The 115,343-nt window shown below is 35.1% G+C and carries 105 protein-coding genes and 1 riboswitch (1 of these 106 running past the window's edge); of the genes, 41 read left to right on the top strand and 64 right to left on the bottom strand.

Annotation, left to right across the window (positions count from 1 at the left end):
* The 4 genes in view from A9G41_RS10775 to A9G41_RS10760 are tightly spaced (at most 7 nt apart) and all read right to left on the bottom strand, a layout consistent with a single transcriptional unit that may run on beyond the window.
* Nucleotides 1–489: the beginning of a sigma 54-interacting transcriptional regulator gene (locus A9G41_RS10775; RefSeq protein ID WP_065581378.1), read on the bottom strand. The gene continues 750 nt to the left of window position 1, outside the view; the window shows 489 of its 1,239 coding nt (coding positions 1–489); it begins with the start codon at nucleotides 487–489; its stop codon lies beyond the left edge, outside the window.
* Nucleotides 470–1,513 carry a beta-N-acetylhexosaminidase gene (gene nagZ / locus A9G41_RS10770; protein ID WP_065581379.1) on the bottom strand — a complete coding sequence of 348 codons (1,044 nt, stop codon included), beginning with the start codon at nucleotides 1,511–1,513 and terminating at the stop codon, nucleotides 470–472. The genes A9G41_RS10775 and nagZ overlap by 20 nt, the downstream gene beginning before the upstream one ends.
* The gene (locus A9G41_RS10765; RefSeq protein ID WP_065581380.1) at nucleotides 1,513–2,148 is read right to left on the bottom strand and encodes a hypothetical protein; all 636 of its coding nucleotides are present in this window, start codon (nucleotides 2,146–2,148) and stop codon (nucleotides 1,513–1,515) included. The genes nagZ and A9G41_RS10765 overlap by 1 nt, the downstream gene beginning before the upstream one ends.
* A gap of 7 nt (nucleotides 2,149–2,155) precedes the next feature.
* The gene (locus tag A9G41_RS10760; RefSeq protein WP_065566941.1) at nucleotides 2,156–2,503 is read right to left on the bottom strand and encodes an HIT domain-containing protein; all 348 of its coding nucleotides are present in this window, start codon (nucleotides 2,501–2,503) and stop codon (nucleotides 2,156–2,158) included.
* A gap of 403 nt (nucleotides 2,504–2,906) precedes the next feature.
* Here A9G41_RS10760 and rpsF point away from each other — a divergent pair, with 403 nt between their 5' ends.
* Genes rpsF through rplI form a run of 4 tightly spaced genes read left to right on the top strand, consistent with a single transcriptional unit; the run spans nucleotide 2,907 to nucleotide 4,289 of the window.
* Nucleotides 2,907–3,290, top strand: a complete 384-nt coding sequence (gene rpsF / locus A9G41_RS10755; protein WP_065566923.1) for a 30S ribosomal protein S6 — start codon at nucleotides 2,907–2,909, stop codon at nucleotides 3,288–3,290.
* A complete protein-coding gene (gene priB, locus A9G41_RS10750) occupies nucleotides 3,274–3,582 on the top strand; it encodes a primosomal replication protein N (protein ID WP_065566922.1) in 309 nt (102 codons plus the stop codon). The genes rpsF and priB overlap by 17 nt, the downstream gene beginning before the upstream one ends.
* 4 nt (nucleotides 3,583–3,586) lie before the next feature.
* Entirely contained in the window at nucleotides 3,587–3,814 is a 228-nt protein-coding gene (rpsR, locus tag A9G41_RS10745; RefSeq protein ID WP_025314965.1) for a 30S ribosomal protein S18, read from the top strand.
* A 22-nt stretch (nucleotides 3,815–3,836) separates the two neighbouring features.
* Nucleotides 3,837–4,289 carry a 50S ribosomal protein L9 gene (gene rplI, locus A9G41_RS10740; RefSeq protein ID WP_065581381.1) on the top strand — a complete coding sequence of 151 codons (453 nt, stop codon included), beginning with the start codon at nucleotides 3,837–3,839 and terminating at the stop codon, nucleotides 4,287–4,289.
* A 120-nt stretch (nucleotides 4,290–4,409) separates the two neighbouring features.
* Here the strand turns inward: rplI and ggt are convergent, their stop codons facing one another.
* The 8 genes from ggt to A9G41_RS10700 form a co-directional block, all read right to left on the bottom strand.
* The gene (ggt, locus tag A9G41_RS10735) at nucleotides 4,410–6,110 is read right to left on the bottom strand and encodes a gamma-glutamyltransferase (RefSeq protein ID WP_075539661.1); all 1,701 of its coding nucleotides are present in this window, start codon (nucleotides 6,108–6,110) and stop codon (nucleotides 4,410–4,412) included.
* 413 nt (nucleotides 6,111–6,523) lie between these two features.
* Nucleotides 6,524–7,876: a PTS cellobiose transporter subunit IIC gene (gene celB / locus A9G41_RS10730; RefSeq protein WP_065566917.1), complete on the bottom strand. Its 1,353-nt coding sequence runs from the start codon at nucleotides 7,874–7,876 to the stop codon at nucleotides 6,524–6,526.
* A 14-nt stretch (nucleotides 7,877–7,890) separates the two neighbouring features.
* Nucleotides 7,891–8,379 carry a hypothetical protein gene (locus A9G41_RS10725; RefSeq protein ID WP_075539660.1) on the bottom strand — a complete coding sequence of 163 codons (489 nt, stop codon included), beginning with the start codon at nucleotides 8,377–8,379 and terminating at the stop codon, nucleotides 7,891–7,893.
* A gap of 8 nt (nucleotides 8,380–8,387) precedes the next feature.
* Nucleotides 8,388–8,726: a PTS cellobiose transporter subunit IIA gene (locus A9G41_RS10720; protein ID WP_065581456.1), complete on the bottom strand. Its 339-nt coding sequence runs from the start codon at nucleotides 8,724–8,726 to the stop codon at nucleotides 8,388–8,390.
* Between the two features lie 23 nt (nucleotides 8,727–8,749).
* A complete protein-coding gene (locus A9G41_RS10715; protein WP_075539666.1) occupies nucleotides 8,750–10,759 on the bottom strand; it encodes a PRD domain-containing protein in 2,010 nt (669 codons plus the stop codon).
* Between the two features lie 163 nt (nucleotides 10,760–10,922).
* Nucleotides 10,923–11,240, bottom strand: coding sequence for a PTS cellobiose transporter subunit IIB (locus A9G41_RS10710; protein ID WP_065566914.1), 318 nt, complete (start codon nucleotides 11,238–11,240; stop codon nucleotides 10,923–10,925).
* 83 nt (nucleotides 11,241–11,323) lie between these two features.
* Nucleotides 11,324–12,760, bottom strand: a complete 1,437-nt coding sequence (locus A9G41_RS10705) for a 6-phospho-beta-glucosidase (protein ID WP_075539659.1) — start codon at nucleotides 12,758–12,760, stop codon at nucleotides 11,324–11,326.
* A 688-nt stretch (nucleotides 12,761–13,448) separates the two neighbouring features.
* On the bottom strand, nucleotides 13,449–13,676 hold the full coding sequence (locus tag A9G41_RS10700) for a ChaB family protein (RefSeq protein WP_075539658.1): 228 nt from the start codon (nucleotides 13,674–13,676) through the stop codon (nucleotides 13,449–13,451).
* Nucleotides 13,677–14,271: 595 nt separating this feature from the next.
* Between A9G41_RS10700 and A9G41_RS10695 the strand changes: the two genes are divergently transcribed.
* A complete protein-coding gene (locus A9G41_RS10695) occupies nucleotides 14,272–15,342 on the top strand; it encodes a DUF3829 domain-containing protein (protein ID WP_065581386.1) in 1,071 nt (356 codons plus the stop codon).
* Between the two features lie 180 nt (nucleotides 15,343–15,522).
* On the opposite strand, the gene sstT is transcribed toward A9G41_RS10695, so the two are convergent.
* From sstT to A9G41_RS10660, 7 genes are all read right to left on the bottom strand, one after another.
* On the bottom strand, nucleotides 15,523–16,767 hold the full coding sequence (sstT, locus tag A9G41_RS10690; RefSeq protein ID WP_075539657.1) for a serine/threonine transporter SstT: 1,245 nt from the start codon (nucleotides 16,765–16,767) through the stop codon (nucleotides 15,523–15,525).
* 178 nt (nucleotides 16,768–16,945) lie between these two features.
* Nucleotides 16,946–20,185: a hypothetical protein gene (locus tag A9G41_RS10685; protein ID WP_075539656.1), complete on the bottom strand. Its 3,240-nt coding sequence runs from the start codon at nucleotides 20,183–20,185 to the stop codon at nucleotides 16,946–16,948.
* Complete coding sequence (locus A9G41_RS10680; RefSeq protein ID WP_218837700.1) at nucleotides 20,175–21,500, bottom strand: SWIM zinc finger family protein; 1,326 nt, start codon at nucleotides 21,498–21,500, stop codon at nucleotides 20,175–20,177. The genes A9G41_RS10685 and A9G41_RS10680 overlap by 11 nt, the downstream gene beginning before the upstream one ends.
* 155 nt (nucleotides 21,501–21,655) lie before the next feature.
* The gene (locus A9G41_RS10675) at nucleotides 21,656–23,413 is read right to left on the bottom strand and encodes an acetyl/propionyl/methylcrotonyl-CoA carboxylase subunit alpha (protein WP_065581390.1); all 1,758 of its coding nucleotides are present in this window, start codon (nucleotides 23,411–23,413) and stop codon (nucleotides 21,656–21,658) included.
* Complete coding sequence (locus A9G41_RS10670; RefSeq protein ID WP_075539654.1) at nucleotides 23,397–24,995, bottom strand: urea amidolyase family protein; 1,599 nt, start codon at nucleotides 24,993–24,995, stop codon at nucleotides 23,397–23,399. Before A9G41_RS10670 ends, A9G41_RS10675 begins: the two co-directional genes overlap by 17 nt.
* A gap of 91 nt (nucleotides 24,996–25,086) precedes the next feature.
* The gene (locus A9G41_RS10665) at nucleotides 25,087–25,863 is read right to left on the bottom strand and encodes a LamB/YcsF family protein (protein ID WP_075539665.1); all 777 of its coding nucleotides are present in this window, start codon (nucleotides 25,861–25,863) and stop codon (nucleotides 25,087–25,089) included.
* A 15-nt stretch (nucleotides 25,864–25,878) separates the two neighbouring features.
* Nucleotides 25,879–27,114 (bottom strand): NRAMP family divalent metal transporter, encoded by a 1,236-nt coding sequence (locus A9G41_RS10660; RefSeq protein WP_141675143.1) that lies wholly within the window; start codon nucleotides 27,112–27,114, stop codon nucleotides 25,879–25,881.
* A 476-nt stretch (nucleotides 27,115–27,590) separates the two neighbouring features.
* On the opposite strand from A9G41_RS10660, the gene A9G41_RS10655 reads away from it, so the two are divergent.
* The 5 genes from A9G41_RS10655 (at nucleotide 27,591) to A9G41_RS10635 (ending at nucleotide 30,830) form a co-directional block, all read left to right on the top strand.
* Nucleotides 27,591–28,424: an ABC transporter substrate-binding protein gene (locus tag A9G41_RS10655; protein WP_442902693.1), complete on the top strand. Its 834-nt coding sequence runs from the start codon at nucleotides 27,591–27,593 to the stop codon at nucleotides 28,422–28,424.
* Between the two features lie 2 nt (nucleotides 28,425–28,426).
* Complete coding sequence (locus tag A9G41_RS10650) at nucleotides 28,427–29,152, top strand: amino acid ABC transporter permease (RefSeq protein WP_065581394.1); 726 nt, start codon at nucleotides 28,427–28,429, stop codon at nucleotides 29,150–29,152.
* Nucleotides 29,153–29,158: 6 nt separating this feature from the next.
* Nucleotides 29,159–29,842, top strand: a complete 684-nt coding sequence (locus A9G41_RS10645) for an amino acid ABC transporter permease (RefSeq protein WP_075539653.1) — start codon at nucleotides 29,159–29,161, stop codon at nucleotides 29,840–29,842.
* Between the two features lie 407 nt (nucleotides 29,843–30,249).
* On the top strand, nucleotides 30,250–30,438 hold the full coding sequence (locus A9G41_RS10640) for a response regulator (protein ID WP_065581396.1): 189 nt from the start codon (nucleotides 30,250–30,252) through the stop codon (nucleotides 30,436–30,438).
* Entirely contained in the window at nucleotides 30,432–30,830 is a 399-nt protein-coding gene (locus tag A9G41_RS10635) for an ATP-binding protein (RefSeq protein WP_075539652.1), read from the top strand. Before A9G41_RS10640 ends, A9G41_RS10635 begins: the two co-directional genes overlap by 7 nt.
* On the opposite strand, the gene A9G41_RS10630 is transcribed toward A9G41_RS10635, so the two are convergent.
* Complete coding sequence (locus A9G41_RS10630; RefSeq protein ID WP_075539651.1) at nucleotides 30,793–31,419, bottom strand: YrbL family protein; 627 nt, start codon at nucleotides 31,417–31,419, stop codon at nucleotides 30,793–30,795. The genes A9G41_RS10635 and A9G41_RS10630 overlap by 38 nt on opposite strands.
* Before the next feature lie 275 nt (nucleotides 31,420–31,694).
* Here A9G41_RS10630 and rplM point away from each other — a divergent pair, with 275 nt between their 5' ends.
* From rplM to A9G41_RS10605, 5 genes are all read left to right on the top strand, one after another.
* Entirely contained in the window at nucleotides 31,695–32,123 is a 429-nt protein-coding gene (rplM, locus tag A9G41_RS10625; protein ID WP_065566227.1) for a 50S ribosomal protein L13, read from the top strand.
* Between the two features lie 11 nt (nucleotides 32,124–32,134).
* On the top strand, nucleotides 32,135–32,527 hold the full coding sequence (rpsI, locus tag A9G41_RS10620) for a 30S ribosomal protein S9 (protein WP_034915459.1): 393 nt from the start codon (nucleotides 32,135–32,137) through the stop codon (nucleotides 32,525–32,527).
* A gap of 1,583 nt (nucleotides 32,528–34,110) precedes the next feature.
* The gene (gene ltrA / locus A9G41_RS10615; RefSeq protein WP_075539650.1) at nucleotides 34,111–35,841 is read left to right on the top strand and encodes a group II intron reverse transcriptase/maturase; all 1,731 of its coding nucleotides are present in this window, start codon (nucleotides 34,111–34,113) and stop codon (nucleotides 35,839–35,841) included.
* A 366-nt stretch (nucleotides 35,842–36,207) separates the two neighbouring features.
* Nucleotides 36,208–36,840, top strand: a complete 633-nt coding sequence (gene sspA / locus A9G41_RS10610; RefSeq protein WP_065581399.1) for a stringent starvation protein SspA — start codon at nucleotides 36,208–36,210, stop codon at nucleotides 36,838–36,840.
* A gap of 47 nt (nucleotides 36,841–36,887) precedes the next feature.
* Nucleotides 36,888–37,289 (top strand): ClpXP protease specificity-enhancing factor, encoded by a 402-nt coding sequence (locus A9G41_RS10605; RefSeq protein ID WP_075539649.1) that lies wholly within the window; start codon nucleotides 36,888–36,890, stop codon nucleotides 37,287–37,289.
* A 552-nt stretch (nucleotides 37,290–37,841) separates the two neighbouring features.
* Here A9G41_RS10605 and A9G41_RS10600 read toward each other — a convergent pair.
* The 12 genes from A9G41_RS10600 to A9G41_RS10545 all read right to left on the bottom strand — a co-directional run bounded on the left by A9G41_RS10600 (nucleotide 37,842) and on the right by A9G41_RS10545 (nucleotide 50,452).
* Nucleotides 37,842–38,297 carry an A24 family peptidase gene (locus tag A9G41_RS10600; protein WP_075539648.1) on the bottom strand — a complete coding sequence of 152 codons (456 nt, stop codon included), beginning with the start codon at nucleotides 38,295–38,297 and terminating at the stop codon, nucleotides 37,842–37,844.
* Between the two features lie 515 nt (nucleotides 38,298–38,812).
* A complete protein-coding gene (locus A9G41_RS10595; protein ID WP_075539647.1) occupies nucleotides 38,813–40,708 on the bottom strand; it encodes a hypothetical protein in 1,896 nt (631 codons plus the stop codon).
* Between the two features lie 8 nt (nucleotides 40,709–40,716).
* The gene (gene tadF / locus A9G41_RS10590) at nucleotides 40,717–41,454 is read right to left on the bottom strand and encodes a tight adherence pilus pseudopilin TadF (RefSeq protein WP_075539646.1); all 738 of its coding nucleotides are present in this window, start codon (nucleotides 41,452–41,454) and stop codon (nucleotides 40,717–40,719) included.
* Between the two features lie 15 nt (nucleotides 41,455–41,469).
* Nucleotides 41,470–41,940 (bottom strand): TadE/TadG family type IV pilus assembly protein, encoded by a 471-nt coding sequence (locus tag A9G41_RS10585; RefSeq protein ID WP_065581403.1) that lies wholly within the window; start codon nucleotides 41,938–41,940, stop codon nucleotides 41,470–41,472.
* 30 nt (nucleotides 41,941–41,970) lie between these two features.
* Complete coding sequence (locus tag A9G41_RS10580; RefSeq protein ID WP_065581404.1) at nucleotides 41,971–43,131, bottom strand: hypothetical protein; 1,161 nt, start codon at nucleotides 43,129–43,131, stop codon at nucleotides 41,971–41,973.
* An 18-nt stretch (nucleotides 43,132–43,149) separates the two neighbouring features.
* Nucleotides 43,150–44,583, bottom strand: coding sequence for a type II and III secretion system protein family protein (locus A9G41_RS10575; protein WP_081302091.1), 1,434 nt, complete (start codon nucleotides 44,581–44,583; stop codon nucleotides 43,150–43,152).
* A 2-nt stretch (nucleotides 44,584–44,585) separates the two neighbouring features.
* Nucleotides 44,586–45,467: a hypothetical protein gene (locus tag A9G41_RS10570; RefSeq protein WP_141675144.1), complete on the bottom strand. Its 882-nt coding sequence runs from the start codon at nucleotides 45,465–45,467 to the stop codon at nucleotides 44,586–44,588.
* A 42-nt stretch (nucleotides 45,468–45,509) separates the two neighbouring features.
* A complete protein-coding gene (locus tag A9G41_RS10565) occupies nucleotides 45,510–46,928 on the bottom strand; it encodes a tetratricopeptide repeat protein (RefSeq protein ID WP_065581406.1) in 1,419 nt (472 codons plus the stop codon).
* Between the two features lie 13 nt (nucleotides 46,929–46,941).
* Nucleotides 46,942–47,820 carry a type II secretion system F family protein gene (locus tag A9G41_RS10560; protein WP_065581407.1) on the bottom strand — a complete coding sequence of 293 codons (879 nt, stop codon included), beginning with the start codon at nucleotides 47,818–47,820 and terminating at the stop codon, nucleotides 46,942–46,944.
* 3 nt (nucleotides 47,821–47,823) lie between these two features.
* Nucleotides 47,824–48,750 carry a type II secretion system F family protein gene (locus tag A9G41_RS10555; protein WP_065581408.1) on the bottom strand — a complete coding sequence of 309 codons (927 nt, stop codon included), beginning with the start codon at nucleotides 48,748–48,750 and terminating at the stop codon, nucleotides 47,824–47,826.
* Nucleotides 48,747–50,054, bottom strand: coding sequence for a CpaF family protein (locus tag A9G41_RS10550; RefSeq protein WP_081302092.1), 1,308 nt, complete (start codon nucleotides 50,052–50,054; stop codon nucleotides 48,747–48,749). The genes A9G41_RS10555 and A9G41_RS10550 overlap by 4 nt, the downstream gene beginning before the upstream one ends.
* Before the next feature lie 140 nt (nucleotides 50,055–50,194).
* Nucleotides 50,195–50,452 (bottom strand): Flp family type IVb pilin, encoded by a 258-nt coding sequence (locus tag A9G41_RS10545; RefSeq protein ID WP_075539644.1) that lies wholly within the window; start codon nucleotides 50,450–50,452, stop codon nucleotides 50,195–50,197.
* 229 nt (nucleotides 50,453–50,681) lie between these two features.
* Between A9G41_RS10545 and A9G41_RS10540 the strand changes: the two genes are divergently transcribed.
* Entirely contained in the window at nucleotides 50,682–51,527 is an 846-nt protein-coding gene (locus A9G41_RS10540) for a sulfatase-like hydrolase/transferase (protein ID WP_081302093.1), read from the top strand.
* Nucleotides 51,528–51,757: 230 nt separating this feature from the next.
* On the opposite strand, the gene pbpC is transcribed toward A9G41_RS10540, so the two are convergent.
* The 7 genes from pbpC to coaA form a co-directional block, all read right to left on the bottom strand.
* Nucleotides 51,758–54,055 carry a penicillin-binding protein 1C gene (gene pbpC / locus A9G41_RS10535; RefSeq protein WP_075539643.1) on the bottom strand — a complete coding sequence of 766 codons (2,298 nt, stop codon included), beginning with the start codon at nucleotides 54,053–54,055 and terminating at the stop codon, nucleotides 51,758–51,760.
* 115 nt (nucleotides 54,056–54,170) lie between these two features.
* Nucleotides 54,171–59,324 carry an alpha-2-macroglobulin family protein gene (locus A9G41_RS10530; RefSeq protein ID WP_075539642.1) on the bottom strand — a complete coding sequence of 1,718 codons (5,154 nt, stop codon included), beginning with the start codon at nucleotides 59,322–59,324 and terminating at the stop codon, nucleotides 54,171–54,173.
* Between the two features lie 282 nt (nucleotides 59,325–59,606).
* Nucleotides 59,607–60,257, bottom strand: a complete 651-nt coding sequence (locus A9G41_RS10525) for a 7-cyano-7-deazaguanine/7-aminomethyl-7-deazaguanine transporter (protein ID WP_141673684.1) — start codon at nucleotides 60,255–60,257, stop codon at nucleotides 59,607–59,609.
* Nucleotides 60,258–60,327: 70 nt separating this feature from the next.
* Nucleotides 60,328–60,984: a 7-cyano-7-deazaguanine synthase QueC gene (gene queC / locus A9G41_RS10520; RefSeq protein ID WP_075539641.1), complete on the bottom strand. Its 657-nt coding sequence runs from the start codon at nucleotides 60,982–60,984 to the stop codon at nucleotides 60,328–60,330.
* A gap of 28 nt (nucleotides 60,985–61,012) precedes the next feature.
* The gene (gene queF, locus A9G41_RS10515; RefSeq protein ID WP_065567963.1) at nucleotides 61,013–61,486 is read right to left on the bottom strand and encodes a preQ(1) synthase; all 474 of its coding nucleotides are present in this window, start codon (nucleotides 61,484–61,486) and stop codon (nucleotides 61,013–61,015) included.
* Between the two features lie 2 nt (nucleotides 61,487–61,488).
* A riboswitch (PreQ1 riboswitch) is annotated at nucleotides 61,489–61,533 on the bottom strand.
* 545 nt (nucleotides 61,534–62,078) lie between these two features.
* Entirely contained in the window at nucleotides 62,079–62,516 is a 438-nt protein-coding gene (locus tag A9G41_RS10505) for a DUF1090 domain-containing protein (protein WP_065653286.1), read from the bottom strand.
* A gap of 24 nt (nucleotides 62,517–62,540) precedes the next feature.
* Entirely contained in the window at nucleotides 62,541–63,476 is a 936-nt protein-coding gene (coaA, locus tag A9G41_RS10500) for a type I pantothenate kinase (RefSeq protein WP_065653287.1), read from the bottom strand.
* 169 nt (nucleotides 63,477–63,645) lie between these two features.
* Between coaA and yihI the strand changes: the two genes are divergently transcribed.
* The 3 genes from yihI to A9G41_RS10485 all read left to right on the top strand — a co-directional run bounded on the left by yihI (nucleotide 63,646) and on the right by A9G41_RS10485 (nucleotide 66,862).
* Nucleotides 63,646–64,158, top strand: coding sequence for a Der GTPase-activating protein YihI (yihI, locus tag A9G41_RS10495; RefSeq protein WP_065567957.1), 513 nt, complete (start codon nucleotides 63,646–63,648; stop codon nucleotides 64,156–64,158).
* Nucleotides 64,159–64,485: 327 nt separating this feature from the next.
* A complete protein-coding gene (gene hemN / locus A9G41_RS10490; protein ID WP_075539640.1) occupies nucleotides 64,486–65,856 on the top strand; it encodes an oxygen-independent coproporphyrinogen III oxidase in 1,371 nt (456 codons plus the stop codon).
* A 196-nt stretch (nucleotides 65,857–66,052) separates the two neighbouring features.
* Complete coding sequence (locus A9G41_RS10485) at nucleotides 66,053–66,862, top strand: hypothetical protein (protein ID WP_065588459.1); 810 nt, start codon at nucleotides 66,053–66,055, stop codon at nucleotides 66,860–66,862.
* A gap of 156 nt (nucleotides 66,863–67,018) precedes the next feature.
* Here the strand turns inward: A9G41_RS10485 and rsmC are convergent, their stop codons facing one another.
* Entirely contained in the window at nucleotides 67,019–68,053 is a 1,035-nt protein-coding gene (rsmC, locus tag A9G41_RS10480) for a 16S rRNA (guanine(1207)-N(2))-methyltransferase RsmC (RefSeq protein ID WP_075539663.1), read from the bottom strand.
* A 93-nt stretch (nucleotides 68,054–68,146) separates the two neighbouring features.
* Here rsmC and A9G41_RS10475 point away from each other — a divergent pair, with 93 nt between their 5' ends.
* From A9G41_RS10475 to cyaY, 6 genes are all read left to right on the top strand, one after another.
* Nucleotides 68,147–68,554 (top strand): DNA polymerase III subunit psi, encoded by a 408-nt coding sequence (locus A9G41_RS10475; RefSeq protein ID WP_065581421.1) that lies wholly within the window; start codon nucleotides 68,147–68,149, stop codon nucleotides 68,552–68,554.
* Nucleotides 68,523–68,984 (top strand): ribosomal protein S18-alanine N-acetyltransferase, encoded by a 462-nt coding sequence (gene rimI, locus A9G41_RS10470; RefSeq protein ID WP_065653289.1) that lies wholly within the window; start codon nucleotides 68,523–68,525, stop codon nucleotides 68,982–68,984. Before A9G41_RS10475 ends, rimI begins: the two co-directional genes overlap by 32 nt.
* A gap of 120 nt (nucleotides 68,985–69,104) precedes the next feature.
* The gene (locus A9G41_RS10465) at nucleotides 69,105–69,740 is read left to right on the top strand and encodes a thiamine diphosphokinase (RefSeq protein WP_065588457.1); all 636 of its coding nucleotides are present in this window, start codon (nucleotides 69,105–69,107) and stop codon (nucleotides 69,738–69,740) included.
* 74 nt (nucleotides 69,741–69,814) lie between these two features.
* A complete protein-coding gene (locus A9G41_RS10460) occupies nucleotides 69,815–70,618 on the top strand; it encodes a hypothetical protein (protein WP_075539639.1) in 804 nt (267 codons plus the stop codon).
* On the top strand, nucleotides 70,619–71,131 hold the full coding sequence (locus A9G41_RS10455) for a surface-adhesin E family protein (RefSeq protein WP_065581425.1): 513 nt from the start codon (nucleotides 70,619–70,621) through the stop codon (nucleotides 71,129–71,131). It begins immediately after the preceding gene.
* Nucleotides 71,132–71,235: 104 nt separating this feature from the next.
* Nucleotides 71,236–71,547: an iron donor protein CyaY gene (gene cyaY, locus A9G41_RS10450; RefSeq protein ID WP_065581426.1), complete on the top strand. Its 312-nt coding sequence runs from the start codon at nucleotides 71,236–71,238 to the stop codon at nucleotides 71,545–71,547.
* Between the two features lie 81 nt (nucleotides 71,548–71,628).
* Here the strand turns inward: cyaY and uvrD are convergent, their stop codons facing one another.
* From uvrD to A9G41_RS10395, 12 genes are all read right to left on the bottom strand, one after another.
* Nucleotides 71,629–73,860 (bottom strand): DNA helicase II, encoded by a 2,232-nt coding sequence (uvrD, locus tag A9G41_RS10445; protein ID WP_065588455.1) that lies wholly within the window; start codon nucleotides 73,858–73,860, stop codon nucleotides 71,629–71,631.
* Between the two features lie 203 nt (nucleotides 73,861–74,063).
* Nucleotides 74,064–74,777, bottom strand: coding sequence for a 5-amino-6-(5-phospho-D-ribitylamino)uracil phosphatase YigB (gene yigB / locus A9G41_RS10440; protein ID WP_075539638.1), 714 nt, complete (start codon nucleotides 74,775–74,777; stop codon nucleotides 74,064–74,066).
* 2 nt (nucleotides 74,778–74,779) lie between these two features.
* On the bottom strand, nucleotides 74,780–75,700 hold the full coding sequence (gene xerC / locus A9G41_RS10435) for a tyrosine recombinase XerC (protein WP_065588453.1): 921 nt from the start codon (nucleotides 75,698–75,700) through the stop codon (nucleotides 74,780–74,782).
* Nucleotides 75,701–75,709: 9 nt separating this feature from the next.
* Nucleotides 75,710–76,444, bottom strand: a complete 735-nt coding sequence (locus tag A9G41_RS10430) for a DUF484 family protein (RefSeq protein ID WP_065588452.1) — start codon at nucleotides 76,442–76,444, stop codon at nucleotides 75,710–75,712.
* A gap of 166 nt (nucleotides 76,445–76,610) precedes the next feature.
* Nucleotides 76,611–77,435, bottom strand: a complete 825-nt coding sequence (gene dapF, locus A9G41_RS10425) for a diaminopimelate epimerase (protein WP_065581431.1) — start codon at nucleotides 77,433–77,435, stop codon at nucleotides 76,611–76,613.
* A 125-nt stretch (nucleotides 77,436–77,560) separates the two neighbouring features.
* Nucleotides 77,561–78,814, bottom strand: coding sequence for a diaminopimelate decarboxylase (gene lysA / locus A9G41_RS10420; protein ID WP_065588451.1), 1,254 nt, complete (start codon nucleotides 78,812–78,814; stop codon nucleotides 77,561–77,563).
* A 12-nt stretch (nucleotides 78,815–78,826) separates the two neighbouring features.
* Nucleotides 78,827–78,994 carry an LPS translocon maturation chaperone LptM gene (lptM, locus tag A9G41_RS14055; protein ID WP_141672029.1) on the bottom strand — a complete coding sequence of 56 codons (168 nt, stop codon included), beginning with the start codon at nucleotides 78,992–78,994 and terminating at the stop codon, nucleotides 78,827–78,829.
* 317 nt (nucleotides 78,995–79,311) lie between these two features.
* A complete protein-coding gene (locus tag A9G41_RS10415; RefSeq protein ID WP_065588450.1) occupies nucleotides 79,312–80,220 on the bottom strand; it encodes an L-ribulose-5-phosphate 3-epimerase in 909 nt (302 codons plus the stop codon).
* 65 nt (nucleotides 80,221–80,285) lie between these two features.
* Nucleotides 80,286–80,930: a 3-keto-L-gulonate-6-phosphate decarboxylase UlaD gene (locus tag A9G41_RS10410; protein ID WP_065588449.1), complete on the bottom strand. Its 645-nt coding sequence runs from the start codon at nucleotides 80,928–80,930 to the stop codon at nucleotides 80,286–80,288.
* Nucleotides 80,931–80,946: 16 nt separating this feature from the next.
* On the bottom strand, nucleotides 80,947–81,639 hold the full coding sequence (locus A9G41_RS10405) for an L-ribulose-5-phosphate 4-epimerase (RefSeq protein WP_065588448.1): 693 nt from the start codon (nucleotides 81,637–81,639) through the stop codon (nucleotides 80,947–80,949).
* Between the two features lie 3 nt (nucleotides 81,640–81,642).
* Entirely contained in the window at nucleotides 81,643–82,116 is a 474-nt protein-coding gene (locus A9G41_RS10400; protein ID WP_065588447.1) for a PTS sugar transporter subunit IIA, read from the bottom strand.
* A gap of 23 nt (nucleotides 82,117–82,139) precedes the next feature.
* Entirely contained in the window at nucleotides 82,140–83,861 is a 1,722-nt protein-coding gene (locus tag A9G41_RS10395; RefSeq protein WP_442903295.1) for a PTS ascorbate-specific subunit IIBC, read from the bottom strand.
* A 475-nt stretch (nucleotides 83,862–84,336) separates the two neighbouring features.
* On the opposite strand from A9G41_RS10395, the gene ulaR reads away from it, so the two are divergent.
* The gene (ulaR, locus tag A9G41_RS10390) at nucleotides 84,337–85,098 is read left to right on the top strand and encodes an HTH-type transcriptional regulator UlaR (protein WP_075539637.1); all 762 of its coding nucleotides are present in this window, start codon (nucleotides 84,337–84,339) and stop codon (nucleotides 85,096–85,098) included.
* 26 nt (nucleotides 85,099–85,124) lie between these two features.
* Nucleotides 85,125–86,192 (top strand): L-ascorbate 6-phosphate lactonase, encoded by a 1,068-nt coding sequence (gene ulaG / locus A9G41_RS10385; protein WP_065581437.1) that lies wholly within the window; start codon nucleotides 85,125–85,127, stop codon nucleotides 86,190–86,192.
* A 90-nt stretch (nucleotides 86,193–86,282) separates the two neighbouring features.
* Here ulaG and recG read toward each other — a convergent pair whose 3' ends face one another.
* The 5 genes from recG to pmbA all read right to left on the bottom strand — a co-directional run bounded on the left by recG (nucleotide 86,283) and on the right by pmbA (nucleotide 94,053).
* Nucleotides 86,283–88,376, bottom strand: a complete 2,094-nt coding sequence (gene recG / locus A9G41_RS10380) for an ATP-dependent DNA helicase RecG (protein WP_065581438.1) — start codon at nucleotides 88,374–88,376, stop codon at nucleotides 86,283–86,285.
* A 5-nt stretch (nucleotides 88,377–88,381) separates the two neighbouring features.
* On the bottom strand, nucleotides 88,382–90,490 hold the full coding sequence (gene spoT / locus A9G41_RS10375; protein WP_065581439.1) for a bifunctional GTP diphosphokinase/guanosine-3',5'-bis pyrophosphate 3'-pyrophosphohydrolase: 2,109 nt from the start codon (nucleotides 90,488–90,490) through the stop codon (nucleotides 88,382–88,384).
* 18 nt (nucleotides 90,491–90,508) lie between these two features.
* Nucleotides 90,509–90,799 (bottom strand): DNA-directed RNA polymerase subunit omega, encoded by a 291-nt coding sequence (rpoZ, locus tag A9G41_RS10370; RefSeq protein WP_065567934.1) that lies wholly within the window; start codon nucleotides 90,797–90,799, stop codon nucleotides 90,509–90,511.
* A 150-nt stretch (nucleotides 90,800–90,949) separates the two neighbouring features.
* Nucleotides 90,950–92,692: a SulP family inorganic anion transporter gene (locus A9G41_RS10365; RefSeq protein ID WP_141672028.1), complete on the bottom strand. Its 1,743-nt coding sequence runs from the start codon at nucleotides 92,690–92,692 to the stop codon at nucleotides 90,950–90,952.
* Between the two features lie 8 nt (nucleotides 92,693–92,700).
* Nucleotides 92,701–94,053 carry a metalloprotease PmbA gene (gene pmbA / locus A9G41_RS10360; RefSeq protein ID WP_065581440.1) on the bottom strand — a complete coding sequence of 451 codons (1,353 nt, stop codon included), beginning with the start codon at nucleotides 94,051–94,053 and terminating at the stop codon, nucleotides 92,701–92,703.
* Nucleotides 94,054–94,130: 77 nt separating this feature from the next.
* On the opposite strand from pmbA, the gene yjgA reads away from it, so the two are divergent.
* The 3 genes from yjgA to cspE all read left to right on the top strand — a co-directional run bounded on the left by yjgA (nucleotide 94,131) and on the right by cspE (nucleotide 95,862).
* Nucleotides 94,131–94,667, top strand: coding sequence for a ribosome biogenesis factor YjgA (yjgA, locus tag A9G41_RS10355; RefSeq protein WP_065581441.1), 537 nt, complete (start codon nucleotides 94,131–94,133; stop codon nucleotides 94,665–94,667).
* 64 nt (nucleotides 94,668–94,731) lie between these two features.
* Nucleotides 94,732–95,262 (top strand): inorganic diphosphatase, encoded by a 531-nt coding sequence (ppa, locus tag A9G41_RS10350; RefSeq protein ID WP_065567931.1) that lies wholly within the window; start codon nucleotides 94,732–94,734, stop codon nucleotides 95,260–95,262.
* Nucleotides 95,263–95,652: 390 nt separating this feature from the next.
* Entirely contained in the window at nucleotides 95,653–95,862 is a 210-nt protein-coding gene (gene cspE / locus A9G41_RS10345; RefSeq protein WP_025315032.1) for a transcription antiterminator/RNA stability regulator CspE, read from the top strand.
* A gap of 141 nt (nucleotides 95,863–96,003) precedes the next feature.
* Here the strand turns inward: cspE and gapA are convergent, their stop codons facing one another.
* Both gapA and A9G41_RS10335 read right to left on the bottom strand, forming a co-directional pair.
* Nucleotides 96,004–96,999 carry a glyceraldehyde-3-phosphate dehydrogenase gene (gene gapA, locus A9G41_RS10340; protein WP_065567930.1) on the bottom strand — a complete coding sequence of 332 codons (996 nt, stop codon included), beginning with the start codon at nucleotides 96,997–96,999 and terminating at the stop codon, nucleotides 96,004–96,006.
* A 900-nt stretch (nucleotides 97,000–97,899) separates the two neighbouring features.
* Nucleotides 97,900–98,268: a hypothetical protein gene (locus A9G41_RS10335; protein WP_065581442.1), complete on the bottom strand. Its 369-nt coding sequence runs from the start codon at nucleotides 98,266–98,268 to the stop codon at nucleotides 97,900–97,902.
* Nucleotides 98,269–98,423: 155 nt separating this feature from the next.
* On the opposite strand from A9G41_RS10335, the gene A9G41_RS10330 reads away from it, so the two are divergent.
* From A9G41_RS10330 to A9G41_RS10285, 10 genes are all read left to right on the top strand, one after another.
* Nucleotides 98,424–99,509, top strand: coding sequence for an ankyrin repeat domain-containing protein (locus tag A9G41_RS10330; protein ID WP_065581443.1), 1,086 nt, complete (start codon nucleotides 98,424–98,426; stop codon nucleotides 99,507–99,509).
* Nucleotides 99,510–99,877: 368 nt separating this feature from the next.
* On the top strand, nucleotides 99,878–100,225 hold the full coding sequence (gene rsfS, locus A9G41_RS10325) for a ribosome silencing factor (RefSeq protein WP_065567927.1): 348 nt from the start codon (nucleotides 99,878–99,880) through the stop codon (nucleotides 100,223–100,225).
* Between the two features lie 4 nt (nucleotides 100,226–100,229).
* Complete coding sequence (gene rlmH / locus A9G41_RS10320; protein WP_065581445.1) at nucleotides 100,230–100,700, top strand: 23S rRNA (pseudouridine(1915)-N(3))-methyltransferase RlmH; 471 nt, start codon at nucleotides 100,230–100,232, stop codon at nucleotides 100,698–100,700.
* A gap of 23 nt (nucleotides 100,701–100,723) precedes the next feature.
* Nucleotides 100,724–101,191, top strand: coding sequence for an rRNA maturation RNase YbeY (gene ybeY, locus A9G41_RS10315; protein WP_065581446.1), 468 nt, complete (start codon nucleotides 100,724–100,726; stop codon nucleotides 101,189–101,191).
* Nucleotides 101,192–101,295: 104 nt separating this feature from the next.
* Nucleotides 101,296–102,168: a CNNM family magnesium/cobalt transport protein CorC gene (gene corC / locus A9G41_RS10310; protein ID WP_065567924.1), complete on the top strand. Its 873-nt coding sequence runs from the start codon at nucleotides 101,296–101,298 to the stop codon at nucleotides 102,166–102,168.
* On the top strand, nucleotides 102,161–103,702 hold the full coding sequence (gene lnt, locus A9G41_RS10305; protein WP_065581447.1) for an apolipoprotein N-acyltransferase: 1,542 nt from the start codon (nucleotides 102,161–102,163) through the stop codon (nucleotides 103,700–103,702). Before corC ends, lnt begins: the two co-directional genes overlap by 8 nt.
* Before the next feature lie 222 nt (nucleotides 103,703–103,924).
* Nucleotides 103,925–104,833 carry a glutamate/aspartate ABC transporter substrate-binding protein gene (locus A9G41_RS10300; protein WP_065581448.1) on the top strand — a complete coding sequence of 303 codons (909 nt, stop codon included), beginning with the start codon at nucleotides 103,925–103,927 and terminating at the stop codon, nucleotides 104,831–104,833.
* Between the two features lie 90 nt (nucleotides 104,834–104,923).
* Nucleotides 104,924–105,664: an amino acid ABC transporter permease gene (locus tag A9G41_RS10295; protein ID WP_065581449.1), complete on the top strand. Its 741-nt coding sequence runs from the start codon at nucleotides 104,924–104,926 to the stop codon at nucleotides 105,662–105,664.
* Entirely contained in the window at nucleotides 105,661–106,341 is a 681-nt protein-coding gene (gene gltK / locus A9G41_RS10290; RefSeq protein WP_075539636.1) for a glutamate/aspartate ABC transporter permease GltK, read from the top strand. The genes A9G41_RS10295 and gltK overlap by 4 nt, the downstream gene beginning before the upstream one ends.
* The gene (locus tag A9G41_RS10285) at nucleotides 106,338–107,063 is read left to right on the top strand and encodes an amino acid ABC transporter ATP-binding protein (protein WP_065581451.1); all 726 of its coding nucleotides are present in this window, start codon (nucleotides 106,338–106,340) and stop codon (nucleotides 107,061–107,063) included. The genes gltK and A9G41_RS10285 overlap by 4 nt, the downstream gene beginning before the upstream one ends.
* A gap of 102 nt (nucleotides 107,064–107,165) precedes the next feature.
* Here the strand turns inward: A9G41_RS10285 and recD are convergent, their stop codons facing one another.
* On the bottom strand, nucleotides 107,166–109,016 hold the full coding sequence (gene recD / locus A9G41_RS10280) for an exodeoxyribonuclease V subunit alpha (protein ID WP_075539635.1): 1,851 nt from the start codon (nucleotides 109,014–109,016) through the stop codon (nucleotides 107,166–107,168).
* Nucleotides 109,017–109,041: 25 nt separating this feature from the next.
* Nucleotides 109,042–110,613 (bottom strand): DUF4139 domain-containing protein, encoded by a 1,572-nt coding sequence (locus tag A9G41_RS10275; RefSeq protein ID WP_065581453.1) that lies wholly within the window; start codon nucleotides 110,611–110,613, stop codon nucleotides 109,042–109,044.
* Nucleotides 110,614–110,837: 224 nt separating this feature from the next.
* Here A9G41_RS10275 and rlmKL point away from each other — a divergent pair, with 224 nt between their 5' ends.
* A complete protein-coding gene (gene rlmKL / locus A9G41_RS10270) occupies nucleotides 110,838–112,958 on the top strand; it encodes a bifunctional 23S rRNA (guanine(2069)-N(7))-methyltransferase RlmK/23S rRNA (guanine(2445)-N(2))-methyltransferase RlmL (RefSeq protein ID WP_075539634.1) in 2,121 nt (706 codons plus the stop codon).
* 694 nt (nucleotides 112,959–113,652) lie between these two features.
* On the opposite strand, the gene A9G41_RS10265 is transcribed toward rlmKL, so the two are convergent.
* The 3 genes from A9G41_RS10265 to A9G41_RS10255 form a co-directional block, all read right to left on the bottom strand.
* A complete protein-coding gene (locus tag A9G41_RS10265; protein ID WP_065582262.1) occupies nucleotides 113,653–114,114 on the bottom strand; it encodes a hypothetical protein in 462 nt (153 codons plus the stop codon).
* 75 nt (nucleotides 114,115–114,189) lie between these two features.
* A complete protein-coding gene (locus A9G41_RS10260) occupies nucleotides 114,190–114,678 on the bottom strand; it encodes a hypothetical protein (RefSeq protein ID WP_141675205.1) in 489 nt (162 codons plus the stop codon).
* 262 nt (nucleotides 114,679–114,940) lie between these two features.
* Nucleotides 114,941–115,343, bottom strand: a 403-nt coding sequence (locus A9G41_RS10255) for an integrase core domain-containing protein (protein WP_143425458.1), incomplete at its 5' end; no start/stop codon positions are given.

Genomic DNA, 115,343 nt, shown 5'->3' with positions numbered 1-115,343 from the left:
AGCTGCACAATTTAATGCTAGAAAGGTTTGATCGCCACGAGGGCTATATTGGTGACAAGCATTAGCTAGTAAGTCTTTACCAGTACCTGTTTCGCCTGATATTAATAAAGGTTCACTTTGCATAGAAAAAGCTTTAGCCTGTGCAATAAGTTTTTGCATAACTAAACTTTGAGTAGCAAAGATATCGAAAGCATGGTGCCCGACGACTTTGATTTTCGACAATCGTTTTTTTAAGTAAGCAATTGGTTGCACAACAAAGACTGTTTTAGATGGATCAACCATTTTTTGCAATAAAAAGTGCTGAGAATTTAAAACGATGATTGTATCATCTTGTTCATTTATATTTATTGTATTATCAAAATTAAATGTTTTTTGGTAATCAAAAGGTTGATTTAATACTAAAACGTTATGAGGAAATAATACTTTAGCCGTATCATTATACGCAACTAGAAGTTGGTTATTATCAATTTCAATCATTGCAGCTTGCATATTCTTCCCACTTTTCACTAAGTTTTTTTAAATTATCGCGTCGATGTTGCCACTGAGAATTATTTTTTAATTCAGCATAAGTGATTTTTGTATTAGTTAATAGATGTTTCGCTTTATCTGATATTAATGGATAAATCTTATTTAGCTCTGTTAATCTTTCTAAAATGGCAATAGTGCCTTGTCGATTATTACAAGCTAACAATAGATCACAGCCTGCCGCTAATGCTGCTTGGGCTCGCTCGGCATAGCCTCCCATTATTGCTGCACCTTCCATCGATAAATCATCGGAAAAAATCACCCCCTCAAAATGTAATTGCTCACGCAGTACTGTTTTAAGCCAATAGGGTGAACCACTAGCAGGCTGATCATTAAAAGCAGGATAGATAACATGAGCAGGCATAACGGCATCGAGTTTTTTATCAGCGATCAATTTGGCAAAAATTTGCATATCGTGTTCAATGAGTGATTTTTCACGATGATCAATAGGTGTTTCTTTATGCGAATCAGCAAGCACATGACCATGTCCAGGAAAATGTTTACCGGTTGTTTTCATTCCTGCAGCATGCATACCATCAATCATAGCAGCAGCAACTTGATAGGCGATATTGGCATCTTGATGAAATGAACGAGTGCCGATAGCAAGACAATGATGACCTAAGTCTAAAACGGGCGCATAGCTAAGATCGATATCAAAAGCAATAAGTTCCATTGCAAGTACCCACCCCGCATCAAAAGCTAACGATTTAGCTTGCTCAAGCTCATTAAGAGCCGCAAAAGATTGCGCAGGTGGAATAGCAGTAAAACCATCACGAAAACGTTGAACTCGCCCACCTTCATGATCAACCGAGATTAATAAACGCTGTGTAGAAACTGCCCGAATCTGTTTTATCAATTCTCTTAATTGAGTTTGATCCTGATAATTGCGACTAAATAAAATCACCCCACCAACCAACGGGTTTTGTAATAATGCCTTATCTTCTTCGGTTAATGATTTACCTTCAACATCAATCAGCAATGGTCCCATTATTTGTTATCCTCAATAACTTGATTTGATCCCTCGTTAATATTGAGTTGTTTAGAAAAATCTTTAGAGGTAGATCTAGCTAGAATTTCTCCACTTTGTGTTGAAATTAATTCCATTGCAAGATCTGCTCCATGGCTTTCATCAGGCACTTTATAGATAGTGGTGAAAAGAACATAGTTGGCATTTATTGACTTAGCCAACCCAATCATCTTACCGCGAGAAACTAACTTATCATCAGCTGAAATACCCAGCGTTTGTTTAGCTTGATTTATGACCTGCTTATTAACCACTGTGAACGTGTTTTGTTTATGCATTAATTGGTGTAAAGCTTCATCAATTTGATTGCTTGCAAGATAATCACCGCTACGATTTTGAATATCGCTAATTAAAATAAGCTTATTATCAGAACTTGCAAGTGATGTATTAGCCAACTTATTGATAAAAGGCGATAAGATTAAATGCCAATCCGTTTTTTTAACAATTTGAGGAGGCATTTCAATGACCGCCGTATCGCTAGACTGCGTTTCATCTACTGGCGGTTTCATTTCCACTTTTGGGGTATTGCTAATAAGATGACAGCCAGTTAACGCAAAAATTAATGCACTAGTAACAAATATACCTTTGAACTGTTTCATATAATGATTAACCTATTAATCGCCCTAAATTTTTACCGCCCAATAAATGCATATGAATATGAAAGACCTCTTGCCCTGCATCTTTGTTGCAATTCATGATTAAGCGATATCCGCTTTCATCAATACCTTCTTGCTTTGCAATTTTAGCAGCAACTGTCACCATATGCCCTAATATCACTTCATCTTGTTCAGTAACATCATTAATAGTTGGAATAAGTTTGTTGGGAATAATTAAAATATGCTTCGGTGCTTGAGGAGAAATATCACGAAATGCCGTCACTTTATCATCTTGAAAAACAATATCAGCAGGGATTTCTTTTCGAATAATTTTACTAAAAATAGTTTCCTTCAAAATAATTTCTTGAGCCATCAAATTCTCCTTACTATGCATATACCTACAATTAACATTTTACATACTCAAGCATAACATATTTTAACAATAAAAATGTATAGAAATCGTTACATTTTAAAATGCATTTTACACCCTAAAAACCGTTCAGAAAAACTATTGATTTTATTTAAGTTTTTATTGTGAGTTATATTTTAATATCTCCTATAATTTGAAATACTCAAATGCAGAAGGGCTTGCTTATAACGATCAAAATAAGTATTAAAACCACTTGGCATATTCATTTGTCAAATATAATAAGTTGATATATAATGCCACGTCGATTTCAACCGCCTATTTTCATGTTCCTTGCTTTCAATGGGTTGCGGTTGCCCCCGACAGAAAGCTGATTAATCCGTAGGGAGCGATAATGCGTCATTACGAAATAGTATTTATGGTTCACCCAGATCAGAGTGAACAAGTACCTGGTATGATTGAACGTTATACTGGTACATTAACCACTGATGGTGGTAAAATCCATCGTTTAGAAGATTGGGGTCGTCGTCAATTAGCCTATCCTATCGAAAAACTGCACAAAGCACATTATGTGTTAATGAATGTTGAAGCAACTCAAGAAGCTGTTAATGAACTTGAAGATAACTTCCGCTTCAATGATGCAGTGATTCGCAGTTTAATTATGCGCACCAAACACGCTGTAACTGAAACTTCACCTATGTTAAAAGCTAAAGAAGAACGTCGTAGTTCTGAAGAAGATTTTAACGAAGTAAACATGGACGATGATTCCGACGAATAATCGTTTAGTGTTATCGGGTATTGTAAAAAAAACACCGATAAGAAAAGTCAGTCCAAGTGGGATTTCGCACTGCCAATTTTATTTAGAACATGTTTCTAAACAAATCGAAGCAGAACTCACAAGGCAAGCATGGTGCATAATGCCCGTAATTGCTAGTGGACAACAAGAGTTAAGTTACATAAAAAAAGGCAGCAAAATTTTAGTCAGTGGATTTATAAGTACCCACACTAAACGTAACCAAACAAGCCAACTTGTATTACATGCTGACCAGATTAAACTATTAGGAGAATAGCCAAATGGCACGTTATTTCCGTCGTCGCAAATTCTGCCGTTTTACTGCAGAAGGCGTTAAAGAAATTGATTATAAAGATGTTTCTTTATTAAAAAGCTATATCACAGAAAGTGGTAAAATTGTACCAAGCCGTATCACTGGTACTAGCGCAAAATATCAACGTCAATTAGCTCGCGCAATCAAACGCGCTCGTTACTTGGCATTATTACCATATACTGACAACCATCAGTAATTAGCAACAGAGGGAACATATAATGCAAATTATTCTACTCGATAAAGTTGCTAATTTAGGCAGCTTAGGTGATCAAGTTAATGTAAAAGCGGGTTATGCTCGTAACTATTTGATTCCACAAGGTAAAGCAGTAGCAGCGACTAAAAAGAATATTGAATTCTTTGAAGCTCGTCGTGCTGAATTAGAAGCAAAACTTGCTGAAACATTAAAAGCCGCTGAAGCGCGCGTTGCTGAAATTAATGCTCTAGGTAAAGTAACTATCGCTTCTAAAGCTGGTGATGAAGGTAAACTCTTTGGTTCAATTGGTACTCGTGATATCGCTGATGCAGTTAAAGCTCGTGGTATTCAAGTATCGAAAAGCGAAGTTCGCTTACCAAATGGTGTATTACGTACAATAGGTGAATACGAAGTATTTTTCCAAGTACATAGTGAAGCTTTTGCTAAACTGACTGTTGAAGTTATTTCTGAACAATAATAACTCAACTTAAATAAAAAACCCATTTAATCTAAATGGGTTTTTTATTATCTATTTTTCAGTGGCAATGATAAAAATAAAATTAAATATTTATTATATACATCAACATGAAAAATATTTTTATCTTACAACCATTGATTTACCTCGACCACGGATATCTGATACTGCTTCAGGTTTTTTATCTGTGATTTTTATCGCCTGAATATCACCACTAAAATCTTGCTGCTCAAAATGGTAGCCCATTTGCTTGAGTTTATCTTTTAAATCCTCTGGTACTTTGTTTTGAAAGCGTTCAATAAAAATAAGATTAGTTGGTAATAATTGATGATGATAACGAGGCGCATCCATTGCTGCTTTTAATGACATATGATTATCAAAAACATTAGTTACAACTTGAAAGATGGATGTAAAAATTCTTGAACCACCTGGCGTACCAATAACCATTGCAACATCATTATTTTTAATAAAAATACTTGGTGTCATAGAAGATAAAGGACGCTTATTAGGCTCTATGGCATTAGCATCTTTGCTCACTACACCAAACTGATTAGCAACACCTGGCTTACTACTAAAATCATCCATCTCATTATTGAGTATAATACCTGTACCCTCAATCACAACCGCAGATCCAAACCAACCATTGAGAGTGTAAGTATTAGATGCTGCATTACCCCATTTATCTACAATAGAAAAATGCGTTGTCTGTAATTTTTCATGGTTGTTGTTCAAACCAGGTTTAACTTGTTCGGTAAAAGAAATCGCTTTTGGGTTAACTTGTTTTGATCTTTCTGCCAAATAATTAGCGTCAATCAGTTTAGCAACAGGGACCGAGATAAAATCAGGATCGCCCATATATTCGGCTCGATCAGCAAACACACGTTTTTCTATTTCTGCTAATAAGTGAATATATTGAGGTGAATTGACTTTAACATTCTTAAAATCATTCGCTAAATTTTGCTTCATTAATAATAGTTGAATTAAACCTACACCGCCTGAACTTGGTGGCGGTGCAGTTACAATTTGCATATCTTGCCACTTAGCAACTAACGGCTCTCGCCATTTAGCTTGGTAATTAGCTAAATCATTTTCAGTAATTAAACCCGCATTTTCTTGCATCTGTTTTGCAATTAATTTAGCCGTTTCACCTTTATAAAAACCGTCACTACCTTGATCGGCAATACGCATTAATACCTTGCCAAGCTCGGGCTGCTTAAATAGTTTTCCTTCTTGCATAGAACCAAAGTATTGCTTAAAGTGGCCATTAGCCGGCGCTAGTGATTCTACTTCATGATACCGTTTAACTAGTAGTTTATCTACGGTAAACCCTTCATTGGCAAATCGTATAGCTGGCGCCATAACGTCTTTCCAAGATAATTTACCAAAACGTTGATGCACAGCCCACATACCAGCAACCGTACCTGGTACGCCTGAGGCTTTGTAGGAATATAGACTTAAATTCGGGATCACATTTTTATGATCATCAAGGTACATATCTCGATCAGCCTTATTCGGGGCAATTTCTCTATAATCGATAAAATAAGGCTTGCCTTCCATCCAAAGCGTCATAAAACCGCCACCACCAATATTACCCGCTTCAGGATAGGTAACAGCCAGAGTAAATGCTGTAGCTACAGCAGCATCAGCGGCATTTCCTCCTTTTTCTAATATCTCTTGCGCAGCTAGTGCGCCATAATAATCTGGGGAGGCAACGGCTCCAGCCTCAAATTTTTGTTTTAAATTGTCTACAGCAAATACTGGGCTTATCACTAAAAAAATAACAAGGCTACAATACGTTATCAGCCTGCGTTTAAGATAGAACATGTTGTACCTCCTAATAAAATATGATTTATTCGCCCCACTTAACACAAAATAGCATAAAAAAATAGGAAAAATTATGCAATATTTGGTTAAGGGGAATTATCAATATAGCATAGAAAATAAAAATGTTGAGTAAATATTGATCATATAGAAATTTCTATACTTGACTTTGTGATGATTTTCTTATTAATTTCTAATCAAGCCTGCTTAGATAATTTTGATTTGCCTATTTTTTGTAAAAAAGATTCAGGAATCTATGCCGTTTCAATTATGGTGAGGATTCAATACATGATTAAAAGAAAATACTTTCTTATTCATCACTTTTAGAATTGGATTTCGTGTAATTAGCTCAAAACAATTAAAAAAGAGTGTAGCAAACTAAATGGCATACACCCTTTAATATAAACTAATTAAAACTAAGCTGTTTGAGCTTGATTTGCTGATTTACCTTGTTCATCTTTATAAAGTTTATTGTCATATAGTTTGACAAAAGGAATATAAATTAGCAGAGCTAAAATGGCCGACACGACCGCAATAACAGCAGCTTTATAATCACCACCCGTACCAATAAATGCGCCTATACCCATTGGTGATGGCCATGGAATTAATGCAATGATTGGATGGATAAAACCCGTATTAATTGCAAAATAACCTAATGTTCCACACGCCATCGGCGCTAAGAAAAATGGAAATGCCAAGTAAGGATTATATACAATCGGCATACCAAAAATAATAGGTTCGTTGATATTGAATATTGCAGGTACTGCTGAAGCTCGTCCCAAGATTTTTAGTTGACTAGACTTAGCGCAAAAAGCAATAAAGAATGTCATTAATAAGGTAGAACCCGAACCGCCTAAAATCACTAATGAATTATTAAATTCTCCAGCAAAAGGAATATGTTCACCACCAAGTGCATTTTCGTTCATATTAGCTAACATAATTGGGGTGATAAATGCGCCAATAATAGTAGCGCCATGGATCCCAACAACCCATAATGCATGGATTAAAAAGAGAATGACCATAACACCTAGCCAACTTTTGGTTAAATTGGTCACAAAAGCAAATGGCACAGCAATAATATTAAAAATATCAGTACCAAAATAGATAAAAACGCCATTAATAATGATCACAAAAAACGCAATAATAAACGTTGGAATCAGCGCAGTAAAAGACCGCGAAACACCTAGCGGTACAGTTTCTGGCATTTTCACAACCCAATTTCGCCTAACACATAAAAAATAAAGATGAGTTGCCAAAATTGCCATTACGATTGCAATAAATATACCCGATGTACCTAAGCGGAAAATAAAAGGTTTTAAACGTAGCCCATTAAAGACTAAATTACTTTCATCATTAAGTAATGTAATCACGCCTTTTTGCATAACTAATTCAGGCAAAGTCATGAAAAAAGCAAAAATAGATAACATAGCGCCGTTAAGAGGGTTAACTTTAAGACCAGTTTCTTCTTCTTCGATTTTAGTCAGTTCATAACCAACAACAAAGTTAAAATAGAGAGCTAAAATGCCGATAGTTGCTGTGTTGGCAATCATATAAAGATCGCTCACTCTAAAAAAAGTATTTTCAAAAAAGCCTTCTAACCCTGTAAATGTCATTGGTAAAGTATTGAATACTAAAAACATAGATCCCACAATAGAGAAAGGCACTGAAGCCATCCCCGCGGCCATTACTGCTCGAACAATTTTAAATTGCGATACTTTAGCCATTGGCGCCATTAAAAATTTCTGTAAAATTACAAATCCCGTATTCATTTTGTTATCCTCATCTAATTAATGACCTGTTGGTAAGCTTGAATTCTTTGGAAAGATTTATCCTTATTAAGCTCAATTTTTTTTATTTTTTTAAGCAGTAAAAAATTAATTAATAAACTTGCTGTTAACACTATCATTACGGTATTTAAGACATATTGAGTGTTTTTAAAAAAAGGAAAGAATAGATGAAATAAAGATGTATTTACCGAAATCAGCAAAACAATACAAATTACCGATAATGCAGAATAAAGCGCCTTTGCATAAGGTAAACGATTATTATGAATTCGATAAAGTTTAATCTGCTCATACATCGTTAATATCGCTAGCACAAGGATCGATAGTGGCAAAAAGGCCACAATAGATAATGATCCACCTAAAAATACAAACCAATACAGATTGATAAATAAAAAAAATGCCGTGCTATAACGAATAGCTAAAAAGCGATTAAAATAGAGGTTGGTTAGGCTCGTTTTTTGGTGCATTTCTAATTTTTTAGTTGTCATATGATGGATTACCCCCCTAATTTGACTGCTAAGCGGTGGTTTTGCTCATATAACTGAGCCATCTCAAGTGCAATTTCGCGCATTGTCATTGTTGTCATTAAGTGATCTTGCGCATGCACCATAATAATTTCCATGGTGATCTTTGTACCGTTAGCATAATTTTGTAGTAACTCTGTTTGTGAGTAGTGAGCTTGTAAAATATCTTCATTCGCTTCATCAAGAAGCTGGTTTGCGGTAATAAAATCGGCTTGTCTCATCGCCTTAAATGCTTCATGGATTTTAGTTTTAGCATTACCGCTATATAAAATAATATTAAAAGCGATAAGTTGAATATCCTCTGAGCTCATTTGCTTCATTTCCTCATTCATTGCTATACTCCTTTTTCAATAAGTTGGATAAAAAGCCGTTTAAATTGGCCATAGTTATGTGTTTTCAACAGCTTTGATTGCATTGCTAAATCATCAATTAAATTAATAATGGCTTTAGTTATCATCGATAAAGTTGAATTTTGATAAATAGAAGGGGAAATCATAAAAACGAAGCGAACCTGTGGGTAATTATCATCCCAAAATAATCCATCAGGGATCATCGCAACGCCAATTTTAGATAATTTCCCTACAGGAATTGCAGGGTGTGGCACCACTATCGACTGGCTAAAGAAGATGTCACCTAATAGCATACGATTTTGCATTTGCTTTATCATTTGTTGCTTATAATTGCTATCTTCATTTAACGCTAAAAGATCAAGTAAAGAATCTAAAATATGTTCTTTGCTTTGAGGTTGTCGGCATGGGTAGAAATAATCTGCAAATAAATCATCAATAATTTGCTCAATATCAATAAAATGATTGCAAGATTTTTTTGTTGCGAACATTGGAATTTGCGTTCTACGCTCAGAGACAGGCATATTTCGTGACGCAAGATAACGGCGAATTTTTTGTACATCATCATCCGTTAAGAATACAGAAACATGAAAAACAGGCACTTTAAATACTTGCGCTGATAAATCAACGGACGAAATAATAAAATCGACCTTATTTAACGTTTCTGGTTCAATTTCATAATATCCTTGTGTCGCAACAATTTTGATTCGTTCATCAAACTCACATTCAACTCGGTTTTTTAATAGCTGGGCACTGCCAAGACCCGTTGCACAAATAATTAGCACTTTGGCTTTTTGTTCATTTTTTAATTTTTCAATCGAAGCTAAAAAGTGCAAAGTCAAGTAGCCCCACTCATCATCGTGAATCGTAAATTGATTAAGCTGAGGTAGCTGGTTAAGGTAGTTTTTAACTAATTGAAATAATTCTGGTGAATTAGCTTTAATTTCATCAAGTAATGGATTTTCTAATTTAATATTTTGTTGTAAACGAACGATCATCGGTTTTAAATGTTGAATAACGCCGTCTTTCAATTGTTCATCATTTAAAAATAAATACCCTGTCTGCTGCTCAATTTCGATTAATATATTAGTCACAGATAAATATAATTCGCAATCCACATCATTGTGAGTAACATTTGATTTACTCATCAAATGTAAAGTTAAATACATTTGTTCTTGTTTGGGAAAACAAAAACCAATTACTTTTTCAACCCTATTGATAATTTTCTTAGCAACTTGATATTCCAATGTATTTTTTGTCGATTGTGGCATATCAAGATTTTGAATAGAAAGTCCTGATTGTAGACGTTTAATGCTGAGTGATAGATGTAACACGATATTTTGCATCATGACATCAGATAATTTTATCTTTGCCTCACGACATTCATCTAAAATAATAATGGTCAAGGAGTCAAAACTAATTACATCACTAAACTTGTTCAAATAAGTAAGATTTTGTAAAAAGTTAATTGATTCTTCATGAAAAAAATAACTTAAAATAAAATGCCTTTTAGCTTTTTCCTCGCCTTCAACATAAAACAAGGATCGACTTTTTTTGACAGTTAGCCCATAAGGTTGAAGCTGGTGTTTGATTTCTAAAATATCTTTATTTAGTTGAGAAGAGCTAATAAATAATCGTTCTGATAACGCCTCTATATCAATTTTTTGGCTTTCTAATAATAATAGATTAAGAATATGGTGCTTTCTTTGACATGCTTCTCGGCAGTTTGCTTGCTCTTCGTTACGATAGAATAAATGATGTTCAATTAAAAATAAGTTGAAAGCCGTTCTATCTTTAATTTGTAATTGATAACCATAACCTTGTTTACTAACAATAGTTCCGCCATTGTTTTCAATCAACGGTTTTAAGTCCTTAAGGTAAGTACGAACAGTTCGATCTGATAATGATAATTCACTTGCCAGCAATGCGCTGCTTTTGAATAGATTTTTAGAGCGAACCATTAAACTAATTAGATCTCGTTGTTTGTTCTTAATCACAATCATTCGTACCTGTGACAGCTAAAACTAGGCTGTTAATCATAGTGTAGTTACTCTGATATGTTAGATAAGCACACATCAAGCAAGTTAATAAGGCGCTGCCATGTCTGGTAACCTAATGACAACGCCAAGCCGTTTTTCTAAAACAAAGGCTTATTTTGGGCTATTTGATATTGTCTTCGGTTAACTTAGCCAATTGCTCAATACCCGACGGTATAGGGATATAGGCCTGAAAAGGAATACTTACTACAGGCTTACCCACTTCATCACCCAAATTTTTTAACTTATCAAACATCATCATCGTTTGTGGACTGATTAAAAATAATGAGAAATCACTATTTTTAATCATATTGCTTCCTTCGGTTGCCGATACTGCATCAACCGAAATAGCTTTATCTTTACTAGCAAAATATTCTGTTACTTTTTTAGCCATTAATGATGATGACATTCCTGCTGCACAAATAATTAATGCTTTTTTCATGGTTTTTCCTCAACGCAATTATGATCCCTTAATAAAACTTTTATAGAGCTTCTATTCTACTTTTATAGAGCTTCTATAAGTTTCTATAAAACTTCACCGTTTGAAGCAATGACATTCTTAAACCAAGCAAATGAATCTTTTCGGCTACGTTTTAAGGTTCCATTACCTTTATTATCTTTATCCACATAAATGAACCCATACCGTTTTTCCATTTCACCAGTGCCCGCCGAAACCAAATCAATACATCCCCAAGGGGTGTAGCCCATTAAATCAACGCCGTCTTCTTCAACAGCAATCTTCATTTGTTTGATGTGTTCTTTTAAATATTCAATACGATAAGTATCATGAATGCTACCATCTGCCTCGACTTTATCATATGCACCAAACCCATTTTCAACAATAAACAGTGGCAATCGGTACATATCTGTTAACCAATTTAAGGTATAACGTAATCCTTCAGGATCAATTTGCCAGCCCCAGTCAGATTTTTTAACGTATTGATTACCAATCAGATCCTTTTTTTCGTCATAGCTATAGCTGTTATCATTTTCCTTTTTCCTAATAGCATTGGACATGTAATAGCTAAAACCAATATAGTCAACCGTACCTTTAGTAAGCACTTCAAGATCCTGCGCTGTAATATCAAGCTCAAAACCATTGCGTTGCCAATATTTTTTAATATGATTCGGATACTCGCCATGCACATGAACATCAGCAAAAAAGTATTTACGCTCCATTGCTTTTTGTGCCATCAAAATATCACCTGGTTTACAGGTTTCAGGATAAATTGGTATTACCGCCAACATACACCCAATTTTAAAATCAGGGTTAATGGCATGACCTATTTGTACTGCTTTAGCACTAGCAACTAATTCATAATGTGCAGCTTGATACATAATCTGTTCGCGATTATCGCCTGCTTTATAGTAAATACCTGAATTAGTAAATGGTGCAAAATCTTCATTAAAATTAGCTTGATTATTAATTTCGTTAAAAGTCATCCAATATTTGACTTTATTTTTATAACGATCAAAACAGACTTCGGCAAAACGCACAAAAAAATCAATTAATTTACGATTACGAAATCCACCATACTCAGTAACAAGATAATAAGGCAATTCAAAATGAGAAAGTGTGACAACCGGCTCAATATTGTATTTTAAACATTCATCAAAAAGATCATCATAAAATTTTAATCCTTCTTCATTTGGCGCAAGTTCATCACCTTTTGGAAAGATACGCGTCCACGCAATAGAGGTTCTAAAACATTTAAAACCCATTTCGGCAAAGAGTTTAATATCATCTTTATAGTGATGATAAAAATCAATGGCATCGTGATTTGGATAATATTCACCTTCAATCACACCTTCAGTAATTTTTCTATAACTTTTAGGCGACCCCACCGTCATCACATCGGCAACACTAATACCTTTACCACCCGCTTGCCAAGCCCCTTCTAATTGGTGAGCAGCAACTGCACCTCCCCACAAAAAATCTTTTGGTAAACCTTTATTTTTCATAATTAAGTACCTGCGTTTATTGATAATTCAAATTTAGTATAAAAGGAAAAAAATAGAATTACTAACCAACTTTTTCCTTATTGATCAGGAAAAATATAAGTATATTTTGGAGGAAAGTTATGAATTAATGTTAGTAAAGTGAGTAACTTCTTTCGATATTTAGAACTTTATCAACATACACGATAAATATCTAAAAAATAATTTTAATTTTTAAATAGTTAAAAAAAATTTTAAATAAACTCTTCAAGCCCATCGGCATATTTTGAGGGCACAAACTCGATAATATGATATTGAGCAATTTAATGAATGTAAAATGTCACTTTCTGCATGATTAAACTTGCTTTTCCTTACTTTCTACTCGGCAAAGAATCACACCGCCTGTGCAAGAACTTTACGATCTGATGATATAAAATGTCCTTATTTATAGTTAATTTCAAGATAATTAATATGTTGCTGTAAATAACGTTCTATTTCGCTAATAGGTTTAAGGTAATTGAGAGAAAAAATAAACAGAGTTTATATCCAACTAGGATTAAAAAGAAAACCAATATAATAAATCCTTTTTACTTGTGATAGAAATAATCTAATCCTAATTTATTTTATTCTCACAAAAGTAATTATTAATAAAAAAATTAGGATGATATAAATTATTTCTATCGAATTATTATTTAACTGTTATGCCTAATGATTATTTACGTTGCCATTTACCATCTTCACCCTTGTGGTAAACCTTTTCGACCGCTGACCAAGCCACTTTAAAAGCAATCGTTTCGGGATCACTATTATCACGCCGCTTATGCGGATCTTGATATTCCTTAATCGCACTATTGAATGCTTCTTTAAAAATATCTTGCGCATGTTCAGGCAAGACATGGTGTACTGAATCAGGTAAATCTTCACGTGTTTTATATGGCATATCACATTCCCTCATAAATTAATCTTAGATGACTGAAAATTTAAAATGGTAATGGTAAAAATAGCACTCCAACGAATGTATTCCCATTTATAAAATAATACAAGTGCTAATTTCATTTAAGAACCCGCTGATGTGATCTAACGAGTCGGAATACCTCACATTGTTGATAGTAATTTCAGCAATGACAGTAATGCATATACCTAACGCCGTATCCCAAACAAGCGATATGGCGTCTATATCATAAAAAAATCACCGTTATCGATTGGCTAAATATTTATGGTCAGTCGTCCGATCATTTATAATCAGCTAACAAAGAACAAAGCTAGATTGAAGATAAATTAAGACAGCAAGCTAAATTTTTGTAAAAAATATTCAGGATTCTATACCGTTTCGTGGTTAATTAATACTTCACCGTATCTATTTGTTAAAACATGTAATAACTATCGTATCAATCAATGCCAGAATTATTACGAATAATTGAGCATAAACATAGCAATTCATCGTTTCAACTTCATATTTTATTAGAAATAATCATTAAAAGATAATAAAGTATTAACACACTGAATTTATAATGCCAAAATTAAGGAAATAAATAATGAAAAAAAAATTTTTAACCGTATTGATTGCTGGATTTTTGATGATTGGCTGTGATGACAAACCAACCGAAAACAAAACACAACAACCCACAGCAACTTCAGAGGCTAAACCTTCTGATTCTAAAAAGACTGAAGATGTTTCACGGCAATTTGCACTGAAAGCACGTAAAGGTAATATATGGCTAGAGGTTTTTAATGCTAATGTCACCCAAGCTGCAGATGAATTAAGAGGGAATGGACATGGCAAGATGACTTCTTCTCTTTATCATCTTGATAGCAGTGTTAAGAATTTTTTAAGAGGTGTCAGTGATAAAAACGGTAGAATTGATGTCAATCGTGTGAAAAAAGATCCAACGAAACTTTTTATCGGCTCTCACCCAGAACCAAAGGAGCTTGATGAATATAAACAATTGATTACTGAGTTATTAGCATTAAAACCAGAGTTACCCGAACTTGATGCCGCAGGCAAAGCATTAAGTGATAAATACGTTGAAATAGGATTAGCTTATGACCAGATAGCTAAATATTATTTAGATAATGAGTACAAATTGGATGACTTTGCCAAATTACCTGAACTGTTAAATAATCTTGACACGCTTTATAACCAATATGTTGAAGCAAAAAGTGTGGCTTTAGCAGCTTATGGTAAATTATACAAAGAAATCCATGCATTTCAAAAATCAGAAATAAAAAACAAAGGGTTAACAATTAACTACAATTGCATGGAAATCATGGATTTATCTGAAGATGTTATCGAGTTAATCAATGAAAGCTTTAACGAAAACAACCAGTTTAAAAATCTCGATAAATCAGCCCTTGAACAAAAAATTCAGCAAATAGAATCCATAACCAATGAATTAATGACGAATAAAGGCAAAAATAACTTGATTAAACAACAAGGTTTAAACGATATGTATTATGACCGTTTTGTTGATCGTTTACCTGGATTGATTAATCAAATGAAAGTAGTTTTAAAAAATTTACAGACCAATACTATAGAAAGAGAAGTTGATTCTTTGAATAGCGAACTTAAAAGTGTAATTAGCGGCTATAATCAAGTAATCAATTAAAAATAGATAAAGATCGTTTCATTGCTAACATTTTAGTCATTATCAATGACAATAAATAGTGGTATAAATAACAACGGTGTAAATATTACACCGTTTGCAATGCATGAATTTTGGTTAAATAACCATCTGCATATCATTATGTAGTTGGTTATGTAGCTGAATGTAAATAGAGTTCAATATTTAATCTGCGTTGATATTCATTTTTTTATTTTGCGCTGCCGACGAAACTGCACCAATAAACACAACATCACTTGACGAATTTAATGCAGTTTCAACCGAATCTTGAATAACACCGATGGCAATACCAATACCGATGACTTTGGCTGAAATTTCATTAGGTATACCAAACATACTACAAGCAACAGGAATTAGTAATAATGAACCACCAGCAATCCCCGACGCACCGCAAGCACACACAGAACTGACTATACAAAGTAATACCGCAGAATAGATATCAACATCAATATGCATTGAGTTAACTGTTGCGAGTGTTAAAACGGTAATTGTTACTGCTGCCCCTGACATATTAATCGCAGCACCTAAAGGAACAGCAACTGAATAGGTATCTTCATCCATATTTAATTTTTTGCATATTTCGATATTAACTGGGATATTAGCAGCTGAACTACGAGTAAAAAAGGCAGGTATTGCGCTATCTTTTAATGAGGTAAAAACTAATGGATATGGATTTTTTCGCATTACACAATAAGCCAATAATGGATTAAGAACTAATGCCACAATCAACATGCATGATACTAATACACCTAATAGATGTGCATATTTTAATAATTCGCCAAAACCTGTTTCGGCCAGCGTTGAAGAAACCAGCCCAAACACACCTAATGGTGCAAAACGGATAATAATTCTTACAATAAAAGAGATAGCATAAGATAAATCATTCATCATCGTTTTAGTCGTTTGGCTTGCATGCCTTAATGCTAACCCTATACCTATTCCCCATATAATCAAACCAATATAATTTGCGTTAACAAGGGCATTAACAGGATTATCAATCATTTTATTCAGTAATGTTTTTAAGACATCTTTAACCCCGTTGGGTGGAGTCAACTTGATCTGCTCCAGTGCATCGCCAAATGAAATTTGAGATGGAAATAGGAAGCTGGCAAATGTAGCTAATAAAGCGGCTAATATCATACCTGATAAGTAAAGCATGATTAACGCACACATATTTGCTTGCTTACCTTGTTGGTGATTAGCGATTGATGCAACAACTAAAATCAGTACAAGTATTGGCGCAACTGATTTTAAAGCATTAATAAATAGCTCTCCGATAAGTGACATCCCTAAAGCGGTCTCTTTCGACACGGCAGCGAGAATAATACCAAATATTAAGCCCAATAAAATCTGCGGTATCAACCCTACTTTTAAGTAAAAACGAACCAACGGATGAGAAGAATGAGTCATAATATGCCTTTCTTATTAAAATAAAGACAAAACAGTAACATAATTCAATATGATGTTTTAGAAAATAATGATTATCATAATGTTTTTTTATATAACAATTTGAATAATTACTAAATTTAATTATTCACAAATTAAACATGCTTTACATTACCAAATGTATTGTTAAGAAATAACTACATTACTTAATAAACTCAAGCAATTGTCTTGCTTTATTTACTGCCGTTGATTTTACTTTTGCATGGGCTATGTCGGCTAATCCTTGCCAATGGGAATCAGATTCAGAGAGATAACCACGCTTTGTTGCTTCTTGTAAATAAGGCACATAAATGAATGACATATCTAAAATTCGATTGATCCAAGCAGGTATTTTTTCACCTCGTTTTGCTATTTTTCCTACAAACTTAATGCCCTCAATTAATACAGGGTAAAATACTGATAATAAATTAGGCTTTTTTTCCAGTAATCGGATTAATTTAGCTGGGCTAAAATCGGGATAGTCAAGGAATAAGATAATTGCTTTACGCATGATGTCAGCGTCAATGACGCCTTGTTCAACATTTTGTTCAAAAATTGAATTTGTGTGATAGGTATCACTATCTTGCGCTAATAATCCAATAATCACCATTACCAATGCGTTAGAAAAAATTAAGTTATTGGCATTTTTACAATTTTCCAACCAATATCGGCTCTTTTCAACAATCAGACATTGGCTCGCTTCACTCCAGTGTAACCAAACGCTTTCTGTTTGAGAATCAATGCAAAATTCTGAATGATTCAATGGCGCGGGATAAGCTTCGCATTGCCATTCGTTTTCTAAATCATAATACCAATCACCTTTAACAATCTGGAAAACTTGATTTGCTACATTAGGAAGTTTCAAAGTAAATAATAACGATTTAGACAAACGTTTAGAAAATTGAGAAGATGGGTTAATGACAGGCTTACTCACAGAAATAGAAACATTATCTTCAGGTACAACGCTAATTTTTTCCGTCTTTACCCATACTTGATCAAAATCATCAGGCGCCAGCATAGACACTTCTTGTTTTAAAGGCGCTGGTGCTATATTAGGGAGCTTTTCAACTATCGCTTGGGCTTTCTTTATTGCATTAGCACTACCTTTTTTACTGGCTAACATCCTGATGCCTAATAATTGTAATTGGCTTGCATCAGCTATACCCTGATCAACAGCATATTGAACTTCAGGTAAAAATTCAGCGATGGCATCGACCGTTTCAACAGTGCCTGATAACATTCTTAGCGCATTGCATGAAGCAATAATTAATTGATCGAAAATGGGCCAAACTACCGAAAGCATCCCTTGTTTTCCAATATCAGCTAATACAGCAACTAAACTTGCTATACGGGATAAACGCTCCAATAGCAAAACATCGGCCACTCCAGGTATAAGCAATCCTCGTTGCCATGCTTGATTCACGGCTTGTGCTATATTACCAAGCACATGAGAGGAATGAGATCGCTGTGCTGCTAAAAGTGTAATTGCTGAACGAGGGGGAAAAGGAGAGCGTTTTTTAACAAGTTGCTCAAACACAAAACCTTGATGATATGATTTGGCCCAATCAATATCAGAAGGTATAACACTATCGCTCCATAAGGGAAAAATAGAAAAAAGCTCAGCAGTATACCAACTATTGCCTATTCGTTCTGGAAAATCACTTAATGATTGAGGAAGAAACGATACATCATTAATATTAGCATTTAACGCTAATTTTGGTTCAATCACGGGATCATTAAGATACTGTAAGACCAAAGCCTCGGCATTTTGCGACATTTTTTGCCCTGACGGCAAAGTGACAGTAATTTTTAGTTTACTAAGTTTTTCTTTCGTTGATGATGATTGTGTCGATACATCAAGACGAGTCAATGCTAAAAATAGATCCGCTTCTAATACATCAATATTTAATTGCTGATAAGTCTCTAATCGCTGACAAAGATCATCCACGGTTATTGACAAATCACTCATACTCGGTGTTGACAGTAAACAAGGAATTTTTCCTAAGTTTTTACAGACAATATAATCGCGCGCAGTTAATAAACAAGTAAAATTATCGTGATACGGGATCTCTTTGCCTTTGCGCCAATAAAATATAAAACCGAGTAACTCATCAGCTCGCAATTTTACGCCGACTAAACTCGCTTTTGCGGCTTGAGGATCGTTATAAGCGATCGTATTGGCGACAGCTAAAAACCGTTCCATCACACAATCATGGGCAGATACGTCCCTTTTTACCAATTCAGAGGCTAGCTCTGTTAATATATCAGGTGAAATAGGCGCTAACTCGAAAGGTGGTAATTGCCAAAGCGATGGCGTTGGATGCCAAAGTTGCTTTAATGCCACTGGGCTAGCTTGCGTAAAATCACCATCAAGCTGCCACTGTGTAATTATTTTTCTGGTTAAAGCAACAATCGAGTCATCGGTTTGGCTAAGTAATAAAGTAAATAAAGGCATAAACCGATCAGCATTTTGGGGTATATTACGGTTGAGTGCTGTTTTTAACACCAATTTTTGCGTCGATTTTATTTTAGACGATAAACTGGCCGTCATCACTTCAACTAGTAATTCATCATCAACAAACGGAATTAAAACAGGTGCTAATCGATTAATCATCGCAGCCTCCCCCGTTGTTAGCAATGGAATTAAAGCAGATGCCCGTTGGCAAAATTCAGCATCAGTAATACCTAAACCATCAAGTGTATAAAGCCATGCTTTACGATCTACAGGGCGAGAGGCGATATCTAGGGCTAAGAAAAGAAGTTCTTTTGCTTGCTCATACTCAAGCCAACCTAATGCTACCCCTAAACTAAATAACTGAGTAAAAGATTGTGTTGCTGGTATATTTAACGCTATAGCAATATGAATGTGTTCAAAAAATCGGTGCTGACATTGCGCTAAATTTGGCGGGGTTTTATCGTAAAAATGCTTTACAATATCGTCACCCCGCATAGCAACGGCTGCGTACAAAGTCCAATCACTGATATAATTGGGATTTTCTGGAATCGCTAAATTTAATTGATCGACTAACTGAGCAACAAGATCTGTTGGTGCTGATGCTGATTGTACAAATTTCTGCGCATAATTCTCACCGCGCGCCATAATAACGGGCAATAACAAAGAGGAATGGGCATAACGCACAAGCTTTAGTGCTCGGCTGGCTGATACCCCAATCCTAATAGCATACAACACTAAATATGCTTTATTACACTTAACATAGTCTTGTAGCTCGAAAGAGTCTCCCCTACGAACATACCCATCCCATTCGCCACTTTTTAATCCAGAAAGGGCAATTTTTTGCTGTTCCTTACTGCCTAACGGCTGTTGCAAAATATTATCTGGTGTAACATTATTCCAGTTTAATGAAATAAAAATAGCTTCTGCTTTTTCTAAGTTAGCATTCATAAATATTTTCCTTAATTTGAACCGCTAAAATATGTTTGCAAGGTCCTTTTTTAAGCTGATGATTTAAATACCATGAGCAATTACATTGCGATACCATTTCATTATTCTGTCTAACTAAACGGACTTGATAATCTTCATCATTAGAATGAACAATCCAAGTGGTTTCATCAATCTGATCAATAAATTCAACTAGCTTATAGGCCGATTTTAAACGCGGGTTATCTTTTATGACTCGATTAGGATCTTCAGGCAATTGGCGATGAAAATAGCTTTTTTGATAAGCATCAAAACCAAGTTTGCCTGAAACAGCAAGGTAAGCCAACGCACTATCGATATTCCGAGCATCTAAATGAGTTTTTGAAGATAATTGCGCCAGATCAATCTGCGAATCAAATTGCAAAATAGATTGGACAAGTTGAGCATTTTGTAATTGCTGTTTTGGCACAAGCGATTCAAGTAATGCTCCTTCACCTGAATACCCCTGCCATGGTTGAGCAGTTAAGCTTAAGGTAAGCCTTGCACCATCAAGAGCGACTTCAACCATGCATGGCCCTTGTTCTCCGCTTTCCAATCGATAAAACGTTAAGCTTTTTATGTTGGTCATTAACCGCTTCAGTGCACTTAATCTATGTAAGCCAGAAATATAGACACTATTAATATCGCCTTGAGACGCCAATTTAACGCCCGTATTAGATGGAACGACCCAACTTGCTTGTTGTTTGCTTGTTACTGCTGGCAATCTTGCAATAAAAGTTTGCGCATGAATTCCCGCTACAGTAAAAACAGCCGCCATTTTAGTATGAATTTCAGTAAGATTGCCAAGTGCTCGAATCCACCTATCGGGCATTTCAACTGGGCGCTCAACAACAGTTTTTATACTGATCACATCGTGATCTTGTTGTTGGATATGGCGCGTTGCTAAGCCTTGCTCACCAATATTGAGGTGAAGTTTATCCTTACTATTAACCTGATTTAGTGCTTGCCTTAAACCAAGGCCAATATCGACATTGGTTGTACCGCGTAATATTTGCCCATCGAAGCCTTGTTGTAATAAATCCAAACGAGCATAAACACTATTACAGGCAGAAAAAACCTCAGCTCTTAATTGATCCCCCTGAGCAGATAAAATAGGATCTCGCAAAGCCACTGGTACGGGTTTAAAATATCGGGTCGCAGTAATATCAGCTAATACAAGTAAACATCTAGCAAGAATTTGTGGATAAAGTGCGTAACCAGTAAAAAATTGAGGGTTATCAATAATCCCATTAGGTGTTAAGGCTGATGATAATGCTAAAGCTAAAGCCCCATTTGTCAACGTTGATTGCTGAGAAAACTTCAATATAAATCATCCTACATATGAACATAGACAAACTATCTGACGCAACGAGTATAAAATAAGCTTAATATATCGTCTATATTTGATTATTTCAGTGATTTTGATAAAAAACATGATTGTTTTTTCTGTTTAATCTATACAATTTCAGCAATGGCAACATCCGCATTGACATAGTTACCTTCTTTGATTATTTGTTTTAAAACACCATGTCGATGTGCTATAACTTGCACTTCCATTTTCATAGCTTCCATAATAGCAATCACATCACCTGCATTTACCTTTTGATTATCGTTTATCACCCATTTAAAAAGGCTACCTGAGACAGGCGATGGGACAATTAACTCAGAAAGCGCCGCTTTGCCACAAGAAGGTGTAGCCAAATTAACATCTGTTTGCAAAGATAATCCAGCTAATAATTGTGCAGGTAAACCAAGTTTACAACGCTTACCATCAATTTCAATAAAAGTATGTGTAAGTATTTCTTCTTTTTGTGGTACTTGCCTTTTTGCTGACGCTATCGCGGTATCAAATTCAGTTTCGATCCAACGTGTATGCACGTTAAAATCATCACAAAAATCAGGGTGCTCAATGACCGCACGATCAAATGGTAATACACACGCAACGCCCTCAATTGAAAATTCTGCTAATGCACGCCGAGCTCTTGCTATAGCTTGCTGTCGGTTATTTCCAACAATAATAAGTTTTGCAATAAGTGAATCAAACATTGCAGGAATGGACGATCCCGCAACTACGCCACTGTCTAAGCGTACACCAGGACCTGTTGGCGCATCAAAACGCGTAATCGTTCCAGCTACGGGTAAAAAACCATTTGCCGCATCTTCAGCATTAATACGAAATTCAATAGCATGACCTTGTGGTTTAGGCGTTTGAGTAATACTAAGTGGTAAACCTTGAGCAATGCGTAGCTGTTCAATAACAAGATCAACACCAGTTGTTTCTTCTGTAACAGGGTGTTCAACTTGCAACCGAGTGTTGACTTCAAGAAAAGATAATTTGCCATCTTGGCTAAGTAAAAATTCAACTGTCCCTACTCCTACATAGTTTGCTTTAGTACAAATAGCAATCGAAGCTTGAATAATTTGTTGTTCTACATGCTCGGAGATAAAAGGTGCGGGTGATTCTTCAATTAATTTTTGATTGCGACGTTGCAATGAACAATCACGTGTTCCAACAACTACGACATTTCCTAACTTATCAGCAATAATTTGTGCTTCAATATGCCGAGGGTTATGTAAAAATTGTTCTAAAAAGCATTCTCCACGCCCAAATGCCGCTGTCGCTTCACGTACAGCGGAATGGTAAAGCTCTTCAACCTCGTCCTTGTGCCAAGCGACTTTTAAGCCTCTACCACCCCCACCAAAAGCAGCTTTAATCGCAATCGGTAAACCATGGGTATGAGCAAACTCAACGACTTCTTTAACATCTTTTACTGGCTCTTTTGTTCCAACCACTAAAGGAGCGCCAACTTGCAAAGCAAGCTGTCTGGCTTTCACTTTATCGCCCAGTATTTCAATCGTTTCTGGATTTGGACCAACCCATATCAAACCAGCATCTTGTACTGATTTAGCAAATTCAACACGCTCTGATAAAAAACCATAACCAGGGTGTACCATTGTGGCACCTGCTCTTTTTGCTATCGTAATGATTTTATCAATATCAAGATAAGTTTCACTTGCTAGATTACCTGACAACCCATAAGCCTCATCAGCCATTTGCGCATGAAGTGCATCAATATCAGCATCGGCATAAACTGCGATAGACAAAAAGCCCATATCACGACACGCTCGTATAATACGTACGGCAATCTCACCTCGATTAGCAATCAATACTTTATGAATTATTTTTTGACTATTTTTAGACATGAGCAACATCACTCCCTTCAAATTCTTTAAATATTCCGATAGGATTAAATTTTATTTTAGCATTGACTGGAATTTGACCGGCTAAGTCTAAATGATAATTACACACAGCGCCAATAACAGGATATCCCCCAGTTAATGGGTGATCATTTAAAAATAGCACGGGTTGTCCATTAGCAGGAATTTGTATTGCACCAACACAAGTCCCTTCGCTTGGTAATTCTTGTTGCTTGTCACGACTTAAAGCTATGTCACCAGATAAGCGTAAACCAATGCGATTAGAGGCTGGTGTAACCTGCCATAGTTGCGAAGAAAGTAATTCTACGGCTTGCTTAGTAAACCAGTCAGTGCGTGGCCCAAGCACAATATCTAATACAATAACATCGTCACAAGTAGGATAGTGCATAACGGGAGTTTCCATTAATGACACCGCATTTAAGTTTTGATTGTGCTTAATAGCTAGCGTTTGACCAACATTAAGTGGTGATGGCCCAACTTGCGCAAGAGTATCATAAGAACAACTTGTTAAAATAGGCGATAGCTGAAAACCACCGCGTACAGCAAAATAACTACGTACACCACATTTTGCGCTACCTAAGCTAATAATATCACCAGTTTCCAATTGGATAGGTTGATACATTGCAGCATGATACATTTCACCAGCTGATGTTGTAATGCTTATCTCGCATTCAGCCCCTGTGACGGCAACTAACATACTACGGTTTATCTGTGCTTTAAACCCACCTTGCGTAATTTCTAATACGGCTTCATTAATTGGATTTCCTAAAATACGGTTGCTACTGTGCAGAGCTCCCTTATCCATGGCGCCAGACTCAGAAATACCTAATGCTGCCTGACCAATTCTACCCTTATCTTGTATGAGTGTTTGTAATCCCGTTGCTAATATTTTAATATCTTGTTGTTGACTAATGCTTTTATTGGCTTTTTTAGCAGGCGGTAAATGATATTTTTTAGATGACTTACTAGCATCAATGAAATTAACGCGGTTACCCGGCTTCAATAACGCAGGTTGATCACGGTTTAAGTCCCACACTGCTGTATCAGTTGTTCCAATAAGTTGCCAACCACCAGGGCTTGCTTGGGGATAAACACTGCTAAATTCACCCGCTAATGCAACAGAGCCAGCAGGAATACGAACTCTTGGTGATTGACGGCGTGGCACGTTAAGTTCAGCATTTTTAGCTACCATATAAGCAAAGCCTGGAGCAAAACCACAAAAAGCCACTTGATATTCATTATTGGTATGTCTGGCAATGACTTCACTAACGGTTATCCCTAAATATTCAGCCACTTGAGATAAATCCTCACCATTATACCTAACTGGTATTATGATCAATTCGCCAGATTGCATTACATGTTCTGCAATATCTAATTGAGCAATATGCTTAGCAAGCGTATTAGCATCAGTCACAATGGGATTATAACGAATTAATATCGTGCGTGCAGCGGGGATTATTTCTTCTATATTCCAATGTGAAACAACATGTTGAAGTGCATCAGTCAACGCCATTGTTTGTTCAAGGCTTTTGAGTTCAACAATAAGCGCATCAAGATTAACGGGTAAAAATCTCATTAAGCACCTCTATACATAGATCAAGTCCTAATTACCAAATATATAAATTTTATTTTGTTGTATCATGTTAAAAGATAAATTTATAGCCAACTTAAGCAGCAACTGTCTTGGCAAATGGGGTTATTATGATGCCATTTTGGTGTAATTTCTCCCGTACTTTTTGTGCCATAGCTAAGGCTCCAGCACTATCGCCATGCACACAAATTGATTCAGCATTAATATCCACAAACTGCCCTTCTACAGAGATAACTCCCCCATCATTAACAAGCTGTAGCATACGCTCAGCTACTAAATCAGGATCGTGTAATACAGCACCAACTTCTTTGCGAGAAACTAATGCTCCATCAGCACAGTACGCTCTATCAGCAAAAGCTTCAGCTACTACACACAAACCACTTTCTTTAGCCCATCCAATGAGTGGTGATCCAGCAAGAGCAACCAAAATCAACGAAGGGTCAATAAGGCAAATCGCATTAATTACCGCCATTGCCTGACGTTTATCATGTGCTATAGTATTATATAATGCGCCGTGTGGTTTCACATACCGAACGTTGGTACCAATCGATTTTGCTAATCCTTTAAGTGCACCAATTTGATAAATTACATCAGCACTTAGCTCATCGGTGGCAATGTCCATATTACGGCGACCAAAACCAACTAAGTCAGGATAACCGACATGGGCTCCCACCGTCACATTATTCGCCTTAGCGGCTTTTAAGGTTTTTAAAATACCCTCTGGCGAACCAGCATGAAACCCACAAGCAATATTAGCACTACTAACAACATTTAGTATTGCCTCGTCATTGCCCATTTTCCATTGTCCAAAACTTTCGCCAAGATCACTATTTAAATCAATAAATTTAGTTATTGTCATATTGTCCTTCTATTTTAAATAGTTAAAGATAGTGGCTACAGACATCGCTCCCATATACCAAGTAATGGCACAGACAATCAGACCTGACCACAATAACCATCTAGGATAATGATAGCCTGACATAAGATCGGCACGCTTCCAACCAATATAAATAAAGATAGTTAAACCAATTGGCAATACTAGACCATTAAAACCACCAGCAAAAACCAATAATGATACAGGTGCCGTTCCCATTGCTAAATAAATAGCCAGAGAAGCCATAATAAAAATAGTGGTTGCAAATTGGCGTTGCTTTTCAGTAATAGAACGCCTAAAAGGAGTAATAAAAGTCATTGAGGTATAAGCAGCACCAATAATACTAGTTATTGCAGCAGCCCATAAAATTAATCCAAAAATCCGTAATCCTAATTCACCCAAAGCTGCCTGAAAGGCTTGCGATGCAGGATTGGCAGCATAACTTGAAATATCAATAGTGACACCACTTGCTACCACGCCTAAAATGGCTAAAAATAAGATATAACGCATCAAACCCACAACTATAATTCCTTTCGTTGCTGCGCCTGAAACATATTTGATATGCTGAGCACCAACCATCCCTTTATCAAGTAAACGGTGAGCTCCAGCATAAGAGATATAACCACCAACCGTACCACCAACAATAGTCGTAATTGAGGCAAAATCAATATTGCTTGGAAAAACGGTTTCTTTTAAAGCTTGTCCAATTGGTGGATGTGATGCAAACACCACAAATAAGGTCAAAATAATCATCAACAAACCAAAACCAATCATTAAACGATCAATAAAATTGCTGGCTTTACGTGATGAAAATATATAAACCGCTACTAATGCGCTGATTGCACCACCCCACTTAGGATCAAGCCCAACAAGTGCATTTAAACCTAAGCCTGCACCCGCTATGTTACCAATATTAAACACTAACCCACCAAATATGATCAGCACTGCGAGTACATAACCACTGAATGGAATAGTCGCATTAGCAATATCCGAAGAGTTCATTTTAGTTAATGCAACAATTCGCCAAATATTTTGTTGAACAACAAAGTCGATAATAATAGAGGCTAAAATACCAAAACCAAAAGCAGTGCCAAGGGTAACAGTAAAAGTAGCTGTTTGAGTAATAAAACCTGGACCAATTGCTGAAGTTGCCATTAAAAAAATAGCACTGATTAACGAAGCACGCCGATTTTTAATAAAAGCAACGGTACTACTGCTATGATCTTTCATGTGCATATCTCCTTTTAATTTGTTTTTTTAATTATCGATAAGGCCACCCTATTTACGAATTTTTACTACTTTTGTAAGTAATGCAAACATCATGCCATAGGCTAACAACATCTATTGATAACAAGAATGGTTCCTATAATTACTGTTTTCGAGTAAAAAAACTAATTAAAAATAATTATAATTACCTACCACCAAGGAATGATAAGCGAATAATTAACACACAATAACGCTAATTTGCACCAAAATGAACATTAACAACTTAATTTAGTGCATCTTGCGTTAATAAAAGTTAGTAAAATTTTCTATCTTGGTATGTGATAACCAACTTTTATTAGTTTTATTCATTATTGATAAAATCCTTAATCAGATAATTCTCCATATAACTTTAAGTTATAACCATGTGAATATTTGCTATTTATTCATTTGATTCTTTATTGATAGACTTTAAACGTATATAAAAACCTTTATAGTGGAGAATCAAGATGAAATTATTAACCAAATTACTTACTACTATTACCTTAATAAGCACACTATTAGGTACCAGTTCTGCCTACGCAGATCGGCTTGATGATATTGAAAAACGAGGCGAAATCAAAATAGCGGTATTTGATAGTAACCCACCGTTTGGGTACATTGATGAAAAGACCAATAAAATTACAGGACTTGATGTTGATTATGCTAACGAGATAGCCAAAGGGTTAAACGTTAACGTTAAGCTAATCCCAACTAATCCCGCCAATAGAATTCCGTTATTGACATCAAAGAAAGCTGATTTAATTGTCGCTAATTTTACCATTACTGATGAAAGAACAAAAACAGTTGATTTTAGTCTGCCTTATTTTGCGACTGGTCAAAAATTTGTAGCAAAAAAGGGGGTATTAAAATCAGCTGACGATTTGAAAAACCTTCGTATTGGTGCTGATAAAGGTACAGTTATGGAAATTACATTACGTGAAAAATATCCAACGGCTAAGGTGATTTCTTATGATGATACGCCATTTGCATTTGCAGCATTACGTAATGGTGTTGTGCAGGCAATCACTCAAGATGATGCAAAATTAATTGGCTTATTAGCCAATTTACCTGAAGAGCAACGAGCAGTATTTGAGATTTCACCATTTAGTATTACTGAAGAATATCAAGCTGTTGGTATACCAAAAGGGGAAACTCGTTTAAAAGATAAATTAAATCAAATTTTGTTAACGCTTGAAAAAAATGGCGAAGCATTAACAATTCATAATCGTTGGTTTGGGCCTGAAACAACATCGGCTATGCCTCGTGGTGATTTTAAAATAGGTAAAGGTCAGTAGTTATGTACGAGCAATTACTTGAACCACGTTATTTGTGGTGGTTATGGGATGGTTTTTTAGTTACGTTGGCTATTTCATTGCTTACCATTATTTTTTCAACATTACTGGGTTTTTTATTAGTTATTGCTCAACAAAGTCGAATTAAAATCATTCAAATAATCGTAATGGGGTATAGCGCAATTTTTCGTTATTCTCCGTTACTACCTCAACTCTTTTTTTGGTATTTTGGGGTAGGTAGTTTATTGCCAGTCGAATTTAAATTATGGTTATTTGAAGAACCACAAATTCAATTGTTCTTTTTTTCAGTGAAAATACCATCATTTGAATTCATCATAGGCTCAATTAGTTTAACTTGTTATTCCTGTGCTTTTATTGCCGAAGAGTTTAGAGCTGGTATTGCTGGAGTTAGAGGAGCGCAAGAGCAAGCCGCATTAGCATTGGGTTTAAGTTGGTGGCAAAGTATGCGCTTTATTATTTTACCACAAAGTTTTCGCATTGCCTTTCCACCTTTAATTGGTCAGTACATGAATATTATTAAAAATTCGTCGTTAACCATGGCTATTGGTGTGCTAGAACTTTCTTATGTCTCGCGCCAAATCGAAACTGAATCATTAAAAACCTTTCAAGATTTTGCCATTGCAACTTTACTTTATATTATAACGATAGTAATAGTTGGAACTTTAGGCAATATTTATCAAACAAAACAATTGCAAACAAGTAGGGTGTGATTATTTATGGGCTTTAAAGGATTTGAAGTTATTTGGAATAATTTAGGTTACTTAATGTGGGGAAATTTCCCTGGAGGTATTTTCTTAACATTATTAATAAGTATTATCGCTATCTTGTTTTCAACAATTTTAGGTATTTTTGCAGGGGTAGGATTAACGGTTTTAAAAGGGATTTTACACAATTTATTAATTAGCGTGCTTAGTTTTTTTAGAGCTATTCCTGTTATTATGCTTATTTTTTGGAGTTACTTTCTATTACCTATGGTGCTTCATGTTGATATACCAGCAATTGCAACGGTGATATTTGCTCTATCTTTAATAGGTGCTGCATACATTGGCCACTCCGTTCATGCTGGCATGATTGCGGTGGCTAAAGAGCAATGGCAAGCAGCGTTTTCATTAGGTTTAACTAAACAACAGGTGATTATATTTATTATATTACCTCAAGCCGTTAAAATGATGCTACCGTCTTTTGTTAACCAATGGGTGTCACTTATTAAAGATACTTCTTTGGCTTATATTGTCGGGGTGGCTGAATTTACTTTTGTTGCAACACAAATTAATAATCGTAGTATGGTCTATCCAACGGAAATCTTTTTATTTGTCATTGTAGTTTATTTTATTATTTGTGCCACACTTGATCTTGCGGCTTCGATTTTACCAAAATACTTATTATGCTTTTTTAAATAATACGTTATCTATTTTCTATCCTTATTTCTTAATTGTTTTTTTATTTTAAGGTTGTCTTAAGGTTTTTGCGTTAAATTGTTAATAGGTTAAATAGATCTAGAAAATGGTTTATCTGCATAATTTACAAACAACCTTTTATTTTTGATTAACGAGTCAAAATATAAATCCCAATTATTTTTATGTGATATGTTTTGGGTATTCAATTATCATTAGGGATTATTGTTGGATTTATTATGAGCATCATATCCGTATGTTTAACTAAAAATTTGGAGTAAATATTCATAAATTTCTTAATCGATTGTCGCTTTATTGGACTAAATAAACAGATTTAGCAATGTAAAGTGCAATATAAAATAAATTATTGCGCATTTTCAATAATGCTAAAATCGGTATTAAAGTAATGAACAATGAAGATATTAATTTTTGAAGATGATAGTTTGTTACAAAAAGGACTATACGACGGTATAACTTCAAACGGTTATGTCTGTGAAGTTGCACAAAATGGTAATCAAGCTGAACAATATATCCAATTTGGACAATTTAGCTTAATCATTTTGGATTTAGGGCTACCGATTGTGATGGGCTTGAATTGCTAACGCATTGGCGAAAAAATGGTATTACAACGCCAGTCTTGATTTTGACAGCACGAGATACAAGACTACTAGCACGTAATTTAGTTGAAAATAGTTATCAATACAGCCCCAATGAGACTAAAATCTTGGTGAGTTGTAATAAGGATAAAAAAGACAACCTTATCACTGTACAAGATGAAGGTAACGGCATTGATGAATCTAAAAGCGAAAAACTAACCCAAGCCTTTTTTCGTATGGATCGCAAACATAATGGTATAGGGCTTGGTTTAAGTATTGTTAATCGTATTGCTAAATTACATCAAAGCCTATTTACCTTAAAAAATAGAACAGATAATGCAAAAGGTGTTATTGCAGAATTCAGGATGACTGCTTCACTTCATCAACTAAACGAGTAATTAATCGATTATTGCTATTCTCTTTAACAATTGAGTTTAAAAAACGTTGCCAAGTTCGTTCAATTTTCGCTTTAGCAAAAAAAGAAATGTAATTAGCAATAGGGATAAGCGTCGAATTACCAATATTATCAATAATAATCAAACGACTTTTATCAGCACTTAAGTGCTGAAACAAGATATTCTTGCTTTTTATTGTCATAGTAATAATACGGTTTTTTAATAAAGCCGATTTTAAATTTTTTAATGAAATAACTAAATCAGCATAATATTGTTGTGTTAATTTTTCATCCGCAAGATATTTTTCAAGTGATGTCGCTGTTTTTCCATCATAATCACGGATAAGTTCAAAAACATGACCTTGACCATAATTGGTTAACACCGAGCCATAATATTTAGCTAACGCTTCAAATGAAATATTGCGCCTGATCAGGTGTTTATAATAGGCAATTTCGCGGTTAGTTTCCTCTTCGGCACCATCATTATAATTTACTTTAATACACTTATTAAGATCACTAGGATGATGATAACATTTACGGTGTAATCCTCTGCTAATATAATCTTTCTCTGAAAGTTGAATAGTATTGTCCATTTGTATAAATATTGTGTTACTTAATGTTGATTTTAAGTTTATCAGTAAGACTTCTTTATCGCCATGATTTTTTATTTTTACTCTAGCGCTTTTATATTATTTCTGTATAATATTGCCACCCACGTTACGACAACGTTTTTCCCAATGTTGTTTTAGGTTGTGAGCATTAATATAACCACTCGAAGGGGTGTGTTGCTTAATAGTAACAATCAAAAAGTGTAAATAAATCAATTGATTTATTGACGTGAGATTAATTAAAAATTGGATAATTACGAATGAGTACTTTTTCAGCTAAACCAGAAACAGTTAAACGCGACTGGTACGTTGTTGATGCAGCAGGTAAAACGTTAGGTCGTTTAGCTACTGAAATCGCAAGCCGTTTGCGTGGTAAACACAAAGCAGAATACACACCACATGTTGATACAGGTGATTATATTATCGTTATCAATGCAGAAAAAGTTGCTGTAACAGGCAAAAAACGCACTGATAAGATCTATTATCGTCACACTGGTTACATCGGTGGGCTTAAAGAAGCGACTTTTAAAGAAATGATTGAACGTCATCCTGAACAAGTCATCGAGATTGCTGTAAAAGGCATGTTACCGAAAGGTCCTCTTGGTCGTGCAATGTACCGTAAACTAAAAGTTTATGCTGGTAATGAGCACAATCATGCGGCACAACAACCGCAAGTATTAGATATTTAAGGGGATAGAAGATGGCTGATAATCAATATTACGGTACAGGTCGCCGCAAAAGTTCTGCTGCTCGTGTATTTATCAAACCAGGTAGTGGTAACATCGTTATTAACAAACGTTCATTAGAGCAATACTTTGGTCGTGACACAGCTCGTATGGTTGTTATGCAACCGTTAGAGTTAGTCGAAATGACTGACAAACTTGATCTTTACATTACTGTTAAAGGTGGTGGTATTTCAGGTCAAGCTGGTGCAATTCGTCACGGTATTACTCGTGCATTAATGGAGTATGACGAAACTTTACGCTCAGCGTTACGTCAAGCAGGTTTTGTTACTCGTGATGCTCGTCAAGTTGAACGTAAAAAAGTGGGTCTACGCAAAGCGCGTCGTCGTCCACAATTCAGCAAACGTTAAGTGCGACAAGCAGCACTAAGTGCTTGATTTTTATGAAGTTTTTCGTAAAATCAAGTGAGATAAAAGGCGGAAATGAAATACTTTCCCCTTTTATCAGTAAATAAGCGCGAAGATGAAATATTCTTTCCTTATTTACAAGCTTGTAAACTCCTCGAGGGAGCCTTCATACTCCCGAAAGGGAGATAATACAGAAAGCGTTATAGAGATAACCTTTCAACCCGTATACAAGAGGGGACGTATTCTTGTAAGCCCTTTGTAAGGTATAAACCTTACCAGTCCAGAGTTGAACTATATACAACTACATGATGAGCCGAAGATATAGCTGACATCAAACTTCGCCATGAAGTAAACTGGAGCCTTTTGAGAGTCTTACACTCTCCAGTCATAGTTGGACTATACACAACTACAAGGCGAGCAATAAAACGATTGCCGACGTCTCTTTTTAACTAATAAGATACGACTTAATGTCCAGGGTTTATTTAAAACCATAGGGTAAAACATTAAGAAAGTAATTACAATATAGACAAAGTGATTAGTCGCAACATTAATCAACACAATATTAAAGTTAAGCGTAATACTAACTTTAAGGTTGATAATGAAGGGGCAATAGAGAATCATGTCTACAATATATTATTGGTAAAATATCAGGTGTAAAAGCCTATTTATTTCACTCGAGCAGTTTTATGAGCAGTGCATAAGCTGTTATTGCCATTGTTGGAACGAGCTAGCAATTAAGCGAGAGCGTGAGCCAACCTACTTTATGGCGAGTAGTAGTCTAGGGATAGTGCGAGACGGGTAACGGTCTGGTGCGGAGCTTCCCGACAATGTACCCCCTTGAGGAATAGCAAGGTTAGTGGAATCGTGAGGTGAAACTAAGTAATAACCAGTAGCAGGTTATGAGGGGCTAGACTGAATAGAAAGATGAACGTAAGTGAATAGATGATAAACGTCGTAATGCTGACAAAGCCAAAGCTACTGATAGGCTTTAACCAAAAGGTGCATAGTGGGTTATTCCTTTTTAGCGTGGGAATACGCCATCATACGACTATCGGCGGACAGTCTACATCTTAACTATTCGTGTGGTAATAACGGAACTTGGTAAGCCTGTACACTTGCCGTCCACAATTCAGCAACCGTATATATACGGAAAATGGAAGAGTGTACGGCAGGCAGAGCGTAAGCAATGCTGTTGAGTGTGCAGGTAAAGGAGGTTAGAGAAAGCGAAGGGTTGGCTGTAATGGCTAACATAGGGTGTGAAACATAACCTAACCCGAAAGGGTGCAGACTTCTAACTGGTCTTCCGTCGCAAGATGACGGGCTAATCCTTTAGTGGATAATTTCTAATGGAATTATTTTAGGCGAGGGATGAGCTGACGAATGCCTAACAGTTTAAAATGAATTATTGGGAAGTAATTCATCTGTGACAAGCAGACGCCAAACTCAAAACTCAATCATTAACCATGTTACATCGTGGTAGAGTTATTTGATTAACTGAATAACTACCACTGTAACGTGGGAGTTCTGTTGGTAGTTATTCACCAAAATCAAGTAATTTCTGCTACTTCTTGTATCAAGAGGTAAGTATGAAAGAGCAAGCTCATAATAGCTTAAAGGCTAATAAGAGTCCAGCTCCAGCGACCTCTGACATGGCTCGTAAATGGCACAGTATTGACTGGGTCAAAGCAACAAGACATGTTAAAGGATTGCAGAGTAGGATTGCGAAAGCGACACTTGAGAATAATTGGCGCAAAGTGAAAAGATTGCAAAGATTATTAACACGCTCGACTTATGCTAAGCAATTAGCAGTAAGAAGAGTGACTGAAAACAGAGGTAAAAGGACTACGGGAATTGACAAAGTAGCATGGTCAACTGCCGAGGCAAAATGGCAAGCGATTGCAACGTTGACAAGTAAGGGATATAAACCGATGCCACTTAGGCGAGTATATATCCCAAAGTCTGATGGAAAGAAACGCCCTTTGGGTATTCCGACTATGAAAGACAGAGCAATGCAAGCGCTTTATCTATTTGCCCTTCAGCCTGTAGCAGAAACAACAGCGGACAAAGGCTCCTATGGGTTTCGCATTAATCGGTCAACGGCAGATGCGATAACACATATACATCGAATATACTCGCACAAAGGGAGGGAAACAAACCAACCTGCGCAGTGGGTATTAGATGCAGATATACAGGGCTGTTTTGACCATATTAGCCATGAATGGTTAATAAATAATATCCCAATGAATAAAAGGATATTAAAGAAATGGTTAAAATCGGGCGTTGTGGATATGGGGCAGGTAAAAGCAACGGAGGAAGGAACACCGCAAGGCGGCATAATTTCCCCGACACTAGCAAATATGGCGTTAGATGGCTTAGAGAAAGTACTCGCTGAACACTTCGGTGAAAAAGCAAGTAAGAAAATCAGGCAACATAAAACGTACATGGTAAGGTATGCGGATGACTTTGTCATATCAGGGATATCGAAAGAGTTACTGGAAGAAAAGGTTATCCCAGTGGTTAAGGCGTTTCTCAAAGAAAGGGGATTAACTCTATCGGAGAGAAAAACCAAAATCGTGCATATCGAGCAGGGTTTTGACTTTTTAGGTTGGACGGTAAGAAAGTTTAACAAGAGTATCATTATCAAACCGAGTAAAAAGAATGTGAAAGCATTTTATAACAAGGTAAGAGAGAGGATAAAGAAGTTAAGCATGATAAAACAAGAAGACTTAATAAAAATACTTAACCCAATGATAAGGGGGTGGGCAAACTACCACCGAAGTCAAGTCGCCAGTGAAGCTTATGGGCATATGGATGCATTAATATGGCGGGCTTTATGGAATTGGAGCAAAAGACGACACAGCAAGAAAGGCAAACGTTGGATTAAAGAGAAATACTTTAAAACAACCGCTAATCGAGTATGGAACTTTGGTACTACGATAAAAGACCGTCATGGTGTAGAGAAATGGGTTGAATTATTGCAATGTAGCAAGACAGCAATCAAACGACACATCAAAGTAAAATCGGACTATAACCCGTTTTTACCTGAATGGGAATTATACGGAGAAACATTATACCAAAAACGGATGTATGAGGAATACTCACACAGAAGTAAATGGCAAATGTTGTATAAAACTCAAAAAGGTCGTTGTGGATTATGTTTACTCCCTATCACAAAAGAAACGGGATGGCATGACCACCATATAATCTACAGAGTGCAAGGGGGCAGTGATGCTTTGAAAAATAGAGTGTTATTACATCCTATCTGTCATAAAAAAGTTCATGCGCTGAAGTTAGAAGTAGTGAAACTGGCTTATTAAGTCAATTGGAAGGCTTGAGCTGTATGCGGAGAAATTCGCTCGTACAGTTCTTAGGGGGCGGTGGCACAGTAATGTGCTACTGCTACCCGACTACAACTTTACAAAAGTTCTCAAAACCCGGCCAAGGCTGGTTTTTTTTCGTAAATACATCCACATAACTAAAAACACTATTTTCATTGGAATTAACTTATATAGTAAAAATCATTTTCTACTAAAACGTATATACCATCTGATATCTTATTGCCATAAAACAGTTTCTTAAAATAAAGATAATAATAAAATTCATTTTTTTAACAAATTTGTTATTCAATTTGTTAGAATAGTAATCAATGAAGCTTATTTTAATTTTTCATATTTGGAGTGAATATGGTTGTTGCTGTTAATAAACGTTCTGTGATGACATTATTTTGTGATACAACAGATATTTACGGGCATCAAATTCGTTTTGTGCTGGCAGAAAAAGGGGTAACTGCGGAAATTGAGTTTGTAACGGCAGATAATTTACCTCAAGAATTATTGGATCTTAATCCATATGGTTCAATCCCAACATTAATTGATCGCGATCTAACGTTATATGAACCACATATAGCATTAGAATACCTTGATGAACGTTTTCCCCACCCACCATTAATGCCTGTTTATCCTATTGTTCGTGCTAACTCTCGATTAACAATGTATCGCATCAAAAAAGAGTGGTATAGTGCTTACGAAACTATTATTAATGATCCTAGTAGTAATGAAGCACAGCTTGCACGTAAAAATTTACTTGATGATCTTGTTTCTATTTCGGTCATATTTAAAGAAAAGCCTTATTTTATGAGTGATGATTTTACGTTAAGTGATTGCTATTTTGCTCCATTATTATGGCGTTTACCGATGCTTGGTATTGAGTTACCTAAAGTTGCTGAGAAAAATTATTTAGCATATATGGCACGAATTTTTGAACGACCAGCTTTCATTAATTCATTAACAGAAGACGAAAAAAAGATAAGATCATAATAATAATTTTATCTGACTTGTAATAATCGTAGACAAGGTGGCTTTTTATGGAACTTGAGCAAATGACTCCTCGCCGGCCTTATTTATTTAGGGCTTTTTATGACTGGATTCTAGATAATGAATTAACACCTTATATTGTGGTTAATACTTCGAAATATGGTGTGATAGTTCCTCAAGAATTCATTCAAAATAATCAAATTGTATTAAATATTGCTCCTCATTCTGTAGGTCAATATTGTGCAACTAACGAACAAGTAGAATTTAATGCTCGTTTTTCGGGTGTCCCTCAACACATTGTTGTACCGATGGCGGCTATTGAAGCAATTTATGCGCGTGAAAACGGCATTGGTATGGGATTTGAAGATGAACCGCAATATCATCAAGACCAATGCGAAGCTCCACCTCAACAACCGAAACCAAAAACTAATCCATTTCGTGTTGTAAAATAGCTATTTTATTTGTTATTACGCCCATGCACATATTAGTAAGTGGGCGACATAATATCAATTCTGTGGTAAAAAATCACTAGATTTAACTAAATTGATATCTACTACTTTTGATAAAGGTTAGCTTGTTTTTTTATGTATACTTATGTAACTACGCCTTAAAATAGTGCATCTAAAAAGTAGAAAATCCTCTATGATAAAAGTGAATAGGGTTTAATTATGAAAAAATATCCCATCACAAAATCATATCTATTACAAAAAAGGTTAAAATTGGAATTTTCGTAAAGTTTTGTGCTGTAGATAGTGCATAGGTAATTCGGCTTGTTATAATAAGTGGGGATAAAGGCAATAGCATGAAAGTAGCCAATATCAAACCTAAGTGTTTTAACAGTGTCAGAAATCTAGTCTATCAATGGACATCATAAACCGACGTGCTATCGCGTGTACTGGGGATTAGAGCTTAATCTTAGCATAAAGAATATACAGAGCCAAATAAATGCCCCCCAAAAACTACCCATCAAAGTGTAATTATTCGGGAGGAACAATAAGTAATTATTAGAATACTGTTTTAAATAGTGTAATTGACGTTAAAAAATAACTTCCGCTAATAGCTAAACCATAAGGTAATGTAACTCCTGCTTCTGGTTTTTTAATATATTTATATATTATTGCTATAATCGCAATCGGCAGCCCAAGTAATGTAATTAGCACTAAAAAAATCCAAACATCATGCGGTGGAATAGATATCAAGAGTGCTGTAATTAATTTTATATCTCCTGCTCCAACTAATCGGCAATAAAACATAAATAGACCGCAAATCAAGAATATCCCTGATGCTTTATAATTTAGTTGACCCTCTCCAAAAATAAAATTAAAAATAGCGAGGATGAATATTATACAAACAATATAATTTGATATTATTCTGCGTGTTAAATCAGTATAACAAGCAACTAATAAACATCCCCAAATTGTTAAAATAATAACATCATTAATTAATAATTGATTAATCATTATTTACCTTGACCTAGAATATAATCCTACCTATAAACGCTAATTTAGCATCTAGTTAATTCCTCGTTTTGCTACAATACGGGCCAAATTTACGTCTAATACCTTGTCCAATAAAAAATCTGCTTCATCACTATAATAGAGTAGATTTTATACCCTCATCAATTTTGACTAAATTACCATTCAATAGCTTTCCTGTTAAACTTATATCATACATTATATTTCTATAAGTCATCTTTTCTCCAAATTTTGGACTTACTTTGTAAGTAATGACAAAGCCACAAAATTAAAAATAAAATAATTTAATATTTACCCCAAAACCCAAACATTACTATTTTTATGGTAATATCTTTTCCGGCTAAGCTAAGCTTAGTTCAAGTCTAGTCATAAATCCCTTAGTTATTTTATATTATTGCATCCTTAAATCCACTTGATAAGAATGATAACTATAAACAGTATATAAATAAAATTGGAACGTTCATCATTTCCATTTTTTAGTAACCATTATTTTTCATAGATTAATCATTCTTATTAATAAATTGCCCCGTTTCAGTTTCAATAATTTTAGTTATTGCCTTAATCAATGACTGATAATCATGAGCCTCGTGTAAATAACGTTCATCACGATCCATGCATTTAGTATACCACAAGCCATATACTTGTTCATATTGAGCTGGAGAGGTTAAATTTCTAGCATTAGGGTCTATCTTTATATAGTGAATAGCTGCATTTTGAGCTGTAGTTTTTAACCCTGTAGTTATTGTCTGACAAACATTATTATTTAAAAAATCATCCCTAAGAACATCCGCACCTTTATCATCTTTACCATCTGTGATAATAATTAGAATTTTATCATCATACGCCCCTCCGGCTATCTCTGGTACAGCCCTTAACAAGGCAGTTATAGTATCAGTGCCTCCCCCAGGTTTCCAATCTGCTATCTTGTCTCTTAATGAATACTTATCTAGTGGAAGAGGAATTAAAACTGGCCCAGTTTTAAAATTACGATCTCTGTTATATTTATCTTTGAGTTTTCCTGATGCTATTTCATACATTCTGCCGTTTGACTTTCCTACCATATTTTCACTTATGACACCAAGATTATATAAAGGTGACTGACACATCCCATAAAACGGTGAAAAATCGCCAGTAGGTGTAACGGGACGATTAAATGTTATTATATTATTATCCATATCACTGAACAATGCATCAATGGTGCCTATTACATTAACTGTTTCAGTATTGGCGAAAGAATAATGCACATTAGCGTTTGACCCTGAGTACATAGAATTATATAATTTAGCTACGCTATTATATTGATTTTTTATTTTATCTTTATTTGCCTGTTTTAACGGATAATCAGCTGCATTTTCGTTACAAGCATATCTTGACTCCCCATTTTGAAACGGATTATTATTTTGATTACGCTCTCTACACATGTTTCTAGACATCGATGGTTCAATAATTTTTGAATAAAAAAGGTAAAAATAATAGTCTAAATAGTAATAAATCATATTACCATCGCGATCAAAATCAGGCCTATCACCAAAAAAAGATATATTTGTTGCCATATTTTTATTTGCCCAAAAATTATAGTCAACAGTGTTGTAAGGTGACTTCATTTTATACAGAACCGAACAATTATAGACATTGTAGGCATCAACGCTCAAAGTATGCGAAGGGACGTCGGGAGGCGTGGGAACTCCGATATCATAAGGAATTAAAGCGAAGTCATAACTTTGCACATTTTTATATCTATCAACAATGTCCACTATTACCTCTTTCATATAATCAACACGTAGCTGATTATAATTTACTTCAGAGTATTTATTGCAAGATGGATCATTGTATTTACATGTTGCTGAACCTGAAAAATCAGCAATAAAAGCAATAGCAGTCGTGCCGCCACTACTTATTTTTCTTGTATTACCATAACTTTCAGTATTATTAGTTACATTAGATGAGTTGTACAATAGTGTTCCCCAATCATCACCACTGCCTTCCCTTTCTTTACCAAACAGAGAACCGAATTTCTGTGTATAACTGACATGATATTCTTGAATATCATTTCTAGAATCAAAATCAATAGAAATATTAGCGTCTGCAGATAAAGCATCGCTAATTTCTTGATTAAGAAAATAATTAATATAACTCAATGCTATTCGTTTATTTTCTTCACGTGCTATACTATCGACATTTTTATTATTTAAGGCTGCTATGGCTAATGAAGCCTCGTTAGTCGCCTCAGAGATCCTCGCACGATTAGATAATGTTTCGTTATAATTAAATGAAATAAACATACAAGCACATATGGCAGGAGCCATAATCGCAAAAAAAATAAATGCATTTCCAGCAGTACATTTAAAAAAGGATTTCTGATCATTGAGCCGTTTTACTTGTTTATTATCTTTCATATAGCCCTCTAATGTGCATACATAGGACAAGTACTATTAATAATTGCCATATCATTACAGCGAGACAACACCATAGTACTAGTACATATAGATTGACCGAATCCACCCCCCCCCTCAGAGCTATTAGTCAGTCTTAAAAAAAGACTTTCTTCCTGCTTAACACACATGCTAACGCGATACAAAGGAATCCAACGCCCAGACAACATTGATGGACCACTACCATTTCTCCGCACATACGGAATGAATTTTACATAGTTAGTAGAATCCTCCATAGAAGAGAGTGAATTAAAATAATTAATTGCGTCACCACAAGAGTTTGAAGGACAAATTGGATCACTACTGAGTTGTTTCAATTTAGCATGCTCTATCTTAGCTTGAAAATTAGGATCACTTGTGTCTTGTGAAATAAGTAAAACATCTATTTTTATAGATACCTCACGATTTAGTAGTTCGCTGGCCATTTGACGTAATTCCTCCGCTTGAGTATTATCAAATAACTCACGAGATTTGTCACACAGATTAAAACATTTTCCTCTATCGTTTATCACAGGGTAAAGAGCCGTTCTCTCGCGAAAAATTGATGCTACAGCATAATTTACTCGCTCCAGCTTATTTTTTAGCGAAATGACAGAATATCCATCATAGATAATAAACATTAATGCTGTAAACAAAAAGGCACAAAATACAAACTCAATTGAAATAATAGCACCGTCTTTATTACGAAAAAAATTACCAGAATATTTCATTATTATTCCTTTCTTTTAATTATCATAAAATTCACGGTAAACAATAGTTTTCTTTGTCAAAGAAGAATCAATAATACGACCAAATAATTGGGAAAATATAGCATAGTAGTCATACTTCAAATAAAATAGTATTATGCTAGTATCATCATTCACTGTATTTTGGCAAGTATTGTCAATTGTATCTCGAATTGTTTTGCAAAATTTTACTGTAATATGCAAATCATTCGAATTAGTCAAATAAGGCCATAACGGTACTTCAGATGTAGCGAATTGATTCATTTGTGCAACATAATTGCCCCTTTCAGAAATTGCGGCTCTCCTTGTAATTTCTGTAGCCATTAAATCTAAGGATGAACCAATAATCATGATACGGCTTAACTCAAGCGTAAACAAAAATAGGCTTATTAAAAAAGGGAAAACAAATGCAAATTCTATGGCAATACTTGCTTGCTTTTGACGAAGGAACAATTCCCAATATTTCAACATAATTCTTGCTCTACCTTATTATATTAAAGGTTAACCTTTCTTTTTCTTTAAAATTGAAAAAGATCTTTTTGATTTATTTTTCTCGATTTTTTTATTGCCAATAAGAGCCGAAGATATCTCTTTTATTTCACGACTATTATACGCTTTTTTAAAATCATTCATTTTTGGAATAAATTTACGAGTAAAATCAATGCTTCTACCCAAAAACTCTTCAATATCGTCATTTCGTAAAACGTTCTTTTTATCACAAGGCAAATTATCATTTAAACAAACCAAAAATCGCTTATCGAGTAAATCCAAATTTTGCACACTAGCACGTGCAATGTCATCTAGAATCTTTTTTGCAACTTTGACAGAATAAGGATCTCGGTTCATTATAATAAGAACAATATTTGAAAGATCGATAATATCTTCAAAATGTTCAAATGAGGATGATAATCCCATATTTTGATCAATAAAAGTAATATTAAATTGTCCAGAATTAAGATCATCGTATTTCCAAGCTCTGTCACTATTCTCAATTTTTACTTGTATAGAATCTCCAACATTAACAAATGTACCATCTTGAGGTATTGGCATTTCAAATAAAAAATCGGCATTAGGGCTTGTTGTTGCCCCTTGAATATAAAGAAGTGGGTAATTAGTTAAAGAACTAATATTTTTTAGCGTATGAATCGCTAATGATGATGTGCCAATTCCTCCTTTGCAACCTAAAAATGTAATAACACTCCCTACTCTTTTGCTCGAACTATTTGGAGCAAGGCTTCTTAAATGTAATATATCAGTAATTTTATCTAATTGGCTCTCTAATAAAAAATGAATCCCTTTTTTCAATAAGAATTCAGAAAATCGAATTGAGTCATGGTCGCCAATAAGGATTGTTGTAACTTGAATTGGAATACAACGATTAATATTTTCCGATAAGAATTCTGCGTCAGCCTCGTCTTTAATATCTAAAATAATTATGTCATACTTATTCCAACTAGCTGCTTCTTTTAATTCTGATAGCTCTAAAGGGATAATTTCCATACCTAATACGTTGTAAAGAAAAAGCACAGATCGAATATCTTCAACCAACTTACTTCTTTTACTTAAAATAGCAACACGAAAACCTGAAATACTCTTAGTCACAAATTCTTGTGAAGAACCTTTTGATATATCATTATCGTTTTTATTACCAAATAATTGCATAAGAATCTCATTAACCTTTTATTCAATAAAGCCCATATCATTAATAAATTTTTCACTTTCGTTAGATATTGGCACTGTCTTACGTCGTTGTTTATCCACATTATTCTTAATATTGAAGAAACTATTAATCATATCAGTGCGTTCTAAAATTGGTAGTTCTACACTATCAAAACTGCTATTAGAGGTAACTAATTTAACTGTCGCAAACACAACCATTTCAGTTTTTCCTCGGCTAGTTGTTGCACTACGAGCCAATGCGCCTAAAATAGGAATATCACTAATAAAAGGAATTCTAGATAATACTTCTTCGTCTTGCTCATTAATTAAACCCGCAATAACAAAACTATCCCCGTCAGACAAGTCAATAGTTGAACTCGTTTTTCGAGTTGATAAAGTGGGAATATTATAATCACTAAAAGCATATGAGCCAGAAACTGAGCTTACTTCGTTATCAATAAATAATCTGATACGCTTATCATTATTCACTTTTGTGCTAATATTTAATTTTATGCCATAATCTTTATAAGTAACATTTGAACCACCATCTTTATCTTTTGTCACGATGGGAATTTCACCGCCAACTAAAAACGATGCACTTTCGCCAGACAATACCGATAAATTAGGTTGCGCCAAAATTTTGGCTAAACGATCGTTCTTTATAGCACGAATCATTGTCGTAATATTATGAATATCAAAACCTTTTTTTAGTCCTAACAGTGTAAACTCGCCAATAGTGTTCATATCAAAAGATTTGCCATCCATCATGCTTTTCAAAGTCAAACTTTGCCATTCAATACCCAATGAGTCGGTAAATTCTTTGCTAACTTCCACAAAAGTCAATTTTACATTAACCTGAAACTCTTCAATAACTCTAATATTGTCGATAATATTACTATAAACATAATGATCCTGAAATGAAAGATCTGGCTTGACTGTGACTTCACCTGTTACATCAGTTCGTATTCGCTCAGAATTTTGTCCAACAAGTGAACCAACAACCGCGATAATTTTACCTTTTGTCGTAGTATCGGGTGTAGTGCCATTTAGTACATATACAAATTTACCATTTGGATCACCATTATCATAACGATCGATTGTCACACTACTATTTGGAAAATTTTGTGCTAATCTATGCGTAATTTGAGATAAAAGTGGATCGACATTAATAGTATCATTAATAATAAGGTTATTTGCATCATCGTAAACAAGTAGACTTGCTCTACCATTTGATTTCCCATATATAATTAATGATTTGCCATCAACAACCTCATAATTTGCCACACTATCTTGACTAATAAAAACGGTTCCTACATTTTCAGGTAAAACAATTGTTTTACTTTGTCCTATCTGTAAATTGTGAATACTAGCAAAAACCGTCGAGGAAAAGCCGATAGATAGTAAACAAACTAAAAGTTTTATTGTTTCCATAGTTGATTTAATTCTTATTAACATTCTTAGTTACCTTTTAGCAAGTTGAGCCGTTTTTTCTTTGAAAAAATATCGTTATCAGATAATGGCCAATTTTTCTCTTTATCACTTAGCAAACGTAACCCATCATCAACATTTTTTTTATAAGTGCTAGGGTACATCATAATTGTAGAATTGGTCATTAATGTTCTTAATAGTTTAATCTCTTGATTTGAAAGCTCTAATTGAATTTGCGCAGTCTCAACTTTTCCAAAATTTTTCATGTCATTATCTAAATCAATATAAAGGATTCTCTTGCCAACAATAATCGGTTTTATACGATTTTTATTAAAAGCGTTACTAGGCGAAACCAAATTAGCCTCTTTACGGCTTTTACCGTGATAATCTGTAAACTCATCATCGCTACCATAAAATACATAAATATCAACCAAATCGCCACTTTTTAGGTTTTTTGCTAAATAGGTATCTGTTTTCTCCAACTTGAACGGAAACATGTAATTTCCCTCTTTTAAAGCTAATATTGCATAGTCAGGCGACTTAGGTGAAACAATAAAACTACGTTTTATAAAAGAATCTTTTGCAATATTATTTTTAGCAATATAAGTATCTACTTCTACTGCATCAGTTATATATTCAGGCTTCTGCTCACTATTAATGCTAATTTCTATTGACTTAAAATAGTAATCATCTTTTGACAAAATCGATTTTTTATTAATATCGCGTTTTGCAACAGCAACCGTGATGATTTCTGTTTTTGGCTCTTCTTTCTTGGGTTCCTCTTTGATAACCTCAACTGGCAACTGAACTGGTGGCTCAGCAACAGGTGTAGGTGTTGTTTTAGTAAATAGTAATGCTAATCCTACAATTAACATTAATACATATAGAACAATTATTTTCTTTCCTTTCATGCAAGCTCCCTATGGTGCTATATTTATAGTTATTTTTTGCACTTATTTATTTTCTAAATAAAAATCAAATGCAAAACAGTGAGCCTTACCCTTAGAGTTAGGACCAGCATAAAAATCTTTTAATATTGAGTTCTGCTTTGTTTTTATTTGTAGAATTAATGTTTTTTCAGTGGTTAAATTTCCTGTAACACTAGCAAAATCGCGATCACTACGAGAAATTTGATTAATAATATAATCTATTCGTTCGGCAGAAATGTTTACGTCATAGAACGATAATTTGAATTCTGTTGGCGAAACTTTCTCAACTAAATATTGATTTTTACCCAATTGAGTATCTGTTTCTAAGGTAATTCGGCTATACTTACCGTGCTCACCCGATCGAACTGCTAAAATAGTCAACTTTGGCGTTGCCTGATTTGCTTGGCTATTCTGTTTAGAATCAGTTGTGTTAGTAACCGATTCTAGATTAGCTACATTAGATTGTTGAGTAACTATTTTAGATTTGTTTTCTGTCGTTCCCAATTTAGCCACATTTGCTAATTTAGCACTAATTTCTGACTTATCATCAGCTCGTATTTTTGTTCCTTTTTCTGACTTGACAACCATTTCTGTTTTGGATATTTGCTGCGATGCTACTTTTTCAACTGAATATTGCTTTTGATTATCACTTTGTGCTGGCGTAATTTCATTAAATTTTATCGCATTATCTGGTTCGATCTGCTTTAATTCTTGAATTAAAATTTCTGGTTCATTAGATAACTTATGAGCTAAACAAAATGACTTAGCTAATTTAATTTTATTTAATTTCACCAATGTATAAAATAAATTATGAAGAATTGTCTGATCACGATATCCTTTAGTATATAAAATATTTAGGTGTTTATAAGCTTCAGTATAGTCTTTATTCAAAATGGCTAGCATCGCTAAGTTATTTGTAACTTTATTTTCATCATAAAAGTTTTCTCTAGCTAGATTGAATGCATAACGCGCTGCATCATATTGTTTCTTTTTTAGCAAAACAATGCCTTTTACATTATATGCTTCACCATTTTTAGGATTGATTGCAATCGCTTTGTCTAAATATGCTAATGCTGTGTCATTGTTCCGCATTCTAGACTCAACATGACCATACAAAACAAAAAGCTTATCATTTTTGCTTTTATTTAAAACTGGCGATAATACCCTTTTTGCCGCTTCAAAATCATTAGAAAGGTAGTAGATTTGAGCAAGTTTATACCTTGTATCTTCAGTGTCAGAGCGCTGTAAGCGTTGCTTATAGAGCTCAATTAAACCACCGTAATTTTTTGTTGTTTCATGAATATAAATTTTTTGTTGTTCATTTAAATCATATTTTAAGGTGCTATTTTGGCACCCAATGGCAAAAAACAATACTGAACAGACCGCAATACATTTCGGCTTTATTAACTTTCTTGGCTTACAGCATATTGAAAAGTAATTCATTATCTCTACATCCCTAACTATTACTAAATGTTGATATAATACTCATGATAACAGGTGCAACAACAACAACAAGAACAGGTACTAGAAAAAAAATCATCATTGGTATTGTCATTTTTGCGGCAATAGCTGCAATTTTTTCTTCTATGGTTAATTTTTGTATTTCTCTAATTTCAGCTGATAACTCTAATAAAGCATCATAAATTGAACTACCATAACTAATACTTCTTTTTAACGTAGTGCAAAACATTCTAACCTCTTTACTTGGCACTTCCCGCTGAACTAAATCAATAGAAGGACCAATACCATTGACCTCCATCATTAAACAAGCTCTCTCCAAAATAACTGCGATATCTTTATTAATTGGTTTCGTTCTTAGGCTTAAATACTTAAAACCATTTTCAATGGTCATGCCTGATTTAACCATAATTGCCATCATATCAATGATCAACGGTAAATCTCGCGAAATTTTTCTAATTCTTTTTTCTGTTTGCCTTTTCACTATTTTTTCAGGCACAAAAATCACCACAATAATAATTATCAGCAAAGTAATCAATAATATATCGCTTTCAAGTGCAACAAAAGAAAAGAGCTGATTTATCAGATAAAAAAACGAAAAACCAACAATAACCGCATAGACTTTCCAGCTGTTTTCTTCTTGAAAACGCCGTAAAAAACTAAGGGTAACACTATTTTTAGCTGCAATTCTTTCAAAGGAAACATTCTTTTGACCAATATCCTTTCTAAGGTTAATCGCTTTCTTTCCTTTGCTTTCATTATTTAAGAGTAAACCAATTTTTTCTTTTCTTTGATGCAGTTGATACGAATTAATCAATTCTTTGCCACCAAGATAAATTAAAATAACTGGAAATAATATATTTAGCAAACTAGTCATAATTTAAATGATCTTATTAATCATTCCTTTGATAGTTGAATAACCAATAACTACACTCCCTACAATATAGTACAAAATATAGTGACCAACCGTTGTACCAACTAAATACCCATAATTTTCTTCTGAGAGAAACTTAAGTAAAAGAATAAAACCAAAAGGCATAAAACCTAATATTATCATTGACATTCTTAGTTCCGCAGTTTTTCCATCCCTTATTTTCGTTAGTATTCGATTGTTAGATAGCATTTTGGTTAACCTATTAAGAACCTCTTTTAACTCCCCACCGCCATCAAGATTGACCATAATTGTTAAAATAAAGAAATAATATTCTGGAAAAGGAAGCCGCTGATAAGAATTTAACAAAACTCCCTCAGCACTTTCACCAATTTCTATCCGCCTATCTATTTCTTTCATTGTTTTGCCAACAATCCCGTCCACTGCGTTTCCACATACTTTAAAGCTTGTTGTTATTGCATTACCAGAAGAGACCACACCTGAGATGATATTCAATGCTTCGGGAAACGTTTCGTAAAATTCTTTTTTCAGCTTTCTTTTTTTCAAAAAAAGAATTATGAAAACTGTAAAAATAGCACTAGATGGAACTACTATATAATTAGCGTAATTGAAAAACTTTTGATTCATCACTACCCCTGCCACAACACCTGCAAAAATATAAATAAGCAAACGTGCTTTAGATTGACCCACTATAAGCAAATTATAGTAGGAACCGAATAGTGCATTGAAATCAAAGCCTAATCGCTCCCAAAAAGATAGTTTTTGTGTTCTTAGTTGCTCTTCAACTAAACTAGATAATGATTTATTTTTAACTTCCAGATTATAAAAAACTTGTAATCGTCCTCTACGACGACGTAAAATCCAAATATTAGCAATAGAGATAAGAATAAGTATAACGGAAAGAACAAGAATCATGATTTGATCCCCACTGCATTTAACATAAGCTTTTCTAACACGTCTGACATGTCATAATATTGAGCACTTTCATAAAGTGCAGATCGTTTTATTAACCCATTACAAACAAATTCACCCTGAATCTTGCCTTGTTCGTTTCTTTCATCACTAATACGAAACTTAAACACATCATGGGTGATAATATTTTCAGATTCTAAGCCAACAACTTCAGTAATACTCATCACCTTACGTTGTCCATCTGGAAGGCGAGAGGCCTGAATAATAAAATTAACAGAAGAAGCAATATAGTGCCTAATTGCAACTATGGGTAATTCTGGCTGAGCCATAATAATCATACTTTCAAGGCGAGATAAGGCATCTTTAGCAGTGTTAGCATGCAATGTCGACATTGAACCGTTGTGTCCTGTATTCATAGCCTGAAGCATCTCAAAGGCCTCTTCACCACGACATTCCCCTAAAATAATTCGGTCTGGCCTCATCCGAAGGGCATTAACTAATAAATTTTGCATGGTCACTTTGCCACGCCCATCCTCTCCACCCGCTTTTGTTTCCATTCTAACCACATGGTCTTGTTGTAGTTTTAATTCGGCTGCATCCTCAAGTGTAATGGTTCGTTCATGTTCACCAATAAATCCAGATAATGCATTTAACATTGTGGTTTTACCAGAGCCTGTTCCACCCGAAACAATAATATTCATTCGACAACGAGCTGCAATAACTAAAAAATTAGCCATATCTTCGTTTAGTGAGCCATAGTTAATTAAATCATGGAATGTGCGACGCCCCGTTCCAAATTTACGAATTGACATCGAGGTGCCATCAATTGCAATGGGCGGAATCACAACATTAAGGCGGCTACCATCAGGCATTCGTGAATCAACTAACGGGTGTGATTCATCTATATTTTTACCAACTTTATTGACTAAACGCCTTGCGATATCAAGTAACTGTCGCTCATTAATAAAAAACTTTTCGCTTTTACTGAGGACTCCTCCTCGTTCAACATAAATGCTATACGGACCATTTACTAAAATATCGTTGACAGTTTCGTCTTTCATTAATGAATCAATTGGACCATAACCAACAATTTCATCACAAATCATACCAGCCAATACATTTAATTCGTCAGCTGTAATATGAACGTTACCTGAATTAACAATATCTCTGATTATAGTCTGCACTTCACGCTGGATTCTGGCGGGTTCGTTTTTTAGTTGTTCAACTAGCTCTAAGTCAAGAACTTGAAAAACCAAATCACGAACTTTACCCCATTCACTAGGAAATTTTAATTGTTCATTATCCATGTTTTATATTTCATCATGCTCTTCTACTAAAAACAGATTAAAGCTACCGATCACTTCCTAGTAGCTTTAATCTTAGATGATGACGGTAACTTGTTACCGTCTACTTTCAAATGTTACATAGCACTAATTAAGGAGCAGGGTTACTGACCACCACCACTGCCACTGCCACTGCCATTAACGACCAACATGCTTTGTACTTTAGCTTGTAAGCTGGTATATACGTTAGATAACATATCATAAACTGGACCACCTGACTGACCCTTGAAAATAACTGAAACAACAGCCGCAACACCAGCTGCAACGATTGCGTATTCAATCGCAGTTACACCTTCTTCGGTTTTAGCAAATTTACCTAAAAAAGTTCTAGCTTGAGCACGAAGTGCTGATAAATACATCATAGTTTTCTCCTTTAAATATTTCTTACATTTCTTTTATTTTAAAATATCACTTTCCAATCAGAAAGTGGGTGTATAATATACTTAATTTTATAGTTTGCCAATATGGCAAATAAAAAAAATTGGCGTAAATTCATTATTAATCATGTTAATATTAATAAAAATAATCGATTAATTTTTTTAAAATTTTTTTAACTAAAATGTTTTTTATCAAAATAACAAATGAGAAAGAATTATTTTTTTTAAACAAACAACACCGTTTATAACCAAAATTTTTAGTCAAAATGGTGCTTGTATTATTCAAAACAGCCACTCTGTTGCCGCTATTACAAGAGATTCATTAGCATTAACACTTTCATTTAATGTCCCAGAAAGCGATGATAATTTATTTAATAATAAATCGATTATTGAGATGGCTAAATTCAATCATTACAAAACTTATTGGCTAGCCTCACCTGCTCAGGAGATTAAAGGGTCATTTGATACTAAATTTGGTTTTATTGCACGTAAGAGCGATGTTGTCGCTTTTGGTAAAGATATGCATGATATTTATTTAAGTCAGCTATTAGAGGAAACGCTTCAGCAAGACAATTCACCGAAAAAATTCATTTTCGTACATTTGCGAGGAAGTCATCAACCTTATGAAAATTATGATGAAATTGATAAGCAAGCTTTACCTGATGCTGAAAAATATGATCTGACCATCCATCATACAGATCGTACAGTGAAAGCATTGTATGATGTTATTAACAAATATAGCGATAATTATACCTTAATTTATACCTCAGATCATGGCGAAATCGTTAATGTTGGGCATGGTGTAAACAACACAAATGTTGACCAATTTTTAATTCCGTTTATGTTTATATCAACAAATGATCGTTATAACTGTCAATTTATAGAGTCGTTTCGAAACCCAACTGGTTATTTAAGTGGGTTGATGAATAAATATATTTTATCTAATCTTTTAGGGTACAATGTTGATCAAACTACTCTGAACAAAGAAAAAAATAATGATCGTGTTTTTATGCCTGATGGTAGCGTTATGCCTTTTTTAAAATTTTATAATAGTGATTAGGTTTTATTATAATTTTTCATCAATAAATTGCGATATCTAATATAAATTTTACAATACAAAAATGAAGGGGGCATTTGTAAAATGTGATGGAAGAAAAGATCAATTAACAATATGCTCCTTTAAATATTTTACTCTGACGCCTGTAACTATACTGAGTAATACAGTGAATAGCGCTAGCAAATTCTACAAATAATGCTCACCCAACAGCCACAAGCTTGCTTTCTATATGATTAATCGAAAGTAAATGCCATTCGCACAATTTGCCCACTCTGATCTAACAATAAAAGGTTATGTAAGCCTGTTTGAGTGATAGTTAAGGATGTTTTTTGCTCGTTATGGGTGTGCGCAATGAGTTCGCCATCTAAAAACCACCATTTATCGCCATTGCCACCTTGTAGTGTTAAATCAATGGTGACATCGTTTTGCCCTGGTAGGCGTTTTACCAATTGCTTATCGCGCAATCCGATAATATTCAGTGGCGAAAAGGTATCTTTACCAAGAACTGGGCAATTTTTATCAACCTCAGGGAGCCTTGATTGTCGGCGCTCTTTGGGTAATAACCAATTTTCTAATGCTATTGGCCAAAGTGCAATTTGTTTTTTATGCGCATTGCTGCAATCTGCTGATACTCGTTTTCCTTTATCATTTACCCAAATAGTCACCCAACCTGAGCGATAGATGTTATTATTAAGCGATGCAAGAGTATCAAGCGTTGGCGGTACCATGTTATTTAATATCCAAGCGCTTTTTTGACGATGGCAGTTTTCATCAGTTACTGACAGTATTTGCCCTGATGGCCAGCAAATTTTGTGTAAGGTAACGGTTGCTGGTTTGGTCACCACGGGTAATGGTCGATTCAATCGCCGTTCTTTGTTTAATAATAGCGTGTTAACCTGTCGCAAAATTGGCACCGCTGTGATAGCACCATATTGACCAACAACGGGGGTACCATCTGGGCGGCCAACCCAAATACCAATTAAATAGCGAGGATTGATACCCATTGCCCAAGCGTCACGATAGCCATAACTAGTCCCTGTTTTATAGGCAAGTTGTTGGTTATTAATTAACATTTGCCTTGTGATCCATGCACTTCCATCACTAATAAATGGTTTACTTAACAGTGGTTCGATTTGCGTAAATCGTAAAGGACTGACTTGTCCATGACGTGCAAAGGCACTATATGCGCTAACTAAATTATCCATTCTTAGCGATGCGCCTCCTAATATATATGAAATATTAGGATTATTACCAGTAGATACAAGGGATAAACCAATGTCCACAAGGTTACCGGTAAATCTTTTAGGACCATAGTGTTCAATTAGCTGAACCGCTGGTAGGTTTAGCGAATTTTTTAGCGCTTCTGAAGCACTTACTGGACCATAAAAGCTCTTATCAAAATTAGTAGGAAGGTAATCAGAGTTAATTCGAGGCGTATCTTGCAATAATGATTCAGAATGAATCATGCCATCATCAATCGCTAATGCATAAATAAAAGGCTTTAATGTTGATCCTGGTGAACGTAGTGCACTGATCATATCAACCTGGCCAAATCGTTCTTTATCATTAAAATCAGCTGAGCCAACATAACCTTTTACAGTCATATCGGTATGATCGACAACTAAAATAGCAAGTGAAGTTTTAGGTGGTAACTGGTTTTTTCGATTTCTAGCAATATCTTCAAGATTATATTGAAGGGATAGATCGATATTTGAATGAATAATGTCAATATTAGGGTATTGCTGACTGAGTCTGCGAGCTAATAAAGGCGCAAGCTGTGTTTTTTTACGTGGATAAACCCAGACTTCTTCTTTTTGAACTTGCTTTATAATATCGGGCGACCATATTTGGTATTGAGATAATCTTGTTAGAACTTTATCTCGAGCTTTTTTGGCTCGTTCTGGGTATCTATCTGGGCGCAAACGACTAGGAGCTTGAGGCAATATAGCTAATAAGACACTTTCGCTATGCGTTAATGCTTTTGGTGCTTTACCAAAATATGACCAACTGGCAGCGCCTAAACCTTCAATTGTGCCACCAAATGGTGCATGGTTAATATATAAAGTTAAAATTTCATCTTTTTTGAAGCGCAATTCAAGTTGTAGCGTTCGAAACACTTGTTTCAGCTTACCTATCATGGTGCGATCGTGAGGGTAAAGCAGCCTTGCAACCTGCATTGAAATAGTACTACCACCTGAAATAATTTTTTTATTGGTAATATTTTGCCAAGCTGCGCGCAGTAATGATGCTGGATTAATGCCAAAATGATGATAAAAATAGCGATCTTCATAATTTAATAAAGCATCAAGATAATCATTGGGCACTTCATCTAATTTGATAGGATATCGCCACACACCGTTTTCGTCAGCAAATCGCCAAAGAGGAGTGCCATCTTGTGCAAGAATTGTTTGTGTGCTTTTTTGTTTTGCTATTGATATTGGAAATAAGCAATCGGCAATAAAAAAAATACCAACTAGTAGTAGGAGTACAAAAAGCAATAAAGCCAGAATTTTTAGCAGGCGCTTTTTCATTTTTGTCAAAAAGCCTCAAAAAATCTATGGTTTAATATAAAATGGTGCCGCTAACTTTCGTTAGCGGATCATCGTTTTGTTTGTATTTTATTAATCAATTCTAATACCAATGCTATTATTGCTCGGCATTATTCGATTCTGATTTGCGTTCAACAATAGACATGAAGTTAAGCGATTGACCAACAGCGAATCTATCTGGGCGGTACATTGATTCAACATAAGGATACGGAATCCTATAATTACCAGCTGTTACAGCCCGAACTAAGTAAGCTACCCGTGAACGATAAGAATCTTCACTCACATAATGATTGATATCAACCGCAGCAACAAATCTATCGTCACGGAATTCTTGATATTTAATATCATTACTATCATCATCTTTCAATAGGTTGGCTAATTCAGGGATCGCCTGTAAGCTGACACTACTGTTAGTTAGATTTTGATTTTCTATTTCAAGTCCAGCAGGTAAGAAATCAACGATTAATGCATCATGAATAGCTTCTTTATGAGCGTTGACATCTAATAAAACCACCATTAAATCACCTACTTTCATCTGATCGGGTTGGATTTTATTTCCTTTTAAATCATAATAAGAGCGATTAATTGTTAATTTATTTTCATCACTTGTTGGCGCAGGGGGTTTTTTACCATAACCAGAAACGGTCAATTTAATATAAAGTGGCTGTGCATTTTCTGGATTCGAAATCGTTAATCCATTTGCTAAATTAGCAAAATCGAGTGAGCGTGATAAGCTAGTATCTACATCATTGCTCTGTTTATTAATTGTAACATTAAATTGCTTTGAAGATTTATGTTGATCCAATAACCAACCCGCCACAAATAATGCACTAAGCTCTTGGGTTGAAAAATAGCGAGCATCATTGAGTAAATCTGATAAATGGATTAAGTAGTCAGCTTGTTTATCAATACTCAACTTGTTTTCAATCAATAAAGCTAAAATTAACGCATTATCACGAACTGCACTGCCATACTCTCCAAGCCAAGAATATTGATTGTCGTAACTTTTTGTAAATACTTGTGGCATTAAGCTGTTATAGATATTTTCAAAACCTGCAAGTTTGGCTGATAATGCTAATTGAGCAACTGGCAACGGCGAAAACACCTTAAAATCGCTTTCGGTGATCTGTTGATACATTTTATTAATTTCATTACGTACAGGTGCAGTGATTTTATTTTGTTTGATTAGTACAATTAAAGCATAAGCTTTAGTTGCAAATTGCGTGTAGTCACTTACTTGTGAATTATCATTATAGTTTTGTAAACTATTAAATACATTCACATCATAAATATATTGGTTAATACGAGAAATAGCCGCATCAAGTGCAGCATTATTAACATTATAACCACGCTCTTTAGCTTGCAATAAAAAGTCGGTCGCATACACGGTTAACCAATGATCTTCTGCACTATCTTTAGTCCATAAACCAAAACTACCATCATTACGTTGCATTGATAATATTCGAGAAATCCCTGCTTGTACTTTTTCGCGACGTTTGGTATCCGATTCAGTTTTGATTCCTAATGCAGCCAGCTGTTCTTGGTTTGCATATAATGATGGCATTAAGCTACTAATAGTCTGTTCTAAACAGCCATACGGATAGGACAATAACGACTTGATATACTGAGCTATATTCAGCGGTGGTTGATTTGATACAATCAATTTACCATCAATCGTATTTTCAATCATTTCGGCAATACTATCTTCAGGTAAAACCCAGCTGTCACCACCATTTATTGCTGCCGCATAGTATTTTGTGGTCGCAGCATAAGCAGGTCTAACGCCTACATGCCATGAACGTTTGATTTGGTAATTTGAACCATCATCTAACAAAATCCCTTTAACATTAATTGTTATAGATCCTTGCCCATAACCATAATTGGCAACAACAGGCAATTGAATAATCTGCCTTTGCTTGCTTTCTAAAGTTATTGCTGTAGTGTTTACCGAATTTTGAAAAATCAAACCTCCTGTTGAAACTTCAAGCTGTATTGTTTGTTTTTTTTCGGTTAAATTATGAAGATTTAGCGCTAATGTGGCTTGATCGCCACCAGATAAAAATCGCGGAGTGGATAGCTCTGCAATTACTGGTGAAGCAACTATCATAGTTTGTTCTGCTTTACCAAAACGGCTATCATCCCATGCTTGAGCCATTATGCGCAATTCGCCATTAAAATCAGGTAAAGTAAGATTAACAACCCCCTCACCTTCATTGTTCAGTTCGATAGTTTGCAATTGCTGGGCAACAATATTGACGTCAGTTAATGGTGTTTTACCCCCTGTATTTTCTGCGCCGAGTAAAGCATCCCCCCCAAAACTTATATTTACATTACGCCCTTTGCCTTCAATCAATTTGCCATATACATCATAAAGATCAACATTATAGCGTTTACGCCCTAAGAATGCACTGTATGGGTCAGGTGTTGCAAAACCAGTAATGTTCAATACCCCCGAATCAACGGCTGAAACCAATACGGTTACTTTGTGATCTTGTTGTATTGCGTTTTTATCCATTTTAACTTTAATTGGAATTGTTTTTTCTGGCTCTGTTTTTTGCGGAACGTCAAGGCTCACGGTTAATTGACGATTTGACGTATCAATTGGCAAATAAAGTAAACCAATTGCTCGTTTAATTGTTTGTACAGCAGCATCGGTTGATGGACGAATGATCATAGCATTAATATAAATATCATGGCGTCCCCAGTCTTTAATTGGTATCTCAACATCTAGACCTTGATCATCAACAGCAATATCTTTTTTCCATAACATTCCGTCATTGGTTTCAAGTGAAATATAGCCTGATCCAGCAACAGGAGCTTGTACACGTACTTTTGCGGTATCACCAACTGAATAAGCAGTTTTATCAAGGCTTAGTTTAACTTGATCAGGCCGAACAGCATTTGTACCATTTGTGTTATCTTCCCAATTGTAACCACTCCGAAAACGTAAACTACTGCTAATATTATTTGTAGTATCAACAATTTCAATACGATAAGATCCATAATCCTCTGTTTGATAACTCACTTTAGCTGTACCATTTTCATCAATAGTTAGTGGTTGTTCTTGAACAACAAATTCATTGGAATTAGATTCTTGGTGCCACCCTGCATCGTCAGACCAACTCCAATAATAGTTGCGACGTTCACGAATAATTTTTGCTTTTAAATGATTTGATGCTAGCTTTTTTCCGTCAGTATTGACATAGGCAACTTCAAATTCAGCATTAGCGCCTTTATCAACTGTGGGACTATTTTCATAACGATCTGTTGACCAATCATAATAAAGCGATTGAGAAAACAACGCACGTACCACAGGCATTTTTTCAGTTGGCCAAATTGTTTGGCTTGCATAACGTGTAATAGGGCGTCCACCAGAATCAAGCAAACTTGCTTGTAAAATAACTTTAATTGGAGAGCTTAATTTACCCCAATCGCTAGTATCAATGCCAACTTGTGCAATCCCATTTTTATCCAGAACCATGTCAATATTATCAAGTTGGCGATCAAGATTATCATCAGTCACACGTCCAATTTTATAATTGGCTAAGTTAGCAATTGAATCTGCTTTTTTGAGATAAACATGACCTTCTAAGTTATTACCTATTGCTGGAGCACCATAAAGATACCAACCTTTAACATTAAAACTAACATTCTTATCCAAGATAACCGGCTTGTCTGATGTGGTTGTAATTTCCATTGCCATGCGTTCTGGCAAAAATTCTTCCACATGAAACCCGGCATAACGGTAGTTATCATCACCTAGATTAAAACGAAAAGCCCATTTACCTGTTGCTGCATTAGCAGGAATAACATATTGCCACTGATATAAGCCATTTGAGTCAGCTTTAGCATTGATAGTAAAATTTTCAACAATTTGATTATCAGGTAACATAACATCAACCACAATAGGTTGGGTTGGCAATGGCTTACCATTAGCATCACGTAAAAGCGCATTAAAATAAACCGTTTCTTGAGGGCGATATAAATCACGAGCGCCAAAAACAAATAGCTGTTTTTGATAAAAAGCCGAACCGACTAAGTTATACTTGCTTAAATTTAATGCATTACGATCTAAATTTACAAAAGAAATTTGTTGCCCTTTATTTGCGGTAAGTAAAGCATAATCCATACCTTTTGGTAAGGTTACTTCAGCATAACCGTCTGCATCAGTTTTAGCTAAAATGGTGGAACAGTTTTTATTGCTCTCTCGAATGATTTTATTACATAAAATCAATATGTCAACGTCGCCAAGAGGCTGACCATTGTCTAGTGCATGCGTAAGCACTGATAATTTACCATTTTCATACGCATGAACAGCAATACCAATATTGCTAATCGAAAATAGTGATGTAGGGTTGGAATAATTGTAAGTTCCCGCTTGATTCATAACGGCAAAATAAATACCTTCTTGCTGTAATTGAGAAATTGAGGATAAGTCAAGCAATACCGTTTCTTGAAAATTACGTTTAGGGTTAAGATCAAAGCGAGATGAATAAACTAAATCAGCAAATTTATTGATATTATTTGAGTTCCAACTTGTTATTTGATTAATAAACCCATAATCAGAAATAAAATCCGATAAATGTTCAGGTTTAATTTTAAAGAAGTTAACATCAATTTTATTAACATTAAGCGTAGTAATCGGTAAACCACTCATTGATTTGCTAGGCAATAAAACACCACTATTGGCAAAACCAACAAACGGCTGGCGATCTTGAGTTTTAAATTCGGTTTGGTAGACTTCTTTTAAGCTGTTGCCATTAATTGCAACTAACATTTTATCGATAGTGAGCTCTAATTCACGGTTGGGTTCAAGGTATCGATGTCTTAATTCGAGTCCATTATCCGACAGCTCCCAAGCTCCATCAACATTACCCATTTTTTTATCAACTAGACGAAGCAAATTAGAAAAATTAAGATTAGGATTTAAAGGAACAGAAAAGGTTATAATCAACGTGCTAGAACCATCCAGAATGGTTTCGGAACTATCAATGACCGTTAAGGCCTTACCATGATATTTTTCGATTAATTCTGGTGTGGGATTAAAAACCGTTGTTGGTGATTCATCTTGCGCTATTTTATTATTTTCATTAGGCTCACCAATTTTGGTCGTGTTGCTGTTATCAATAACTTCTGTTGCTAATTGCGGTGATGATTGCTCTGCATTTGCTGTTTGTTCTGTTTCTTTATTGTCACACCCCGCTAAAGCTAACAATAGGCTAAATATAGCTAAATGTTTTACTAATGCCATACTTTGTCCACCTCCCACCTCATATTTTATTATTATTGATATTGATTATATTTTATAACATATATTATGCACAGTTCTTCGCTTTTTAGCAAAACGTGTAACAACAGATTGAGCAATTTTATTGCAAATACTGAAAATAAAAACTTCAATAAAATCAATAACTTTTCTGAACGTTTTTTATAGTCTTTATTGTATGCATTGAAAATAGAATTAAAACTCATCAAAAATAATTAATGAGTTTTAGTTTATTAAGATAAGTCAGTGAAATTTAGGTTATAACGATTAATTAGTTTTGGAGACAAACATTAATTTTTTTAGGATAAAATTTAAAATCACACCATAAAGAGGCAAAAAGAATAAGCCACAAATGATAATTTTAAAACTGTAATCCATTAAAGAAATTTCGACCCAATGATTTGCCATAAATTCATCGCTACTTTGATAAAAGGCAATAGCAAAAAAGACAATAGTATCAATACCATTCCCAAAGATAGCCGATGCTGTTGGTGCAACCCACCACGATTTATTTTTTCTTAAATAGTTAAAGACAGTAATATCCATCAATTGTCCAACTAAATAAGCTGCAAAACTAGCTAATGCAATTCGAAAAACAAAACTATTAAATTCCGTCAATGCCGATAAACCAACCCAATGTGTTTCAAAAAATAGTACGGAAATCACATATGAAAATAGCAATGCGGGGAGCATCACCACAAAAATTATCTTCCTAGCTAAACTCGCTCCAAATACCCGAATAGTTAAATCAGTGGTAAGAAAGATAAATGGAAAAGTAAACGCCCCCCAAGTGGTTTGAAAACCAAAAATATCAAATGGAATTTGTACTAAATAATTGCTGGAAGCGATAACCAAAATATGAAAAAACGAAAGCCAGCTTAGAGCCTTGATTTGCTGTGCGTGAGTAAATTGGTTTATATGTTCTGAATTAGCGTTCAGGTGCATAAATTTGTCCTTTTTAATGGGGTAAGTGAACCCAGTGTTTCAATTAATTTGAATGATTAAGGTATTCTGTTAATCCTTTATCTCGAAGAATACAGCTCGGGCATTTGCCGCATCCACCATCAACTCCGTAATAACAAGTATGAGTATGGTCACGGACATAACCCAAATAACCCAGTTTATCAGCCATTTCCCATGTTTGAGCTTTAGTCAAATACATCAAAGGGGTGATAAGATTGAAATTATAATCCATAGCAAGATTCATCGATACATTCATTGATTTAATAAAAATATCACGACAATCAGGGTAGCCACTAAAATCGGTTTCACAAACGCCAATAATAATGTCACTAATACCGTGTTGCTTGGCATGACAACCAGCTAAAAGCAAAAACAGCATATTACGTCCATCCACAAAAGTATTAGGGTAATCGCCTTCTTTGGCTGCGGTGATTTTTTGTGAATCATCAATCAAAGCATTATTGGTCGTCTGTTTAATCACCGAGGTATCCACTACTGTTTGCTTAACGCCAAGATCTTCAGCAATCCACTTGGCTTTTTCAAGCTCAATAGCATGACGTTGACCATATTGAAAGCTGATGGTTTCGACGTTTTCACGACCATAATCAGTAATGGCTTGCAGTAAACAGGTAGTAGAATCCTGCCCACCAGAAAATATCACTAGTGCTTTACGAGTTTGCATTGAGAGTTTCCTGTTAGGGTAAATTGAATTAGCGATTATCGACTTTTTCAGGATAAAGATCGTGATTAGCCAAACGGCTCATCGCTATTTGTTCCCAATTAGTGCCGGCTTTACCATAATTTGCATAAGGATCGATAGAGATTCCACCGCGAGGGGTAAATTTTCCCCAGACTTCAATATATTTAGGATCCATTAGTTTAATAAGATCTTTCATAATAATATTGATGCAATCTTCGTGGTAATCACCATGATTACGAAAGCTAAATAGATATAGCTTGAGTGACTTACTTTCAACCATTTTAATATTAGGTACGTATGAAATATAAATCGTCGCAAAATCAGGTTGCCCAGTGATAGGACAAAGACTAGTAAATTCTGGGCAATTAAACTTAACAAAATAATCGTTAGTTGGGTGTTTATTATCGAACGTTTCGAGTATTTCAGGACAATAGGTTGTAGGATAGCGAACAGATTGATCGCCAAGTAGTGTAACTTTATTCATAATTTTCCTTAGTTTTTTAGCGTGGGAGGTTCACGAACCACGTAACAAAGCGCACACCATACTCTTTTTAAATAAAAAAGTCTAGTTATAAGCGCTTTATCCTAACTTAGATGATTGAAAATATAAATATAATAACCCACATGGAGCAAGCACCCAACTAAAAGCAAAGCATATTACCATTGTAAAGAATTTAGTAACGAGCCATGTTTCTGTACTTACAATGAAAGTATTATCACCAACGATATAACTAATAACATTTTCATAAACAAATCGAGAATATGGATATAAACCCCATAATATTAAAAGAGCTATCACTGTATATATGCTTTCAGGCATTTTAAATTTGAAGATCAGGGTACATAAAGGAGGAAGAGTAATTATAAAACTAAATAAATATTGTCGTATTAAATACCTTGCCGATAAACCGCCGAATGTTTTCTTCCAAAAGCTAGCCATTAAAATAACCTTATCCATTGTATTGAAAATGCTGAATATTTTATATTCTATTTTCATATATGTAAATATATTGAACATATTCAACGCTAAATCAGTGACAGTAAATAAGGTGTTAATTATGCTTGAATTCACATCCTTATTTAGCTTGAATTTCTTTATAAAATTCAGCTAATTTAGTTTTAGCTTCTCTCAACTCTTTTTGAGCTTCACTTAATTTTAGCTTTTGTTTAGCTATTTTTTGGGAGTCTCTTTTTGCTTGCGCTTTAGCTAAAGCTTGCTCTTTTTCGGCAACTTTTTTAGTCTTTTCAATTACTTTTTCGGTGTATTTAGCTTTTAAATCATCATCATTACAATATGTATTGATATCATGTAATGCTTTTTCAAGCCCTTGAGCTTGGTGCAAGTTACCCGCCTTTTTTGCCTTATCAATTTGTTTTTCCATAATGTGTTTTTTGCTAAAACAAGTTACACCTTGATATTCGTCATGATTTGCTGCATAAATATTAGGTATAAAAGCGATAGCTGTTAATACTAAAAAAATTAACTTACAAATTGATCTTATTGTTAATTTCATATCGATCTTCTTCCCCTTTTTAAATTATTTTCTTAATTGAACACAATCAACTTTATGATCTTTGCCTTTAGTTAGGATAAGGCTGGCTCTTTCCCTTGTTGGTAGGATGTTTTCTATTAAATTCAATTCATTAATTTCATGCCAAAGACGGTTTGCGATGTTAAGCGCTTCTTGCTCTGGCAATTTTGAGTAATGATTAAAATAAGAATTGGGATCGCTAAATGCTCCTGCTCTAAATTTTAAAAAACGATTGACATACCAATTGTGTAGCAACGAAACATCGGCATCAACATAAATTGAGAAATCAACATAATCAGAAACAAAAACACGATTATTGGCTTGTGCATAATTTACAGCGCCTTGTAACACATTTAATCCCTCAAGAATTAAAATATCAGGGCTATCGAGAATAATTTGTTCATTTTGAACAATATCATAAACTAAATGAGAATAAACGGGGGCTTTAACCTGTGCTTGGCCAGACTTAATATCAGCAACAAAATTGATCAGTTTTTTAATATCATAAGATTGCGGAAAGCCTTTTTTATTCATTATTCCACGTTCTTCAAGGCATTTATTGGGGTATAAAAAACCATCAGTTGTCACCAAAGCCACTTTGCGATGCTCAGGCCAACGAGATAATAATGCTTGCAATACACGAGCTGTAGTACTTTTCCCCACAGCAACGCTTCCTGCTATACCAATGATATAAGGAATTTTTTGGCTTTTGCCTAAAAATTTAGATAAAACAGCCTGCCGACTAAAACTATTACTAATGTAATAATTAAGCAATCTGGATAAAGGTAGATAGATATCACTTACTTCATCCATTGACAGATCTTCATTAATGCCTTGTAGAGAGACTAACTCGTCACAAGTTAATGTCATTGGCTCTGCATTACGTAAGCTAGCCCACTCTTTACGACTAAATTGCATATAAGGGCTTAAATGATTGTTCATGTTTTATGTTTCTCTATTGCAATTAATTCTCAAATAGTTGGCTCAGATTATACATAAATCTCATTTTTTACAATCACAAATTAGCATTGATGCTTCATCATAGCTATCTGGTCAAGTTACTGTTAAAATACTAGCTAAATCTTTAACTCTGGTATTAAATTGAGATTGTATGTTAAAAAATAAATCGAAACAAAAAACTAAGAAAAGCCGTCAAGAGATCAATGAAGAATCTCGTGAACTAAAGCGTAAACGCAAACATAAAGGTTTGCCAAGTGGTTCCCGCTTTAATAATCAAGAAAATAACAAGAATAAAAATTCGACAAAAACAGTCAAAGATCCACGTGTGGGTAGCAAAAAGCCCATTTCCTTAATTACGGAAACTTCAAGTAATGTCACACAAGCTAAACAACCTACTAAACCAACTAAAATGGTTTTATCATCAAATTTATCTCCACAACAAGAGTTAGAACAACTAGAAAATGATCCAAAATTAGATAAGTTACTGGATTTAGTCGAGCAAAATAGCAAACTAACTAAAGAGCAACAAACTTATCTTGATAGTAAATTAAATCGAATTGATGAGTTAATGCAACAGCTCGGTTATACTGACGACGATTTTGATGATATTGAAGATCAAGACGACAAGAAAGAAGATATTGTTAGTTTGTTAAAACGAAACTAATGGTAGGAAAATATAATTAATACTCATGATTGTATATTTCTGATATGCGAGCTGGAATGCCATTGTAATAGTTAAGTTTCGGCTCGTGATTTAATGTCACAACCTTTATTTTTTATGCCTCTAATTAATAACTTAAAAGCGAGCGAATCATAATGCCAATATTAATTATGCTAAGTTTATATTTTGGGTTATTAATTTGCACATTGTTATATTTAAATAAAACCAATCAAATAAAAATTAAAACAAAAATTAGAAATCATCGAAAACTGATAAGAAAATTCGATAAAAATAACAGCACTAAACAGAGATTTAAACGGAAGTAACAGCATGACTGATATGCAATTATGGGATCAGGGGTTAATTGAAAAATATAACTATTCTGGTCCAAGATATACCTCTTATCCTACTGCACTTGAATTTAATGAAGATTTTAGCAAACAGGACTTTTTATCGGCCGCCACACGTTATCCTACAAAGCCATTATCGCTTTATGTACATATCCCGTTTTGCCATAAACTTTGTTACTTTTGTGGTTGTAATAAACTCATTACTCGCCAAACAAAAAAAGTCACCAAATACCTCGATATTTTGGATATTGAAATTGCCGAACGGGCAAAATTATTCAAACAACGCACAGTGACACAAATGCACTGGGGAGGGGGTACGCCGACTTTTTTAACTGATGATGAAATTACTCGGCTGATTACTTCGCTAAAAAAGCACTTCAATTTTGCGGATAATGCCGAACTGTCGATCGAAATCGATCCTCGTGAAATTACGCCACAAACCATCGACCACTTAGCGAGTGTTGGTTTTAACAGGTTGAGTATGGGGATTCAAGATTTTAACCACGAAATCCAAAATCTAATTAATCGCAGACAAGATGAAACACTAATACGTTCTCTTATTAATCAGGCACGAAAAAATCGTTTTCACTCTATTAGTCTAGATCTAATTTATGGTTTACCCAAGCAAACCGTAGAAAGCTTTACCGAAACGCTCAATAAAGTGATAGATATTTCACCCGATCGTTTAAGTGTATTTAATTATGCTCATTTACCAAATCGTTTTGCCGCGCAACGTAAAATTAAAGATGATGATTTACCGAATGCCAACCAAAAATTGCGAATTTTACAAACAAGCATCAAAAAATTAACCGATGCTGGTTACCACTTTATTGGTATGGATCATTTCGCCAAACCCGCTGATGAGCTGGCTATTGCTCAGCAAGAAAATAAATTACACCGCAATTTCCAAGGTTACACAACGCAAGGAGATGCGGATTTACTAGGGCTGGGTGTGTCAGCCATTAGTATGTTAGGTGATAGTTATGCGCAAAACCAAAAAGATCTGAGTAGCTATCAAAGTCAAGTTGAACAAAAAGGTCATGGGTTATGGAAAGGATTTAATTTAAATCAAGATGATATCATTCGTCGAGATGTAATCAAGCAACTCATTTGCCACTTTTATTTAGATAAAAAAGCAATAGAAGAACAATTTCATATCCAGTTCGATAACTATTTTGCTGAAGACTTAAAACTACTCGCTCCATTGCAACAAGATGGATTAGTCACAGTAAATGACAAGATAATTAAAGTTCAACGTAAAGGGCATTTACTGATACGCAACATTTGTATGTGCTTTGATATTTATATGCGAAAAATGGCAAGGCAGCAACAGTTTTCCAGAGTTATTTAATTTGATATCATTTTTCAAATCACTGAAACAACGCGAGTGATTCCTATAAAATAAATATTATGATAAGATTTAGTCCAATTTAATAAAAGAAAGTAATAACTTGTTAATTTTATTGTGTTATTAAAGGTTAACCTTTAATAACACAATTTTAGTTTAGACATGAAATTTTTATTTTAGTAAGGAGTATATTGATAAAATGGGATTGACGAATAAATTAGTAGAAGTATTTCCAACTCGCCCTTTAAAAGTTATGAAACTAAAGCAAGAAGGCTCACTTCATCAAATAAGAAGAATAGGTGCAGCAATAATTTTATTTGTGTTAGCTATGTTTATGGGCATAAGAAATTATCCTGGATTAATTGATGATTATAAAATATCACGGAATCCAGTTGTGGTTAACTATGATGTAGAAGGAACATGTCGTGCAAAACGTGCGGTTGATAACTGTTCAGTGAAAATTACCACTGATACAGGACAAGTTATTAAGCGTGATTATACTTTCATTGGAGGGAAAAAAGGAAATTATCAAGTTGTAACTGTGGCTTCTGCCGATGATCCATCACTAGTAACACTCAATTTAGCTATTGATAATATGCGAACTGTATTTGTGGCTACTACTGGTCTTATTCTTTTGTTGTTATTGGTTACATGGATGAGTTTAGGATGTTTTTTAAGAACACATAAAATGACAAAAGTTATCAAGGAAATTAATGGGCAAAAATTAACACCTGTTATTGTGCCAGTTAAATTAGTCTCTTATGGTAAAATAATAACTGCTTTATATCGTGCAAACAATGCACAAGGAATAAATGCTAAATATGCAGCCAATTTTAATAAAGACTCAAACGGTGGACCAATCATTATAGGTGATAGGATTAGAAATAAATGTAATGCGTTGGCCGTAGTCGGTGAAAGCAACTCTGTTCCTATTCTTCTTGATCAAGAATTTACGCGCTGTGATTTTACCTATAATGAAATGCAGGCATTAAAAGAAGCCCTCTCATAATCTAGATATGATATCAATAATAGTGAAATCAATTTAAATCTAACAACTATTTACATTTTAAAATAAAGGGGTGATAAAATCGCCCCTTTATTTATAAAACTTGTGATATGTATTGCAACGCATCCTTTTCTTTAAAAAATAAACAAACCTCACTTATTAATGGCTTGCTAAATAAACTTTAAATTTAGTCGTTTGGGCTATCACTTCAACACATTTGAATGTTTCATCTAAAATGGCTTGATACGGTAAAAATGAATTTGCCACAATGCACAAATAACCATTTAATTTTAAATGTTTTTTAGCTTCCTTAATTAAGGAATTAACCGCAGTGTAACTGGTTTGTTTACCATCATGAAAAGGGGGATTCGAAACAATAAGATGATATTTATCATTTAAATGAGAAAAAACATCACTGGCTACAACGGCCCCATTTACACTATTACTAGCTAACGTCATTTTGCTTGACTCAATTGCTGCGCTACTAACATCGGATAACGTCAGTTCTATATCAGGGCATAATTTACCAAGCACTGTAGATAATATACCCGAGCCACAGCCCACATCCAATACATTGCCTTTTATAATATCAGCATGATCTATTAATGCATTTAATAATAACTCACTGCCTGCATCTAACCCTTTTTGGCTAAATACACCTGGCAAACTTTTAATTTCGATATCTTGATTTTCAATAGTTAAATGATAACTTAACCACCACTCATTAAGATCAAACGCTAAACGGCTTTCTGCCTGAAAATGATATAACCCACAACGTCTTGCGCTATCTATTTTTTGAATTGTCCCAAAATCGCCTAATAAAGATTCAACACTTTTTACGCCTGTGCGATTTTCACCAATAATAAAAATATCACTCCCTTTAGGCATATTATGTAATAAATACGATAGCTGAAACTGCGCTTCACTTTTCGTTTTGGGCCAATAGTAAATCAGTGTGTTCATTCCAACGTAAAAATCCGCTTCTGGCAACAATGAAAAATAGGTATGATTGCCTCGTGCGCTATTTTTTAAACGTAAATACGTATGAAATTGTGTGCAATGAATCTTAACTTGATTTGCTGACATAACCGATGGATAACTATCTTGGATATCACCTGCTATCACCACATTTTTATCGTTAAAAAATGCTTGGCGGCGCTCAAGAACCTGACTTGCAGGAGTAAAAGTGGATATGGCCATATTTCCTCGATGAAAAACCTTTATAAATTGATGCGTTGATTATACAATTAACCACCTTTAATCTCTAATAAAAAACTTAAGTCGATAATGACGCAACAAGATTGGTACCTAAAGCAATGCAATATAACGCAGTATGTTTTGCGCAGACCAGCCGTATTGAAAGGTGAAGTATCCACACACATTAGTGACGAGATTCGTTTAATCGTTGTGGCCGAACAAAAACCAACGCAAAAAATCTATTTTGATATTTTAAATGCTATTCGTCTTACCGAAGAGCAAGTACTGGTCTTAACGCCTTCACAGCTTATTATACCTGCTAGTGAGATTAAAACCGTGGTTTGGTTTATTGATATTAAACCTGATGAGCATTGGGAGCATTCACTTACAATTCAAACCATAAGTTTAGACTTACTTGCAAATGCATCACAACAAAAACGCCAACTTTGGCAACAATTATGTCAATATGAAAACGATTTCCACCCTAACAAAAAATGATTTAACCAAAGCCTTCAAATTAGAACAGATCTGCCATGCGATACCGTGGTCAAAACAGACATTCTTTTCAAACCAAGGGAATGGGTATTTAAATTTTAAAATAACTGTCGATAATCAGCTAGTAGGATTTTGTATCTGCCACCAAGCATTCGATGAAGCTGAGTTATTTAATATCGCTATCCATCCCAATTTTAGAAAACAAGGGCTGGCTAGAGATCTACTCAACCACTTGATAGAGAAATTAATAACCATAACATCGCCAAGCCCAATTACAACACTTTGGCTTGAAGTAAGGCAATCAAATTCACCAGCAATAAGACTATATCAATCATTGGGTTTTAACCAAATAACAGTTCGAAAAGGCTATTATCCAACAACTGATGGTAAACGAGAAGATGCAATTATTATGGCTTATACATTAGCTTTTTGACATCCTTCACACACTAAACAATGGGTGAATGACTACCACCACCGTCGTTTACCCTTTACATTTCATCCCAGAAAGCAAGATGTTACGGCTTAACGGATAAAGACATCTGAGAAAGTAATCATGCAAAGAAATACAGCCCTACTATTTGTCAATGGTGAGCCGCCGAAGTTTTACCCCAACAATTTAGATAGCTATACCTATATTGCAGCAACTGACGGCGCTTATCATAACTATTTGATTAACTCACCGATTATACCCAATTTTATTATTGGTGATTTAGATAGTTTCAATAATAACCTTACCATTCCAAAGCAAACTGAAATTATCCACACTCCCGATCAAAATAAAACGGATTTTGAAAAGGCAATCTTGTTTTTAGCAGATAAAGGCGTAACCACATTCGATATTTATGGCGCTTGCGGTCATGCTAGCGATCACTTTTTAGGTAATATTTCTGTTGCAATGAAATATTATCATCGATTTCAAATAACATTTTATGATAATTATTGCTATTTCTTTTTTGCCAAACGTTATCAAAAGATGACTAATGTAAAAAATCGTATTATTTCGCTAATGCCACTTTCAAAAGTGACTGGTTTAACTATCACAGGTTTTCAGTATCCCTTAACAAAGCAAACGCTATCATTGGGTGGATGTGTGAGTTTAAGAAACAAAATTATTAGTGATTTGGCTAAAATATCATTTAAAAACGGCGATTTAATCGTCTTTATTGAGGATTTACGTAATGTTAATTGACACACATATTTACATTACTTTACAATAATTTTCCCCAAAAAATAAGTATAATTTATTGGTCAAGGAAACTCACCATGCTTCTAAAAAAACTTTCTGTGCTTGTTTGTGCTTCATTTATTTCTTGTATATCTTTTGCACAGACCAATACCGAGCAACGTGAAACAGACAAAGTAATTGATACATTTCTCCAATGTGATAATCAGTTTTTTGAACAACTTGCTAAACACCAAGAATCAATCAACCAATATGTTGACTTAGCGACTACGCCTGAACAGGTAACCTATATTCCCGTTAAGTCTATTCAAAATCTTGATGAAAACCAAGTCATGTTTAAAAAAACACTTGAATATCATGGTTTAAAGATTATTGGTTATCGTAATATCTATATTCCAACCTCCTTGTATGGTTATTTTTTATATTGGGGTTTTATCTTTGATAATAATGAAATTGAGGTTAAAGGCGCTTTAAATAATATTAATTGGTTACCATACAATACCAATGTTTACATAGCAAATTCCCAAATTTATGATCACAAATTAAATCCAGCAACATGGCAAGACGATCCTTATGCTATTGATGGCGTTATACCAAGGATCGGAACTATTAATAAAGCACTTTACTTAGAACAAGTTGCCAATAACCAAAGTAGTATTTTTTGTTCTATCCAAGGTGATATAGAGAAAAAAGAACTATTTGTTATTCGACCAGATCTAAAACCAATTATTGAAAAACAAGAAGCCGAGCTTCAAGAAAAAATCAAAGCATATAAAGAAAAGATGCAAAAGAAAAAAGAAAAACAGGAACAGGAACAGGAACAACAACCTCAAACGCACATTAACCCTATAGAAACTACCTCAAAAGATGGAGATAATATTTAAATGAAAAAGGTCAGTTTATTTTTAATTCTCTTTTCTTTTGCCACATTTAGCCATGCTGCTGAAGAAAAAATCGATAATGACGCTAAAAAAAATGAAAATACAGCAGCTGAAAGCTTGAAAGATCCTAGAGTCGGTGAGCAATTCATTCCAATATCGAAATCGAACGAAGATGATATTGTTGGTTATTCTTTTTTAGATAGAAAATCGATTAAACTTCACCCTTTTAATACTAAAATCCGTGTATTTAGTGAAGTGACTAACTACAGTCCAGCATTAGTTCAAAAAAATAATGATGGTACTGAAACGCCTTATCATTCCATTAAAATTGATTATTATGCTAATTGCGATAAAATGGAATTAGCAAAGGGCAAACTCAGAACAATTGAAAACAACTTTGGCGATGGAACATTAGTCAATACAATTGAAATGCCAAATCGCTGGGTAAATACAAACCAAGGTAGTGAGCAATATAAGTTACTTGTTATTGGTTGTTCATTACCGCTAGCACCTTAATAATTAAATCTGTACCTATTTTACTCTTGCCACCTTGCTGTGTGGCAGAGCATATCTATTTATGCTAATATCATGCCATTATTTACCTAACCGATTATACTTTTATGAATACCGCACAATTCCATGCACTTACTGATGAGCTATTTAATAAACTTGAATTGTATTTGGATGATTATGCAGATAAGCATGATATCGATTTGGACTATGAAGCAAATGGCAATGTCATTACTGTTAGTTTTCCCAATGGCAGTAAAATCATCGTTAATACCCAAGAGCCTCTTTTTCAGGTCTGGTTAGCCACTCGTATACAAGGTTATCATTTTGAATATATAAATGATAATTGGATTTGTAATCGAACTAACCAACCATTTGACCAGATTTTTTCGGAATCTGTAAGAGAACAAGCAGATCAATAAGGTAGATTAAAATCGGGGATTAATTTAACGCTCAATCCCCGTTTCATCAGATAATTATAGAATCTTACTTAAAAATGAAGTTTACAGTAAGGTAAGATTAGCCAGTTTAACTACCAACCATTTAATTCCCTCATCAACAAAAGCAATTTGTACTCGCTTATGATCGCCGTCTCCATCAAGGTTAACAATCGTGCCTTCGCCGAAGCGGTTATGCAACACTTTACGACCTAATGTGTAACCATCACTTTGGCAAGTTTTCTTAATATAAGATTTTTGGCGATCACGATAAGGTTGCCTATCTTCATTGGAATCATAATATTTTTCTTTGCCTGATAAGGTAATATCGCCTCGATAACTAATTTCATTTAATTTATCAACAGGCAATTCCGCCAAAAAGCGGGAAGGTAAATTACGTTCTTCACGTCCATATAGACGCCTTAGCTCAGCTAATGAAAGGGTCAAAAATTTACGAGCTCGAGTAATACCAACATAAGCAAGACGCCTTTCTTCTTCTATTTTTTCAGGTTCTTGGGAAGAGCGTAGGGCTGGAAATAACCCTTCTTCTAATCCAACAATAAATACATTATCAAATTCAAGGCCTTTGGCTGAATGCAGTGTCATCAATTGAACTAAATCTTGCTCGCGATTTGCATCCCGGCTTTCTAGCGACGTATAAGCTAAAAAAGACTCTAAAACAGTCAATGTTTTACCCGTTTCGCTGTCTTCAATAACCGTGTTTTCATTAGAAAGATAAAACTGCTCAGCTGCGGATATTAATTCTTCAAGATTTTCTAATCTGGATTGACCTTTAATGCCAGGTTCTTGCTCATACATTTGCAATACACCAGATAATTTAATAATCGCGTCGAGTTGCTTATAAAATGGTTGCGTACCTACTTCATTAAAAATAGAATCTATCAACTCCAAAAAACGACTAATTCCCGAACACTGTCTTTCTGTCAATGCATTAGCTTGGATTAGCATTATACACGCTTGCCACAATGAAATATTATGTTGCTTTGCTGCCAATCTAACTTTATCTAGCGTAACATTACCAATACCTCGTGGCGGTGTATTGACTGTAGCTTCAAACGCCATATCATTATTGTGGTCGTGCAATAATCGTAAATAAGCAAGTGCTAATTTTACCTCTTGCCGTTCATAAAAACGTATAGAGCCATAAATCTGATAAGGTAATCCAGCTTGTAACAAGGTATCTTCAAAGATGCGTGATTGCGCATTATTTCGGTACAAAATTGCACAACTTGCATAATTTTCGCCTTCTTGATGCAGTTTTTTTATTTGACCAATAACAAACCTCGCTTCATCAACATCATTAAAGCCAACATAAAGCGAAATGAGTTCACCATTGCCTCTATCTGTCCATAAGTTTTTTCCCAACCGATTTTTATTTTGTGCAATTAATTTATTTGCTACATCAAGAATATTACCTGTCGAACGGTAATTTTGCTCTAATCGAATTATTTCAGTTTCAGGATAATCATTAATAAATAATTGAAGATTATCTGCATTAGCACCACGCCAACTGTAGATAGATTGATCATCATCCCCTACTATCATTACATTGGCAGTCCCACCTGCTAACTTTTGTACAAAGTGGTATTGAATATGATTTGTGTCTTGAAATTCATCAATGAGGATATTGCAAAAACGGTGATGACAATAAGTTAATACTTCATTATCACGGCAAAGCAGTTCATAAGCTCTTAGGATTAATTCAGAAAAATCAACATAACCAACTCTATCACAAATAGCTTGGTAATCGCGATAAATCGTTTGCCACATAACTTGTTTAGGATCTTCTGGAACAATATCGCCAGCACGTAACCCCTTTTCTTTTTGAGTGGAAATAAAAGCAGCACATTGTTTAGGTGACCATTGTTTTTCATCTATTTTTAATTCCCGAAAAATCCGTTTGATGAGCCGAACTTGGTCTTCAGAATCAATAAGTTGAAAATTTGGTGGCAACTTAGCTTGTTCAGGAAACATGCGTAATAAACGGTGAGTCAGCCCATGAAATGTCCCTACCCACATCCCATTAAAATAACTTTCGCCTACTAATGTTTGAATTCGCTCTTGCATTTCTGCAGCAGATTTATTGGTAAAAGTAACCGCAAAAATTGATCCTGGTGAATAATGTTTCTCAATACAAAGCCAAGCAATACGGTGAACTAAAACTCGCGTTTTACCACTCCCTGCTCCAGCAAGGACAATGGTATATTGATTATCGGTGGTGACTGCATTTTGTTGTTCTGTATTCAGGTCGTCTAATAATGATTTATTATTTTGCATTACGTTCATAACCTATTTTAGTAATCGAAAACATTAACCAGCATTAATGTCGAGTGTATTATTAATATTGTTATCATATCTTGAGCCACTATTGTCGACTTGCAGCCAAGAAAAAAGAAATTTATTAAGAAAATGTATCGCTGGTATTAACATAATTTATCTTCACTTAATCTTACTGTTTATTTATACAGACACAATAAAGATTATAGCAGATTCTCTAATTCTGACAATTGAGTTATTTCCATGTGGGGCAAGCATCTTGCTTCCTCAAGTTGTAAAATATCGCGATTATAAATATTGATAAAACAAGCTAAGAAACCACTATCAATAGCACCAGCGACATCCGTTAATAAATTATCCCCTACATGTAAAATATGGTGTGATGGAATAGCTAATTTATGAGCGGCCAAATTAAAAATTTCTGGAAAAGGTTTTGAACGCGTACATTCACCACCTCGCAAGGAAAATTGAAAATAATCCCCCAAATCAATTTGATTAATATCGACATTACCATTAGTGATCACCGCTAAAGGATAGTTAGCAGCCAATTGAGTTAATAATAAGTGTGTTGATTCAGGTACTTTCATCTTATGTCGCCAAAAATTAAAACAGGCAACGGATTGATCAATCACGTCGGTAAATTTTGATTTTGGAATATTGGTTTTACTTAATAACGATTTAATCGTTTGAGCTCGCCAAACATTAACATCATGATAGATTTCGGGATTATCAGCAAGCACGGCATACTTTTCAGTAAAATACTCAGATAGAGTTAAAGTATGCAACTGTTCATAACACTTAAGCGTATTGATCATCTCGTCTTCCGCTTTTTCAACGATCATACTGTTATCATATAAAGTATCATCCAGATCGAAAGTCAGCGCTTTAATCGTAGTAATAGAGCGATAAAAGTGCATCTTTATTTTCCTCTTTTAGCTCGTGGATGGGCTGAATCATAAACTTCAGACAGATGTGAAAAATCCAAATGCGTATAAACTTGAGTCGTAGATAAATCAGCATGCCCAAGCAACTCTTGCACTGCTCGCAAATCACCACTTGATTCGAGCATATGAGTTGCAAATGAATGACGTAATTTATGTGGATGGACATGGCTACTTAAGCCCTGCTTAACGCCCCATTCGGCAAATCGTTTTTCAACATTACGTGGTGAAATTCGTTTACCTAACTTTGAAATAAACAGCGCATCATCCTGTGGAATAAAAAAATCTCGCATTGACAACCAGCGTTTAATCCATTTGATAGATTCTCGGCCTAATGGCAGTTTTCGCTCTTTATTTCCTTTACCCATTACACGGACTTCACCATCAACTAGATTTAACTCTCGACAGTTAAGCGTAACTAATTCAGAAAGGCGTAACCCCGAACCATACATAACTTCAAGCATCGCTCTATCACGAACAGAAAGCGGATCATTATGGTCAATTTCAAGTAGCTGATTAATTTCGTCAATATCAATATTTTTTGGTAGATGCTGACCTAATTTGGGATTTAGCACGCCTCGAGCTGGGTTGGCGTTAAGATATTCATTTTTTACCATCCAATCACAAAAGCTGCGCAACGCAGATAATCTTAATGATAAGCTTCTAGCTTGTAACCCTGTTTGTCTGCTACGACTAATTAACAATCTTACAGCTGAAGAGTCTAAATCTTGCCAAGTTGAAATTTCGGCATCTTTTGCCAATGACATAAGCGCATAAAGTTGACGCCGATAATTAATTTGTGTGTTTAAGCTGAGCTGTTTTTCTGACTTTAAATAATTTAAAAACTGCTCAACAGGCAAAGTTAATCGAGCATCGACATTTTGATTAGGCTGAGCCATGATCTTTCCTTAATTTATTCGCATGATCCATCTACTAATTAAAATAGGTAAAATTTCACTCATTTTTTCAAGTAATAATGTCCCTTGCCCTGCTTGGTAATGTTCTGGATTAGTGCTAGTAAACATTAACAGTCCCAGATCACCAAATTGTCCTAATAATGATAAAGCTACCGAGCCAATATAACCATGTTCTGGTAGTAAAAAATCAATTTCCGTTGAATTCAATGTCCCTAAATATTGTTGGCTATACTGTAAATGCCTAACACGAATAAAATCAAACTGTAACGTATTTAAAGCTAAATGATAATAATTTGACGGCGCACTAAGTAACCATTTGTCGTCAAAAAGATATAAGTAAGCACCACTGAGACCTAACGATTTTGCCCATGTGTTTAATATGACTATTAATTGGTTTAAATCTTGCGCTTTGAACAATTCAATTTGTAAATCCATCATTTGGTTAAAAAGTAGCTCATTAGCGCTAGCATGTTCCATTAACAACGTAATTTCGGATTCTAATTGCTTAATTTTATTGCGCTGGCGTGCCATATACCATTCAGGTAATGAAATCCCCCCACGAACAGGATGAGGCACTTGAACACTCTCTACACATCGTGCATTTCGTATAAAAAAATCAGGGTTATCAATAATATATTGACTGACAATTTCATCATTCAATTGTACAGAAGATGGTTTTTTCTGGGATTTTCTTACTCGTCTATTCCTAGTAGTTTTTGCAACCATAATTCATTTCTATCATATTATATATCTAACGTTTTTGGGGGATTAAAGTCACCCTTTTAAAACAAACAAAAAAATCAAATAAAATCAATGGGTTTTCTGAAAGATTTTTACCTATTGAAATTTTTCGGTAACAAAGTCTTGTGGTTAAACAACGATAATATCAAAATTAAATGGCAATAAAGCCATCATACACATGCGTAGCTGGTCCTGTCATATAAAGTGGTTGATGCCCACCGTTCCATTCAATCAATAATTTACCACCTGGTAAATTAACATTAACACGCGGGTTTAATAACCCTTGATTAACACCTACTGCCACTGCTGCACAAGCACCTGTACCACAAGCCTGGGTTTCGCCAACCCCCCTTTCAAATACCCGTAAATTAATATTATCGCGATCGATAATATGCATAAAGCCAATATTAGCATGTTCGGGAAAGCGTTCATGTTGCTCTAATACCGCTCCCAACCTTGTAACTTCTGCTGTTACAATATTATCGACTTGAATAACACAATGAGGATTTCCCATAGATGCAACGCCACATAACACGGTCTGTTCTTGTGCTCGAATTATATAAGTTTTTTCTTCTTTAATAGCCTTGAAAGGAATCTTATTGGGTTCAAAAATAGGCTCCCCCATATTAACGCGTACTGTCTCATCGTCATTTACGGTTAAAATAATATTGCCTTTCATGGTGCTAACTTTTAATACACGTTTTCGAGTTAACCCTTTTAAACGAACAAAACGAGCAAAACAACGAGCACCATTACCGCATTGCTCAACTTCAGAACCATCAGAATTAAAGATACGATAATGAAAATCGCTATCGGGCACATAAGGTGGCTCAACAATAAGAAGTTGATCAAAGCCAATGCCAGTATATCTATCAGCCATACGCTTAATCATTTCAGTTGACAGATGAACATTTTGCGTCACTGCATCAATAACCATAAAATCATTTCCGAGTCCATGCATTTTTGAAAAGTTCATCGTAAATTTACCTTTTGTTGTCAAACATATTAGTTCTTTATTTTTTTTATTTTGGCTGTTAACTCGTACCCACGCAAAGAAGAATATTGTATGGAGATTATTAACCCTTCCACTATTTATAAATGCTATAAAACCACTTCCCCTCGCCATAAATCATCCAAAGACTCACGTTGGCGAATTAATTTATGCTGTTGTTCATTAATTAGCATCACTTCAGCAGGTCTTGGGTGACTATTGTAATTCGATGCCATAGAAAACCCATAAGCACCAGCACTACAAATTACCAACAAATCGTCCTGCTTAACCGAAAGCGCACGCTGATAGGCCAGAACATCACTAGATTCACAAATAGGACCAACAACATTGTATATGAATGGCTCATCGCTAGCTTGCGGTTGTTTTTCAGGCAATACGTTCATCCAAGCTTCATACAGTGCTGGACGAATTAAATCATTCATCCCCGCATCGACAATCGCAAAGTGGTTGCTATCTTGGTGTTTGGTATATTCAACTTTAGTGATTAACAAACCTGAATTAGCAACAATAGATCGCCCTGGTTCAAACAGAATTTCAATATCAGGGTAATTAACTAATTTATTCTTTAACTCGGTGACGAGTTGCAATGCTGTCGGAGGTTGCTCGTTGTCATAACAAACGCCTAAACCACCACCAAAATCGATATGTTTAATAAAAATACCATTGGATTGTAATTTATCAACTAAAGCAAGAATGCGATCAGCAGCATCAAGAAATGGTGACAATTGGGTTAATTGCGAACCAATATGGCAATCAATACCTACAATATTAATATGCGCTAATGATCGTGCTTTTTCATAAATATCCAACGCTAACTGATAACTAATACCAAATTTATTCTCGCGCAAGCCTGTTGATATATAAGGATGTGTTTTAGCATCCACATCAGGATTAATCCTCAATGAAATCGGTGCGATTTTACCTAATCTTTTTGCAACTTCATCAATTCGATATAATTCAGGCTCAGACTCAACATTAAAGCATTTAATGTCAACTTCAAGCGCGCGTTCAATTTCAACGATTGATTTAGCCACGCCAGAAAACACGATCTTTTTAGGATCAGCGCCTGCTTTTAATACTCGTTCTAATTCACCTTGTGAAACAATATCAAAGCCCGATCCCAATTTTGCCAATAAACTTAAAACAGCTAAATTGCTATTCGCTTTAACAGCGTAACAAACTAAATGTTTATTAGCAGCCAATGCCTGTTCATAGGCTAAAAACTGTTTGCTTATGTGATCTGCTGAATAAACATACAATGGAGTACCATACTGTTTTGCAAGATCCGCTATAGCTATTTGATTAGCAAATAAGTGACCCTGCTGATAATGCAGAAAATCCATCCCTTTATTCCTTTATATTTTTCTAATCAATGAATCAGACTGAATTGAAGCTGTTGTTGCAGTTTTAAACTGTACTATCGATGCGGTTTCAACTGGATGATAAAGCGGCCCTTTTAATCCACACCCCATTAAAACTAACGTAATCCAAAAGATAGAGAGTAATTTTATAGTTAATTTCATATCGTATTCAAGATTATTTCGATTTTTTATGATGCTATCTATATTACACGATACCCATAGCAGTGCAAAGTGTAATTAATCAAGTCTAGATAAACCGATAGATAAAATTAGTAAGTCGATGGCGTATTGCAATAAGTAAAATGCCAAAACGGTTAATTGTGTTCTTGTTGTGGTCTTGTTGTTATTGATTCATATACCTTAACACACGTTAAACAATTTCATATTAAGCTCTACCGCTGAATTATTTTGGTAGAACTTAATATTGTGTTGTCATAGTACAAGAACTGATTCTAACTGTGGATTAAAAAAAGGTTAGTTTACTTGTCAAAAATAGGAAAATTGGTTCTATCACCTATTAGCTTTAATCTTTTTTGCGCAGTAATAATATTAGTTTCCCAATTATCATCGTTCGCCCACATTTCGATAACTAGGGGAGCCACATAATTCATGGCTCTAAGCGTTTTGAAGATAGCGGTAAAATCGACCTCACCTTCACCAATAACAAGATCCCTAAACTGACCAAGATAATTCGACCTAACTTTATAGGTATCTTTTAAATGAATCTGCACAATATGATCACGACTTAACATAAGCTCGGTACAAGTATCGTAATTCCATCCGGTAATATTGCCTACATCAGGGTAAGCCATAAAATAAGGCGAGTTGATTTCTTTTTTTAAAATTTCGAACTTGCTTAAACTATTAAGATATTGTGTATCCATAATTTCAACCGCCAGCATCACCCCTGCTCGCTCAGCTTGCTTAACGGCCCACTGCATACCTTTAATAAAACGTTGATGCGTTTGCAAGTCAGCGGGTTCATAATAGACATCATAACCCGCTAGCTGGATCACTCTTATCCCTAATTTGTAAGCTAGTGTAATCGCTTTATCCATAATGCTTTTAGCTTCATTGCGGGTATCATGATTAGCTGAACCAAATGGATATTTACGATGCGCACTTAAGCACATGGAATGTAGCGGAATGCCGATTTTTTCACATTGATGCCTAAGTGAATAGATCTCTTCGTCAGACCAATCTAATCGGGCGCGGCGTTCATCTGATTCATCGATCGACATTTCGATAAAATCAAATCCTAAGTTTTTGGCTATTTGTAATTTCTCTTGCCATAATAGTTGATTAGGTAAGGCTTTTTCGTAAATGCCTATTCGAGGCGTGTTTTTGATTTGATACCGTTTTTCTAATATATCGTTACTTTGTGGCATTGTGATAACCCATTTTTTATATGAAAAAATACCATGCAGCTGATTTTTTCAACTGCATGCTGTTGTTACCAATATTTTGCGATCTGCGTTCTTAATGCTTGCGCAGTTTGTTGACCGTTTTCATTAGCAAGCGCACGACCAGCAATAAACGCTTTAGTTTTTATGCCTGCAAATAAGTGAATATCTTCTGGCACAATGCCACCGGTGATTGAAAGTTCAAGTCCTAAATCAGATAATTGACGCATTTTTGTTATATCATCTTCACCCCAACCAATACCAGCAAGTTCAGCATCACGAGAGCGATGGTATATTGCTTGCTTAATGCCAAGGTTACGCCAAGCTTTAGCATCTTCTAATGTCCAATGCCCGTATAATTCGATCTGAATTTCGCCTTTAAACTCATCAGCTACTTTTTTACAAGCTTCGACAGTAGCAATATGCGCAGCAGCTGAAACTGTTAACCAGTTTGCACCTGCGGAAAAAGCCATTTTTGCCAATATCGCACCACCATCAGTGGTTTTTAAATCGCATACTAAAATATGATTGGGATAAAGTTCTCTTAACCGTTTTACACTTTGCATACCTGCACCAAAAGCAAGAATGGTTCCCACTTCAATGATATCGACAAAACCCGCTACATTTTTTGCCACGTCTAATGCTGGCGCTAATTCGGTTTGATCTAATGCGATTTGTAATTTAGGTGCTGCCATGTTGTTCTCCTATTTGCTATTTTTGACCATAGTAAGCATTCGCACCGTGTTTGCGAAAATAGTGCTTATCAGATAACGTTTGTTGAATTTTGATTGTTTGATTAAGTTGCCGAGTGGAAAGAGCCATCATAGCTACTTCTTCAAGTACGACCGCATTATGCACTGCATCTAACGCATTTTTACCCCAACAAAATGGAGCATGACCAGAGATAACAGCCCCTGGCATTGCTACGGGATCTAGGCCTCGGCGTTTAAACTCTTCTACAATGACTAATCCAGTATTTTTTTCATAATCGATTGCAATTTCACTATCGGTTAGTGCACGCGTACAAGGCACATCACCATAAAAATAATCGGCATGCGTCGTACCTAGTGCAGGGATGTCTAATTCCGCTTGTGCCCAAATAGTGGCATAACGAGAATGGGTATGCACAATACCACCAATTTGTGGAAATGCTTTATACAATTCAATATGCGTTGCGGTATCGCTTGAAGGATTTAATTTTCCCTCCACAATATCCCCCATTAGCGAAATAACCACAATATCATCCAGTTTCATATTGCTATATTCAACACCAGAAGGCTTGATGGCGATAACGCCTTTTTCACGATCGATTTCAGAGACATTACCCCAAGTAAAAGTCACTAAATGATATTTAGGTAACAATAAATTAGCATTCAACACCCGTTCTTTTAATGCTTGATACATGATTTAACCTCCATTTAAGGCGCGATCAATAACGGCATAAACATCTTCTTTGGTGTTACAACGCCTTAATTTATCTAGATCAACCCCTGTTTCACTGTTTTCATCATCTAAAATTTGAGTGACCTCCATTAATCCTTTCATATGCTGATCCGATGTGCTACCCGCTAATGTCACTAAAACATCGACAGGCTCAGCTTCACCATCAAAATAGACAGGTTTTTTTAAGGTAACTAAAGCAAAAGCTGTACGATTTACTCCATCTTCAGGCCTTGCATGAGGCATGGCAAAGTTTGGTGCAATAATAATATAAGGCCCCATTGTTTTGACACAGCGAACAATAGCATCGTAGTACGACGGCTCTATTGCTTTAGAGGCGACTAGCATATCAGTGCCTAGCTTAATGGCATCTTGCCAAGTTGCAGCATTTGCTTTGAGTAAAATAGAGTTATTGTCAATTAGTGATTCTTTTAAAGCCATGGTGCACTCCTTAGTATTTAAAATCATTTAGAAAACACTTGTTCAATCAGCTTTATCAGCTCATCGCCAAAAGTTTGTGGATTTAACATATTTTGTACGCCTAACGCATGTTGACCTTCATTCACCTCAATTTCATGAATAAGATGTTTAGATGCGACAATGATATCGACATTGGGTAAACGTGATTTATAATCAGTCACTGCACAAGAATCCATTTCGTTTGGGATGCCTTTTTTATTTAAATAATTAGCAATCTTCATTTTCATCATCATTGAAGAGCCTTGCCCACTCCCACATACTGCCAAGATACGAATTGGGCGACCTTCACTCACGGCGACCTTATCCATTTTTTCAAGTACTGATTCATTGACATCTTGATGTTTATCGTTGACTTCAGGCTGATTTGTAGAGTTAGCCTCTTCTTGGCGAAGCTGTCTAGCAGCAAAAAACATATAAATCAGGGCTAGAACAATAAGAACATAGATAAATAAGTGTGAAATAGATAAAGCCTGTAAAATCGGTGGAAATAAAATCGCCCAATCTGCCATCCCCATCCATGAATCAATCGACGTACCGTTTTGAGCAAAGATATGAATTACCCAAGCAGAGCCTAATACCTCTATCATTCCCATGGCAAAACAGATCTTCATTACGGCTTTCCAACCACCAAAATGGTTGGCAAATACACCAATGGTTGCATTCGAAAAAAACATTGGTATAAAGCCTGGAATAATCATAATTGGCGATTTAAAGATGAGTAATAATGCAATCGCTAAGAATTGCCCTAAAGCCCCCCAAATAAAACCAAACACCATCGCATTAGGTGAAAAAGCATAAATTGCCGCGCAGTCAATAGCTAATACCGCATTAGGAATTAGCTTTTCTGAAATACCTTTGAAAGCTTCGGACAATTCAGCAACAAACATACGCACCCCACCAACAATAACTTGAATTGCGACGGCAAATTTAAGCCCTGTTTCAAAGATGTAAATGGCCCAATGGGTGGATCCTGCCATTGTTTGTAAATTATCTAACCCAAATGACAGCAAGATAATACCAAAGAAAATTGTCATCACAATTGTAGTTGCGGCAATACTATCATGAAAGATATGCAACCATTTTGGCAATTTTAGATTATCAACTGTATCGTTTTTATCCCCCAATTTTGGCGCTAATTTAACCGCTATCCAAGAACCGAATTGTTGTTGGTGGCCTATTGAAAACCCTGCTCCCCCAGTAACGGCCTCGGTCGGCTTAAACATCATATTCGAAAATATTCCCCAATAAAGCGCAGTGATAATGGCCGAATAGATGATAGTTTCCCACATGCTGTAACCAAAAAGGAAATAAAATAGTGCAATTAAACCAACCTGTTGGAACATAATATGGCCAGTTAACATAATGGTTCGAATTCCGGTTAAACGTCGAAATACCACCAAAATAATATTAATCGCTAATGCAAGCAAAACAGAATAGCCAACCCATGAATAGCATTCGCCCATACCTGTTTCGACGGCGACCATTGATGCATAAGTATCAATGATAGAGCCTTTAATGCCATGGTATTCTGCCAATTTAGCAATAACAGGTTTGAATGTTGATACCAAAACGCCAGATCCAACCTGTAATAACATAAATCCAACAATGGTCTTAATCGTGCCTTTTAACACGGTGGTTATATCTTTACGTAATAGACAATAACCAAGCATTGTCACCAAGCCAAGTAACAAAGGTGCTTTTGTCATCACTTGACTATAAAAAATATAAAATACGTTATAAATTACTTCCATATGTTCCTCTCATCGGTTATTGACATTTTTACTGCTCGAACAACACTCACCTCTGATATTGAGTTTCATTTAATTGCCTTTCATCAAGTTTCTTATAATCTGTAAAGTAAATGAATGGAACCGCTGATTACTTTACTTTATTTATCATCGCTCATTAAAAACACTTGTTATATTCCACAATCAAAATAAATCATTCAATGATTATTTATGATTGTTTTGACAAGGATCACTTTTCTTAACAAACTATAATTTCATATGTGATCAGCATCACAACTTAAATAAAATATAAAGACAAAGAAAATTAAAATTATTATTATCAACAAATTAAAAAATATTAGTATTAATAAATAAAATTATAGCAATTGACAATAATACAAATAAAAATTACGATAAAATAATCATATTTAATCAAAATGAAATGTAAGAAAAAATGAACGAAATTGCACGACATAATGAAATAGTAGCGTTAGTCAACGAAAAAGGTATGGTTAGAGTGTTCGAATTAATCGCAAAATTTGCTATATCGCCAGCAACAGCAAGGCGCGATATTACTAAGCTAGATCAGGAAGGTCGCGTTAAAAAAGTCCGCAATGGTATTATGCGATTAGAAGAAATAAAACCAATTTGGGTACCGATTGATAGTAATAATACCGATCATTATCACGAAAAAGCCCGTATTGCAATTCGAGCTGCACAATTATGCAACTGTGACGAAAATATTGTTATAAATTGCGGTTCTACGGCTTTTTTACTTGGCCGTGAACTGTGCGGTAAAAATGTTTCAATTATTACTAATTATTTTCCATTAGCTTGTTACTTAATTGAGCATGATCATGAAAATGTCATCATTATGGGAGGATTATATAACAAAACACAAAATATTATTCTTAATCCTATTGCTAACATAACCGATTCTTATGCTGGCAAGTGGATGTTTACCAGTGGTAAAACATTAACACCAACAGGTCTTTATAAAAACGAAATATTAGGCGCTGTAGCTGAACAACAGATATTGGAAAAAACCGAGAAATTAGTTGTTGTAGTTGATAGCTCCAAAATTGATACCAAAGCCAATTCAGGCATGCTTTTTTGCCCTATTAATAAAATAGATATTTTAATCACAGGAAAACAAGCTAATAAGGACGTAATTGAATGCATTAAGGAGCAAGGCGTTGAGGTTATTTTAGTTTAACAATTAAATTGTAGAAGGAACAGAGTATGAGTAAAGTAAATGAAATTAGCCGTGAATCGTGGATATTAAATACATTTCCTGAATGGGGAACGTGGCTTAATGAGGAGATCGAAACAACAGAGGTCAAACCCAATACATTTACTATGTGGTGGCTTGCTTGTACGGGGATTTGGCTAAAATCAGCGGGTAATACCAATATTTCTGTTGATTTTTGGTGTGGCACTGGTAAAAAAACTCACGCAAATCCATTAATGAACAAACAGCATCAAATGATGCGAATGGGTGGAGTCCGTGAATTGCAACCAAACTTAAGAACTAGCCCATTTGTTCTTGATCCTTTTGCAATTAAAGAAATTGATGCAGTGATGGCAACTCATGATCATGCCGATCATATTGATGTCAATGTTGCTGCAGCAGTTATTCAAAACTGTTCACCAAAAGTAAAATTTATTGGCCCGAAAGCTTGTGTAGAATTGTGGAAAAGCTGGGGCGTGCCAGATGATCGTTGTATTGTTGCCAAAGTGGGGGAAACGATTGAGGTTGGTGATATTACAATTCGCGTATTAGACTCTTTTGATAGAACATCGTTAGTTACTTTGCCAAAAGGCGTTTCATCTACCGACAAATCTATTTTAGATGGCATGAATGATAGAGCAGTTAATTATCTATTTGAGACATCAGGAGGTTCGTTGTACCACTCGGGCGATTCCCACTACTCTAACTATTATGCCAAACATGGCAATGACTACAAAATTGACGTGGCATTACTATCTTATGGTGAAAACCCGCGAGGAGTGACGGATAAAATGACATCAGCCGATATTTTACGTGCTGCTGAATCGCTTAATACTCAAGTTGTGATCCCTTTCCATCACGATATTTGGGCAAACTTTCAAAGTGACCCACGCGAAATTGAAGTATTATGGCAAATGAAGAAAGATCGTCTTGATTATCGATTTACGCCTTTCTTCTGGCAAGTTGGTGGTAGATACACTTATCCAACCGATAAACATAAAATGCATTATCAGCATTACCGTGGCTTTAGAGATATTTTTACCGATGAACCAGAATTGCCGTATCGATCATTCTTATAATTGGCTAATATAATTATTAGGCTTCAATGTGTGGACTGATTCAAACAATGCTTTTTACCGTCCACACATCAATCTCTTTACTCCAATTAATTAAACATTAATGTATCTTTCACGATCTGGCAACCAGCAATCAATTAGTTGAGTAGCACTTTGCGGGTAGTGTTTTTGAATGTCATAAGAGGCTTGTTGCACTTGGCTAATCAAATGTTGATCACGAACCAAATCGACAACCTTAAAATTAGCTATACCCATTTGCCGGGTACCTAAAATTTCGCCACTGCCACGAAGTTCAAGATCTTTTTGTGCAATAACAAAACCATCATTACTTTCACGCATCACCTTCATGCGTGCTTGAGCAACTTTACTTAGGGGGGCTTGATACATCAATACACAATGCGATACGGCTGATCCTCGTCCAACTCGTCCACGTAATTGATGCAATTGAGCTAAACCCAATCGCTCAGCATTTTCAATGATCATTAAGCTAGCATTAGGCACATCAACACCAACCTCAATAACTGTTGTTGCAACAAGTAATTGGATGTTCCCAGCTTTAAAAGCTTGCATGACGGATTGTTTTAAATCCGATTTCATTTTGCCATGTACTAACGCAATACTTAAATGGGGTAAACGGGCTTGTAATTCGGTAACCAGCATTTCGGCCGCTTGCGCATCAAGTGTTTCGGACTCTTCGACTAAAGTACACACCCAATAAACTTGACGATTTGCTAAACAAGCTTGGTTTACCCGTTCAATAATTTCATCTCGACGAGTATTTGGTATTACTACCGTAGTAATTGGTGTTCGCCCTGGTGGTAATTCATCAATAACTGAAACATCTAAATCAGCATAGACGGTCATTGCTAATGTTCGAGGAATAGGTGTTGCGGTCATAATTAATTGATGTGGAAAGAAATTATCTTTAATACCTTTTTCCCACAGGCTTAGACGCTGGTTTACACCAAAGCGATGCTGTTCATCAATAATGACTAATCCTAACGAGTTAAACTCCACTTTATCAACAAACACCGCATGAGTACCAATTAATAACGTGCTGTCACCATTTTGAATACGTTCATAACACTGTCGTTTATGTTTAGCCGTTAATCGCCCCGACAACAGATCAACACTAATCCCCAACGGTGCAAACCAAGTACTAAAATTGTTATAATGTTGCTCTGCTAATATTTCTGTCGGCGCCATTAATACTACCTGACAACCATTTTCAATAGCATTTAATGCAGCTAATGCAGCAACTAATGTTTTGCCTGAACCAACATCCCCCTGAATTAATCGCATCATAGGTACTGGTTTTGCCATGTCTTGATAAATCTCTTGCACAACACGTTGCTGAGCACAAGTGGGTGTAAAAGGCAATGATGATAAAAACGGTTTAATCAAACATTGATTTGGAGAAAACAGATGTGCTTGCTGTTTTTGATTATGCTTTTTTAGCATCAACATACTTAAATGATAAGCAATCAATTCTTCAAAAATAAATCGTTTAATAGCTGGGTGTTCGCCCGACATTAATTGTTCAATATGAGTATCAATAGGCGGGTTATGTACAATATTTAAAGAATCCAATACTGGCAAAAAGTGGCATGCTAGCTTTGCTGGTAAAATTTCATTAGGCGGATTATTTTTTAACAACAAAAGTGCTGCCATAATTGACCGTCGAATCAATGCTTGAGATAGTCCATAGGTCGTTGAATAAATGGGTGTATATTTTTCTTGAGTATCATCTAACCTGACTGATGACTCGTTTCCATTGGCTTTAAATTTAAATTGTGGGTGGATAATTTCAATATAATTTTTGCCACGTTTTATCTCGCCATACGCACTCACCCATTTTCCTTTAATCAAAGAAGCTTTCATGCTGGGTGTAAAATGCATAAATCGTAATACGGCAACGCCCGAATCATCTTGAATATAGCAAATTAACATTTGTCGACGCTTAAAGGCAACTTCACTTTTGATTATAGCGCCTTCTATTGTAGTGAACTCACCAATAACCGCATCGCCAATGGAACAAGACGACGTACGATCTTCGTAACGTAAAGGGAAATGCAATAACAGATCTTTGACGGTATAAATACCTAATGTATTAAATTTTTTTTCTAAACTTGCACCAATCCCCGTTAATTTTATCAACGGCAAATGATCAAAAAATCGATTTATCATAATGACTAATTTATATTTCTTGTCACGCTCACTACATCGGACTGTAGCGATATTTTCCGCATTAATTCACTAAGTTGCTGAGTGTTTTTTACTTCTATTTGCAAAATGATGGTATAAATTTGTCTGTCTTTTTCTTCGGTATTTAACCACTGCAAGTGGGTATTTTCATCATTAATAATTGAAAGGAGATTCGCTAAAGCGCCTTGAACATTTAAAATATCAACCCAAATTTCAACAACAAAGCGTTGAAAAATATCTGGCGCCCATTTAAGTGGAATATATTTTCCTGGATTATTTTGATAGTCTGAAATATTTCGACAAGATTCGTGATGCACTATCAGTCCCTTTTCTGGGCTGACATGTCCCACGATAGGGTCATTTGGAATAGGATGACAACATTTAGAAAACGTAACCAAAACGCCTTCACTACCCGTGATAACTAGTGTTTTATTGGGTTCTGTTTTATTTTGTAATAGCGATTTATGTTCTAATCCTTTAGCTATAAAATGGCTCATAATATTGCCTAGCCCAATTTCGGACAAAACATCATCAAAAGTTGGCAATTTAGCTAACTCAGCTGCACGAGCTTTTTGATTTGATGATAACTCACTAATACCGCCAGATTTAACTAACGAAAGATCGAGTAAACGTCGTCCCAATTTAATTGCATCTTCACGTTTAAGTGTCCTAAGCGCATGACGAATTCGAGATTTTGCTTTAGCACTAACTACAAAACTTAACCAATTAGCATTAGGTCGCCCTTCCGATGAAGTAATAATTTCAACAGTTTGACCACTACTTAATGGTTGCGATAGAGGATAAGGTTTACGATCAACAATTGCACCAATGCACTGATAACCAATATCAGAATGGACTGCATAGGCAAGATCAACTGCTGTTGCGCCTTCAGGTAGCTGAACAATACGCCCTTTAGGGGTAAAAACGTAAATTTCTTTAGGAAACAAATCAGACTTTACATTTTCGATAAATTCGAAAGAGTTACCCACACTTTGTTGTAATTCTAATAAACTTTGCATCCAGCGCTGAGCTTTAATTTGCGTGGTAGTATTGTTCATTTCATCGGTTTCGTTATATGCCCAATGAGCAGCAACGCCCATTTCAGCCATTTGATCCATATCTTCAGTGCGGATTTGTACTTCAACAGGTGTTCCATGAGGTCCAATTAACGATGAATGTAATGACTGATAACCATTCGCTTTGGGGATCGCTATATAGTCTTTAAAACGATTAAGCCGTGGCTTATAAAGATTATGCACTAACCCAAGAGCGCGATAACAAGCATCAACGTCCTTTACTACAATTCTAAACGTATAAATATCCATAATGGAATGAAACTGCTGCTCACGCAATTTCATCTTTTGATAAATCGCATAAATGTTTTTTTCGATACCAGTAACTTCGGCGTCAATATGAGCATCTAATAATCGATTACGTATTTCAGACAAAATTTGTTGGATAAGCTCTTTTCGTGTATTTCGCGCGGTTTTAATTACTTTTTCAATCACTTTGGCACGATTTGGATGCATTGCGGTAAAGCCCAAAATCTCAAGCTCTGTTTTAATATGATTAATGCCCAAACGATGAGCTAAAGGGGCATAAATTTCGAGAGTTTCTTTGGCAATGCGACGGCGCTTGTCAGATCTTAAGGCACAGAGTGTGCGCATGTTATGGGTACGGTCAGCTAGTTTAATTAAAATAACACGCACATCTTCGGTCATGGCAAGCACCATTTTCCGAAAATTTTCAGCTTGTGCCTCTTGTCTATTACGGAATTTTAATTTATCAAGTTTAGAAACACCTTCAACTAAAATGGCAACATGTTTACCAAATTTATTCGTAATATCTTGAAAGGTAACCGGAGTATCTTCGATAGTGTCGTGTAAAAGTGCGGCAATAATTGTTTCATAATCAAGCCGCATCTCAGCTAAATTTGTTGCAACTGCAACAGGGTGGGTGATGTAAGGCTCACCACTGCATCGGAATTGCCCTTCATGTGCATTTTTAGCAAAAAGATAAGCATCTTGTATCAATTCCACTTTTTTAGCAGGAAGATAAGATGCTACAACCTCTTTTAAGCTATCAAAATATTGCATAAGCAATTCCTGTAAAGCTTATTCGTATGATGGTGTGTTTTCGAGAAGAATCGACTCATGAAGTGTTGCACGTGCTTCTGCTTCTTCATCTTGACGCGCTTGGAAATCAGCAATATCGAGAATTTGTTTATTAACAAGGCCTTCTTCAATTTCGCGTAAAGCAACAACCGTTTCTTTGTCGTTTTCTTCCGGAACCAGTGGAGATTTATTTTCAACTTGTAATTGACGAGCGCGTCTTGCTGCTACAATAACGAGATCAAAGCGATTACCAATTTTTTCTACTGCATCTTGAACAGTTACACGTGCCATTTTCACCTCTAAATTGTTTACTAAAATGCTTTATTTGAAAGATCTGATATTCTACTTAAATTTGTAGTGATTTGTCTATATTAATATTGTTTTATACATTGAAATAAAGAGATCTTAGATAATAAAAAATTGCTAGGTTCTTATCATTGATTACGATAACTTTTCATATTCATCATCAATTTTATTATCCATATGCTTTTTACTTTGAACTAATCTCACAGCAAAATAAAGATCATAAGCAAAATCAATATGATCGTTATCAAGCTTAATATTCATTTGTTTAAACCAATTTTTGAGTGTTTTACGCCGACCTGATAAGATTAACATGGTGTTTCTTACTTTTAAGGATCTTACTAATTCATCGATTCCTGACAACACACTCACGTCTTTATAAGTAAAACAAGGAATTGCATCAACAATCACATAGTTTATTGGCTCTTTTGCTTCATCAATATAACTAATAATTCTCCGTTTAAAATAGGCAATATTAAAATAAGTTAGTGGAGAGTTAAATCGATAAATCAGAGTATTATTGATTGGTTTAACACCTTGGTTTATTGAATGAATTCGACCACTTGCATCAACACCTAATAATTGATCTTTCGGCCTAAATACACGGCGCAAAAATAAAAATATCCCAAGTAACACCGACAGTGCCATACCGGGAATAATACCTATCACAAGAACTGAAATCAGTGTTGTTAAACTTAAATAAAACGCATCTCGATCAAATTTAAAAAAGCGGAGGATTGTTTGAAAATTAATTAATGAAATGGATGAATAAATCAAAATTATGCCTAATACACAAGTGGGAATATATTGTAAAGGCGAAAGAAAAAACAACACGACAATACCAATTAATATTGCAGCAATAATTGAAACTAGCTGAGTTTTACCACCATTGGCATCATTAACAGCTGTTCTTGATGAGGTACCACTAACAACAAAACCTTGTGATAACCCCGCTACAATATTAGCCACACCTAGCGCTTTAAATTCGATATCGGCGTTGGTTTCATAGTTATTTTTGGATGCGAAACTGCGCACGGTTATCATCATACTAACAAAACAAATGATAGCAATATTCAGTGAGGGCACAACTAAATCACGCATCAACCCTTTATCAAAATCAAGCCATGATTTGGCAGGAATCAAATCTCCACTAACATTGCCAATAATACGAATATTAAAATACTCAAAATTAAATAACCATGAAAAAAATGTCATCACAATGACGGCTAATAGTGGCGCTGGATATAACGGTTTTAATCGCTTTAAAGCAATTAAAATAAACAAAGTAAAAAATGAAACTAGTGCAGTGGCTATATGGATTTGCGATATTTTAAAAGGTAAATAAACGATTCGCTCAATCAGATAAGAATAATCATAACTAAAACCAAGTGTTTTTGCTAACTGATCAACCATAATGGTGATTGAAATACCATTAAGCAAACCAATTAAAATAGGCTGGCTAAGCAAGTCAGCCAAAGCGCCAAGATGTAGCTTTCCTGCGATAATACACCAAATACCAATCATTATTGTTAATATCATGACTAATTGCCAACGTAATATGGGATCATTAGCTGCTAACGGCAACACAACAGCCGCAACGACAGCACATGTTGCCGTATCAGGTCCGACAATCAGTTGTTTCGAAGATCCAAAAAGTGCATAGGCAATTAAAGGCAAAATGGTCGAATATAGTCCTGCTATAGCACCAACACCTGTCAATTCAGCATAAGCAATTGACACTGGTAACGAAACTGCCGCGACCGATAAACCCGCCTTAATGTCAAAATTAAGATATTCTCGCTTATACTGTAATAGGCTACTTAACCCTGGCATCCACAAAGCTAATTTTTGAAAAAAAGCATTGTTAAAAAAACGACCCATACTAATCCTTATTTTCCAGCTATGCTCATATTATCAATCAAAATCGAACCACATTGAATATTAGTTCTCGTTTCGACATCATTACCTATTGCCACAATGTTTTTATACATATCTTTAAGATTGCCGGCAATAGTAATTTCGCTAACAGGATATTGGATTTGCCCATTTTCAACCCAAAATCCAGTGGCTCCGCGTGAATAATCGCCAGTTACACTATTAACACCTTGTCCCATTAACGAAGTAACGACAACGCCTTTATCCAGTTTTTTAAGCATATCATCAAAGCTAGCATGAGTTTGGCTAGGCGAGATAAGCCAATTATGAATCCCACCTGCATGACCTGTTGATGTTAAACCCAATTTACGCGCTGAATAATTACTTAATAAATAAGTTTGCAACACGCCTTGCTCAACAATATTACGCTTAACTGTTTTTGTGCCCTCACTATCAAAAGGCGAAGAGCCAATACCTTTTAAAATATAAGGATCTTCATAAATAGTCAGCCATTTAGGAAAAATAGCCTGCCCAACACAGTCTAATAAAAATGAGGATTTACGATAAATTGCGCCACCACTGATGGCATTGACTAAATGCCTAATAAGCCCAACAGCAACTTCAGCACTAAACAGTACTGGGGCTTGCATGGTTGCGATTTGCTTAGCACCTAAATGCGATATTGCTCTGTCAGCTGCTTGCGTACCCACCCAACTTGCTGATTTTAATTCACTAAAATCACGTGACGAGGTATAAGCATAATTACTTTCCATCTGCCCTGCTTGTTCGGCAATAACTGAACATGAAAGCGAATGTGAACTTGCACAATAACCTTGTAGCATTCCTAAACTATTACCATAAACATAAACACCATATCGGCTACTAAAATAACCACCATCAGTGCTAATTAGTTTTGAATGATTGAGTGCGGTTAATTCAGCTTGTTTTGCCTGTTCAATGGCATTATCGACATTTAAATCACTTGGATAAAATAAATCCAAATCAGGAGGATTAAATGCCATTTGGCTTACATCGCCCAAACCAGAACAAGGATCGGGTGATGTATATTGCATAATATTAATCGCCATATCCACCGTTTGCAAAATCGCCGAAGGGGATAAATCATTGGTTGATGCACTGCCTTTACGTTGGTTTTGATAAACAGTAATGGATAATGCCCCATCACTATTAAATTCAACATTTTCGGTATCCCCCATTCGGGTGCTAACACTAATACCCGTTGATTGATTAATCGATACTTCAACGGCATCCACTCGTGACTTTGCTTGCTTAATAGCATTAGCGACAATAGCTGATAAATTTTCTTTTTGGTTTATCGCTTCTTTTTTAATTTGTTCAATACTCATTTTATTATTTTCTACAATTCTGCTAGTGATACGTTATAATAAGCTAGAATTGAATATTAGTTAACAAAAGAAATAATATGAATCATAATCAAGAGACAAATTTAGAACCCAACTTTGCTATTGACACCCAAGACGATGAAATCATTTACGTTAGTAAAAGCGAAATCAAACGTGATGCGGAAGCGCTAAAAAAATTAGGTGTTGAGCTTGTTAATTTAAGCAAAAACGAACTGGAAAAAATTCCTCTCGATGAAGATCTTATTTATGCTATTGAACTTGCTCAAAAAATAAAAAAAGAAGGGTATCGCAGACAAATCCAATACATTGGCAAGCTACTACGTAGCCGAGATATCGATCCCATTAGCCAAGCCCTTGATAAGCTCAAAAATCGTCATAATCAACAAATTTCTTTATTTCATAAACTCGAAAAACTACGAGATGACCTGATTGCAACAGGCGATGCGGAAACTATCATGAGCTTATATCCAACAGCCAATCGCCAGCAACTGCGTACCTTAGCGCGTTTAGCTAAAAAAGAGCAAGAAGCCAATAAACCCACCAAAACGGCAAGGCAAATTTTTCAACATTTAAAAAAATTGAGTGATACAGAATAATCTTTATAATGTGCGCTTACTGTTATTAACAAACACTATACTAACTTAGATAGAGGATACAAAAATGGGACTTTTAAATGTACCTGCTGGTAAAGAATTACCTGATGATATTTACGTTGTGATTGAAATTCCGGCTAATGCTGATCCAATAAAATATGAAGTCGATAAAGATACTGGTGCTGTATTTGTTGACCGTTTTATGGCAACAGCGATGTTTTACCCATGCAACTATGGTTATATCAATAATACATTATCATTAGATGGTGATCCTGTTGATGTTTTAGTCCCAACGCCATATCCATTACAACCAGGCTCAGTGATTCGTTGTCGCCCTGTTGGTGTATTAAAAATGACAGACGAAGCTGGTCAAGATGCAAAACTTGTTGCTGTACCTCACACTAAACTGTCAAAAGAATATGATCACATTAAAGATGTTGATGATTTACCTGAACTACTTAAATCACAAATTAAACACTTTTTTGAGCAATACAAAGCGTTAGAAAAAGGTAAATGGGTAAAAGTTGACGGTTGGGACAATGCCGATGCAGCTCGTAAAGAAATACTTGAGTCATTTGAACGAGCAAAAAACAAATAAAATTGAATAACAAAAAAGTCACTGTTAATCCAAAGCCATAAAATAATATTTTATGGCTTTTTTATTTTATAATACGCCAACTTTTGAAGTAATTTCAGCACTTGAATCATGCAATAATTTGTCTTTTATCAATTTCTAGGTAATTATCTAAAAATTTAAGAAAAAACTATATTCTAAGAAAAAAAATTATTATTAACATCTTGCTTTTGATTATAATTTATGCGGTAATAGCACTGGGTAAACAACAACGTTGAAATTATGAAATCAATTAACTTTAATAATGTAATTTTGATAGCTTTATCATGGTGTTGAGTTACATAATTAATACAGTGTTAAAGCCCATACGAGCCTAAAAGGCTAATTATTAATTATTGTTAGGATGTCTAGTAAATGAATAAAAAAACAGGCCAAGTAAAATGGTTTAACGAAAGTAAGGGTTTTGGTTTTATAACTCCTGCGGATGGAAGCAAAGATGTATTCGTTCATTTTTCTGCTATTTCAGGTGATGGCTTTAAAACCTTAGCTGAAGGGCAACAAGTTGAATTTGCGATCCAAGATAGCCCTCGTGGACCAGCAGCAGCTGAAGTTGTTGTTATTTAGTTTATCTAACTAATTTATTTCCATACTAGCAAAACGCTCACCTTAAGGTGGGCGTTTTTTATCCCAAGTAAACCTAAAATTACTCAAAATTTAGCATAAAAAAAGCGACCTCAAAGTCGCTTTTCAACCAATAAATACTAATTATTTAGAAACAACAGCAATTAAATCTAATACTTTGTTTGAATAACCAACTTCATTATCATACCAAGATACTAATTTAACGAAGTTATCGCTTAATTGGATACCCGCTTTAGCATCAAATACAGATGTACAAACTTCACCTAAGAAATCGGTAGATACAACGTCATCTTCAGTATAACCAAGCACACCTTTCATTGGGCCTTCAGCAGCTGCTTTGATTGCTTTACAAATATCTTCGTATTTAGCTGGTTTTTCTAAACGAGCAGTTAAATCAACAACAGAAACGTCTGGTGTTGGAACGCGGAAAGCCATACCTGTTAATTTACCGTTTAACTCAGGGATAACTTTACCTACCGCTTTAGCCGCGCCAGTTGATGAAGGGATGATGTTTTGAGCCGCACCACGACCACCACGCCAATCTTTATGAGATGGACCATCAACTGTTTTTTGAGTTGCGGTTGTTGCATGAACGGTTGTCATTAATGCTTCAACAATACCAAAGTTATCGTTAATAACTTTAGCTAAAGGGGCTAAACAGTTAGTCGTACATGACGCATTAGAAACGATATCTTGACCAGCATATTCTTTATCATTAACACCAATAACGAACATTGGCGTGTTGTCTTTTGAAGGACCAGTTAAAACAACTTTCTTGGCACCAGCTTGGATATGTTTGCGAGCAGTTTCGTCAGTTAAGAATAAACCAGTTGCTTCAGCAACAACATCAACACCTACTTCGTCCCATTTTAAGTTTGCAGGATCACGTTCTGCAGTAACACGGATTGTTTTACCGTTAACCACTAATTTACCGTCTTTAACTTCAACAGTACCATCAAAACGACCATGAGTTGAATCATATTTAAGCATGTAAGCCATATATTCAACATCTAATAAGTCATTGATAGCAACAATTTCGATGTCTGAACGTTTTTGAGCAGCACGGAAAACAATACGACCGATACGGCCGAAACCATTAATACCTACTTTAATAGTCATAACAATTACCTTCTTTTTAGTGTTTTTAATGTTAAAAATCTTTCCTGTAAACTATCAAATTTTAAAGACTTATTCAAGAAGATTCCTAATAATTAACCACGATTTGATTAAATAGATTAAAACATATGCAAACTTTTTGAATTAATACAAATAAAATCATTATGTTATTAAATAATTCTGAATAAAAATCATAAACGCGAAAGAGCGTGAAAAATGAGGCATTCTTGCACTTAAAAATAAGTCAGAAAAATCATTGATTTTATTTAAGTTTTTATTTTTTTGTTTTTTTATAAAAATCACCGATTTTTACCCAACAAACCTAACGCCATACTTACTCAGCCCCAGAATATGCTACCAACTGGTAAGGTGCTATTTGCCGTAATTCAACCTTTTTCGGCCTTTTATCCATTTAAGATCTCTGCGTAAAAAGAGGTGCCTTCATAAGAAAAATAGTTTTATTTTTATTGTTAATTAAAAGAATGCTTGTTTCATCACTAGGGTAGAAAAAGTCTTTCCAGAATCTTATAAAAATATTCACTGGAACAATGGCGCTTGCTTGTTTCCCGAAAAAAATTAATGCGGTATCGGTGAGTTTGTTGTTAAAAAATAACGAGTTTTTTGGGGCATTAAAGTCTAAATTCGTTTTTTCTATAACAGAACAAAAGGATGGGGCATTGGGGTTAAGTGGTTAAATGGAAATGTTACGTCCCAAAAGTGATTGAATTCTTCTAAGCTGATTCTCCTAAACTAAGGAAAGTAATTTTTCTTTTTTCATCAAGCGATAGCAAGCAATCTTTAGCGTTAATTGGGTATTTTTGTTCATCAATAATTAATTGTTTCTTGTCCATAAAAATATACCTGTTATCCTTTTTTTGTTTATTTTGCTATGCGTTGGGCTATTTATACTGGAAATTTTTTGTTTTTATAAGCCGACCATAAGTGCGTAACTGCCCAGTTATTATATTCTTGAGCAAGAAAACTTTTCGCTATTATTTCTATATCGTCAGATATTTGAGACGCAATTTCAAAATGATTAATTAGTTGAAAAGACAGTTTGAATGCTTTTTCTCTTAATATATTAATAAGTTCGATTTCTTCCTTTTTAAAACTTTTTTTGTTTAAGGTATTAAAGCTATTCACCCATTGATTATCAAACTCAGGTTCATCTCTTAGATCTAATGCTTGGTCTGCATTTAATGCTTTTAAAAAATCAAAGTTGATTGGATCCGATAAATAATGGTTAATTTCATTAAGTTTGTTATTATTCATTTGGGAAAATTCCTTAAAAAATCTGGCACTATAATGTGTTCTAAAAGTACAGTAAAAAATAGAATGTTTTGTTTAATTTACTGTTTTAATTTAGCTAAATTCAGAAATTATATATATAATAATAAGTATTTTTACAATATGAAACAGGATTATAAATGTACAACATAAAACACATTGGCAACTTTGAAACGATGCCTGAACCAGCTGTTGCCATATATGAAACAAATATCGAAAAAATGCAAAGTTTATATGATGCCAACTGGGATATAAATGAAAAAATCCACCTTGGTGAATATACAGATATAACACCTTTGGAGCTTGCTGTTGTCACAAATAATTTTACTGTTTTTAAGTGGTTATTAGAAAATAAAGTGTCTTTGGATGTTGGTCGTTTTACCATTATCGAAAAGGCAGCACAATATAGCGATGGTAAAATTACAGATCTTTTGCTAAAAAATAATGCGCTTGATTTTCTTCCCCTAAAAAAATATTCGGAAATATTAATCCGCATTCATTACGGGAAAAATTATGAAAATATAGCGCTATTTGAGCAATACGGAGTAACGGTAAAACAATATGGCGGTGCTGCGCTTAGGTCCAGCGCATCAGATGGAAACATAGAAGAAACAAAAATGTGGGTAGAAATGGGAGCCGATGTTAATTATCACCAACCCGATACGGTTTTCCCTTATTCTCCAACACCGTTGATAGAAGCGGTCAGACACGATCACACCGAACTTGCCGAATATCTTATAAAATGTGGAGCCGATATTACCATTACTGATAAATATGGTGATCGCCCATATTCTCTTGCTGCAACGAATAAAAATACAAATTTGATGCAATTGCTAAAATCATTAGAGCCAATTGAATGGCATAATGAGCAAGAAAAACTAAAGCGCCTAAAAAGCTATAAAATGCCTGCGGATATGTTGACATATCTTAAAACATCGCCAGGTAAAATTCATTTTTCAGGAAAAGATTGTTATTCAAAATACATTACTTTTTATAATTTTATCGATTTGCTGGAGATGAAATGGAAAAGGAAAAAACTAATTTCTTTGATAGAAGAAGTTGACGGTTATGAGCTATACATTGTTTGGTCTCCAGCAGAAAAAGCAATTTGCTATATCGATCCTGAGCACCAAATATTTGCTAAAATTTGTTCTTGGAAAGAATTTATTAAGCACCCAGAAAAACATATCAATAATATAATAGATGGGGTATATGATGATATGTAAAGCAATGATCAGATGTTCAAATTTTTTTCATAAGAATTTGCGTCGCCATTGTCGCTAATTTTCCCCAGACAAAATAGTACCTCAAACTGTTGGGGGCAGATGCTAACACCAAGCAAGGCATAGCATGAGTCTTTTGGGGTAAAAAAGGAATTATTTTTTATAAAATAAAAAACTAATAAAATCAATTGTTTTTCTGAATAATTTTTTAGCGTAAGAATGTCTGCTTTTGTAGAGAAGACAATAGTGTTTTTATGTGTAGACTAGGTTGCGAACTTTTTACTGAAATGCATAGATTATCTGAAACTGTTTGACAAACTATTTCTCGCCAAATTTTATCATCACCGTTATTTTTAATAATATATGTTATAATGACGCTTTATTTTTTAATAAGAGAGATTATTTTGCAACAGTCGTTACAAGATTTTATTATTGATAAAATTGATGATTTAAAAGGTAAAGATATTGTTACCCTTGATGTCCGTGGTAAATCAAGCATTACTGATTATATGATTATTTGTACGGGGACGTCTAACCGTCATGTTTCGTCTATCGCCAACCATTTGCTTGATGAAGCAAAAAAACAAGGCCATTTGGTATTAGGCAGTGAAGGAAAAAGTGATGCAGATTGGGTTGTAGTTGATATGGATTCAGTGATTGTACATATCATGCAAGAAGAAAGCCGCCAGCTTTACGAACTTGAGAAACTTTGGAGTTAATTACGTGAAAATACAGCTTATTGCTGTTGGCAATAAAATGCCAAACTGGGTTACCACTGCTTTTGGTGATTATCAGTCACGATTCCCTAAAGATATGCCTTTAGAACTTATTGAAATCCCCGCAGGCAAGCGCACCAAAAATGCAGATATTGTCCGAATTTTAGATAAAGAAGGCGAGGCAATGCTAGGTGCTTGCGGTAAAAGCAATCGTATTGTAACGCTTGATATTCCAGGTAAGCCTTATACCACGCACCATTTAGCCGAGCAGTTAGAACGCTGGAAAATTGATGGGCGTGATGTGAGTTTATTAATTGGTGGGCCAGAAGGTTTGTCCCCAGCTTGCAAAGCAGCGGCAGAACAGAGTTGGTCACTGTCGCCCTTGACACTTCCCCACCCTTTAGTGCGTGTTATTGTGGCTGAAAGCCTCTACCGCGCTTGGAGCCTAACCGCTAATCATCCTTATCACCGTGAATAATAACATAAGGTAAACAAAATAAGATGAGCGCCATTATTTTAGATTTACAAATTGCTACAAAAGAGCAACAGAATTTACCCAGCGAAGCACAAATTTTGCAATGGTTAGACGTTATTTTACCTCAGTTTATGGATAACGCCGAGCTGACTATCCGTATTGTTGATGAACAAGAAAGCCAGCAGTTAAATTATACTTATCGCCATAAAGATAAACCAACTAATGTTTTATCTTTTCCGTTTGAATCTCCCGTTGAGATTGAGGTTCCTTTATTGGGCGACCTCATTATTTGTAAGCAAGTTGTGGAAACTGAAGCTGTACAACAACATAAATCACTAACCTCACACTGGGCGCATATGATTGTGCATGGTTGTTTACATTTGCTGGGTTATGATCATATTCTTGACGAAGAAGCCGAAGAAATGGAAAATATCGAAATTGATATCATGCAGCAGTTAGGATTTGAAGATCCTTATCAACCCGTTGATGAATAAAAATACTCAATGGGCAGTTTAGTAATTCAATGACAATTTAGCTAACTAAACAAAATATATAAAATAATTTAAATTAATAACAAAGTAAGAAAGGAAAAGAGCAAATGAGTGATGATAATCACCGGAGACCTAAAAAAGGGTTTACATTATGGTTAAGTCAGTTGTTTAATTCGGAACCCAAAGATAAAGAAGAACTGATTGAAGTGATTCGTGAAGCGGAAGAAAACGAACTTATCGATCCCGACACGCTCGATATGATTGAAGGTGTTATGGATATAGCCGAACAGCGCATTCGTGATATTATGATACCCCGTTCACAAATTATCACAATTAAAGACAATTATACCCTCGATGAATGTTTAGATATTATTTCTGAACATGGGCACTCCCGTTATCCTGTTATTAGTGAAGATAGAGATCACATAGAAGGCATTTTATTAGCTAAAGATCTTTTGATTTTTATTCGCCAAGGTGTTGATAATTTTGATCTCAAAAAAATTCTTAGACCAACCGTAGTTGTTCCCGAAAGCAAACGCGTTGATCATATGTTAAAAGAATTTCGGATGCAACGCTATCATATGGCGATGGCAATAGATGAGTTTGGCGGTGTTTCTGGCCTTGTGACAATTGAAGATATTTTAGAGCTTATCGTAGGCGATATTGAAGATGAATATGATGAGGTTGAAGATCGTGATATTCGCCGTTTAACAACCTCAGTCTACACAGTGCGAGCACTAACTCCCGTTGAAGATTTTAATGATATTTTTGCAACTCATTTTAGTGATGAAGAAATGGACACCATTGGGGGGCTGGTCATGCAACATTTTGGTCGATTACCTTTACGTGGTGAGAGCATTACCATTGATGGTTATCAATTTAAAGTCGCCATTGCAGACAGACGACGAATCATTCAATTACATGTCACCATTCCTGATGGTGCAACCGTGCCCAATTTAGAGTTACCTGAAAATGCTTAAACAGATATTATTAAGTATATTTCTTGGTGCAATAGCCGTTTTTAGTTATGCACCTTTTCATATTTGGCCGTTAGCTTTTGTCTCGTTTGCGGGTTTTTTATGGCTTATTGCTGATAAATCTAAAAAACAAGCCATGCTATTGGGATTAACTTGGGGTGTCGGCTATTTTACATCTGGCGTGCATTGGGTTTATATCAGCATAAAACAATATGGAGAATTGCCTCTACCCGTTGCCATTATTATTTTAGGCTTTTTAATCCTGTATTTATCGCTTTATCCTATGCTTTTTGCTTTTCTATTAAGAATGGTAAATCATTTTGCTGGACAATTTTCATTTAAGCAACTAGTACTTGCAGCACCAATGCTTTGGCAAATAACTGAGTTTTTGCGTGGTTATATATTGACTGGATTTGCTTGGTTACAGCTCGGTTATAGTCAACTTGATAGCCCACTGCGAGCCTATTTCCCTATAGGGGGAATAGATTGTGTTACTTTATTGCTTACTATTTTGTGTGGGTTATTTATTTATAGTATTAAGTCAATAACCATCAAAACATCCCGAAAGCACGCAGTTGGTGCGATTATTGCACTGTTTGCGATCTTTATTGCACCAATTTCATTCGGCAATATTAATTGGACTACTGTAGACAAGACGCGTTCGGCTCATTTTGCGTTAATTCAAGGAAATATCTCGCAGTCAATCCGTTGGACAAAAGAACAGCTCAATAACACGTTACAAACCTATACTAAACTAACCTTAGACAATTTAAATAAAAATGAAATAATCATCTGGTCAGAAGCCAGTATCACCGATTATGAAATCAATCAGCAAACTTTTTTGCAATATTTAGACAACGAAGCTAGAGCTCATGATGCTGAAATTGCCGTGGGCATTCTTGATTATCGTTTTGGTGAAGAAGGATATCAGTCCAATGGAGATATCTATAATACCCTGTTAGTGCTCGGTGAAAAAGAACCTTATCAATACCCAACAACCAATCGTTATAGAAAACATCATTTGGTGCCTTTTGGCGAGTTTACACCGCTAGAGTCAATACTTGAACCGATTGCTGCCATTCTCGATATTCCAATGTCATCAATGAAACCTGGCGAAACAATACAACCTCAATTACACATAAAAGGCTTTAAATTTACACCCGCTATTTGTTATGAAGTGATTTTGTCGAATTTAATCCATCAAAACTTTGCCTCTGATACCGATTTTTTACTTACTGTTTCAAATGATGCTTGGTTTGGCGATAGCATTGGTCCTAAACAACATTTACAGATGGCACAAGCAAGGGCGTTGGAATTTGGCAGACCTTTAATTCGCAGTACCAATACGGGAATTACGGCAATTATTGATGAGCACGGTAATCTCGTTAAGCAATTACCACAATTTGAAACAGGTGTTTTATCAGCATCTGTATCGCCCACAATAGGTTTAACACCTTATGCAAAATGGGGCAATCTACCCTATTTTGTAATTATGATATTAATATTTATCTCACTTTTTATAAAACGACGTTCATAATTTACAATACTGGCATAATTATTGCTTAAATATAATTGGTTTTAATAAATCTTGATGTAACCAACAATCTAATATTGTGTTAATTACTTACATCTAGCTCCAATGATAGACAAATAAACAGTAAAAAGTACTTTTATGCTAAAAAATAAGTTATAATATATGCCCTTTGTAAAAATGTTAAAATTATTTAATATGATACAAAATAAACCGTAGGAGATGAGTATGAACAAAAAGACAAAATTAACCAAACTCGTGTTATCATTTGCAATGTTAGGTCTAGTGAATAGTGCCGCATTTGCCGATGAATTAACTGGTACACTAGCTAAAGTAAAAGAAAATGGTGTGATTGTCGTAGGACATAGAGAATCATCAGTCCCGTTCTCATATTATGGTGATAACCAAAAAGTTGTGGGTTATTCTCAAGATTACTCAGATCTTATTATTAATGCGGTAAAAAAAGAGTTAAACATGCCTAACTTGCAAGTTAAATACTTACCGCTGACTTCTCAAAACCGTATTCCACTGTTACAAAACGGTTCTTACGATTTTGAATGTGGTTCAACAACCAATAATCTTTCTCGTCAACAACAAGTTGATTTTTCAAATACGATCTTTATTGTTGGTACTCGCTTTTTAGTTAAAACTAGTAGCAATATTAAAGATATTGACGATCTGAAAGGTAAAAATGTGGTCGTAACTTCAGGTACAACATCCGAAGTTATGCTCAACAAAATCAATACTGAAAAAGGGTTAAATATTCGTATTATTGCGACCAAAGATCATGGTGATGCATTTCGCACACTTGAAAGTGGACGAGCAGCAGCATTTCTTATTGATGATGCATTATTAGCTGGTGAGCGCTCGAAAGCAAAAAAACCTGAACAATGGGAAATTGTAGGTACACCATTATCTTATGAAGCCTATGGTTGTATGTTGCGTAAACAAGACCCACAATTTAAAGCTTTAGTCGATAAAACTATTTCAGAAGCGCAAACATCAGGTGTCGCCGAAAAGTCATACAACCGCTGGTTTAAACAACCTATTCCACCAAAAGGGTTAAATATGAACTTTGATATGTCTTCTGAGATGAAAGAACTTTTCGCTCATCCTAATGATAAAGCATTAGATTAATACGCAGATATTTTCCCATAAGGACGTAGGCAACTGCGTCCATCATCTTATTTAGTACTATTTACAATTTTTTTACATGTTGGAGTATTTATGACAACAAGTTGGAATTGGGGAATTTTTCTTCAACCAGCACCATTTGGGGATACAACGTATCTAGGCTGGTTGTGGTTAGGTTTCCAAATGACCATATTGCTAGTTATTACATCAGGAACGGTTGCCTTTTTGGTTGGTTCGCTATTTGGTGTGCTGAGAACATTACCTAACCGCTTTTTATCTGGCTTAGGTACATGTTATGTTGAGGTTTTTAGGAATATCCCGTTAATCATTCACTTATTCTTTTGGATTGAAGTTGTACCAGCACTGGTACCAGAATCTATCCGTGACTGGTTATATAATCTTGACCCTATGATATTTACTTTATTAATGTCAACCATAGGATTAGGATTATTCACAGGTGCACGTATTTGTGAACAAGTGAGAGCTGCTATTCAATCAATCCCTGCTGGTCAGAAAAGCGCAGGAATTGCATTAGGATTAACTCTGAAACAAACCTATTTATATATTTTATTGCCAAACGCTTATCGACGTGTGTTACCACCGTTAACATCTGAAATATTAAATATGGTTAAAAACTCGGCTGTTGCCTCAACTGTTGGTTATGTCGAATTAACCAAACAAGCAAACCAATTGCTTGAACATGCAGGCCAACCTTATGAATCATTCATTGCTATTACATTTGGATATGTAATTATCAATGTCGCTATCATGTTTGCCATGCAATATATTGAGAAAAAAGTGCGACTTCCTGGCGTATTAGGAGGTAAATCATGATCGATTTAGAATGGGGTCAAATCCTGCCTAATTTACCTTATATCATGCGTGGTATGCTATTAACCTTAGAGATAACCATTACCGCTGTAATTTTTGGTATCGTTTGGGGAACGCTACTTGCCATTATGCGACTTTCATCAATTAAAGTACTACATTGGTTTGCTTCATGCTATGTAAATATATTCCGTTCAATTCCATTAATGATGGTTTTGCTCTGGTTTTATTTGCTAGTGCCTCAACTATTAGAAAAGATTTTAAATCTTCCACCCACAACAGATATACGTTTTGTGTCGGCATTAATCGCTTTTGCTTTGTTTGAAGCGGCTTACTATTCGGAAATTATTCGAGCTGGTATTCAAAGTGTATCTAAAGGTCAAATCAGTGCATCACTAGCACTCGGTATGACTAAAGGTCAGGCATTACGAATGGTGGTTTTACCACAAGCATTTCGTATTATGACACCATTATTATTAACACAAGGTATTATCTTATTCCAAGATACGACGCTTATTTACACCTTAAATTTAGCTGATTTCTTCTATCGTGCGGTTAATATTGTGGGTAATAGAGATGGTTTAATCGTTGAGATGGTATTATTTACAGGAGCAGTTTATTTTGTTATTTGCTTCACCGTTTCACGTCTAGTTAATTATTTTAAGAAAAGGATTACTCGATGATCTCCTTAGAAAATATATCAAAATGGTATGGACAATTTCAGGTATTAAAAAACTGCACAACTCGAGTTGGTAAAGGCGAGGTTGTGGTGGTTTGCGGTCCTTCGGGTTCAGGAAAATCAACTTTGATAAAAACCGTAAATTGTTTAGAGCCTGTACAAAAAGGCAAAATTATTATTGATGGAACCGAAGTTACAAGTAAAGCAACTAACTTAGCAAAGTTACGTTCTAAAGTGGGTATGGTATTTCAACATTTTGAACTATTCCCACATTTAACTATTTTAAAAAACCTCACCCTTGCGCAAATTAAAGTGTTAGGTCGAACAGACGAAGAAGCTCGCGAAAAAGCGCTTAACTTGTTAGAGCGCGTTGGTTTACTTGCTCATGCCGATAAATACCCCGCACAACTTTCTGGCGGTCAACAGCAACGTGTTGCCATTGCTCGCGCGTTATGTATGGATCCTATTGTCATGCTGTTTGACGAACCAACCTCAGCACTTGATCCTGAAATGGTGAATGAAGTATTAGATGTAATGGTTGAGCTTGCTTATGAAGGCATGACCATGATGGTTGTTACGCACGAAATGGGCTTTGCGCGTAAAGTGGCTCATCGGGTTATCTTTATGGATGCAGGTGAAATTATTGAAGATACCTCAAAAGAGCAGTTCTTTACTAATCCACAATCAGATCGTGCTAAAGACTTTTTAGCTAAGATAATTCATTAAGTTAATTATTACAGGGCTTATCGCCCTGTTTTAGTGATTATCCATTGATTTATTTATCATTTTATAAAAAATCATCTGTGTTAGTGCATTTAGAAAATCCATTCAACCATTATTCTGCAACAAACTAACTAAACCACTATGCCTTGGTGTTTGTGATTTAATTGCTTGCAATAAAATTGGTTCAGTAGCATAAATTGACACGTTTTTTCTAGCGCGAGTAATCGCTGTATAAAGCAAAGAACGGTTAAGCAACGGTGAATAACTAGTTGGTAAGATAATATTCACATCATCGAATTCTGAACCTTGCGATTTATGGATTGTCATAGCGTAAGCTGTTTCATGCTCAGGTAATCGAAATGGCGAAAATCCTTTAATAGATCCATCAGCAAACGGGAAATACACACGTAATTTTGAGCTATTCTTTTCAGCCATTAATGTAATGCCAATATCACCATTGTACAGCCCTAATGAAGTACTATTGCGTAAAATCATAATTGGCCGACCAACGTACCAAGCCTCTTTATTTTGCAAGCGAATCAATTTATTTTTGGCTAATAGCAATTCAATTTGCTTGTTTAAACCCTCTACGCCAAAATGTCCTTCTCTTACAGCACAAAGTAAGCGATATTCGGCAAATTTAGCTAAAACTGCCGCAATATCATTAGTGCCATATTGCTTAATAACATTTAAATAATGTTTATAGTGATTAATACTATCATGTAAAACATCTTCATAATCTTGTTGGGATGAAAGTGCATGATATTGGATATCACTTAATGACTCATCGGTTAATAATTTTTTCACGACAGTTGAGCGCCCCTCTTTAACTGCATTAGCCAACAATCCAATACCAGACGATTCGTTAAAACGATAACTTTTTTGTAATAGGCAAATACTGTCCGTGATTGTTGCTGTTTGCTCGCAAGCAGGCACAACATAGCCAGTTAATTGGCTTAGCTCTTTTGCTCGTGACTCGCTATAACCATGCGTAATAAAGGTACAAAGATCACCAAATACCGAACCAGCTTCAACCGATGAGAGCTGATCTTTATCACCCAACAAAATTAAACGTGCAGAAGCGGGTAAGGCTTCAATGACTCTTGCCATCATATTTAAATCAACCATTGAGGCTTCATCAATGACTAATACATCAACATGCAACGGATTATTTTTATCATGCTTGAATGAACGATTATCTGCTTTTGCGCCTAATAAACGGTGTAAAGTGATCGCTTCTGCCTTTATATTTAGTGAAGCAAAAGCGAGTTGCTCAATTGTTTGACTCAATGATTCGGTTAACCTTGATGCGGCTTTCCCTGTCGGAGCCGCCGTAATAATTCGCGCATTGGGCGTAGTTAACAAAATTCCGGCTAAAATTTTAGCGACAGTGGTTGTTTTACCTGTACCAGGCCCGCCCGAAATAATCGCGACTTTACGCGTTAATGCCGCAGCAACCGCCACTTTTTGCCAATCAATTTCAGCGTGATTATCGGTAAAAAGCTGATTAAGTATAGTATTTAAATCAACATCGCAATGTGACTCTTTATTAAGGATTGTGTGATTGAAATATTGAGCAACATTTTTCTCGTCCAACCACATCCTTTGAAAATAGAGTTTATTTTCAATAAGGATAAGCGGAGATAAATTTGTTCCATCACTCACAACTCGACTATTTTGTGCTTGTTCAAGTGCGTTTTTCCAATCTTGCTCGTTTGGTGAGCCTAAGGCTAACCAAAGCTGCGCTTCTATCGTTGATTGTTTTAAATAACGAAGATCTAAGCAAACATGACCAGATCTTACCTCTTTACTTAGCGTTATCACTAAAAAACTGAATCGTTTAATTGTAATATCGTCATTTAACTTTGCTTTATTCGTTAAAAATGCTGCCAAATGAACATCTAGCAAACTAATTTGATTGTCTTGTGTAAATTGGTTTAACCATTCGTTTAACATACTGTATTTTCTGTGATTTACTCATTTATAATCCAATTATATCGTTAACTTTATCTTTTGGATAAGTCAGTTTAAAGCTTAAACTAAGATTTTTATTTTCATTTGGATTCAACTTAAACTGCCACATTAATTGACCGGTTTCTTTATTATAGTTTGCATTATCATATTTGGCCTCATTAAGGACGACTGCCTTATTGATAATATTGGGTAGCTGATCATAAACAACAATATCAATAGGTAGCGATTTGGTATTTTTTACATCAATGGTATAAGCATATTTTTGTGAAATATCATTACCAAATAACGAAGGTTTTGATGTTTCATTAATATTACGATTACGCGATATAAAAATGTTTTTATCTTTTCCTAAAGAGATATCCAATGTTTCTTTTAAATCTTTAGTAGTAATAAAACTCTCACCAATATAATTGCCATCAAAAAATACTGTCGATTTTCCAGGCAAAAGGTCTAATTTATCCCAATCAGTAATTTGTGCTTGTAAGTACACGCTACTATCTAATTTAGGAATGGCAATGTAATGATATTTTGCTTCAACTTCTTTGTTCTGTAACGTAAGGATATTACTTTGGGTATTCGATTTAATGGTATAGGGCAATTTAACCTCAAAGCGCGTGTTAATACCTAAAGTATTGGTTAATGCATTATCATCAGGGCGAACGGATCTTGATACTTTTGCACTTATATCATCATGTTTAGAAAAAAAGAAGCCACCTTTTTCAGAATAGATATCAATATGCCAAGGCAATAAATCAGGCGCCGTTATTCCGTCACTTGGATTAGAAGTCGATAAACTAAAATCGATATTCTGCCAATTCAAGCCACTATTTTGATAAATATCTGCTTTATAAGTTAATTGTAACGGGGAGTTGATATCAGCAACACGCACATCATAAACTGGAACCCAACCAGCTTTATTGGTGACATAAGATAAAGTAACTGGTAATGTCATCTCTTTGTCAGAATAAACCTTGACGATAATTGCACTGTTAGGACTGTTTGTTAATGCTTTGCGTTTATCAATTTTATCTTGACATTGCCTTATTTGGGCATCTATCTGATCAACCTCTTTTTGTCGTTTATTTTGTTCATTTAGTGTTGCGATTAAATTGGTTTTAATGAAATCTAAGGTATTTTTCATTCCACTTAAACTATCATTGTCACTTTTTACTAATAAATCTAAACGATTTCCTTGTAAAAGAGTAACTTGTTCAGATATGGCTTTTAATTGAATATCAGCCGTATCACGTTTTTCATGTAATTGCTGTAACTCTTCAAGTAAAGGCTTAATTTCGTCATTTTGTTTATCATTGTTAGAATAATCTTCATTTAATGACGTTGAGAGTACTTTCACATTAGCATTTTTACCAAATCCCACATTAATTGAATTAGCTCTAACACCATCAGCAATTCCAGTTAATGTAATTTCGCTTTCACCTTTAGTTAACGACACCGTTGACTGCCCTTGCAATTCAGCTCCTTGCAAAAACAGGGTTACTTTATTGAGTGTTACATTATTGCTGGCAAAAACGCTACCAGAAGCGAATGCGATTAAAAAAGCAATTTGTTGAATTTTCATTTTTCTCTTTTATAAAAAATTAATTTCCACCTATTTTAATATCTCATGTTATCAGTTAATTAGGTTGTAGCACAATTATTAATACTCAAAAAAGTATTTATTCTTTTCAACTTAATTGTTATAAATTTTGATTAACAAAAAATAGATATAAGCGTTGCCTTTATTTCCCACTATTGCAATTAGTCGGTATAATGCTTGCAATTTTATTGTAAAGTGGATTATACATGAAAACGCTATTTGCCAGCACATCTCGTGGGCTTGAAGAGTTATTAAAAAAAGAGTTAGAACAAATAGGCTCACCCAACTGTAAAATTACCCAAGGTGGAGTTTATTTTGATGCTGATGAAAAAACATTATATCAATCATTATTATGGTCCCGTTTAGCCTCACGCATTTTGTTGCCAATAGCTGAATTTGATATTTATAGTGATTTAGATCTCTATTCTTGTGTATTTAATATTAAATGGACAGATATTTTTGCGGCCGATAACGCTTTTGTGATCAACTTTGTTGGTGTTAACGAATTTATTCGCAATAGTCAATATGGCGCACTTAAGATCAAAGATGCCATTGTTGATCACTTTTTACGCCATACTAACGAACGCCCCAATGTTGCTAAACAAGATCCAGATATTCGACTTCATGCGTATTTAAATAAAAACCGAGTCACCTTATCTTTAGATTTAAGTGGCAATAGCTTACATGAACGTGGTTATCGTCAGCAAACAGGGCAAGCACCATTAAAAGAAACCCTTGCTGCCGCCATTATTATGCGTTCAGGTTGGCTGAGTGATGAACCGTTGCTTGACCCCATGTGTGGCTCAGGCACGCTACTGATTGAAACCGCTATGATGGCGTCAAAAATCCCACCAGGATTACAACGCAAACAATGGGGATTTTTTGCATGGAAAGGATTTAATCCAACGCTATGGAATGAGTTATTATTTTCAGCAAAACATAATGCCTGTAAACCCAATATTCCTTTTATTGGTTACGATAATAATCCTACCGTACTTGAGCGAGCCAAACAAAATGCTATCCAAGCCGGTGTGGGCGATTTAATTACCTTTGCTTTACAAGATGTAACACAACTTACTAATCCATTACCAATGCAAACAACAGGTATGATTATCAGTAATCCACCTTATGGCGAGCGGCTAGAAAGCGAGCCCGCACTTATTGCTTTACATACTGCTCTCGGTCGACAAATTAAACAACACTTTGGTGGTTGGCGATTATCACTATTTAGTGGTGCACCGCAACTATTAGATTGTTTACAAATGCGAGCAGATAGACAATTTAAAGCCAAAAATGGCCCTCTCGACTGTATACAAAAAAATTATGCCATTGCTAAGCGTGATGCTCAACAACCTATCACGAACCCAACGGTGCCGGCTGCCGACTTTGCAAATCGGTTACGCAAAAATAAACAAAAACTGGAAAAATGGGCAGCTCAAGAACAACTTGAATGTTATCGACTTTATGATGCAGATTTACCCGAATATAATGTTGCTATTGATCGCTATAAAGATAAAATAGTTATACAAGAATACGCCGCCCCTAAAAATATTGATCCACAAAAAACACGGCAACGGCTATTTGATATTATCAATGCCACCATGTCAGAACTTAATCTGACTGCCGATCAACTAGCATTAAAAACCCGAGAAAAACAAAAAGGTAAACAACAATACCAAAAATTAGGGCAAAAGCAGGATTATTTTTTAGTCCATGAATACGCCATTAATCGCCAAAAAACCCAATTTTGGGTCAATATTACCGATTATTTAGATACAGGACTGTTTTTAGATCATCGCTTAGCACGCAAAATGATTGGTGAAATGAGTGCTGGCAAGGACTTTTTAAATCTATTTGCTTACACAGGGAGTGCAACTGTTTATGCAGGACTTGGTGGTGCTAAATCAACCACTACCGTTGATATGTCACGCACCTATTTAGAATGGGCAGATCGTAATTTAAAACAAAATGGTTTAACAGGTAAAAAGCACCGATTAATTCAGGCTGACTGTTTGCTTTATTTATCTCAATGCGATGAACAATTCGACTTAATTTTTATCGATCCGCCAACATTTTCGAATTCCAAACGTATGAATAATACCTTTGATGTGCAACGAGATCACCTAAAATTAATGGCGGATCTAAAACGCTTGCTAAAACCTAATGGCACTATCCTCTTTTCGAATAATAAACGTGGTTTTAAGATGGATAGCAGTGGTATGCAAAATCTAGGACTTACCTATCAAGAAATTACCAATAAAACGCTTTCGCTTGATTTTAAACGTAACAAGCAAATCCACTGCTGTTTTATTGTGAAGCATCAATAATTAACCGCCTACACGGCGGTTAATTCCACCAAAAAACCTCAATAAAATCAATAGGTTTTCTGAACGTTTTTTACAGCGGTAACCATGCCTAAACAATGCAATATTGAACAATACATCACAAGCTAAATCTTTAAATCCTAGATTTGAATTATCATTACATATTGGCACTACGATATAAATAAAAATTATTTTATGGTTAGTTGCTCTTACGCATTAATTAGTTGTTTCTGTTACTACATATATCATAACGTCGCTCCTAAACCAAAATAAATCATTTTAATATTACCTTTCTATCTACAAAATATTACTCTATCTGTGTTAAATCACTCGTTGTTGTTGCTGTGCGGCTGCCGTTTAAAGATTACGGTGAAATACAAAGTGCATAGCCAATTTGTTCTGTTATTGGTTCTGAAAATATCAATCCATAAGCATCAACTAAGTAGTAGTTATCATTCTTATGGCGATTATTCGACCAAAATTTTCTATAAATATGACGATCTAGCCTAAAAACATCAGAGCCCCATTCTGGAATGATTCCTCCTCCAAGTTGTACCTTAGAGAACCCTTCTTTACCAGTAGGGTATCCTTGATGCCAATTTAGCTCAACATTTTTAACATTGGTTAATTCAGGTACAGATTGAATCTTTAGGCTGCTTACTGTAGCTTAGTTCATGAGGAAAAGACCCTGCGATTGTTAAATTAAACGGAAATGAATCGCCTGCCGTGGTTGGAAAATTAGCTGAAGGGCTATTAATATTTTGAAGTTGATATCCTTTTTTGCCCCTGACTCCCTATACAAATCGGACGCTACCCATTCATTACCTATATGCTCACTGTGTGGGGTTGGTTGAGTAAGTGGATATGCCCAACATGCATAAGGATTGGAAACAGCAGGCTTAATATGTAAAACCAATCGATCCTCAAATGCCCATGGATCCTCATTCCACTCATCTTCCGTGACAGTTGCTCCAAATGATCTTCTAGATGGCACACCAGACTTACTCAAAACTGAAGAAATGCTAGATAGTAAAACCATTCTATAGCTATAACGACAAGGATCAATAAGGTCATTACGTTTATAACTGCGCTCTCCCCACTCGGCCAAATCATCACTACCATAATCATCTGCTTCATCAAATATTTTTAGCGAAACCATACCGGCACCACTCAGAATTTCATCGCCATCATCATCAAAAAAATATTGCCTATCATAACGGCTATTAAATTCTATTTATTGCCCATTATCTTCTGCCCACTCGGGTATTGGATGATTTTTGGGGATAATCGAATTAATATCGGCAAACGTTTTAATCGATTCAGGTAACAAAATAGGATTCTGTTGTGACGAAGTATTATTATCGAGTGTATATCGAAAAGTTTGATTACCAACTTGATAGCTCATCCAAAAAATATCATCAACGCCTAATATTTTAGTTTTCCCTCCATCGAAACTTAAATAAGGCGCAGTACCATTAATCACATTGGTAGTTTCGGCAACATAAATAACTTCTGAACTTAAGGCGATTGCTCTATTAACATAAGTCGTTAATAACAAGCTAATGCCAATAAATATTGGTGTTAATGAAAAAGATAACAATCTTGTTGTTTTAGAATAAAAGTCGAAAAGTATTTGTAGGTGAAAAACGCTTAAATTAGTTAATGTTTCTTTTATTTTTACCAATAATTTATGGCTGGCAACCAAACAACTATTCCTTAGCACGTTCTAAATCCTTTTCTACAACTTATATTTACTTTAATTCGAGCTTTTCTATTATTAAATAGATAGAAAGTATAAGTAAATCGCTAGTATTTTGTAAACGTGTTTTTTTAAAATTTATTATAGTATATAAAAGTAAGCATAAATATTGTTGCTATTTTTCTAATTTCTGAGTGTCAGTTAATTGGAAAGACAATGGGATACAAAGAATGTTTAGATTATCCCTGTAAATACCCCAAACTTAGTACACAACTCACGTAGAAAATTAAGCTGCCTGTTTTAATGTTTTATATTCGAGCGGTGTCATGTTATTTAATGCCTCATGCGGCCTTTCGGTGTTATAAATTGTTAACCATTCTTCAGTTATTCTCCTTGCTTGAGCTAAGTTGTTAAAAAGATATAAATCGAGTACTTCAGTACGATAGGTACGATTAAATCGTTCAATATAGCCATTTTGATAAGGGCTACTGGGCTGGATATAATCAATGGTTATACCATGGTTGGTAAAGGTTTTTCCTGTAAATTCTGGCCCATTATCGACCCGTATTTTTAATGGATACCCATGATATTCGGCCAGTTTATCTAAGTAACGGGTAATCCTTCCTGCCAGTAAGCTTACTGCAATATCAATACCTAACGCCTTACGATTAAAGTCATCGATAACATTG

It is taken from the genome of Gilliamella sp. Nev5-1, assembly GCF_001690895.1.
Lineage (GTDB): Bacteria > Pseudomonadota > Gammaproteobacteria > Enterobacterales > Orbaceae > Gilliamella > Gilliamella apicola_C.
Note: the sequence above shows the minus strand (reverse complement) of the source record. Positions and strands in the feature narration are given on the sequence as shown.

Coding starts and splice junctions, on each gene's coding strand:
- nagZ (WP_065581379.1), bottom strand. CDS start 1,513: ATGGGACCATTGCTGATTGATGTTGAAGGTAAATCATTAACCGAAGAA.
- A9G41_RS10765 (WP_065581380.1), bottom strand. CDS start 2,148: ATGAAACAGTTCAAAGGTATATTTGTTACTAGTGCATTAATTTTTGCG.
- rpsF (WP_065566923.1), top strand. CDS start 2,907: ATGCGTCATTACGAAATAGTATTTATGGTTCACCCAGATCAGAGTGAA.
- priB (WP_065566922.1), top strand. CDS start 3,274: ATGATTCCGACGAATAATCGTTTAGTGTTATCGGGTATTGTAAAAAAA.
- rpsR (WP_025314965.1), top strand. CDS start 3,587: ATGGCACGTTATTTCCGTCGTCGCAAATTCTGCCGTTTTACTGCAGAA.
- rplI (WP_065581381.1), top strand. CDS start 3,837: ATGCAAATTATTCTACTCGATAAAGTTGCTAATTTAGGCAGCTTAGGT.
- ggt (WP_075539661.1), bottom strand. CDS start 6,110: ATGTTCTATCTTAAACGCAGGCTGATAACGTATTGTAGCCTTGTTATT.
- celB (WP_065566917.1), bottom strand. CDS start 7,876: ATGAATACGGGATTTGTAATTTTACAGAAATTTTTAATGGCGCCAATG.
- A9G41_RS10725 (WP_075539660.1), bottom strand. CDS start 8,379: ATGACAACTAAAAAATTAGAAATGCACCAAAAAACGAGCCTAACCAAC.
- A9G41_RS10720 (WP_065581456.1), bottom strand. CDS start 8,726: ATGAGCTCAGAGGATATTCAACTTATCGCTTTTAATATTATTTTATAT.
- A9G41_RS10710 (WP_065566914.1), bottom strand. CDS start 11,240: ATGAAAAAAGCATTAATTATTTGTGCAGCAGGAATGTCATCATCATTA.
- A9G41_RS10705 (WP_075539659.1), bottom strand. CDS start 12,760: ATGAAAAATAAAGGTTTACCAAAAGATTTTTTGTGGGGAGGTGCAGTT.
- A9G41_RS10700 (WP_075539658.1), bottom strand. CDS start 13,676: ATGCCATATAAAACACGTGAAGATTTACCTGATTCAGTACACCATGTC.
- A9G41_RS10695 (WP_065581386.1), top strand. CDS start 14,272: ATGAAAAAAAAATTTTTAACCGTATTGATTGCTGGATTTTTGATGATT.
- sstT (WP_075539657.1), bottom strand. CDS start 16,767: ATGACTCATTCTTCTCATCCGTTGGTTCGTTTTTACTTAAAAGTAGGG.
- A9G41_RS10685 (WP_075539656.1), bottom strand. CDS start 20,185: ATGAATGCTAACTTAGAAAAAGCAGAAGCTATTTTTATTTCATTAAAC.
- A9G41_RS10675 (WP_065581390.1), bottom strand. CDS start 23,413: ATGTTGCTCATGTCTAAAAATAGTCAAAAAATAATTCATAAAGTATTG.
- A9G41_RS10670 (WP_075539654.1), bottom strand. CDS start 24,995: ATGAGATTTTTACCCGTTAATCTTGATGCGCTTATTGTTGAACTCAAA.
- A9G41_RS10660 (WP_141675143.1), bottom strand. CDS start 27,114: ATGAAAGATCATAGCAGTAGTACCGTTGCTTTTATTAAAAATCGGCGT.
- A9G41_RS10650 (WP_065581394.1), top strand. CDS start 28,427: ATGTACGAGCAATTACTTGAACCACGTTATTTGTGGTGGTTATGGGAT.
- A9G41_RS10645 (WP_075539653.1), top strand. CDS start 29,159: ATGGGCTTTAAAGGATTTGAAGTTATTTGGAATAATTTAGGTTACTTA.
- A9G41_RS10640 (WP_065581396.1), top strand. CDS start 30,250: ATGAAGATATTAATTTTTGAAGATGATAGTTTGTTACAAAAAGGACTA.
- A9G41_RS10630 (WP_075539651.1), bottom strand. CDS start 31,419: ATGGACAATACTATTCAACTTTCAGAGAAAGATTATATTAGCAGAGGA.
- rplM (WP_065566227.1), top strand. CDS start 31,695: ATGAGTACTTTTTCAGCTAAACCAGAAACAGTTAAACGCGACTGGTAC.
- rpsI (WP_034915459.1), top strand. CDS start 32,135: ATGGCTGATAATCAATATTACGGTACAGGTCGCCGCAAAAGTTCTGCT.
- ltrA (WP_075539650.1), top strand. CDS start 34,111: ATGAAAGAGCAAGCTCATAATAGCTTAAAGGCTAATAAGAGTCCAGCT.
- sspA (WP_065581399.1), top strand. CDS start 36,208: ATGGTTGTTGCTGTTAATAAACGTTCTGTGATGACATTATTTTGTGAT.
- A9G41_RS10605 (WP_075539649.1), top strand. CDS start 36,888: ATGGAACTTGAGCAAATGACTCCTCGCCGGCCTTATTTATTTAGGGCT.
- A9G41_RS10600 (WP_075539648.1), bottom strand. CDS start 38,297: ATGATTAATCAATTATTAATTAATGATGTTATTATTTTAACAATTTGG.
- A9G41_RS10595 (WP_075539647.1), bottom strand. CDS start 40,708: ATGAAAGATAATAAACAAGTAAAACGGCTCAATGATCAGAAATCCTTT.
- tadF (WP_075539646.1), bottom strand. CDS start 41,454: ATGAAATATTCTGGTAATTTTTTTCGTAATAAAGACGGTGCTATTATT.
- A9G41_RS10585 (WP_065581403.1), bottom strand. CDS start 41,940: ATGTTGAAATATTGGGAATTGTTCCTTCGTCAAAAGCAAGCAAGTATT.
- A9G41_RS10580 (WP_065581404.1), bottom strand. CDS start 43,131: ATGCAATTATTTGGTAATAAAAACGATAATGATATATCAAAAGGTTCT.
- A9G41_RS10575 (WP_081302091.1), bottom strand. CDS start 44,583: ATGTTAATAAGAATTAAATCAACTATGGAAACAATAAAACTTTTAGTT.
- A9G41_RS10570 (WP_141675144.1), bottom strand. CDS start 45,467: ATGAAAGGAAAGAAAATAATTGTTCTATATGTATTAATGTTAATTGTA.
- A9G41_RS10565 (WP_065581406.1), bottom strand. CDS start 46,928: ATGAATTACTTTTCAATATGCTGTAAGCCAAGAAAGTTAATAAAGCCG.
- A9G41_RS10560 (WP_065581407.1), bottom strand. CDS start 47,820: ATGACTAGTTTGCTAAATATATTATTTCCAGTTATTTTAATTTATCTT.
- A9G41_RS10555 (WP_065581408.1), bottom strand. CDS start 48,750: ATGATTCTTGTTCTTTCCGTTATACTTATTCTTATCTCTATTGCTAAT.
- A9G41_RS10550 (WP_081302092.1), bottom strand. CDS start 50,054: ATGGATAATGAACAATTAAAATTTCCTAGTGAATGGGGTAAAGTTCGT.
- A9G41_RS10545 (WP_075539644.1), bottom strand. CDS start 50,452: ATGATGTATTTATCAGCACTTCGTGCTCAAGCTAGAACTTTTTTAGGT.
- pbpC (WP_075539643.1), bottom strand. CDS start 54,055: ATGAAAAAGCGCCTGCTAAAAATTCTGGCTTTATTGCTTTTTGTACTC.
- A9G41_RS10530 (WP_075539642.1), bottom strand. CDS start 59,324: ATGGCATTAGTAAAACATTTAGCTATATTTAGCCTATTGTTAGCTTTA.
- queC (WP_075539641.1), bottom strand. CDS start 60,984: ATGCAAACTCGTAAAGCACTAGTGATATTTTCTGGTGGGCAGGATTCT.
- queF (WP_065567963.1), bottom strand. CDS start 61,486: ATGAATAAAGTTACACTACTTGGCGATCAATCTGTTCGCTATCCTACA.
- A9G41_RS10505 (WP_065653286.1), bottom strand. CDS start 62,516: ATGAAATTAACAATAAGATCAATTTGTAAGTTAATTTTTTTAGTATTA.
- coaA (WP_065653287.1), bottom strand. CDS start 63,476: ATGAACAATCATTTAAGCCCTTATATGCAATTTAGTCGTAAAGAGTGG.
- yihI (WP_065567957.1), top strand. CDS start 63,646: ATGTTAAAAAATAAATCGAAACAAAAAACTAAGAAAAGCCGTCAAGAG.
- hemN (WP_075539640.1), top strand. CDS start 64,486: ATGACTGATATGCAATTATGGGATCAGGGGTTAATTGAAAAATATAAC.
- A9G41_RS10485 (WP_065588459.1), top strand. CDS start 66,053: ATGGGATTGACGAATAAATTAGTAGAAGTATTTCCAACTCGCCCTTTA.
- A9G41_RS10475 (WP_065581421.1), top strand. CDS start 68,147: ATGACGCAACAAGATTGGTACCTAAAGCAATGCAATATAACGCAGTAT.
- rimI (WP_065653289.1), top strand. CDS start 68,523: ATGAAAACGATTTCCACCCTAACAAAAAATGATTTAACCAAAGCCTTC.
- A9G41_RS10465 (WP_065588457.1), top strand. CDS start 69,105: ATGCAAAGAAATACAGCCCTACTATTTGTCAATGGTGAGCCGCCGAAG.
- A9G41_RS10460 (WP_075539639.1), top strand. CDS start 69,815: ATGCTTCTAAAAAAACTTTCTGTGCTTGTTTGTGCTTCATTTATTTCT.
- A9G41_RS10455 (WP_065581425.1), top strand. CDS start 70,619: ATGAAAAAGGTCAGTTTATTTTTAATTCTCTTTTCTTTTGCCACATTT.
- cyaY (WP_065581426.1), top strand. CDS start 71,236: ATGAATACCGCACAATTCCATGCACTTACTGATGAGCTATTTAATAAA.
- uvrD (WP_065588455.1), bottom strand. CDS start 73,860: ATGCAAAATAATAAATCATTATTAGACGACCTGAATACAGAACAACAA.
- yigB (WP_075539638.1), bottom strand. CDS start 74,777: ATGCACTTTTATCGCTCTATTACTACGATTAAAGCGCTGACTTTCGAT.
- xerC (WP_065588453.1), bottom strand. CDS start 75,700: ATGGCTCAGCCTAATCAAAATGTCGATGCTCGATTAACTTTGCCTGTT.
- A9G41_RS10430 (WP_065588452.1), bottom strand. CDS start 76,444: ATGGTTGCAAAAACTACTAGGAATAGACGAGTAAGAAAATCCCAGAAA.
- dapF (WP_065581431.1), bottom strand. CDS start 77,435: ATGAACTTTTCAAAAATGCATGGACTCGGAAATGATTTTATGGTTATT.
- lysA (WP_065588451.1), bottom strand. CDS start 78,814: ATGGATTTTCTGCATTATCAGCAGGGTCACTTATTTGCTAATCAAATA.
- lptM (WP_141672029.1), bottom strand. CDS start 78,994: ATGAAATTAACTATAAAATTACTCTCTATCTTTTGGATTACGTTAGTT.
- A9G41_RS10415 (WP_065588450.1), bottom strand. CDS start 80,220: ATGCCACAAAGTAACGATATATTAGAAAAACGGTATCAAATCAAAAAC.
- A9G41_RS10410 (WP_065588449.1), bottom strand. CDS start 80,930: ATGGCAGCACCTAAATTACAAATCGCATTAGATCAAACCGAATTAGCG.
- A9G41_RS10405 (WP_065588448.1), bottom strand. CDS start 81,639: ATGTATCAAGCATTAAAAGAACGGGTGTTGAATGCTAATTTATTGTTA.
- A9G41_RS10400 (WP_065588447.1), bottom strand. CDS start 82,116: ATGGCTTTAAAAGAATCACTAATTGACAATAACTCTATTTTACTCAAA.
- A9G41_RS10395 (WP_442903295.1), bottom strand. CDS start 83,861: ATGACAAAAGCACCTTTGTTACTTGGCTTGGTGACAATGCTTGGTTAT.
- ulaR (WP_075539637.1), top strand. CDS start 84,337: ATGAACGAAATTGCACGACATAATGAAATAGTAGCGTTAGTCAACGAA.
- ulaG (WP_065581437.1), top strand. CDS start 85,125: ATGAGTAAAGTAAATGAAATTAGCCGTGAATCGTGGATATTAAATACA.
- recG (WP_065581438.1), bottom strand. CDS start 88,376: ATGATAAATCGATTTTTTGATCATTTGCCGTTGATAAAATTAACGGGG.
- spoT (WP_065581439.1), bottom strand. CDS start 90,490: ATGCAATATTTTGATAGCTTAAAAGAGGTTGTAGCATCTTATCTTCCT.
- rpoZ (WP_065567934.1), bottom strand. CDS start 90,799: ATGGCACGTGTAACTGTTCAAGATGCAGTAGAAAAAATTGGTAATCGC.
- A9G41_RS10365 (WP_141672028.1), bottom strand. CDS start 92,692: ATGGGTCGTTTTTTTAACAATGCTTTTTTTCAAAAATTAGCTTTGTGG.
- pmbA (WP_065581440.1), bottom strand. CDS start 94,053: ATGAGTATTGAACAAATTAAAAAAGAAGCGATAAACCAAAAAGAAAAT.
- yjgA (WP_065581441.1), top strand. CDS start 94,131: ATGAATCATAATCAAGAGACAAATTTAGAACCCAACTTTGCTATTGAC.
- ppa (WP_065567931.1), top strand. CDS start 94,732: ATGGGACTTTTAAATGTACCTGCTGGTAAAGAATTACCTGATGATATT.
- cspE (WP_025315032.1), top strand. CDS start 95,653: ATGAATAAAAAAACAGGCCAAGTAAAATGGTTTAACGAAAGTAAGGGT.
- gapA (WP_065567930.1), bottom strand. CDS start 96,999: ATGACTATTAAAGTAGGTATTAATGGTTTCGGCCGTATCGGTCGTATT.
- A9G41_RS10335 (WP_065581442.1), bottom strand. CDS start 98,268: ATGAATAATAACAAACTTAATGAAATTAACCATTATTTATCGGATCCA.
- A9G41_RS10330 (WP_065581443.1), top strand. CDS start 98,424: ATGTACAACATAAAACACATTGGCAACTTTGAAACGATGCCTGAACCA.
- rsfS (WP_065567927.1), top strand. CDS start 99,878: ATGACGCTTTATTTTTTAATAAGAGAGATTATTTTGCAACAGTCGTTA.
- ybeY (WP_065581446.1), top strand. CDS start 100,724: ATGAGCGCCATTATTTTAGATTTACAAATTGCTACAAAAGAGCAACAG.
- corC (WP_065567924.1), top strand. CDS start 101,296: ATGAGTGATGATAATCACCGGAGACCTAAAAAAGGGTTTACATTATGG.
- lnt (WP_065581447.1), top strand. CDS start 102,161: ATGCTTAAACAGATATTATTAAGTATATTTCTTGGTGCAATAGCCGTT.
- A9G41_RS10300 (WP_065581448.1), top strand. CDS start 103,925: ATGAACAAAAAGACAAAATTAACCAAACTCGTGTTATCATTTGCAATG.
- A9G41_RS10295 (WP_065581449.1), top strand. CDS start 104,924: ATGACAACAAGTTGGAATTGGGGAATTTTTCTTCAACCAGCACCATTT.
- gltK (WP_075539636.1), top strand. CDS start 105,661: ATGATCGATTTAGAATGGGGTCAAATCCTGCCTAATTTACCTTATATC.
- A9G41_RS10285 (WP_065581451.1), top strand. CDS start 106,338: ATGATCTCCTTAGAAAATATATCAAAATGGTATGGACAATTTCAGGTA.
- recD (WP_075539635.1), bottom strand. CDS start 109,016: ATGTTAAACGAATGGTTAAACCAATTTACACAAGACAATCAAATTAGT.
- A9G41_RS10275 (WP_065581453.1), bottom strand. CDS start 110,613: ATGAAAATTCAACAAATTGCTTTTTTAATCGCATTCGCTTCTGGTAGC.
- rlmKL (WP_075539634.1), top strand. CDS start 110,838: ATGAAAACGCTATTTGCCAGCACATCTCGTGGGCTTGAAGAGTTATTA.
- A9G41_RS10265 (WP_065582262.1), bottom strand. CDS start 114,114: ATGGTTTCGCTAAAAATATTTGATGAAGCAGATGATTATGGTAGTGAT.